The sequence below is a fragment of the Saccharopolyspora sp. NPDC050642 genome (assembly GCF_040654735.1).
GTDB classification, from domain to species: Bacteria; Actinomycetota; Actinomycetes; order Mycobacteriales; family Pseudonocardiaceae; genus Saccharopolyspora; species Saccharopolyspora elongata.
Genome location: NZ_JBFAIN010000012.1, coordinates 111,790 through 221,842 on the forward strand (window position 1 = coordinate 111,790; position 110,053 = coordinate 221,842).

At 68.6% G+C, this 110,053-nt stretch carries 112 protein-coding genes and 1 tRNA gene (1 of these 113 cut by a window edge); 77 read left to right on the forward strand and 36 right to left on the reverse strand.

Annotated elements, in window-relative coordinates; all coding sequences use genetic code 11:
• From AB0H93_RS20445 to AB0H93_RS20530, 18 genes are all read left to right on the forward strand, one after another.
• Positions 1 to 1,102 carry the 3' portion of a phage major capsid protein gene (locus AB0H93_RS20445; RefSeq protein ID WP_358574482.1) on the forward strand. 125 nt of this gene lie to the left of the window's left edge, so only the last 1,102 of its 1,227 coding nucleotides appear in the window; the start codon falls outside the window, past its left edge; it ends in the stop codon at positions 1,100 to 1,102.
• A gap of 69 nt (positions 1,103 to 1,171) precedes the next feature.
• Positions 1,172 to 1,390, forward strand: a complete 219-nt coding sequence (locus tag AB0H93_RS20450) for a hypothetical protein (protein WP_358574483.1) — start codon at positions 1,172 to 1,174, stop codon at positions 1,388 to 1,390.
• A gap of 11 nt (positions 1,391 to 1,401) precedes the next feature.
• Entirely contained in the window at positions 1,402 to 1,662 is a 261-nt protein-coding gene (locus AB0H93_RS20455) for a hypothetical protein (RefSeq protein ID WP_358574485.1), read from the forward strand.
• A 15-nt stretch (positions 1,663 to 1,677) separates the two neighbouring features.
• Positions 1,678 to 2,310 (forward strand): hypothetical protein, encoded by a 633-nt coding sequence (locus AB0H93_RS20460; protein ID WP_358574486.1) that lies wholly within the window; start codon positions 1,678 to 1,680, stop codon positions 2,308 to 2,310.
• Positions 2,307 to 2,759, forward strand: a complete 453-nt coding sequence (locus AB0H93_RS20465; RefSeq protein WP_358574488.1) for a hypothetical protein — start codon at positions 2,307 to 2,309, stop codon at positions 2,757 to 2,759. The genes AB0H93_RS20460 and AB0H93_RS20465 overlap by 4 nt, the downstream gene beginning before the upstream one ends.
• Before the next feature lie 61 nt (positions 2,760 to 2,820).
• Positions 2,821 to 3,006 carry a hypothetical protein gene (locus tag AB0H93_RS20470; protein ID WP_358574490.1) on the forward strand — a complete coding sequence of 62 codons (186 nt, stop codon included), beginning with the start codon at positions 2,821 to 2,823 and terminating at the stop codon, positions 3,004 to 3,006.
• On the forward strand, positions 3,006 to 3,992 hold the full coding sequence (locus tag AB0H93_RS20475) for a phage tail tube protein (RefSeq protein ID WP_358574492.1): 987 nt from the start codon (positions 3,006 to 3,008) through the stop codon (positions 3,990 to 3,992). Before AB0H93_RS20470 ends, AB0H93_RS20475 begins: the two co-directional genes overlap by 1 nt.
• Before the next feature lie 3 nt (positions 3,993 to 3,995).
• Positions 3,996 to 4,562, forward strand: a complete 567-nt coding sequence (locus AB0H93_RS20480) for a hypothetical protein (RefSeq protein WP_358574494.1) — start codon at positions 3,996 to 3,998, stop codon at positions 4,560 to 4,562.
• A gap of 7 nt (positions 4,563 to 4,569) precedes the next feature.
• Positions 4,570 to 4,926: a hypothetical protein gene (locus AB0H93_RS20485; protein WP_358574496.1), complete on the forward strand. Its 357-nt coding sequence runs from the start codon at positions 4,570 to 4,572 to the stop codon at positions 4,924 to 4,926.
• A 154-nt stretch (positions 4,927 to 5,080) separates the two neighbouring features.
• Positions 5,081 to 7,465 (forward strand): hypothetical protein, encoded by a 2,385-nt coding sequence (locus AB0H93_RS20490; protein ID WP_358574498.1) that lies wholly within the window; start codon positions 5,081 to 5,083, stop codon positions 7,463 to 7,465.
• Complete coding sequence (locus AB0H93_RS20495; protein WP_358574500.1) at positions 7,465 to 8,331, forward strand: hypothetical protein; 867 nt, start codon at positions 7,465 to 7,467, stop codon at positions 8,329 to 8,331. The genes AB0H93_RS20490 and AB0H93_RS20495 overlap by 1 nt, the downstream gene beginning before the upstream one ends.
• Before the next feature lie 166 nt (positions 8,332 to 8,497).
• The gene (locus AB0H93_RS20500; RefSeq protein WP_358574502.1) at positions 8,498 to 9,595 is read left to right on the forward strand and encodes a hypothetical protein; all 1,098 of its coding nucleotides are present in this window, start codon (positions 8,498 to 8,500) and stop codon (positions 9,593 to 9,595) included.
• Between the two features lie 4 nt (positions 9,596 to 9,599).
• Positions 9,600 to 10,727, forward strand: coding sequence for a hypothetical protein (locus tag AB0H93_RS20505; RefSeq protein WP_358574504.1), 1,128 nt, complete (start codon positions 9,600 to 9,602; stop codon positions 10,725 to 10,727).
• A gap of 96 nt (positions 10,728 to 10,823) precedes the next feature.
• Complete coding sequence (locus tag AB0H93_RS20510; protein WP_358574505.1) at positions 10,824 to 11,498, forward strand: hypothetical protein; 675 nt, start codon at positions 10,824 to 10,826, stop codon at positions 11,496 to 11,498.
• Positions 11,499 to 11,518: 20 nt separating this feature from the next.
• Entirely contained in the window at positions 11,519 to 11,764 is a 246-nt protein-coding gene (locus AB0H93_RS20515; protein WP_358574507.1) for a hypothetical protein, read from the forward strand.
• Positions 11,765 to 11,768: 4 nt separating this feature from the next.
• On the forward strand, positions 11,769 to 12,545 hold the full coding sequence (locus AB0H93_RS20520) for a hypothetical protein (RefSeq protein ID WP_358574509.1): 777 nt from the start codon (positions 11,769 to 11,771) through the stop codon (positions 12,543 to 12,545).
• Positions 12,538 to 12,810: a hypothetical protein gene (locus AB0H93_RS20525; protein ID WP_358574511.1), complete on the forward strand. Its 273-nt coding sequence runs from the start codon at positions 12,538 to 12,540 to the stop codon at positions 12,808 to 12,810. Before AB0H93_RS20520 ends, AB0H93_RS20525 begins: the two co-directional genes overlap by 8 nt.
• Before the next feature lie 712 nt (positions 12,811 to 13,522).
• On the forward strand, positions 13,523 to 14,299 hold the full coding sequence (locus tag AB0H93_RS20530) for a Ku protein (RefSeq protein WP_358574512.1): 777 nt from the start codon (positions 13,523 to 13,525) through the stop codon (positions 14,297 to 14,299).
• 162 nt (positions 14,300 to 14,461) lie between these two features.
• Here the strand turns inward: AB0H93_RS20530 and AB0H93_RS20535 are convergent, their stop codons facing one another.
• Positions 14,462 to 14,752 (reverse strand): hypothetical protein, encoded by a 291-nt coding sequence (locus AB0H93_RS20535; protein ID WP_358574514.1) that lies wholly within the window; start codon positions 14,750 to 14,752, stop codon positions 14,462 to 14,464.
• 422 nt (positions 14,753 to 15,174) lie between these two features.
• On the opposite strand from AB0H93_RS20535, the gene AB0H93_RS20540 reads away from it, so the two are divergent.
• Complete coding sequence (locus tag AB0H93_RS20540) at positions 15,175 to 15,534, forward strand: hypothetical protein (protein WP_358574516.1); 360 nt, start codon at positions 15,175 to 15,177, stop codon at positions 15,532 to 15,534.
• Between the two features lie 85 nt (positions 15,535 to 15,619).
• Here the strand turns inward: AB0H93_RS20540 and AB0H93_RS20545 are convergent, their stop codons facing one another.
• From AB0H93_RS20545 to AB0H93_RS20565, 5 genes are all read right to left on the reverse strand, one after another.
• Positions 15,620 to 16,507 carry a hypothetical protein gene (locus AB0H93_RS20545; protein ID WP_358574518.1) on the reverse strand — a complete coding sequence of 296 codons (888 nt, stop codon included), beginning with the start codon at positions 16,505 to 16,507 and terminating at the stop codon, positions 15,620 to 15,622.
• Between the two features lie 14 nt (positions 16,508 to 16,521).
• Positions 16,522 to 17,028 (reverse strand): hypothetical protein, encoded by a 507-nt coding sequence (locus AB0H93_RS20550; protein WP_358574520.1) that lies wholly within the window; start codon positions 17,026 to 17,028, stop codon positions 16,522 to 16,524.
• A gap of 372 nt (positions 17,029 to 17,400) precedes the next feature.
• On the reverse strand, positions 17,401 to 17,745 hold the full coding sequence (locus AB0H93_RS20555) for a hypothetical protein (protein ID WP_358574522.1): 345 nt from the start codon (positions 17,743 to 17,745) through the stop codon (positions 17,401 to 17,403).
• Entirely contained in the window at positions 17,742 to 17,966 is a 225-nt protein-coding gene (locus tag AB0H93_RS20560; RefSeq protein WP_358574524.1) for a hypothetical protein, read from the reverse strand. Before AB0H93_RS20560 ends, AB0H93_RS20555 begins: the two co-directional genes overlap by 4 nt.
• Positions 17,963 to 18,217 carry a zinc finger protein gene (locus AB0H93_RS20565; RefSeq protein WP_358574526.1) on the reverse strand — a complete coding sequence of 85 codons (255 nt, stop codon included), beginning with the start codon at positions 18,215 to 18,217 and terminating at the stop codon, positions 17,963 to 17,965. The genes AB0H93_RS20560 and AB0H93_RS20565 overlap by 4 nt, the downstream gene beginning before the upstream one ends.
• Positions 18,218 to 18,405: 188 nt before the next feature.
• Between AB0H93_RS20565 and AB0H93_RS20570 the strand changes: the two genes are divergently transcribed.
• From AB0H93_RS20570 to AB0H93_RS20585, 4 genes are read left to right on the forward strand one after another with little or no spacing between them, the layout of a single operon-like run.
• A complete protein-coding gene (locus AB0H93_RS20570) occupies positions 18,406 to 18,612 on the forward strand; it encodes a hypothetical protein (RefSeq protein ID WP_358574528.1) in 207 nt (68 codons plus the stop codon).
• Complete coding sequence (locus AB0H93_RS20575) at positions 18,612 to 19,130, forward strand: DUF6879 family protein (protein WP_358574530.1); 519 nt, start codon at positions 18,612 to 18,614, stop codon at positions 19,128 to 19,130. The genes AB0H93_RS20570 and AB0H93_RS20575 overlap by 1 nt, the downstream gene beginning before the upstream one ends.
• A 17-nt stretch (positions 19,131 to 19,147) precedes the next feature.
• The gene (locus AB0H93_RS20580) at positions 19,148 to 20,011 is read left to right on the forward strand and encodes a helix-turn-helix transcriptional regulator (protein WP_358574532.1); all 864 of its coding nucleotides are present in this window, start codon (positions 19,148 to 19,150) and stop codon (positions 20,009 to 20,011) included.
• Positions 20,012 to 20,013: 2 nt separating this feature from the next.
• On the forward strand, positions 20,014 to 20,202 hold the full coding sequence (locus tag AB0H93_RS20585; RefSeq protein ID WP_358574533.1) for a DUF397 domain-containing protein: 189 nt from the start codon (positions 20,014 to 20,016) through the stop codon (positions 20,200 to 20,202).
• 69 nt (positions 20,203 to 20,271) lie between these two features.
• On the opposite strand, the gene AB0H93_RS20590 is transcribed toward AB0H93_RS20585, so the two are convergent.
• Entirely contained in the window at positions 20,272 to 20,487 is a 216-nt protein-coding gene (locus tag AB0H93_RS20590; RefSeq protein WP_358574534.1) for a hypothetical protein, read from the reverse strand.
• Between the two features lie 199 nt (positions 20,488 to 20,686).
• Here AB0H93_RS20590 and AB0H93_RS20595 point away from each other — a divergent pair, with 199 nt between their 5' ends.
• Together AB0H93_RS20595 and AB0H93_RS20600 are read left to right on the forward strand one after the other, a co-directional pair.
• Positions 20,687 to 21,901 (forward strand): acetyl-CoA C-acetyltransferase, encoded by a 1,215-nt coding sequence (locus AB0H93_RS20595; protein WP_358574535.1) that lies wholly within the window; start codon positions 20,687 to 20,689, stop codon positions 21,899 to 21,901.
• A 14-nt stretch (positions 21,902 to 21,915) separates the two neighbouring features.
• Positions 21,916 to 24,132, forward strand: coding sequence for a 3-hydroxyacyl-CoA dehydrogenase NAD-binding domain-containing protein (locus tag AB0H93_RS20600; protein WP_358574536.1), 2,217 nt, complete (start codon positions 21,916 to 21,918; stop codon positions 24,130 to 24,132).
• 80 nt (positions 24,133 to 24,212) lie between these two features.
• On the opposite strand, the gene AB0H93_RS20605 is transcribed toward AB0H93_RS20600, so the two are convergent.
• The 3 genes from AB0H93_RS20605 to AB0H93_RS20615 all read right to left on the reverse strand — a co-directional run bounded on the left by AB0H93_RS20605 (position 24,213) and on the right by AB0H93_RS20615 (position 26,571).
• Positions 24,213 to 24,461: a hypothetical protein gene (locus AB0H93_RS20605; RefSeq protein WP_358574537.1), complete on the reverse strand. Its 249-nt coding sequence runs from the start codon at positions 24,459 to 24,461 to the stop codon at positions 24,213 to 24,215.
• A 260-nt stretch (positions 24,462 to 24,721) separates the two neighbouring features.
• Positions 24,722 to 25,522, reverse strand: coding sequence for a hypothetical protein (locus AB0H93_RS20610; protein WP_358574539.1), 801 nt, complete (start codon positions 25,520 to 25,522; stop codon positions 24,722 to 24,724).
• 437 nt (positions 25,523 to 25,959) lie between these two features.
• Positions 25,960 to 26,571, reverse strand: a complete 612-nt coding sequence (locus AB0H93_RS20615; protein ID WP_358574540.1) for a TetR/AcrR family transcriptional regulator — start codon at positions 26,569 to 26,571, stop codon at positions 25,960 to 25,962.
• Between the two features lie 81 nt (positions 26,572 to 26,652).
• Here AB0H93_RS20615 and AB0H93_RS20620 point away from each other — a divergent pair, with 81 nt between their 5' ends.
• From AB0H93_RS20620 to AB0H93_RS20630, 3 genes are all read left to right on the forward strand, one after another.
• Positions 26,653 to 28,149 carry an NAD(P)/FAD-dependent oxidoreductase gene (locus tag AB0H93_RS20620; protein WP_358574541.1) on the forward strand — a complete coding sequence of 499 codons (1,497 nt, stop codon included), beginning with the start codon at positions 26,653 to 26,655 and terminating at the stop codon, positions 28,147 to 28,149.
• An 82-nt stretch (positions 28,150 to 28,231) separates the two neighbouring features.
• Entirely contained in the window at positions 28,232 to 28,954 is a 723-nt protein-coding gene (locus AB0H93_RS20625) for a DUF6319 family protein (protein ID WP_358574542.1), read from the forward strand.
• A 111-nt stretch (positions 28,955 to 29,065) separates the two neighbouring features.
• On the forward strand, positions 29,066 to 30,478 hold the full coding sequence (locus AB0H93_RS20630) for an MFS transporter (RefSeq protein ID WP_358574543.1): 1,413 nt from the start codon (positions 29,066 to 29,068) through the stop codon (positions 30,476 to 30,478).
• Between the two features lie 147 nt (positions 30,479 to 30,625).
• On the opposite strand, the gene AB0H93_RS20635 is transcribed toward AB0H93_RS20630, so the two are convergent.
• On the reverse strand, positions 30,626 to 31,870 hold the full coding sequence (locus AB0H93_RS20635; protein WP_358574544.1) for a M14 family zinc carboxypeptidase: 1,245 nt from the start codon (positions 31,868 to 31,870) through the stop codon (positions 30,626 to 30,628).
• A gap of 136 nt (positions 31,871 to 32,006) precedes the next feature.
• On the opposite strand from AB0H93_RS20635, the gene AB0H93_RS20640 reads away from it, so the two are divergent.
• Positions 32,007 to 33,155 carry an MFS transporter gene (locus AB0H93_RS20640; RefSeq protein ID WP_358574545.1) on the forward strand — a complete coding sequence of 383 codons (1,149 nt, stop codon included), beginning with the start codon at positions 32,007 to 32,009 and terminating at the stop codon, positions 33,153 to 33,155.
• A 289-nt stretch (positions 33,156 to 33,444) separates the two neighbouring features.
• Complete coding sequence (locus tag AB0H93_RS20645; RefSeq protein ID WP_358574546.1) at positions 33,445 to 33,867, forward strand: hypothetical protein; 423 nt, start codon at positions 33,445 to 33,447, stop codon at positions 33,865 to 33,867.
• On the opposite strand, the gene AB0H93_RS20650 is transcribed toward AB0H93_RS20645, so the two are convergent.
• Positions 33,860 to 34,240 (reverse strand): hypothetical protein, encoded by a 381-nt coding sequence (locus AB0H93_RS20650; protein WP_358574547.1) that lies wholly within the window; start codon positions 34,238 to 34,240, stop codon positions 33,860 to 33,862. The two genes, AB0H93_RS20645 and AB0H93_RS20650, sit on opposite strands and share 8 nt — an antisense overlap.
• 298 nt (positions 34,241 to 34,538) lie before the next feature.
• Here AB0H93_RS20650 and AB0H93_RS20655 point away from each other — a divergent pair, with 298 nt between their 5' ends.
• The 8 genes from AB0H93_RS20655 to AB0H93_RS20690 all read left to right on the forward strand — a co-directional run bounded on the left by AB0H93_RS20655 (position 34,539) and on the right by AB0H93_RS20690 (position 45,970).
• Complete coding sequence (locus AB0H93_RS20655) at positions 34,539 to 36,602, forward strand: transglycosylase domain-containing protein (protein WP_358574630.1); 2,064 nt, start codon at positions 34,539 to 34,541, stop codon at positions 36,600 to 36,602.
• Between the two features lie 233 nt (positions 36,603 to 36,835).
• Positions 36,836 to 37,243 carry a hypothetical protein gene (locus AB0H93_RS20660; RefSeq protein ID WP_358574549.1) on the forward strand — a complete coding sequence of 136 codons (408 nt, stop codon included), beginning with the start codon at positions 36,836 to 36,838 and terminating at the stop codon, positions 37,241 to 37,243.
• Between the two features lie 2,079 nt (positions 37,244 to 39,322).
• Positions 39,323 to 41,548: a hypothetical protein gene (locus tag AB0H93_RS20665; RefSeq protein WP_358574550.1), complete on the forward strand. Its 2,226-nt coding sequence runs from the start codon at positions 39,323 to 39,325 to the stop codon at positions 41,546 to 41,548.
• 21 nt (positions 41,549 to 41,569) lie between these two features.
• On the forward strand, positions 41,570 to 41,806 hold the full coding sequence (locus tag AB0H93_RS20670; protein WP_358574551.1) for a hypothetical protein: 237 nt from the start codon (positions 41,570 to 41,572) through the stop codon (positions 41,804 to 41,806).
• A 125-nt stretch (positions 41,807 to 41,931) separates the two neighbouring features.
• A complete protein-coding gene (locus tag AB0H93_RS20675) occupies positions 41,932 to 42,888 on the forward strand; it encodes a type II CAAX endopeptidase family protein (RefSeq protein WP_358574552.1) in 957 nt (318 codons plus the stop codon).
• 114 nt (positions 42,889 to 43,002) lie between these two features.
• Positions 43,003 to 44,361: a serine hydrolase domain-containing protein gene (locus tag AB0H93_RS20680; protein WP_358574554.1), complete on the forward strand. Its 1,359-nt coding sequence runs from the start codon at positions 43,003 to 43,005 to the stop codon at positions 44,359 to 44,361.
• 167 nt (positions 44,362 to 44,528) lie between these two features.
• Positions 44,529 to 44,963, forward strand: a complete 435-nt coding sequence (gene arfB, locus AB0H93_RS20685; RefSeq protein WP_358574556.1) for an alternative ribosome rescue aminoacyl-tRNA hydrolase ArfB — start codon at positions 44,529 to 44,531, stop codon at positions 44,961 to 44,963.
• A 62-nt stretch (positions 44,964 to 45,025) separates the two neighbouring features.
• Positions 45,026 to 45,970 carry a patatin-like phospholipase family protein gene (locus tag AB0H93_RS20690; RefSeq protein ID WP_358574557.1) on the forward strand — a complete coding sequence of 315 codons (945 nt, stop codon included), beginning with the start codon at positions 45,026 to 45,028 and terminating at the stop codon, positions 45,968 to 45,970.
• A gap of 65 nt (positions 45,971 to 46,035) precedes the next feature.
• Here AB0H93_RS20690 and AB0H93_RS20695 read toward each other — a convergent pair whose 3' ends face one another.
• The 4 genes from AB0H93_RS20695 to AB0H93_RS20710 all read right to left on the reverse strand — a co-directional run bounded on the left by AB0H93_RS20695 (position 46,036) and on the right by AB0H93_RS20710 (position 50,293).
• A complete protein-coding gene (locus AB0H93_RS20695; protein ID WP_358574558.1) occupies positions 46,036 to 47,514 on the reverse strand; it encodes a sodium:solute symporter family protein in 1,479 nt (492 codons plus the stop codon).
• Positions 47,511 to 47,738 carry a DUF3311 domain-containing protein gene (locus AB0H93_RS20700; protein WP_358574560.1) on the reverse strand — a complete coding sequence of 76 codons (228 nt, stop codon included), beginning with the start codon at positions 47,736 to 47,738 and terminating at the stop codon, positions 47,511 to 47,513. Before AB0H93_RS20700 ends, AB0H93_RS20695 begins: the two co-directional genes overlap by 4 nt.
• A 156-nt stretch (positions 47,739 to 47,894) precedes the next feature.
• Entirely contained in the window at positions 47,895 to 49,544 is a 1,650-nt protein-coding gene (locus AB0H93_RS20705) for an amidohydrolase (protein WP_358574561.1), read from the reverse strand.
• Between the two features lie 86 nt (positions 49,545 to 49,630).
• A complete protein-coding gene (locus tag AB0H93_RS20710) occupies positions 49,631 to 50,293 on the reverse strand; it encodes a hypothetical protein (RefSeq protein WP_358574563.1) in 663 nt (220 codons plus the stop codon).
• A gap of 475 nt (positions 50,294 to 50,768) precedes the next feature.
• Between AB0H93_RS20710 and AB0H93_RS20715 the strand changes: the two genes are divergently transcribed.
• On the forward strand, positions 50,769 to 51,833 hold the full coding sequence (locus tag AB0H93_RS20715) for a trypsin-like peptidase domain-containing protein (protein WP_358574564.1): 1,065 nt from the start codon (positions 50,769 to 50,771) through the stop codon (positions 51,831 to 51,833).
• A 58-nt stretch (positions 51,834 to 51,891) separates the two neighbouring features.
• On the opposite strand, the gene AB0H93_RS20720 is transcribed toward AB0H93_RS20715, so the two are convergent.
• From AB0H93_RS20720 to AB0H93_RS20735, 4 genes are all read right to left on the reverse strand, one after another.
• Positions 51,892 to 52,494 (reverse strand): ATP/GTP-binding protein, encoded by a 603-nt coding sequence (locus tag AB0H93_RS20720; protein ID WP_132491265.1) that lies wholly within the window; start codon positions 52,492 to 52,494, stop codon positions 51,892 to 51,894.
• Between the two features lie 78 nt (positions 52,495 to 52,572).
• Positions 52,573 to 53,100, reverse strand: a complete 528-nt coding sequence (locus AB0H93_RS20725; RefSeq protein WP_358574566.1) for a DUF742 domain-containing protein — start codon at positions 53,098 to 53,100, stop codon at positions 52,573 to 52,575.
• Positions 53,101 to 53,176: 76 nt separating this feature from the next.
• On the reverse strand, positions 53,177 to 53,617 hold the full coding sequence (locus tag AB0H93_RS20730) for a roadblock/LC7 domain-containing protein (protein WP_093270958.1): 441 nt from the start codon (positions 53,615 to 53,617) through the stop codon (positions 53,177 to 53,179).
• A 42-nt stretch (positions 53,618 to 53,659) separates the two neighbouring features.
• Positions 53,660 to 56,623, reverse strand: coding sequence for a nitrate- and nitrite sensing domain-containing protein (locus AB0H93_RS20735; RefSeq protein WP_358574567.1), 2,964 nt, complete (start codon positions 56,621 to 56,623; stop codon positions 53,660 to 53,662).
• Between the two features lie 838 nt (positions 56,624 to 57,461).
• Between AB0H93_RS20735 and AB0H93_RS20740 the strand changes: the two genes are divergently transcribed.
• Positions 57,462 to 57,881 carry a DUF485 domain-containing protein gene (locus AB0H93_RS20740; RefSeq protein ID WP_358574569.1) on the forward strand — a complete coding sequence of 140 codons (420 nt, stop codon included), beginning with the start codon at positions 57,462 to 57,464 and terminating at the stop codon, positions 57,879 to 57,881.
• Positions 57,878 to 59,446, forward strand: a complete 1,569-nt coding sequence (locus tag AB0H93_RS20745; RefSeq protein WP_358574570.1) for a cation acetate symporter — start codon at positions 57,878 to 57,880, stop codon at positions 59,444 to 59,446. Before AB0H93_RS20740 ends, AB0H93_RS20745 begins: the two co-directional genes overlap by 4 nt.
• 72 nt (positions 59,447 to 59,518) lie before the next feature.
• Here the strand turns inward: AB0H93_RS20745 and AB0H93_RS20750 are convergent, their stop codons facing one another.
• Both AB0H93_RS20750 and AB0H93_RS20755 read right to left on the reverse strand, forming a co-directional pair.
• On the reverse strand, positions 59,519 to 60,286 hold the full coding sequence (locus tag AB0H93_RS20750; RefSeq protein WP_358574572.1) for a lytic polysaccharide monooxygenase: 768 nt from the start codon (positions 60,284 to 60,286) through the stop codon (positions 59,519 to 59,521).
• A gap of 470 nt (positions 60,287 to 60,756) precedes the next feature.
• Positions 60,757 to 61,308 (reverse strand): GNAT family N-acetyltransferase, encoded by a 552-nt coding sequence (locus AB0H93_RS20755; RefSeq protein ID WP_358574573.1) that lies wholly within the window; start codon positions 61,306 to 61,308, stop codon positions 60,757 to 60,759.
• 277 nt (positions 61,309 to 61,585) lie between these two features.
• On the opposite strand from AB0H93_RS20755, the gene AB0H93_RS20760 reads away from it, so the two are divergent.
• Positions 61,586 to 62,926, forward strand: a complete 1,341-nt coding sequence (locus tag AB0H93_RS20760) for a Gfo/Idh/MocA family oxidoreductase (RefSeq protein ID WP_358574575.1) — start codon at positions 61,586 to 61,588, stop codon at positions 62,924 to 62,926.
• A 74-nt stretch (positions 62,927 to 63,000) separates the two neighbouring features.
• Positions 63,001 to 63,744: a FadR/GntR family transcriptional regulator gene (locus AB0H93_RS20765; protein ID WP_358574576.1), complete on the forward strand. Its 744-nt coding sequence runs from the start codon at positions 63,001 to 63,003 to the stop codon at positions 63,742 to 63,744.
• Positions 63,745 to 63,792: 48 nt separating this feature from the next.
• Here the strand turns inward: AB0H93_RS20765 and AB0H93_RS20770 are convergent, their stop codons facing one another.
• Positions 63,793 to 65,676 (reverse strand): FUSC family protein, encoded by a 1,884-nt coding sequence (locus AB0H93_RS20770; protein ID WP_358574577.1) that lies wholly within the window; start codon positions 65,674 to 65,676, stop codon positions 63,793 to 63,795.
• 258 nt (positions 65,677 to 65,934) lie between these two features.
• Positions 65,935 to 66,483: a MarR family transcriptional regulator gene (locus AB0H93_RS20775; protein ID WP_358574579.1), complete on the reverse strand. Its 549-nt coding sequence runs from the start codon at positions 66,481 to 66,483 to the stop codon at positions 65,935 to 65,937.
• 54 nt (positions 66,484 to 66,537) lie between these two features.
• Here AB0H93_RS20775 and AB0H93_RS20780 point away from each other — a divergent pair, with 54 nt between their 5' ends.
• Positions 66,538 to 67,260 carry an SDR family oxidoreductase gene (locus AB0H93_RS20780; protein WP_358574581.1) on the forward strand — a complete coding sequence of 241 codons (723 nt, stop codon included), beginning with the start codon at positions 66,538 to 66,540 and terminating at the stop codon, positions 67,258 to 67,260.
• 77 nt (positions 67,261 to 67,337) lie between these two features.
• Here AB0H93_RS20780 and AB0H93_RS20785 read toward each other — a convergent pair.
• Positions 67,338 to 67,410 (reverse strand) — tRNA-Arg (locus AB0H93_RS20785).
• 242 nt (positions 67,411 to 67,652) lie between these two features.
• On the opposite strand from AB0H93_RS20785, the gene AB0H93_RS20790 reads away from it, so the two are divergent.
• Positions 67,653 to 68,570 (forward strand): cation diffusion facilitator family transporter, encoded by a 918-nt coding sequence (locus AB0H93_RS20790; protein ID WP_132493152.1) that lies wholly within the window; start codon positions 67,653 to 67,655, stop codon positions 68,568 to 68,570.
• 38 nt (positions 68,571 to 68,608) lie between these two features.
• Here the strand turns inward: AB0H93_RS20790 and AB0H93_RS20795 are convergent, their stop codons facing one another.
• Positions 68,609 to 69,280 (reverse strand): DUF305 domain-containing protein, encoded by a 672-nt coding sequence (locus AB0H93_RS20795; RefSeq protein ID WP_358574582.1) that lies wholly within the window; start codon positions 69,278 to 69,280, stop codon positions 68,609 to 68,611.
• Positions 69,281 to 69,283: 3 nt separating this feature from the next.
• Positions 69,284 to 70,069, reverse strand: a complete 786-nt coding sequence (locus tag AB0H93_RS20800) for a DUF3105 domain-containing protein (protein ID WP_358574583.1) — start codon at positions 70,067 to 70,069, stop codon at positions 69,284 to 69,286.
• A 211-nt stretch (positions 70,070 to 70,280) separates the two neighbouring features.
• On the opposite strand from AB0H93_RS20800, the gene argS reads away from it, so the two are divergent.
• The 6 genes from argS (at position 70,281) to rho (ending at position 79,393) form a co-directional block, all read left to right on the forward strand.
• Complete coding sequence (gene argS / locus AB0H93_RS20805) at positions 70,281 to 71,942, forward strand: arginine--tRNA ligase (protein WP_358574585.1); 1,662 nt, start codon at positions 70,281 to 70,283, stop codon at positions 71,940 to 71,942.
• 66 nt (positions 71,943 to 72,008) lie between these two features.
• Positions 72,009 to 73,427, forward strand: a complete 1,419-nt coding sequence (gene lysA, locus AB0H93_RS20810; RefSeq protein ID WP_358574587.1) for a diaminopimelate decarboxylase — start codon at positions 72,009 to 72,011, stop codon at positions 73,425 to 73,427.
• Complete coding sequence (locus AB0H93_RS20815; protein ID WP_358574588.1) at positions 73,428 to 74,732, forward strand: homoserine dehydrogenase; 1,305 nt, start codon at positions 73,428 to 73,430, stop codon at positions 74,730 to 74,732.
• Between the two features lie 20 nt (positions 74,733 to 74,752).
• Positions 74,753 to 75,817, forward strand: coding sequence for a threonine synthase (thrC, locus tag AB0H93_RS20820; RefSeq protein ID WP_132493188.1), 1,065 nt, complete (start codon positions 74,753 to 74,755; stop codon positions 75,815 to 75,817).
• The gene (gene thrB / locus AB0H93_RS20825; RefSeq protein WP_358574589.1) at positions 75,814 to 76,728 is read left to right on the forward strand and encodes a homoserine kinase; all 915 of its coding nucleotides are present in this window, start codon (positions 75,814 to 75,816) and stop codon (positions 76,726 to 76,728) included. The genes thrC and thrB overlap by 4 nt, the downstream gene beginning before the upstream one ends.
• 778 nt (positions 76,729 to 77,506) lie before the next feature.
• On the forward strand, positions 77,507 to 79,393 hold the full coding sequence (gene rho, locus AB0H93_RS20830; protein ID WP_358574590.1) for a transcription termination factor Rho: 1,887 nt from the start codon (positions 77,507 to 77,509) through the stop codon (positions 79,391 to 79,393).
• A gap of 155 nt (positions 79,394 to 79,548) precedes the next feature.
• On the opposite strand, the gene AB0H93_RS20835 is transcribed toward rho, so the two are convergent.
• On the reverse strand, positions 79,549 to 79,953 hold the full coding sequence (locus tag AB0H93_RS20835; protein ID WP_358574591.1) for a hypothetical protein: 405 nt from the start codon (positions 79,951 to 79,953) through the stop codon (positions 79,549 to 79,551).
• 233 nt (positions 79,954 to 80,186) lie between these two features.
• Here AB0H93_RS20835 and rpmE point away from each other — a divergent pair, with 233 nt between their 5' ends.
• From rpmE to prmC, 3 genes are all read left to right on the forward strand, one after another.
• A complete protein-coding gene (rpmE, locus tag AB0H93_RS20840) occupies positions 80,187 to 80,408 on the forward strand; it encodes a 50S ribosomal protein L31 (RefSeq protein ID WP_093271061.1) in 222 nt (73 codons plus the stop codon).
• A gap of 97 nt (positions 80,409 to 80,505) precedes the next feature.
• A complete protein-coding gene (gene prfA, locus AB0H93_RS20845; RefSeq protein WP_132493161.1) occupies positions 80,506 to 81,573 on the forward strand; it encodes a peptide chain release factor 1 in 1,068 nt (355 codons plus the stop codon).
• Positions 81,574 to 81,582: 9 nt separating this feature from the next.
• Positions 81,583 to 82,461, forward strand: a complete 879-nt coding sequence (gene prmC, locus AB0H93_RS20850) for a peptide chain release factor N(5)-glutamine methyltransferase (RefSeq protein ID WP_358574592.1) — start codon at positions 81,583 to 81,585, stop codon at positions 82,459 to 82,461.
• Positions 82,462 to 82,509: 48 nt separating this feature from the next.
• Here the strand turns inward: prmC and AB0H93_RS20855 are convergent, their stop codons facing one another.
• Positions 82,510 to 83,376, reverse strand: a complete 867-nt coding sequence (locus AB0H93_RS20855; protein WP_358574593.1) for an alpha/beta hydrolase — start codon at positions 83,374 to 83,376, stop codon at positions 82,510 to 82,512.
• Between the two features lie 195 nt (positions 83,377 to 83,571).
• On the opposite strand from AB0H93_RS20855, the gene AB0H93_RS20860 reads away from it, so the two are divergent.
• The 12 genes from AB0H93_RS20860 to AB0H93_RS20915 all read left to right on the forward strand — a co-directional run bounded on the left by AB0H93_RS20860 (position 83,572) and on the right by AB0H93_RS20915 (position 93,925).
• Positions 83,572 to 84,222 carry an L-threonylcarbamoyladenylate synthase gene (locus AB0H93_RS20860; RefSeq protein WP_132493164.1) on the forward strand — a complete coding sequence of 217 codons (651 nt, stop codon included), beginning with the start codon at positions 83,572 to 83,574 and terminating at the stop codon, positions 84,220 to 84,222.
• Positions 84,223 to 84,367: 145 nt separating this feature from the next.
• Entirely contained in the window at positions 84,368 to 85,537 is a 1,170-nt protein-coding gene (locus AB0H93_RS20865; protein ID WP_358574596.1) for an MraY family glycosyltransferase, read from the forward strand.
• The gene (locus AB0H93_RS20870; RefSeq protein ID WP_132493166.1) at positions 85,534 to 86,004 is read left to right on the forward strand and encodes a hypothetical protein; all 471 of its coding nucleotides are present in this window, start codon (positions 85,534 to 85,536) and stop codon (positions 86,002 to 86,004) included. The genes AB0H93_RS20865 and AB0H93_RS20870 overlap by 4 nt, the downstream gene beginning before the upstream one ends.
• Before the next feature lie 272 nt (positions 86,005 to 86,276).
• Positions 86,277 to 87,056, forward strand: a complete 780-nt coding sequence (atpB, locus tag AB0H93_RS20875; protein ID WP_358574598.1) for a F0F1 ATP synthase subunit A — start codon at positions 86,277 to 86,279, stop codon at positions 87,054 to 87,056.
• 73 nt (positions 87,057 to 87,129) lie between these two features.
• Positions 87,130 to 87,387, forward strand: a complete 258-nt coding sequence (locus AB0H93_RS20880) for an ATP F0F1 synthase subunit C (protein ID WP_358306140.1) — start codon at positions 87,130 to 87,132, stop codon at positions 87,385 to 87,387.
• 30 nt (positions 87,388 to 87,417) lie between these two features.
• A complete protein-coding gene (locus tag AB0H93_RS20885; RefSeq protein ID WP_358574632.1) occupies positions 87,418 to 87,981 on the forward strand; it encodes a F0F1 ATP synthase subunit B in 564 nt (187 codons plus the stop codon).
• A gap of 21 nt (positions 87,982 to 88,002) precedes the next feature.
• The gene (locus AB0H93_RS20890) at positions 88,003 to 88,833 is read left to right on the forward strand and encodes a F0F1 ATP synthase subunit delta (RefSeq protein ID WP_358574600.1); all 831 of its coding nucleotides are present in this window, start codon (positions 88,003 to 88,005) and stop codon (positions 88,831 to 88,833) included.
• Between the two features lie 83 nt (positions 88,834 to 88,916).
• Positions 88,917 to 90,566: a F0F1 ATP synthase subunit alpha gene (gene atpA, locus AB0H93_RS20895; protein ID WP_358574601.1), complete on the forward strand. Its 1,650-nt coding sequence runs from the start codon at positions 88,917 to 88,919 to the stop codon at positions 90,564 to 90,566.
• A gap of 10 nt (positions 90,567 to 90,576) precedes the next feature.
• A complete protein-coding gene (locus tag AB0H93_RS20900) occupies positions 90,577 to 91,503 on the forward strand; it encodes a F0F1 ATP synthase subunit gamma (protein WP_132493170.1) in 927 nt (308 codons plus the stop codon).
• A gap of 1 nt (position 91,504) precedes the next feature.
• A complete protein-coding gene (gene atpD / locus AB0H93_RS20905; RefSeq protein WP_358574603.1) occupies positions 91,505 to 92,938 on the forward strand; it encodes a F0F1 ATP synthase subunit beta in 1,434 nt (477 codons plus the stop codon).
• 171 nt (positions 92,939 to 93,109) lie between these two features.
• Entirely contained in the window at positions 93,110 to 93,475 is a 366-nt protein-coding gene (locus tag AB0H93_RS20910; RefSeq protein WP_132493172.1) for a F0F1 ATP synthase subunit epsilon, read from the forward strand.
• 12 nt (positions 93,476 to 93,487) lie between these two features.
• Positions 93,488 to 93,925 (forward strand): DUF2550 domain-containing protein, encoded by a 438-nt coding sequence (locus tag AB0H93_RS20915; protein WP_358574604.1) that lies wholly within the window; start codon positions 93,488 to 93,490, stop codon positions 93,923 to 93,925.
• Between the two features lie 95 nt (positions 93,926 to 94,020).
• Here AB0H93_RS20915 and AB0H93_RS20920 read toward each other — a convergent pair whose 3' ends face one another.
• Entirely contained in the window at positions 94,021 to 94,926 is a 906-nt protein-coding gene (locus AB0H93_RS20920; protein ID WP_358574605.1) for a LysR family transcriptional regulator, read from the reverse strand.
• Positions 94,927 to 94,997: 71 nt separating this feature from the next.
• On the opposite strand from AB0H93_RS20920, the gene AB0H93_RS20925 reads away from it, so the two are divergent.
• Together AB0H93_RS20925 and AB0H93_RS20930 are read left to right on the forward strand one after the other, a co-directional pair.
• Positions 94,998 to 95,471, forward strand: a complete 474-nt coding sequence (locus tag AB0H93_RS20925; RefSeq protein WP_358574606.1) for a GNAT family N-acetyltransferase — start codon at positions 94,998 to 95,000, stop codon at positions 95,469 to 95,471.
• A gap of 21 nt (positions 95,472 to 95,492) precedes the next feature.
• Entirely contained in the window at positions 95,493 to 95,963 is a 471-nt protein-coding gene (locus tag AB0H93_RS20930; RefSeq protein ID WP_358574607.1) for a GNAT family N-acetyltransferase, read from the forward strand.
• Here AB0H93_RS20930 and AB0H93_RS20935 read toward each other — a convergent pair.
• Positions 95,960 to 96,532, reverse strand: a complete 573-nt coding sequence (locus AB0H93_RS20935; protein ID WP_358574608.1) for a cob(I)yrinic acid a,c-diamide adenosyltransferase — start codon at positions 96,530 to 96,532, stop codon at positions 95,960 to 95,962. The two genes, AB0H93_RS20930 and AB0H93_RS20935, sit on opposite strands and share 4 nt — an antisense overlap.
• A 118-nt stretch (positions 96,533 to 96,650) precedes the next feature.
• On the opposite strand from AB0H93_RS20935, the gene murA reads away from it, so the two are divergent.
• From murA to AB0H93_RS20965, 6 genes are all read left to right on the forward strand, one after another.
• Positions 96,651 to 97,907 (forward strand): UDP-N-acetylglucosamine 1-carboxyvinyltransferase, encoded by a 1,257-nt coding sequence (gene murA, locus AB0H93_RS20940; RefSeq protein WP_358574609.1) that lies wholly within the window; start codon positions 96,651 to 96,653, stop codon positions 97,905 to 97,907.
• Positions 97,908 to 97,975: 68 nt separating this feature from the next.
• Entirely contained in the window at positions 97,976 to 98,869 is an 894-nt protein-coding gene (gene ehuB / locus AB0H93_RS20945) for an ectoine/hydroxyectoine ABC transporter substrate-binding protein EhuB (RefSeq protein ID WP_358574610.1), read from the forward strand.
• Between the two features lie 20 nt (positions 98,870 to 98,889).
• Positions 98,890 to 99,603: an ectoine/hydroxyectoine ABC transporter permease subunit EhuC gene (gene ehuC / locus AB0H93_RS20950; protein ID WP_358574612.1), complete on the forward strand. Its 714-nt coding sequence runs from the start codon at positions 98,890 to 98,892 to the stop codon at positions 99,601 to 99,603.
• Positions 99,604 to 100,254, forward strand: coding sequence for an ectoine/hydroxyectoine ABC transporter permease subunit EhuD (gene ehuD / locus AB0H93_RS20955; protein WP_358574613.1), 651 nt, complete (start codon positions 99,604 to 99,606; stop codon positions 100,252 to 100,254).
• A 13-nt stretch (positions 100,255 to 100,267) separates the two neighbouring features.
• The gene (gene ehuA / locus AB0H93_RS20960) at positions 100,268 to 101,032 is read left to right on the forward strand and encodes an ectoine/hydroxyectoine ABC transporter ATP-binding protein EhuA (RefSeq protein WP_093271119.1); all 765 of its coding nucleotides are present in this window, start codon (positions 100,268 to 100,270) and stop codon (positions 101,030 to 101,032) included.
• A 65-nt stretch (positions 101,033 to 101,097) separates the two neighbouring features.
• Complete coding sequence (locus AB0H93_RS20965) at positions 101,098 to 101,421, forward strand: antibiotic biosynthesis monooxygenase (RefSeq protein WP_358574615.1); 324 nt, start codon at positions 101,098 to 101,100, stop codon at positions 101,419 to 101,421.
• An 18-nt stretch (positions 101,422 to 101,439) separates the two neighbouring features.
• On the opposite strand, the gene AB0H93_RS20970 is transcribed toward AB0H93_RS20965, so the two are convergent.
• The gene (locus AB0H93_RS20970) at positions 101,440 to 101,979 is read right to left on the reverse strand and encodes an NUDIX hydrolase (RefSeq protein WP_358574617.1); all 540 of its coding nucleotides are present in this window, start codon (positions 101,977 to 101,979) and stop codon (positions 101,440 to 101,442) included.
• A 40-nt stretch (positions 101,980 to 102,019) separates the two neighbouring features.
• Positions 102,020 to 103,375 (reverse strand): DUF222 domain-containing protein, encoded by a 1,356-nt coding sequence (locus AB0H93_RS20975; RefSeq protein ID WP_358574618.1) that lies wholly within the window; start codon positions 103,373 to 103,375, stop codon positions 102,020 to 102,022.
• Between the two features lie 589 nt (positions 103,376 to 103,964).
• On the opposite strand from AB0H93_RS20975, the gene AB0H93_RS20980 reads away from it, so the two are divergent.
• On the forward strand, positions 103,965 to 105,596 hold the full coding sequence (locus tag AB0H93_RS20980) for an alpha-amylase family glycosyl hydrolase (protein WP_358574619.1): 1,632 nt from the start codon (positions 103,965 to 103,967) through the stop codon (positions 105,594 to 105,596).
• A 113-nt stretch (positions 105,597 to 105,709) separates the two neighbouring features.
• Here AB0H93_RS20980 and AB0H93_RS20985 read toward each other — a convergent pair whose 3' ends face one another.
• Positions 105,710 to 107,122 (reverse strand): amino acid permease, encoded by a 1,413-nt coding sequence (locus AB0H93_RS20985; RefSeq protein WP_358574621.1) that lies wholly within the window; start codon positions 107,120 to 107,122, stop codon positions 105,710 to 105,712.
• Positions 107,123 to 107,221: 99 nt separating this feature from the next.
• Here AB0H93_RS20985 and nucS point away from each other — a divergent pair, with 99 nt between their 5' ends.
• Positions 107,222 to 107,881, forward strand: coding sequence for an endonuclease NucS (gene nucS / locus AB0H93_RS20990; protein WP_132493184.1), 660 nt, complete (start codon positions 107,222 to 107,224; stop codon positions 107,879 to 107,881).
• 85 nt (positions 107,882 to 107,966) lie between these two features.
• Here nucS and AB0H93_RS20995 read toward each other — a convergent pair whose 3' ends face one another.
• Entirely contained in the window at positions 107,967 to 108,749 is a 783-nt protein-coding gene (locus AB0H93_RS20995) for an SDR family oxidoreductase (protein ID WP_358574622.1), read from the reverse strand.
• Positions 108,750 to 108,882: 133 nt separating this feature from the next.
• On the opposite strand from AB0H93_RS20995, the gene AB0H93_RS21000 reads away from it, so the two are divergent.
• Entirely contained in the window at positions 108,883 to 109,422 is a 540-nt protein-coding gene (locus AB0H93_RS21000; protein WP_358574624.1) for a helix-turn-helix domain-containing protein, read from the forward strand.
• A 10-nt stretch (positions 109,423 to 109,432) separates the two neighbouring features.
• On the opposite strand, the gene AB0H93_RS21005 is transcribed toward AB0H93_RS21000, so the two are convergent.
• Positions 109,433 to 109,621 (reverse strand): hypothetical protein, encoded by a 189-nt coding sequence (locus tag AB0H93_RS21005; RefSeq protein ID WP_358574625.1) that lies wholly within the window; start codon positions 109,619 to 109,621, stop codon positions 109,433 to 109,435.
• Between the last annotated feature and the right edge of the window lie 432 nt (positions 109,622 to 110,053).

Genomic DNA, 110,053 nt, shown 5'->3' on the forward strand with positions numbered 1-110,053 from the left:
CACCGCGGCCAAGGTCGACCACATCCGCAAGCTCAACGCCGAGCTCGACGAGCTCGGCCAGAAGGCCGCCGACTTGCAGATGGTCGCCAAGGCCGCCGAGCGTGCCCGCCAGGTGCCGGAGCAGCGCGAGTCCGGCTCCGAGACCAGCGGCGAGCAGAAGGGACGGCCGGCCGAGCAGAAGTCTCTGGGCGAGCTGTTCACCGACTCGGTTGCCTACAAGGGCAAGCAGGGCGCCGTCGGCCCGGAAGCGCGTCTTGACATCGAGCTCAAGACCCTGTTCCAGACCACGGCGGGGTGGGCGCCGGAGACCACCCGCACCGGCCGCGTGGTGGACTTCGCCACCCGGCCGATTCAGGTCATCGACCTGATTCCGCGGACCGCCACCGGACAGTCGGCCGTGGTCTACATGGAAGAGACCACGTTCACCAACGCCGCGGCCGAGACCGCCGAAGGTGGCGCATACCCCGAAGCGGCGCTGGCGCTCACCGAGCAGTCCAGCCCGGTGCGCAAAACGGCGGTGTTCCTGCCGGTCACCGATGAGCAACTGGAAGACGAGCAGCAGGCCGCCGGCTACGTCAACAACCGGCTGCCGTTCATGCTGCGTCAGCGGCTCGACTCGCAGATCCTGGTCGGCAACGGCACCGCCCCGAACCTGCGCGGCATCCTCAACGTCGTCGGAATCCAGACGCAGGCCAAGGGCACCGACCCGGTGCCCGACGCCATCTACAAGGCTCTGGTGAAGACCCGCGTCGCTGGTCAGGCGATGCCCAACGCGGTCGTGATGCACCCGAACGACTGGCAGGACGTCCGACTGCTGCGCACCGCGGATGGCATTTACATCTGGGGCTCGCCGTCGGAGGCCGGCCCGTCGCGCATCTGGGGCCTGCCGGTCGCCGAAGCGCAGGCGATCACGGAAAACACCGCGCTCGTCGGCGACTTCGCCAACTTCAGTGAGCTGTCGGTGCGGCGCGGCCTCGACGTGCAGGTGTCCAACTCGCACGCCGACTACTTCGTGAACGGCAAGCAGGCGATGCGGGCCGACCTGCGCGCCGCGCTGGTGATCTACCGTCCGGCCGCGTTCTGCACGGTCACCGGCATCTGATCCGGCATCTGATCCATTAACCACGGGCGGGCGCCCGTTTCGAGCGCCCGCCCGGTGAGGGGAGAAACCATGCCCATCATCCAGGGCGGCGAGGTCATCGAAGGCGCCGGGCTCGACGCCCCGCTGTTGTCCGCGGGCGCGCCGGCGAGTGGTGCGAGCGGAACCTATTCGGGTACGGCCGTGGTCGGGTCGCTGCTGATCGACACCACCAACGGCAAGCTCTACATCTGCACGAACGCGACGGCCGGCGCGTCGTTCGCGTGGACGCTGGTGGGGGCGCAGGTCTGATGGCTCTGGAAATGAACACCTCCACGGGACGCGGCGAGCTCGTCGAGGTCGACGCGAAGATGTGGCGCACCTCCGACGGCGAACGGCTGGTGCCCGACGGCGACCCGGATGCGGCGTTTCTGTACTGCACGCCGGGGATGCAGGTGCCGCGCGCCGAGGCCGAGCGCTACCGGCTGCTCGGTGACAGCGACGACCACTCCGCCGAGCCCGAGCCGGACGGCAAGGCAGCGCAGGCCCCGCCGAACAAGGCCCGCAGCCCGCGGCGCAAGTAAGCCGGAGGTGAGCTGATGGCCACGCTCGACGTGCTCACGCTCGACGACGCGAAAGCGGCGCTGAACGTCAACGCCACCAACGTGGATGACGTCGAGCTCGCGTCATGGGTCACCGCCGTTTCGCAGCGGCTCGACAAGCTCGTTGGGCCCGTCGTCAAGCGCACGATCATCGACGAGACACACGACGGCGGGCACCACGAGGTGTTCCTTGAGCACTACCCGGTCCGCTCGATCACGACGCTGACCGAGTACGACGGCATCACGGCGGTGGCGTTGGCCGCAGAGACGAACGCCAGCAGGCCGGAGGATGGCTACCTGCCCGACCGGTACAGGCCGGACCGTGCGCTGCTGTCGAGTCGAATTCGGCGCCGTCGCACTGGCGCCGACGCGATGTTCGCGTCGGGCCGGTCCAATGTCGTGGTGTCCTACGAGGCAGGCCGGTTCGACAGCACCGAGACAGTCGGCGACCGCTACAAGGCAGCGGCTCGATTCCTGCTGATCAACTTCTGGCGTTCACAGGAAGACAGCGTTGGCCAGAGCGCAGAGTTCGACGTCCCCATGTTGTCGTTCCCGGCGTTCGCGATACCGCGTGTCGTGCGGGAAATGCTCGCCGGCGAAGTCCAGGAACCGCGGGTGATGGTCGCATGAGCATCGGAACCACCCTTCCCGCGGTGAAACGCGCGCTGCTCGACGCGCTCGCCGCCCGCCCCGGCCTGTCCGGGGTACAGGTGTCCTACGAAATGCCGCAACGTGCGCTGGCCGGCGAGGCAATCTGGTTCGACGAGGACACCGAAACCGAGGCAGGCATCCCGGTCATGAAGGCCGGCACCAAGAAGGTTGACGAGACGTATGCGCTACCGGTGGTGGTGCAGGTGCTCGTGACCGACGGCCGCGATGCCGAAGTCGCAGACCTACGCGCGGCGGCGCTGCTCGCTGAACTTCAGCAGTCACTAGCCGAAAACCCGCAGGTGACACCGGCGATCCAGTGGGCCGAGCTCGGCGGATGGTCGCACCATGTCGGCCCGATCGGTGACGGCTCCTCGCGCGGAAGCCGGTTCGATGTGCTCGTGAGGGTCCGCGCCCGCCTGTCCCCGTAACCCTGTCCAACTTGCACCCCGCCGCACGCGGGGTGGCTTCGCATGCCCGGGAGCGGATCACATGCGCATTACCTACATCGGCCCGTTCAAGGCGGTCGACGTGCCATCGCTGGGCATCACCGCCCAGCACGGCACGCCGATCGAGGTGCCCGACGAGGCTGCCGCCCGACTGCTGGAGCAGTCGACGATTTGGGCCGAGGCCAAGGCGCCGAAGCCCGCCAGCAAGACCGCCAAGGAGGGTGAGTGATGGCGATCCCGAGCGGGCTGGATGCCCAGTTGATGACCGGCGAGCAAACCAGCTACGCCACCGCGGCCACGGTCGATCGTGGCTACGAGTTCCGGGCCGAAGCGCTGTCGCTGGAAGCGCAGCGCATCGAATCCTCTGGGCTGCGCCCCGGTAAGCGGGTGCTGCGCACCAAGCGGTGGTTCCAGGGGCAACGGTCGGTCGGCGGCGAGATCACCATGGAGCTCGGCACCGTGTCGTTCGGCCGGTGGTTCAAGCACGCGTTCGGCGCGGTGAGCACCGCGCAGCCGGACGCCACGAACGCGCCGACGGTCTACAAACACACGTTCACCCCCGGCCCGCCACCGCCCGGCCTGACGATCCAGGTTGGCCGACCGGACACCGCCGGCACGGTGCACCCGTTCACCTACACCGGCTGCAAGGTGTCAAGCTGGACGTTGTCCAGTGCCATCGGCGAGATTGTCACTCTCGCTGTCACGGTCCTTGGCCGCGACGAAACGACCGCCACGCCGCTTGCCACCGCCAGCTACCCGGCAAACCTCGACCTGCTCACGTTCGTTGAGGGCAGTCTCACCGTGGCCGGCAGCGCGCACGAAATACGGTCGATCAACCTGCAAGGCACCAACGGGCTCGCCGATGACCGGTACGTACACGGCTCGCGGCTGCGCAACGAACCGTTGGAGATCGGCGCGGAAGGCTCGCAGGCCCGGGTCTACAGCGGCACGATCGAGGGCGAGTTCAACAACCTCACCGCCTACAACCGGTTCGTCAACGGCGATGAGGCCGAGCTCGTGTTGCTGTTCGCCGGCGCGAACATCGCCGGCGCGTTCAACTACGAGGTGCGGATCACGGCGAACGTGCGGTTCGACGGCACCACGCCGAACGTGCCCGACGGCAACGTGATCATGCAGACGTTGCCGATCAAGGCCGTCGACGACGGCACCACGTCGATCAAGCTGGAGTACCAGACCACCGACGCGACGGTGTAAGCGGTGCCCGCGCGCGTCGAGATCACGGGCACCGCGGACCTTCGCCGCGCCGCCGCGGACCTCAAGGCCGCGGGGGATGGCCGACTGCGCCGGGAGATGGGTCGCCAGATGCGGACCGCTGCACAGCCGGCCGTCGACGGCGCGCAGAACAACGTGCGCGCGATCGCCTCGACGGCGACCCGTGGCGGCGGCGGGCAGGCCCGGCGCGAGCACGCCATGTCGCGGGTCAGGAACCGCACCGAGCGCGCCACGCGCACGGCGTTCGAAGGCCGCGGGCTGCGTGCGTCGATCGCCCGGGCGGTGCGGGTGCAGATGTCCGTCGGTGGCCGGTCGGCGTCGGTACGCATCCGCACGCAAACCCGCCACCTGCCCAAGGACCAGCGGAAGCTGCCATCGCATCTGAACGATGGCCGCTGGCGTCACCCGGTGTTCGGCAACCGCGACCGGTGGGTGACGCAAACCGCCCGCCCTGCCGGCTGGTTCGAGTCGGCGATGCGCCGCCATGGGCCGAAGGTGCGGCAAGGCGCAGTGAAAGCAGTCAACGACATCATCAGCAAGATTGCGAAATGAGGTAGCAGTGCCACGTGCTGAATTCGAGTTCAGGTTGGGTGAGTCGACCTGGCCCCTGGACTTCGCCGACATCACCATGAGCGAAACCGTGCAGCTGGAAAAGCTCGTCGGCCGCGACATCCCGGGCGTGACCTTCCCCAGACTGGCCGCGCTTTTCACCGAGCAGTCCGCGCTGGCGCGGCACGCGTTTTTCTGGCTGGCGCGGGTGAAATCCGGCGAGAAACTCGGCTACGACTCGCCGGTGCTGAACGTCAAGTGGTCCGATCTGGTTGTGACCTACCTCGGCGGTGACGAGCAGTCGCAGGAAACGCTGGACCCTACCAAGGAGACGCCGCGGAAAGCGTCTCGTACCAAGACCAGCTGACCCGCTACAAGCCGTGGTTTTTGCACCTGTGGCACATGCACCCGGCAGACGCCGGCCGGCTGACGGTCGACGACTTCTGGATGTGCGTGGACCTGGTCGAGGAACACAAGCGCGCCCACGTCGAGGCGCCACCGATTGCCGCTAGGGGGCGATGATGGCAGCCACGCGCGATCTGGTGTTCACCGTGCTTGGCATCGACCGCGCGTCGAAAACCTTCGACAAGGTCGGCGACTCGATCGACCGGATGGGCAACCGCGCCACGAAGGCACTCGCCGGTGTGGCCGGTGGGTCGGCCGTTGCGGCTGCCGGTGTCGCTGCCGCGGTTGGTGCCTTGCCGCTGGCGTTCATCGGCATGGGTGCGGTCGCGCTGCGGGAAAACGCCGCCGTCCGCGGCAGCTTTGAGGATCTGTCCGAGACTGTCCGCACTGGACTGATGGCCGATGCCGCGCCACTGGAATCGGCGTTCGTCGGCGCGGCGGATGAGATGGGCTCGGCGTATGAGGAGCTGCGCCCGCTGATGCGGGACGCCTTCGCCGCTTCGGTGCCCTACGTGGCCACCCTGACCGACGGCGTGGTGGATTTCGCCCGCAACGCGATGCCGGGCATGGTTGCCTCGGTGGAGCGTGCCGGGCCGGTCGTCGACGGCATGGCGTCGCTGATGGCCGACGCCGGTGTCGGCGTCGGCGAGTTCTTCGAGATCGTGTCGACCGGCTCGGAAGACGCAGGGCTCGGCGTCGAGCACCTCGGCCAGCTCGTCGCCGGCGTGCTGCCGGAAGTCGGCGGCGTGCTGGTCGGTCTCACCGGGGTGTGGGCCGAGCACGGCGACGAGGTCGCCGACGTCGTTACCCGGATCATCGGCGTCATCAACGACATGTCCGGCGGTGCGCTGCCGGTGATGTCCTCTGCCGTTGGTGTCGCGCTCGACGTGCTCTCGGGCGTGCTCAACGTCATCGAGCCGCTGGCGGGCGCGCTGGGGCCGCTGATCGGCATGTGGCTGTCGCTGGCGACCGCGATGCGCGGGATCCGCGCCGTGCGCGACGTCGTCTCCGGCGTGGCCACCTCGATGATCCAGTTCAGCGACAACACACGTCGCGCCGCCGGCAGTGGCAGTCTGATGCAGACCGCCGGCCGCGGCATGCTCGGCGTGCTGGGCGGCCCGTTCGGCGTCGCGCTGGCCGCCGCGTCGATCGGGCTCGCCCTGTTCGGGTCGGCCAGCCAGAGCGCGGAGGGCGACCAGCGATCGCTGTCGTCCGCACTGCGCGACTCCGCGGGCGCGTTCGACTCCAATGCCCGCTCCGCCATCATGCAGTCCGAGCAGTACCAGTCCATTGCCGGATCGGTCGAGGCGGCCGGGCTGTCCCACCAGGAGTACATCGACGCTCTGATCAGCGGCGGCCCCGCGCTCGATGGTGTGCGTGCCAAGCTGCAAGGGCAGGTGCAAGCAGCTTACGAGGCACAGGGCAGTTTCACCGGGGTGTCCGGGTCCTTGCGGGAGCAGTCCGACGCGTCAACGGATTTGCTGCTGGCCACCGACGGACTGCGCGGCACCATCGTTGGCGCGATCGACGATCAGCGGCAGTACACCGATGCGGTGTACGGCGCGGACTCGGCGATGAGCCAAGCGGTTCCCGGCGCGGACTCGCTACGCGAGGCGATCAACACGCTGAAGAACTCGACCGCGGACACCGCCGACCGCGTCGACGCGCTCAACGCCGCCTGGCAACAACTGTTCGGCGTGCAAATCTCGATGGACGAGGCCACCGCCCGGTTCGAAGAGGGCCTAGACAACCTGCGGGAATCCCTCGACGGCGTGCGCGGCGGCACAGCCGGCTGGCAAGCGGCACTGTTCGCCGCCGACGGACAGATCAACCTCACCACTGAGGAAGGCCGCGAGCTGCACGACAACCTTGTGCAGCAGGGCGACCAGTATCGGACGCTAGCGCAGACCGCCTACGACACGGCGCTGCGCCAGGGACAGTCGCAGCAGCAGGCCGCCGCCGCGGCGGTGTCCGCGTCGGAGCAGCGCCGCGGGCAGTTCATCGCCGAGGCGATGCAGATGGGGTTCACCGCCGATCAGGCTCGTGCGCTCGCAGACCGGTATTTCGGCATCCCTCGCGACGTGGCCACGCTGATCACGACACCCGGGGCGTGGGACGCGGTGAACGCCGCAGACAGCGTCCGCAACGCCGTGAATGCAATTCCGCGATGGCGCTACGTCGACATCGTGGTGCGTGGCCCCGGGTTGGGGCAAACCAACCCCGGTTCAGGGATTCCGCTGCCGCTGCGCGCGCACGGTGGTCCGGTCGCCTCGCAACGTCCGGTGCTGGTCGGCGAAAGCGGACCGGAGCTGCTTGTCCCGTCCGGGCCGGGCCGGGTTTTGCCGGCGCACGAAACGCGGCGAATGCTCGCGCAGGCCAGCCCGTCCCGCGAGCCGATGCCGCGGGCAACGATCCACATCGGCACGTTCGTGGCGCAGCCTCACCAGTCGCCCTATGACATCGCGGCTGATCTGGACTGGTTTTCTCGTGGGGGTGGGTAGTGGCCGCTGGTGATCTGATCACGACCGATGGGCAGATCGAGTGGCGCGGCGCCCTGCTCGGTGTGGACACCGCGTATGAGCTGGTGCAGTTGGAGGGTTGGCAGGACCTTCCCGACATGCGCGATGGTGACGCCGAGCTGGCCAACCAGCATGGCTACCAGGCCGGGCAACTGCACGCCGACCGACGGATCATCACGCTGTCGTTCGAGCTCGGCGAACGCTCCGAAGCGGACTTCCGGGCCGCCGAGCTCGAACTACGGCGCATCACCGCTCCCAACGAGAACCCTGCCGAGGAACCGCTCGTGGTGCAGTGGCAGGGCACCAAAGCGATGGTGATGGCGCGGTGCGTCCGCCGCTCGATCCCCACCCCGGTGGAGTACTACTACGGGCTCACACGCGGCGCGATCCAATGGCGCGCCACCAACCCGCGGTTACTGCATCTGCCGCAGCAGTCGTTCACCACCAGCCCGCCGACAGCCGGCGGGGGTGGCCTGGTGTGGCCGCTGACATGGCCGCTGGTGTGGGGTTCGGCGCAGTCCGGCGGCGAGCTCGTCGTCACCAACGACGGCAACGCCCACGCCCAGCCGATATGGAGGATCACCGGCCCCTGTACGCGGCCGGTGATCCGCAACGCCGACACCGGCGCCGAGCTCGTGTTCGACTCCACGTACACGCTGCCCGAAGGGCAAACGCTCGTGCTGACCACACAGGACAGATCCGTGCTGCTGTCCACCGGCGTCAGCCGTTCCAACCGGCTGGAACGCCGGCAGTGGTTCACGCTGCCGCCCGGCGACACCCGCGTGCGCTTCGAAACGAGCGACGGCACCGGACAGCTCGAATGCCTCTATTACCACACGAGTTTCTGAGGGGGTTCCCGTGGCCGAACGCCATTCGTGGGCAGTGCAGCAAGTCGCCGGCGCCGGACAGCAGACCGTGGAAGACGGACGGATCACCGTCGCCGCACTCGCGACCCCAAGCGGACAGATCACGTCCCGCAGCGGGTTGTTCCCGGCAGCGGCCACACCCGGCGCAGTGACCGCTACCAACCCGACCGCCAACGGGTTCGTGCACGTCGCGCCGTTCCGCGCCGTGGTGCAGTCCAGCCGCGGCGGGGGCGCCTACATCATGTGCCTGGACGCGGTGAAGGACATCAATGTGCTGGGCACGGCCCCGGCCGATGCGTCCAACCCGCGCAACGACCTGATCGTGTTCCAGCAGTCCGACGCGTATTTCGGCGACGCCAACAGCGACATGGTGGTGCGGCACATCGTCGGCACCCCCGCAGCGACCCCAGTGGACCCAACCGTGACCGGAAGCGCCGACTACATCGTGCGCGCCCGCATCGTGGTGCCGGCCAACGCCACCACGATCACCACCAGCAACATCACGAACTTCGACACGCCCCGCACCGTGGCCGCCGGCGGCATCCTGCCCGTCACCGACGCCACCGCCCGCAGCGGCGTCGCCAACCCCTACGCCGGGCAGGCCGTGTACCGGCTCGACACCAAGCGCGTCGAAGTGCACGACGGCACCGACTGGCGCGTGCCGAGCATCCCGGTGGCGGCCGCCACATCGGAGATCAGCAACCCGATCACCGGACAGCTGATCATGTTGACGTCGACGAACATCGTGCAGCGCTGGACCGGTTCGGCGTGGGTAGATGCGTTTCCGATCGGCGGCACCACCAACGCCACCCGTCATGAAGCGCGGTACTACCGGGCCACGACGCAGCCGGCGCAGGGCATCCCGAACAACGTCGACCAGCGCGTGCACCTGCCCGATGCCGAGTACGTCAGCGATGACGTGTTGGTGGCCGCGGTGTCCGCCGGGACCGAGTTCACGCTGAACCGCTCGGGACTGTGGCACCTGTCGGCCAACATCCGCTACGTTCCGTCGGCGTCGGCCGCGGAACGGGCGGTCGCGATCGGCACCAGCCCGACGTCAAGCCGTTACGGGCAGGCCGGCAGCGACCAGACCGGGGAGCCGGCGAGCCTGTCGTGTTCGACGACGCGCCGTTTCAACGCCGGCGAAAAGGTGTCGGTGTGGGCGTACCAGAACACCGGCGCGACCTTGAACCTGGACCCGTTGGGAAACGGGATCAACTGCTCGTTGGTGTGGCTGCGGGGGTGATCCGGTGGCGCTGCCCGTCTACACCTACGCGATCGCCGACCTGCGCACCAATACCCTGTTGGAAGAGGTGCCGCTCACCTCGGTGCGGTTCAACAAGCCGCTGAACGGTAGCGGCCGGTTCAGCGCCACCTGGAAGCTCGACGAGCGGTCCGGGCACCTCAACCCGCACGACCTTACGATGCCCGCCCGCCGAGTGATCTACGCGTTTCGGGACTCCCGGCCGATGTGGGGTGGAGTGATCTGGTCCCGCTCCTACGATTCCGGACGCGACACCGTCGAGATCGGCGCCGGCGAGTTCTGGTCGTACTTCGACCACCGCAAGGTGCTCCCGGTGCTGCCGCCGACGATGAGCCTGTCGACGGTGGCCGGCCTGTCGACGACGTTCGACAACGTCGAGCAGAACGAAATCGCGCGGCAGCTCGTCAGCCGAGCTCAGGCGCACAGCGGCGGCGACATCGGTATCGAGTTCGACGACTCCACGTCGAACACCCTGCGCGACCGCACATACAACGGCTACGACCTGACCGACGTCGGCGAGGCCCTGCGCAACCTGGCAGGCGTCATCGACGGCCCCGACATGGTGTTCGACGTGCTACCCACCGACACCGGCGCGCCGCGGCGCTTCCTACGCATCGGTGCGCCGTGGCTCGGCCAACAGGGCTCGTCGCATGTGTGGGAGCTCGGCGGCAACGCCATCCGCTACACCTGGCCCACCGACGGCACCCGCATGGCCACCCGCGCCTACGCCGTCGGCGAAGGCGTCGACCTCGGAACTCCGATCGCCGTGCACGAGCAGCCCGAGCGCTACGGCCAAGGGTTCCCGGTGCTGGAGCTGGAGAACAACTACAGCGGCGCCGAGTCCGAGTCGACGTTGGCCGGCCACGCCGAAGCCGACCAGCAAGCCGCCCGCATGCCCGTGGTGCTGCCCACGATCGAGGTGCGCGGCGACATTCCGCCGACCGCCGCGGACATCAACCGCGGCGATGACGGCTGGCTCGTAGTGCCGCCGGATCGGTTCCACCGCAACGGGTTCGAAGGCGCCGTGCGCGTGATCGACATGGATTTCGCGCCATCCATCGACGCCGAGCGCGTGGTGCTGACGTTGGCGCCACTGCTCGACGGCGTGGCGTGAGGGGGAAACGTGGGACAGATCAACCAACCGTCCAACCTGCTCGACCGGATCAAGCGTGCCGAGCAGCAAATCCAGCGGCTCTGGAAGTCCGTGGGGTTGGCGTCGGCCACCATCAGCCGCGGCGGCTTGACGCTGCTACAAGACGCGTTCCTGCGCATGGTTGACGACAACAACACCGAGATCCTGTACGTCGGCCCGGACAACACCGGCAAGCAGGTGCTCACGATCCGCCGCGAGGACGGCTCACGCATCCTGTTCACCCAAGGCGCGCAGCAGTTCGGCCGCGATTTCTGGGCGTTCACCGACACCGCCGGCACCATCGTGGTCTCCGACGACGCCGCAACCGGCAAAGGGCTCGCCCGCCCATGGCTGCCGGTGCCGCTGTACCAGCAGTTCGTTCCGCGCACGATCACCACGCACACCGACGGGCTCGGCGAAACCTACGGATACGCCACGATCGACGCCGCCAAGGTGGGCACCGAGAAGACCCTGTGGGAAGGCCGCGCGTCCATCTCGCACTCGTGGATCACCGTCGATGGCGTGTGGGGGCGAGCACTCGACTCGCCTGCCATCACGTACCGGCTCAAGGTCGGCGGCGTGCAGGTCGGTACGTGGACCGGCGGCGCGTTGGAAACGTCGCAGAAAGGGCCGTTCGACGTCTCGGCGCAAGTCGGCGCGGACTGGGAAGCCGTGGAGCTGACCGCCGCCACGTTGGGAACCGGTGTCATCGCCTGTCAGGTACTCGGCTGCTACCTGCACCAATCCGTCTGAGTCTCACCACTGGAGTGCCCATGACCCCGCCCGACAGCGGCGTAACGATCACGCTGTCCCAGATGTACGGAGAAATGCAGGCCATGCACGGTGAAGTCCGCGAAATGCGAACCGAGCTGCGTGCCGGGCTCGCGACCGTGTCCGACCACGAAACCAGACTGCGCACCCTCGAACGCAAGGTGTGGGCCGCCGCCGGCGCTTCCGGGGTCCTCGGCGCGATCATCACCGCTCTGCTGGCCGCGTACACCAAGAACTTCGGGATGTGATCGCATGACCACCTGGCGCGTCGCACGCAGCCTGGAAACCCTCCGCCAGCAGTTCAACGCGAGGTACCCGACCAGGAACAAGACCAGCGACGGCGGCATAGGCGACGCCGTGCACGCAGCCCGCAGCTCAGACCACAACCCGTGGGTTGGCCCCGCCAGCGACGGCATGATGCTGGTGACCGCTCGCGATTTCACCCACGATCCCGCGTGCGGGATGGACATCGACCGTCTGACCGACGAGCTCGCCGCCTCCCGCGACCCGCGGATCAAGTATCTGATCGCCAACGGCCTGATCCTGGACAGCCGGCCCGGCAACAACCCGTGGAAGTGGATGCCCTACAGCGGCAGCAATCCGCATCGCAAGCACTTCCACATCAGCGTGCACGCCGACGTCGCGCTCGCCGACGACCCGCGCCCCTGGAACCTGCCCAGCCTCACCCGCAACCCCACACCCTCGCCCGCACAGGAAGGACCGGACTTGTCCCCGGAACAAGACCACATGCTGCGCGACATCCTCCAGCAACTCACCGGCTCCCGGACGCCCGGCCAGTTCCCCGGCTGGCCCTCATTCGTCGACGGCACGACCCGGCTCACCCCCGTCGACACGATCCGGCACATCGACGAGCACGTCGTCGAGCTCCGCGACGAGCTCGCCCGCCAGGCCGAGACGCTGCGCGCGCTCTCCACCACGCTTGGCGCGATCCCCGACACGATTCGGGCGGTCCTCGCTGACGCGACCGTGAACGTCGACGTCAATGTGCAAGGGAGCTCGAATGTCTGACCAGCTCACCGCGTGGCTACGCACCACGGTGCCCGCCGCTTGGTCCGCCCTCGTGGCCTACCTGGTCACCGCGGGCGCTCCCGATTGGCTGACCGGCCCGCTCGGCGCGGCCAGTGACGTCTTGATCGTGCCGGTCGTGCTCGGCGCGGTCTACGCACTCGTGCGCGCCGTTGAGTCGCACTTGCCCGTTTGGGCAGCTCGGCTGCTGTTGGGCTCTGCCAAGCAGCCCGTTTACACGCTGGACTCGCCGTCGGCCATCGAGTAGCTTGGCGGCTGCCCGGCCGCTGCACGCCAGCGCCGGGTCCAAAGCGAACGCCCCCGCATCCTTCCGGTTCGCCGGTCGGGTGCGGGGGCGCTTTTGTTGTTCCCGGGGCACTTCCCCTACCTCGGGAACGGTTGCGTGCTGTCGGGGCACACAGGGGTCATACTAGACCATGTGTTCGAACAGCCAGCTCTGCCGCCGAAGGAACCCGGCGACGACCGGTACCGGAAGCCTCACGTACCGGTTCGGGTTCACCTGGCAAGAGCGTTCCTGTACCCGGAGCCGGACAAGCCTGTGGAGCCGCTGCCGGATGGCTGGGACCTCGATGCTGTTATCGAGGGCGAGCTGATCTGCTGGCGACGCGATACCCGACGCCGCTGGTGGGGTGAGGTGCACCTATGTGCACGGCGTGGCACAGGCAGCGGCGGCATCTGGCACACGTGGTGGCTCCCGCAACCCGCGATCGAGCTGATCACCGATCCACCCGCTCGCCGTGGCTGATCTGCACCAGACGTCGCCGAACGGGACGTTGTGCCCTCCTACGCTCCCCGCGGCGTGCCTCAGGATCGGCGTGCCGGGGCATACCTGGGCACCCGGCGCGAGGCTTGCCCGGGACGGAAGGGCCCGGGAGGGCCCGTCAGTCCACTGCCATCGACGATGACCCGCCCCGGCAAGCCCTCCCTCGGACAGAACCGCCGAACTCGGCAGGTGGGGCATGGTCGCCGTCTGGACAGGAGCGATCACCTTCGGGTTGGTCACCATCGGGTGCACTCTTCACCGAGCGACCCGGGACCGCTCGGTCACCTTCCATCAGGTCCACCGGTGCGGCGGGCGCATCCGCTACCGGAAGTTCTGCGAGCGCGAGTGCCGCGAGGTTCCGACCTCGGAGATCACCAGCGCCTACGACTACGCCGGCCGCCTGGTCGAGCTGACCGACGAGGATTTCGCCAACCTCCCGCTCACCAGCGCCCGCCGGCTGGAGATCGGGCAGTTCGTGCCGATCAAGGACATCGATCCCGTGGCGGTGGGCCGGGCCTACTACGTCCACCCCGAGCCACTGGCCGAACGCGCCTACGCCCTGCTGCGCGACGTACTCGCCGAGACCGACCGGGCCGCGCTCGGCACGCTCTCCCTGCGTGGCCGGGAACGGCTGACGATGCTGCGGCAGGAAGGCAGCCTGCTGGTGGCGCACCTGCTGTACTGGCCGGACGAGATCAACCCCGCCTCGGACCACGTACCCCCGGCCGGGGCCGCGCCGCAGCCCGCCGAGCGGCAGATGGCCAGGACACTGGTCGAGGCGATGTCGGGCGATCTCCACCCGGAGCAGTGGCGAGACCGCTACCGGGACGCCATCGAAGCGCGGATCGCAGACAAGCTGGCCGGCCGCCCCACCGAGCCAGAGGCGGTCGCGGAACCGATGTCGGACCTCGAAGCAGCGCTACGGAAATCGATCAACGAGGCGCGCACCGGACGGAAGCGCCCCGCGTCGTAGCCCTGATCGGGTTCGACGCGGGGCGCGTTCGTAGTTTCCGGGTGATCCCGGGCATGAACAACGGCCGTGACGGGCTTCTTTGCTCAGCGTCACGGCCGCGTCTTGGTCTTTGAGCTCTCCGGCTTCCGCCTGCCCTCTTTCGGGGCGCCGAAGTGTTGCGGATCAGATGAGGTGGATGCGTTCGAGTTCCTTGCCGCCTCGGCGGATCAACACCTCATCGCCGTCGATCTTGGTTGTGCGCCACAGCAGTTCGCCGTACCCGACCAGACGGCGTACTGCTTCGGTGATGCTGACCCCTTCACGCTCGGCCAGCGTCCGCAGCGCTTGCTCAGTTTCGACGTTGATGTTGATAGTGACCTTGCTGCCCCGGGCCGCAGTGGAACCGCCTTCGGCCGAAGCCTCTGGCGCCTTGTCACGGCCGGAACGCGACGTACGCCCTGCAGGCGTAGGCATCGCTGGTCCCCCTTTCCTTCGCTTCACGCGAGTTCCCCGATCGCCGAAAGATGCCCCACTCGCGTGAACAACTTTGGAGCCGTGATCAGTATGGCATGCATGCGCGCGAGATACAGCCCCAGTGCATGCCATCCATGGGGATGAACCATAAATTACTGCGACTACAGTAAGTAGTAATACCTTCAGCAATCCGTAATGGATTGGTAGCATCGCCGTACCCGATCCCCCCATGGATCGGGCTAACACAGTTACAACCTGGTCAGTCGCCCCCGAGCTGCTGGCCCTGAACAGGATTGGAGACCACAGGTGCTTTCAAGCACCCCGTGGGCCGGGACGCCCTCCCCGACATCGGCGACCTGCCCGAAAGTCCTCGCCGGACCGGCGCGGACCGGGGTTCTGGGGGGCCGGACATGAACGCCCCGATGTTCAACTCTGACGATGACCTCGCCGCGCCGCCCCCAGTGACGTGGTACTCCCCCAACGGATCAAGCCCGGAGGCACTTCAGCAGCACATTCAGGAAAACGATTCCCCGCAGGGAGGCGACCTCTACCGGCTGGAGGCTCTCCAGGAGCGCAAGCTGCGCTACAAGCTGGGCCTGGTCGCGTGCATCGTGCTCAGCGTCATCGTGGTCGTCGCTCTCGTGATCGCCTTGATCAGCGCGTTGTCCGGTGACGGAGCCGTCGCCACGTCCTTGCTGCAGACAGTCGCCGGGCCCGCGGCCGGCGCGCTGGCCTCGCTGGCGATGTGCATCGGGCCCGCGATCTTCCGCAATCGCGGTTAGATCGGGCACTGCTGGATGGCCGTGGGACTCGGACCATGCCGAGCCCCACGGCCTTTCGCGTCCCGCCGGACTGTGGTTGCGGCAGTCATCGACGGCCCGCAGTCGCAGGTGCAGCACTGAGCCGCCACATCGCATAGTTGCGGGCGAGTCGGGCCCGGTGCTGCATCCCGGGCCCGTTCTTCGTGACGGCCCAGTGAGTCCACATGCCCGCCAGGTACGCGGCGAACGAGGTCAGGTGCTCGCCGGTGATGTCTGCGAACGCAGTCAGGTTGGCGTGCGCCCATGCTTCCGCCGCGCCGGGCTCGTGGCCTGCTTCGACCAGCCGTAACACCAGATACGCGCCGTCGACCCACGGGGCTGCGGCTCCGGGAAAGCCCCAGTCGATCACGTGTACCGCGCCGTCGGGCTCGATGCGGAACTGCTCGCCGTGCAAGTCGGTGTGCGTGAGCCGGTCGCCGTGGGCCAGCTCGGGCAGCTGCGCCGCCCACTGCCGCATGCCCGCAACGTCCCAGCCCTGCACCACTTCGGGTGCCTGCTCGGCGAGGCGGCCCCACCAGTCGGCAGCGCCCCATCGATCCCGCAGCGACCGCAGTTCCATCGCGGGGCATTCGCCGAGCCGGTCGACGACCTCGGCGACGTGCGGCAGGTCCGGCGAACCAGGAGAAAGGTCGGCCGGTCGGCCGGGCAGGTACTCGAATCCGACCACCAGCCACTCGCCGACGTCTTCGGCGAACACCACCGCGGGCGCGATGCCGGCCGCCAGTTGCCCGGCTGTGATTTCGTTGCGTAGGAACCGCATTCGGCGGCTGACGCCCTCGACGCCCTTGACGAACACCCGCCCGGCGCTGGTGTCCAGCACTGCGGCGAGGTCGCTGTTGCGGCCCACGGTGATCTCGGTGGCCGCCGAGACGGGGCCGACGTGCCCTTCTACGGCGTCCCGTACGTGCTCGGGTAGTTCTTGCCAGGTGGTCACGTCGGCCCGTCTCCTTACCTGACCGGTGGTGGCGTCTGATTCTCGGTGTTTTCGTTGCCGTCGACGCCTGATGCCGCGCAGCAACCGTCCTCGGCGTCACCGGGCGAGCACTTGGCGGCCACGTCGGTCCACAGCTCGCCGTCGACCAGGTAGCCGGCGCGCTGGATCGCCTTCACCGTACGGGCCCGAGCTGCAGCGGGGGTGTCCCTGCCGGGTAGCGCGTTCGGGGCGTCGTTGGGCACGTGGTGAATGAACCGCCCCGCGATCCGGTTGCAGAACTCGGCGTACTCGCGGGTGTAGAGAATGAAGGCGTGCCAGCCCTTGTCGACCTCGGGAGTCGGCGCGAGCGGTTCGCTCACGTGGTCAGCCGAGACGGCGAGGAACGCCAGCGCCTGGTCCATGATGCGTTCGCCGTAGTCGATGGGCACCTGGTGCTCGCCGGCGATGCGGGCGGTAAGCCGGTCGAACAGCGTGGGGTCGATCAGGGTTCGTGCTGCTGTCTGCTCGATGACAGCGGTCATGTGGTCCTCCTGCCAGTACGTGTATTGACTTCGGCCGGTGGATCGATGAGCAGCGGGCGCACTGCCCGCGCTGGTGTCCTCCTTTCTTTCTGGCTGGATCGGCAAGGGGTTCCCCGGCGCGGACCGGGGCCGGTTGCAGCCCAACTGCCGCGCGTCGACCCCTGCCACGGGGCGCTCGGACCAGCGGTCCGTCCCGAATCCGCGACCCGCGCCGCGCCGGGGAGCTGGAGAGGATGGAGCCGGGCCACGTCGGGGGGCTTCCGCAGCCCGACACCATCGGTGTGCCCGGCCACCGCTGGGGGTTGGTGGCACTTGGGCACGTGGTGACGGTGGGGGCACCGGTCGGGGGGAAACTGCGGCGCCCCCACCGAGTCAGATGGCGAGGGATCGCAGCGCGACCAGCAGACGGCGCACCATTCCCGGGTGCTGCTGCATCGCCTCGTGGTCGTCGACCGGTAGGCCGGTCTCGATCAGCGGTAGATGTCGGGTTTCCTCGACAGCGAGCGCGTCGGCGAGGTCGCCGCGCATCACGACCGGCTCGCGCAAACGGTGCCGGCCATGGCCGCGGGTTTCCGCGTCGACTCGCGCCACCAGGTAGGCGACCGTCAACGCGCCCTCGCCGCTACCGGCGTGCCGGGCCGGGGCGTAGTAGAACGTCGCCCACAACGCGAGCCCGCCAATTCCCAGCAGGGCCGTTGCGACGAATGCGGCCGTCACCGGTCTGCCCTCACCGAGTCGACGACAACGCGGCTGCTCTCGATCGCCGTGCTACCGCGCAGCTGTTCCCCCAGCTTGTCCATGCTCTTCGCCAGGTTCAGCAGTTCGGCAGAACTCCAGCGGCCCGCCTCGATGTCGTCGACCGCGTACCCGAGCGCAAAGATCGCGCCCCGGATCGTCGTCGCGAGCTTCGCGAACTTCTGGCGTTCCTCCGGGGTCATCGTGCACTCGCCATCGGCGGCAGCCCGACGCGCGTCCGCACCGCGGCGTTGCAATCCGGGCAGGTGCCCCACAACCACGCGGTGTCGCTGGTCTCGGCGGTGAGGCTCTGCTCGCACAGCGTCGTGATCTCAGTGCCGTCCGGGTAGATCGACGCGCCCGGCGGGTGCTTGTCAGCGCTCGCGTGCCGCTGACCATCAGCCGGAACCCAATGGAAGGGGTGCGGCTGGTACGTCGCGCCAATGCTGGTCATGGCGATGACTGTGACGCCCAACCGAGCAACGAATCAAGCAATTCAAGAAATTTCTGAGCAACTACGCCCAACCGGGGTAGTCATCCTGCGTCGAGTGGAGTCAGGGCCGTGAACGACCCTCGATTGGGCGTTGACCATTGCTTCAGTTGCTTGCAGGATGCTCGATGTTTCGACAATCTGGAGGGGCTATGAAGCTCACGTTCTTGGGGACTACCAGCATCAACGGCTCGTGCCCGAACTTGTACGCCACCGACCGTGGCACCTTTGTCGTGCAGGGCTACAAGATCGACGACCCGGAAGCCCTTGCAGCACTTCGCGAGCGAGGCATGCCGGAAACGGAAACCGCGGTCGAGATTCCCGCCGGACTGCTGCGGTTCGCACCGAAGGACACCTGATGACCCGGCTCGTACGCGGCGCGGACTTCGGGCGGCTGTTCGAGATCTTCACGCGCTCCGCCTGGCGCTGGGAATGCCAACCCGAGTACCGGGAACCACACGAGGCCGAGGCGTTCCGGCAGTTCCTCGCGGGCGAAACGCCCGACATGTCGTTCACTGCGGATTGGCTGGCTAACGTCCGGCAGGCAACCGCAGCGGGGCGGCGCTTCGAACGGGTGCGGGTGCTCACCGAGCCGCTGACCGACTACCTGCGGTTCGAGATGTTCGCGGCACCGGGCAACGCCACGGCGGGCGAAGACATCCGCGTCATGTCGACCACGGCCGCCGTCGAGCACAACCTGCCCGATCACGACTTCTGGTTGTTCGACGACGAGTTGGTCGCGATCATGCACTTCGACGACCACGGCATGATCGCCGCCGAACTGGTCGACGATGCCGGCACCGTGGCGAAGCACAGGAGGTGGCGCGAGATCGCCTGGAGTCATGCGGCACCCTTTGAAACGGTCCTGACCCCCTGACCCGACGAGATGAACCTGTGAGCACACCCGAACGGCACAAGCTCGAATTCGGCGATCGACTCCGCGAACTTCGGGAGCGCGCCGGCTACTCCGGCAGGGAGTTCGCCAGCGCCGCCGGTTGGCAGCCGTCCAAGATCTCCAAGATCGAGAACGGCAGGCAGCTCCCGACCGACGCCGATCTGCTGATCTGGGTGCGACTCACCGAAGTTCCGGAGCCGAGGGCCACTGAGTTCCGCGACGAGTTGCGGACGATCCGGCTGGAGTCCTCCAGCTGGAAGCGGCAGCTGCGTACCGGGCACCGGCGACGGCAAGAGCGTAGTCGCGGTATCGAGGCCGAAGCAGGCACGATCCGCGCGTTCGAGCTCGTCGTCGTGCCCGGTCTCGTGCAGACCGCCGACTACGCCCGCCACGTGTTCAGTTCGGCCGCCGCGCTACAGCAGGTGCCGCACGACACCGACGCCGCCGTGCAGGTTCGCCTGGAGCGGCAGCACGCGCTCTACGACTCGGCCAAACACGTCGAACTGCTCATCGCCGAGTCGGCCCTGCGGTACTTCGCCTGCCCGCCGCAGACGATGGTGGCGCAGATCGACCGGCTGATAGCCCTGTGCGGATTGGCAACCGTCCGGTTCGGCATCATCCCGCTCAACACCCGGTTGCCTCACATCCCGGCCAGCGGATTCTGGATCATCGGCGACACCGTGTTCGTCGAAACCGTCAACACCGAGATCAGCACGGACGACCCCGACGACGTCGCTCTTTACAACCGGCTCGCCGACAGCCTGTGGCAGGCCGCGGTCGAAGGCGATGATGCGCGACGGCTGCTCGTGCAGATCTCCACGGATATCGCCCAGCTACCCGATCCACCGAGTACGAAGGACTGACCGTGTTCACCAACTGGCGCAAGTCCACCAAGAGCCTGCACAACCCCGAACAGTGCGTCGAGGTCGGTACCGCCCCCAACGCGACCGGCGTGCGCGACACCAAGGACCGCGACGGCGGCCTGCTCAGCTTCACCAAGGAGCGCTGGACGGACTTCCTCGCCGCGGTGAAGGCGGACGAGTTCAACGCTTGAACCACGACACCGCGAACAGCCCCCGGCATTCCTGCTGCCGGGGGCTGTTCCATTCCGTACGTTGCTCGGTCAGCGTTTGAGCTCTGGCCGATCAATTCGGGTTGCTCTCGCCCGCACGGTTCCCGCTTGCGGCAACCGCACCTCGAGGTAGCGACGGACCCCGAACCCGTTGCGCATCGGGTAGTCGCGCTCCCCGCCGGCCACGTCCAGCACCGTCTCCAGCGCCGCCTGGATCGCTTCGGCCTCTGCCGAGCTGTCCGCCATGATCCGGATTCGAGCTGTCACCGGCCCACCTCGCTCAGCTCCAGGTGGTAGGACTGGCAGCAGGCGATTGGTGACCTGCTCGAATGCTCGTGAAGCATGCTTGCCCCATATCTGCCCCAGAAGAGAGGGCTAACGGGCAGGTTAAGAGCATCTTGACTGTGACAGTGTTGGTGTCACACTCTGGGTGGAGCACCTGCCGCAACGAGGAGGCACGCCACACATGTCCGAGGCGTTCGTCTACGACGCGATCCGCACACCACGCGGTCGCGGCAAGAAAACCGGGTCGCTGCACGGGGTGAAGCCGATCAGCCTGGTGGTGGGCCTGATCCAGGAGCTGCAGCGCCGCCACCCGGACCTGGACCCCGCGCTGATCGACGACGTCGTGCTCGGCGTGGTCTCGCCCGTCGCCGACCAGGGCGGCGACATCGCCAAGACCGCCGCGCTGGCCGCGGGCCTGCCCGACACCGTCAGCGGCGTGCAGATCAACCGCTTCTGCGCGTCCGGCCTGGAGGCCGTCAACATCGCCGCCCAGAAGGTGCGTTCCGGCTGGGAGGACGCCGTGCTCGCCGGCGGCGTCGAATCCATGTCCCGGGTGTCGATGGGCTCCGACGGCGGAGCCTGGGCGATGGACCCCGAAACGAACTTCGCCACCTCCTTCGTGCCGCAGGGCATCGGCGCCGACCTGATCGCCACCATCGAAGGCTTCGATAGGTCCACTGTGGACGCCTATGCCGCCGAGTCGCAGACCCGCGCCGCCAAGGCCTGGGCCGACGGCCGCTTCGCCCGCTCCGTGGTCCCGGTGACCGACCGCAACGGCGTCACCGTCCTCGACCGCGACGAACACATCCGCGCCAACACCACGGCCGACAGCCTCGGCGGGCTGAAGTCGTCCTTCGCCGACATCGGCGAGCTCGGCGGATTCGACGCCGTCGCGCTGCAGAAGTACCACTGGGTGGAGCGCATCGACCACGTCCACACGGCCGGCAACTCCTCCGGCATCGTCGACGGCGCCGCGCTGGCGCTGATCGGCAGCGAATCCCTCGGCGAACGCACCGGGCTGCGCCCCCGCGCCCGGATCGTCGCCGCGGCGCTCAGCGGCGCCGATCCGACGATCATGCTGACCGGCCCCGGCCCGGCGGTCCGCAAGGCGCTGGCCAAGGCCGACCTGAGCATCGACCAGATCGACCTGATCGAGATCAACGAGGCCTTCGCCGCGGTCCCGCTGAAGTTCATGAAGGAATTCGGCGTCGCCCACGACAAGGTCAACGTCAACGGCGGGGCCATCGCCATGGGCCACCCGCTGGGCGCCACCGGGGCGATGATCCTGGGCACCCTCATCGATGAGCTGGAACGCCGCAACCGGCGCTACGGCCTGGCCACGCTCTGCATCGGAGGCGGCATGGGGATCGCGACTGTCGTCGAACGGATCGGCTGAAGGACACATCACACATGAGCGAGCAGAACACCATCCGCTGGGAGTCCGACGCCGACGGCATCGTCGTGCTGACCCTGGATGACCCGCAGCAGCAGGCCAACACCATGAACGAGCGCTACCAGCGCTCCATGGACGAAACCCTGCAGCGCCTGGAAGCCGAGCGCGACAACATCACCGGCGTCGTCCTCACTTCCGCGAAAAGCACCTTCTTCGCCGGCGGTGACCTGCGCGAACTGGTCCAGGCCCGCCCCGGCGACGCCGAACGGGTCGCCGAAACCACCACCGGCGTCAAACGGCAGCTCCGCCGCCTCGAAACCCTCGGCGTGCCGGTGGTCGCCGCGCTCAACGGCACCGCCCTCGGCGGCGGCCTGGAGATCGCGCTGGCCTGCCACCACCGCATCGCGCTGAAGGACCCCAAAGCCCGCTTCGGTTTCCCCGAGGTCACCCTCGGCCTGCTGCCCGGCGCCGGCGGCGTGGTCCGCACGGTCCGCCTGCTGGGCATCGCCGACGCGCTGCTGAACGTGCTGCTGCAGGGCCAGCGGCTGCGCCCGGAGAAGGCCGCGGAGATCGGCATCGTCGACGAGCTCGTCGACACGCCGGAGCAGCTGATCGCGGCCGCCAAGGACTGGATCAAGGCCAACCCCGAGGCGGCACAACCCTGGGACCGGCCGGGACACAAGATTCCCGGTGGCACGCCGTCGAACCCGAAGTTCGCCGCCAACCTCCCAGCGTTCCCCGCGAACCTCCGCAAGCAGCTCAAGGGCGCGCCGCTGCCCGCCCCGCGCAACATCCTCGCGGCCGCGGTGGAAGGCGCGCAGGTCGACTTCGACACCGCGCTCGCCATCGAGGGCCGCTACTTCGTGGAGCTGGTCTGCGGCCAGACCGCCAAGAACATGAGCAAGGCGTTCTTCTTCGACCTCCAGCACATCAACTCCGGCGGCAGCCGCCCGGACGGCGAACCCGAATGGCGCGCGAAGAAGGTCGCGGTGCTCGGCGGCGGCATGATGGGCGCGGGCATCGCCTACGTGTGCGCCAAGGCCGGCATGCAGGTCGTGCTCAAGGACATCTCGCTCGCGGCGGCGGAGAAGGGCAAGGACTACTCGGCGAAGCTGCTGGAGAAGGCCATCGCCAAGGGGCGTTCGACGCAGGCCAAGGCGGACGAGCTGCTGGCCCGGATCACGCCCACCGACCAGATCGACCCGATGACCGGCTGCGACCTCGTCATCGAGGCCGTCTTCGAAGACCCGAAGATCAAGCACCAGGTGTACTCGGAGGTGCAGGAGGTAATCGACGGCGACGCGCTGATCGCCTCCAACACCTCCACGCTGCCGATCACCGACCTCGCCGAGGGCGTGCGCCGCCGCGAGGACTTCATCGGCCTGCACTTCTTCTCCCCGGTCGACAAGATGCCGCTGGTCGAGATCATCTGCGGCGAGCACACCAGCGACCGGGCCCTGGCGCGCGCGTTCGACGTGGTGCAGCAGATCAACAAGACGCCGATCGTGGTCAACGACAGCCGCGGCTTCTTCACCAGCCGCGTCATCGGCACGTTCGTCAACGAGGGCGTCTCGATGCTCGCCGAAGGCGTGCACCCGGCGTCCATCGAGCAGGCCTCCGCGCAGGCCGGATTCCCGGCGCCCGTCCTGCAGCTGTTCGACGAGCTGACCTTGACGCTGCCACGCAAGATCCGCGACGAGACCAGGCGCGCCGTCGAGGCCGCCGGCGGGACCTGGACGCCGCACCCGGCCGAGCTGGTGCTGGACCGCATGGTCGACGAGTTCGACCGCAAGGGCCGCTCCAGCGGCGCCGGTTTCTACGACTACGCCGATGGCAAGCGGGTCGGGCTGTGGCCGGGACTGGCCGAGCACTTCGGCTCGGCCGAGCGTGATCCGTCCGAGGTGAGCCTGACCGACCTCAAGGAACGGATGCTGTTCGTGGAGGCGCTGGAAACGGTCAAGTGCCTCGACGAGGGCGTGCTGCGGTCGGTGCCGGACGCCAACATCGGCTCGATCTTCGGCATCGGGTTCCCCGCCTGGACCGGCGGAGTCGTGCAGTACATGAACGGCTACTCGGGCGGGCTGGCCGGATTCGTCGCGCGCTGCCGGGAACTGGCGGACCGCTACGGCGAGCGGTTCGAGCCGCCGGCCTCCCTGATCCGCCGCGCAGAGGCGGGGGAGCCGTTCGACCTCGGCGAACCCGACGGGGACATCGTCGCCGCCACGGCGGCGTGACGAGCGAGGCTTCGCAGCCGTCGAACTCGCGGACGTGAAAAGGCGCCGGGCCAACGCGGGCCCGGCGCCTTTTCCGCTGCTCAGCGCTTGGGGTGGTCGACGATCGGCGCGTTGACGCAGTGGTTGATCTGCGGCGACAGGATCGGGACCACGGCGCCGAGGACGGCAACGTTGTTGCCGCACAACTGCACCGGAACGGCGCTGACGTTGTTGTCGTCGAGCAGGTTGATGCCGTTGTTGTTCGCGCTGTCGGCGAAGGCCGGGGAGGCGATGGCCATCATCGCAGCGGCGGCTGCGGCAACACCAGCAATACGAGCACCGGTACGCACTGTGCTTCTCCTTAGGTGACTGAACATTGCGGGTTCATCCCTTGCGGCGACCGGGAAAACGCGGGAACAGGCCCCGTGCAACGGCGACCGCGCGGCAGAGTTTGCGCCATGCCCGCAGGCGAAGTCGAACCGCTCCGGGCGTGTTCCGGCAAGTTCCCACGATGGAGTGAGAAATCCATTGTGGAGCGTTACTTGTTCGTTGTGCGGAAACGAAAAAGTGGTCCCGGAACGATGTCCGGGACCACTTGATCCGATCGTGCTCAGCGCAGCGCGCGGGCCACGTCGCCGATCGACGGGAGCTGACCGGTGATCCGGTGCACCGGAGCCTTAGGAAGGCCGCCGGTGACCTGCTGCGCGACGTCCCTCGCGCCGCCGCCGAGGCCGCTGTTGAGCTCCGACGTCACCGGGGTCTTCTCGATCGCAGGCACGAGCTTCTCGGGCTGCGGCAGGGCGACCTGATTACCGGAGTTCTGCAGCGGGTTGCGCTCCAGAGCGGGGGCGACCGCGCCGACCGGGTTGGCCAGCGGTTCCGTCGCGTAGCCCTGGGCCGCGGTCAGGTCGACCGCGGTGTCCAGCGTGGACATGCCCTGGTGTCCGGGCTCGCGCGGCCCCACCTCGGCGTCCAGCAGCGTGGCTTCCGGAATGCGTCCGGAGGCCACACCGAGGTGGTCCGGGGTCACCGAGCCGCCGATGGTCGGGCGGGTCTTCGCCATCTGCTCGACGCGGGTGGTCTCGGCGAAGACGTGGCCGAGCACCCGGTTCGGCTTGCCGGGCGCGAGCACCGGGCGGCCGTCCCGCAACTCACCGCCAATCCCGTGGCCGGTGGTGGTGATGTCCGCGCCCACCTTCTTGACCAGGTTCGGGGTGTTCGCGTACAGCTGGGTGTCCGCGCACGGAGCCTTCGTCGGGCTGTACCCGGGCCCGTTCTGCATCTGGCAGGCGTTCAACGGGGCGAGGACCCCGATGTTGTCCGGAACGGACGACAGGTCCGGCTTCGGGAGGTCGGTGCTCTCCGCGGCAGAGGCGGCACCGGTCCCGACTGCGGCGAACCCCGCGGCCACAACGGCTGCCTTTACTGTGCGCGTGGTCCAGGGGCGCAAACTGTTCTCCTTGGGTCTGACGTGTTGGCACGGCTGACTCGGTATCGGAGAACGTCCGGTGGATCTTGACCCCCAACTCTCGATCACCGCCCGAACGAGTGAAATTCGAGAGGTGCGACCCGCTGCTCAGGTCAGAACCTCGGCCCCTGCTGCCCGGCATTCCGACCCCGCGACCTCGCGCCGACAACACACTCGCGGCGCTCCAGTTCGGGGACGGATGACAGGAAGGTTCCCATGCTCCAAGGGTGCGGGCGTGCGCTCGGCGTGAGGTGACAGGAAGGTTCCCATGCTCCAAAGGCGCAGCCCTGCGCTCGGCGTGGAGTGACAGGAAGGTTCCCATGCTCCAACCGGCGCCCCCGGGGCCATCGGCGGCTGGGTCGCCTTGCGGGCGGGTGGTGTCAGGGGACCGGGGTGAGGCTCGGGGCGAACAGCGCCATCAGGTGTCCGGTGGCTTGTTCGGCGGTGATCTCCGGGCGGCGGTCCCGCCACAGGGCGAGGCGTTCGCAGGCGCCGATGATCGCCTCCGCGAACGCCTCCAGCTGCACCGGATCGAGGTCGGGGCGCGCGGCGCCCATCAGCCCCGAGGTGAACTCCATCTGCTGCATGCGGATCGATTCCAGCTCGCTGCTCACCGATGAGCTCGGCACCGCGGACTCGTTGCGCAGCAGCGCCCACGCCTGGGCGTGGTCGTCGCTGAACTTGAAGAAGGCCAGCAGGCAGTCGTGCAGCAGTTGCTCGGGGGTGGCTGCGCCGGCCGCCGCGACCGTGGTCGCTTCCAGCAGCTCGCGCTTGGCCCGCTGCAGGCAGGCGAGCAGCAGCCCTTCTTTGGAGCCGAAGTACTCGTAGAGCATCGGCTTGGACAGGCCGACCCGTGCCGCGATGTCGTCCATGGACGTGCCCTGGTAACCGTCCGCCGCGAACACCTGCTCGGCGACGGCGAGGATCTGGCGTTCCCGCTCGGCTCGGGGCATCCGCTTGCGTCCGGTGGTCGGTGCCTGCTGCGTCTCCACGGAAACACCCTACCGCAAGTAACCTACTCGTAGTAAGCTACTGCCGGGTAGTCAGTCGTTCCGGTGTCGGAGGAGGACCTGATGGTGCAACGGCAAACGCAGGACCAGCGCAAATACCGGACTTCGGTGATCATCGTCGGGACCGGCTTCTCCGGGCTCGGGATGGCGATCAGGCTCAAGCAGGCCGGGATCAGCGACTTCATCGTGCTGGAGAAGTCCGCCGACCTCGGCGGCACCTGGCGGGACAACACCTACCCGGGCTGCGCCTGCGACGTGCCGTCCCTGATGTACTCGTTCTCCTTCGAGCAGAACCCGTCCTGGTCCCGGATGTTCGCCAGGCAGGGCGAGATCTCCGACTACCTGCAGCACTGCGCGGACAAGTACCGGGTCCGCGACCACATCCACTACGGCGTCGAGTTCACCGGCGCCGAGTACGACGAGGACGCCAACACCTGGACGGTGTCCACTGCGGACGGAACCGAGTACGAAGGCCGCGCGCTGGTGTCCGGCGTCGGCGCCTTGCACATCCCGAGCTACCCGGAACTGCCCGGCGTGGAAGGCTTCGAGGGCGAGGTGTTCCACTCCGCGGAGTGGAACCACGACTTCGACCTGGCGGGCAAGCGGGTCGCGGTGATCGGCACCGGGGCTAGCGCCATCCAGTTCGTGCCGCGCATCGCCAAGGAAGTGGCGCAGCTGCACCTGTTCCAGCGCACCCCGCCGTGGATCCAGCCCAAGCCCGACCGGCCCATCCCGGAGTCGGTGCAGCGCCTGTTCCGCAACGCCCCGCTGGTCCAGCGGGCCGCCCGCTCGGCGCTGTACTGGACTCTCGAAGCGCGCTACTTCGCGGTGTTCAACCGCCGCCTCGGCAAGTTCGCCGAGCAGCTGTCCAAGCGGTACATCCGCAAGGCGGTCAAGGACCCGAAGGTGCGCGCCGCGGTGACCCCGGACTACGCCATGGGCTGCAAGCGGATCCTGCTCTCCAGTGACTACTACCCGGCGCTCAACAGGTCCAACGTGGACCTCGTGACCAGCGGGGTGGCCGAGGTCCGGTCGCGATCCGTGGTCACCGGCGACGGCGAGGAGCACGAGGTCGACGCGATCATCTACGGCACCGGCTTCCACGTCACCGACGCGTTCGACCACCTGAGCATCGTCGGCCGCGACGGGCGCAAGCTGCAGGACGCCTGGCGCAACGGGATGGAGGCCTACCTCGGCATGACCGTCTCCGGCTTCCCGAACCTGTTCTTCCTGCTGGGGCCCAACACCGGGCTCGGGCACAACTCCGTGGTGTTCATGATCGAGTCGCAGATCAACTACGTACTCAGCTGCCTGCGGCCGATCTGCCGCGACGAGATCGGGCAGATCGACGTGCGGAAGTCGGTGCAGGACGCCTTCAACGCCGAGATCCAGTCGGAACTGGCCGACGAGGTGTGGTCGGCCGGCGGGTGCCGGAGCTGGTACCTCGACGAGAACGGCGTCAACCGCACGATCTGGCCCGGATTCACCTGGAAGTACTGGCAGCGCACCCGGAAGGCCGACCTCGCGGACTACGAGACGACCGCCGGTCGATCCCGTTGAAGCTTCGCACGGGCGTTCGATATAGTGGTGGCGTCACTGTCGAACAGCCCCGAAGGGGCTCACCCTTGAGCAAGGGGTGGCGATGTCACCGCTGTCGTCCGATGAGCTGCGCGGAATCCGCGAAGAGCTGAACGCCGGAACCACGCCGACGGTGTGGTTCACCGGCTCGGCCGTGGGCGTCCAGGAAGGCCGCTCCGGCAAGGTCGTCGCGCTCGGCGAACCGGCCGAGGGCGACTTCATCCAGGTCCGCCCGGCCGGTTCGAAGGACGTGCTGTCCTTCTCGGCCGCGGAGGTCACGAAGGTCAAACCACCCCGCAAGAAAGCGGCGCCACCCGAGCCACCGGCGAAACCCGCCGCGAAGCCACGCCCTGCCACCCCGGCTCCGGCTGCGGCGAAGCCACCGGCGGCGCAGGAGAAGCCCGCCGCTGCGGTGAAGCCTGCCGCTCCGGCGAAGCCCAAGGCAGCCGCGGCTCCGGCCGCCGCGTCGGCGAAGCCGGCTGCGGAGTCGGCGGCACGCCGCAAACCACGGCAGGCGAAGCCGATCGGCGGGGCGACGGTGACGCTGACGGCGGACCAGGACGGCCAGTGGAGCGTCGAGGTCAGCGCCGGCAAGAAGCGCGTCGTGCGCCCGACGCCCGTCGCCGCGAACGCGGTTGCGCAAGCGGCGAAGGCGCTGCACGACGACGTCGCGGCAGCGGTGGAACCGCTGATCGACGCCGCTCGCGAGCAGCAGCGCCTGCGCGTCGAGCAACTTCGCTCGGAGCTCGCCGCAGCGCAGGCGGCGCTCGACGAACTCGGGAACTGAGCCCCACTGCGCTGAGCCGGATTTCCGTGTCCGAAGCTCGCCAGCATCTGTCGTCGCGCTCCGATTCACTCATGCCAGGCATCAGGCCGGGACATGGTGAAGAGGAGCTCGATGACCGAAACGTTGTCGCGGCGGCGCGGCTCCAGCGGGCAGCTCACCGCGCTGCTGGGTGGGATGTTCCTCGGCAACGTGGACGTGGCCATCGTCAACGTGGCCGCGCCGTCGGTCCGCGATGACCTGGCCGCCTCGGGCGCCGAGCTGGAGCTGATCGTCTCCGGGTACGCGCTCAGCTTCGCGGTGCTGCTGATCACCAGCGCACGGTTGGGCGAGATGCGCGGCTACCGGCGGATTTTCCTCCTCGGTCTGGCGGTCTTCACGCTCGCGTCGCTGGGCTGCGGGCTCGCGCCAACACCCTTTCTGCTGGTGTGCGCGCGGATCGTGCAGGGCGCCGGGGCGGCGTTGATGACCTCGCAGGTGCTGACCGGAATCCAGCTGAACTTCCGGGACGACGAACGCACCCGAGCGCTGGGCTTTTACGCGGTGACCCTCGCGGGCAGCGCGGTGATCGGGCAGGTGCTCGGCGGTCTGCTGGTCTCCGCGGACCTGTTCGGCACCGGGTGGCGTCCGGTCTTCCTGATCAACGTGCCCATCGGCGCGGCCCTGTTCGTGACCGCCTGGTTCTTCCTGCCCGCGGACCAGGGACGCAGCACGGAGCGGCTGGACCTGGCAGGAGCGGCGGTCTTGGCCGCGGCGCTCGCGTTGTTCATCGGCCCGATGATCCTGGGGCGGGAGATGGGCTGGCCGATGTGGATGCAGTTGTGCTTGGCGGCCAGCCCGCCCGCGTTCGCGCTGTTCGTCGTGGTCGAACGCCGCGCCGCTCGACCACTGGTCGAGCTGGGGCTGCTGCGGCGGGCACCGGTGGCGTGGGCGATGGTCGCGCAGACCACAGTGCGGGCCACCTACTTCGCGCTGCTGTTCGTGCTGGCGCTCCACCTCCAGCAAGGGTTGGGGGAGAGCGCAACCTATTCCGGGCTGGTCCTGGTGTCCTGGGTGGCCGCCTTCGGCGTCTCGGGCCCGCTGCTCGGCAGGATGCCCGCGCGCTTGAGGAGATCGGCGGCACCGGCCGGGAATCTGCTGCTCGCCGCTGCTTTCGCTGGGATCGGCTCGGGCCGGTGGTGGGCCGCCACGGCCAACGGGCCCGTGCTGATCGTCCTGCTCGGTCTCGGCGGGCTGGGGTACGGGGCGGCGTTCAGCGCCACGCTCGACCACCTGACGAGCGTCGTCGAAACCCGCCACGCACCGGACGTGAGCGGACTGTTCAACACCACGTTGCAGATCGGTGGTGCCGTGGGCGTCGCAGCCTTCGGCGCGATCTACCTGGATCTGGCGCCGGCGAGTGGACCGGAAGCGGTGACCGCCTTCAGCACAGTCGCCTTCGCACTGGCCGCCGCGGCGCTGGCCGCAGCGGCATGTGCCCAGCTCGCGATCCGAACCACCAACCCCCGGCAACCGCCGGAAACCTGATGCGAGCATGGGAACCTTCCTGTCACCCACCAGCCGGGCAGGTGCTGTGACCAGGGGTTTTCCGGAGGCATCCGGTATCGAACGAACGGCGCTCGCCGCCGCGCAGGAACGCAGCCGGCGAGCGCCGCCAGTCGTGTGCCGGGTTCGTCAGTTCTCGATGTCGGTGGTGGCGGTCATGGTCTGCTTGCCGCGGTCGGTGGGCGGGATGCGGTCGTAGGCGGCGGGGTCGAGGTGCTCGACCTGGCCGCTGGCGACCGAAGAGAGGATCCCGTCGAGTCCGATGTAGACGGCTCGGGTCAGCATCGCTCGATGCTGCTCGCCCAGCGTCTGGGTCTGGCCGCGAACCTCGAACAGCACCGCACCGCTGCCGTTGAGCTGGAACGTGCCGAGGCCGGTGCCCGGCAGGTTGGTGTCCTGCGGGTAGAGCGTGATGTTGCCGAACTCAGGATTGCGGTTGGCCGCGGCCTGCAATGCGTTGTACGCGGCCACGTTGAGCTGCTTGGAGTACTCAGGCCGGAAGGTGTCGGCGAACTCGGCGTACGCGGCGCCCTCCGGGGTGGCGGGGTCGGCGACGAACTTGCCGGACAGGCTCAAGGTCACGAACCGGTCGGTACCCGGAACCGTGTAGCAGGCGCCCTGGTGGTGCAGGTCGATGTAGGTGTCGACCGCGCCGAACTCGGCCTGCAGCGAGCGGTAGACGTCGCGCACCGCCTGCGTCTCCGGGCTGATGAACCAGCCCGGCCGGTCGCTGCTGCCGGGGAAGTCCTGCGGCTGCGGCTGGTAGTCGAGGTCGGGGTTGTAGTCCCGGTTGACGTCGAAGCCGGGCCGCTGCGAGTAGTCGTCGCCCTGCCGGGGCTCGGTGTAGTAGTTCCAGGACGGTGGCGCGGTCGCCAGCTGCGGGAAGCGCGCCTGCACCTCCTGCCACGTCATGTCGTTGCCGCGGCGATCGAGCGCGGCTCCGTCCGGGTTGATCTTCGGCATCGCGACCACGGTCAGCTGCTCGCGGATCTGCTTGGCCCGGCTGGAATCCGAGGTGCCCAGGAAGTCGAGCAGGTCCAGCACCGCATCCGGCCCGGTCTTCTCGTTGCCGTGGATCTCGGCGGTGACGAGCACGACCTTCGGGCCGGTACCGACGCGCGCGAGGAGCATCTCGCGGCCCCGGTTGGATTCGCCGACGGTTTCCACCGCGACGCGACCCGCGCTCACCCGCTCGATCCGGTCGAGCTCGACGAGGACCTCGTCGTAGCTGGTGAACTCGCTGATCGGGTTCTCCCGGGGCTCCTCGCTGCACGGCGGCGGGGCCGCCATCGTCAGCGGTGCGGTGGCGGCTGCGGGAACGAACGCCGATCCCGCGACCACGGCCGCCAGTGCCAGTGCTCGCATCCGATTCATGCAGAAACTCCTCGCCGTCGCAGTGACGGCCCAAGCCAAACTGATCTAGGCGAAAGCCACAATCGGCCATGAGTGCGCATCTCGGACTTCTTGGACCGGATGGACAAAGCATGGTCGCGGGGCCTATCAAGAACTCGTGCGAGTCTCGGTTGAATCCCCCGCCAAGGGCAGGACGGCGTTGCAGCACCGGTCTTTTCGGCTTCTCCTGGTAGCGACCGTCGGCGGTTTCGCCGGATATGTGCTGCTGATGCCGGTCCTCCCGCTGTGGGCGGTCGCGGGCGGTGCGGGCGAGGTCGCGGCCGGGGCGACCAACGCCGTCTTCATGCTCGTGACGGTGCTGACCCAGCTGGGCATGCCATGGCTGCTCAAGCGCATCGACCACCGAATCGCTTTCGCGCTGGGCGCGATGCTGATCGGCTTGCCCACACCGCTGTACGCGCTGTCCAGCGAGCTGTGGCTGCTGCTCGGCGTCTCCAGTTTGCGAGGAGTCGGCTTCGGCCTTCTCACCGTGACCGGCGCCGCCCTGGTGGCCGAGCTCGTGCCCGCTGCGCAACGCGGGCGGGCGGCTGGGCTCTACGGGTTGTCGATCGGGCTGCCGAACGTCCTCTTCCTGCCCGCCGGCGTGTGGCTGACGCAGACGATCGGCTTCGTCCCGCTGTTCTGGGTCGCCGGGGCACTACCGGTGGCTGCGACCGCGGCGGCGCTGGGCATGTCGCGAGTGCGGGCCAAGACGGTGGAGCGGTCCGGCACCTCGGCGTTCCCGCTGGCGCTGCTGCCGTCGTGGACCGTCATGACCACGGCCGCGATCGCAGCCGGCGGGCTCACAGCGTTCCTGCCGCTGGCCATCGCAGGATCGGTGGCCCCGGCGGCGTTGCTGGCCTTCGGCACCGCCACGATGCTCGGCCGGTGGGCCGCCGGACAGCTCGGCGACCGGCTCGGGCACAACCGGGTTCTGGTGCCCGCGGTGCTGCTGGCCGCCTTGGGCACTGGCCTGCTCGCGGTCGCGGCGTGGGGTGCGGACCCGGTGGCGCTCGTCGGCGCGGCTGCCTTCGGGGCCGGGTTCGGCGCGGTGCAGAACATCACCCTGGTCGTGATGTTCGAGCGCACGGCGTCCGGCGTGGCCAGCACCGCCTGGAACATCGCCTACGACGCCGGCCAAGGCCTCGGCTCGATCGGCTTCGGCGCCCTGGTCACGCTGTCCGGCTATCCGGTGACCTTCGCCGTCGCGGCGATCCTCATCGCCATCGGCACGCCCCTGGCCGCCTCCCACCGCCGGCGGGGTTGAGAGCAAGGGAACCTTTCTGTCACCCGTCGCTGCCCGCCGGTTGGAAAGCCGCAGCATGGGAACCTTCCTGTCACTCGCCGCGAGAGCCGACCGGTCGTGGTGACAGAAAGGTTCCCTTCCTGTCACCACGCGTAAGACCTGCGGTGTGTGCTTGGACACATCTCGTGGAATTTCAGCCGGCCGAATCGCGCTTCAGCGGATCGGCGAATCCGGCCCCGGGTGTTCGGGGCGAACAGCCCGTGACGACACCGGGCCACCCGGCCGCTCGGGACCGCCTAGAATTCGGGGTGTGTTCCGCAGCCTGTTGACCCCGCGTTGGCTGCTTCTGCACGCGCTTTTCGTCGTGGCCGCGGTCGCCACCGGCTTCCTGGCCGTGTGGCAGTGGGACCGCGCGCACGAAGCAGGGGGAAGCTTCCAGAACCTCGGCTACGCCCTGCAGTGGCCGCTGTTCGGCGTGTTCACGATCTTCCTGTGGGTCCGGCTGATGCGCATGGAAGCGCACCGGGACCGGGACGAGGCGGAGCCGGAAGCTGCGGAGACCGCGCCTCGGGAAGATGCCGCGCCGCAGGTCGAGGCCCAGTCGGCCGTGCGCCGGAAGCGGCCGCTGGTGCCGCCGCCGGCGGCGCCGGTCGGTGCCGAGGACGATCCGGAACTCGCCGCCTACAACCAGTACCTGGCCGACCTGAACAAGTCGGATCGCCGCGCTAGTTGAACGTGATGTTGCCCTCGATGGTGCGCGCCTGGATCAGGTTCTTGACCTCGCCGCGGTTCACGTTGACCACCGCGTTGTCGGAGGCCGAGATCTCCTCGTGCACCTTGGCGCCCTCGGTGCGCAGCTCCTCCGCGAACTCGGCGTCCTCCGCGCAAACCTGGTCCAGTCGTTCGGCCAGGGCCTTCACCTGCGGCTGGCCCGCCGAATCCTCTTCGGCGGCTTCGAGCGCGACCCTGGTCTCCGGATCGTTCTGAGACCTCCGGCGCAGGAGGTCGCGGACCTTCTCCAACGCCTGCTTTCCGGCGGCGCCGAGCGCGGTGGCGGCTTGCCCAGCGAGCGCGGTGGCCAGCGAATCCAGGAACGGGTCGGTCATTTCTCCTCCGCGGTGATCGACTCCGGTGGTCACCAAGTGTAGTGATCCGCGCAGGGAGCGTGGGGCTGTCGGCGGAGACTCGGCCGTTCGGTGCAACGCCGCGCGGATCGGCGGATGTGATATCAACGAATCGACTGACAGCTAGGGAGAAGCGGGCGTCGGCCGATGCCGACGGGACGCTCCCGGGCCGATCGTTGGACGAGCGGGGGCGGGCCCCAGGTGGGCCCTGCGATCGGCGGTCGAGTCGGGTGGACATTTGGTGATTGGGGCTGGCGTGCGCGGCGGCGTGCTGTTGAAGATGTTCGGGCTGTGCGTCCTGGCCGGTGTGCTGGTGGCGGCGTTGTTGCTGCCGATGGCGACCGGGGCCGGGGCGATGGTCAACCAGACGACCGACGCCATGTCGAAGATGTCGGGTTCCCTGGCGAGGCGCGACATGCCGCAGGTGTCCACCATCATGGACAAGGACGGCGAACCGATCGCGTACTTCTTCGACCAGTACCGCATCGAAACGCCGCCGGATCAGGTCTCCGACACCATGAAGGCCGCGATCACCGCGGTCGAGGACAAGCGCTTCTGGGACCACGGCGGCGTGGACTGGCACGGCACCATGCGCGCGCTGGCGACCAACGTCAGCAGCGGTGAGGCGGCGCAGGGCGCGTCCACGATCACCCAGCAGTACGTGAAGAACTACCTCGTGCACGTCGCGGCGGACTCCGAGGTGGAGGCCGAGAAGGCCAAGGAATCGACGATCGCCCGAAAGCTCCGCGAGGCGAAGATCGCCGTCGAACTCGAACACACCATGACCAAGGAGGAGATCCTCACCGGATACCTCAACGTGGTGCCGTTCGGAAACCAGACCTTCGGCGTCGGCGCGGCCGCCCAGACCTATTTCGGCACCACGTCCGACAAGCTGACCATCGCCCAGGCCGCGCTGCTCGCCGCGATCGTCAACCAGCCCGGTTCGCTGAACCCCAACAGCAACCCGCAAGACGCGATGCAGCGCCGCAACCTCGTGATCGACCTGATGGCGGACCCGAACAACAACATCCGCATCACCAAGGAGGACGCGGAGCGGGCCAAGCAGGAACCGCTCGGCGTGATGTCGCCGCTCGGCCGGCCGCCGAACGGCTGCGCCGGCGTCGGTGACGGTGCCACCGACGGCTTCTTCTGCACCTACGTCACGGATTACCTGAACCGGCTCGGCATCGACAAGGACAAGCTGAAGACCGGCGGCTACACCATCCGCACGACGCTCGACCGCAAGGCCACCGACGCGGCCAAGGCCGCCGCCGAAGCCCAGGTGCCGACCCAGACCGAGGGCATCGCCAACGCGATCGCGATGGTCGAACCCGGCAAGGAGAAGCACAAGGTTCGGGCGCTGGCAGCCAACAAGGACTTCGGGAACGACGAGAGCAAGGGCCAGACGGCTTACGACATCGTCAGCCGCGTCCAGCCGTTCGGCGCTGGGTCGATCTACAAGGTGTTCGTCGCGGGTGCCGCGATCGAGCAGGGCATGAGCATCTACGACACTGTCGACGTGCCGCCGTCCTACACGTCCCGCGTGTACAAGAACGGCACCGCGCCGTACACCGTCTCGAACGCCGACGGCGTGCAGCCGGGGCCGAGGACCCTGCAGATGGCTTTGGCCACGTCCCCGAACACGTCGTTCGTTGCGTTGCAGGAGAAGGTCGGGCTCAACAACTCCGTGGACATGGCCACGCGCCTGGGGCTGCGCAACGGCATGACCGGGGTCAACGCCAGCGGCCAGACGCTGAAGGAGGACGGTTCGAACGGCCCGTCCCAGGCCGACACCATCAAGCGGGGCAACCGCGGTGCTTTCACCCTCGGCTACACCCCCACGAGCGTGCTGGAACTGTCCAATGTCGCGGCGACGATCATGAGCGACGGCGTCTACTGCCCGCCGACGCCGATCGAAGAGATCAAGGACCGGCACGGCAACCCGGTACAGCTCAACGAACCCGGCTGTGAGCAGGTCGTCCCACCGGCTGTTGCTCATGCCCTGGCGCAGGGCATGAGCAAGGACGACACCGACGGCACGTCTCGCCAGGCAGCGCAGGCCGTCGGCTGGAACCGGCCCATGATCGGCAAGACCGGAACGACCCAGATGCACCAGTCCGCGGGGTTCATGGCGGCAACCCCGCAGATGGCCGGGGCTGTGCTGACCTACGCCTACGGCAAGAAGCCGCAAGGCATCTGCGACAGCAACAGCGACTCGCCTCCGTACCTGTGCGGTAGTGGCGGGAACATCTACGGTGGCAAGGTGCCGGCCCGGACCTGGTTCGCCGCGATGACCAAGGTCCACGAAGGCCTGCCACCGGCGGCGCTGCCCAACTGGCCCTGACGCCGTTCAGGCCTGAAGCCCGTGCTCACACCGTGAGCACGGGCTTTTTCATGCCGTGGAAACTGGTATTTACATGCGAAAGGAAAAATTGTCCGCAAGGGTACCGCCATCGGCGTTCTCCTTCTGGAAAATTGCGTGACATTGGTTACGTGGTATCCAAAATGGGCGCCTTGCTATATTTGGCTCGAATGTGGCTCTGGGGCTCTTTGGATTCTGCTGAAGGATTGTGCTGCATGCTGACTTCGTTCAGAAAAATGGGAATTCGCGCACTGGTTATCATGCTTGCCGTATTGGGCTGCATGGGTGCAACGCTTGGAACGGCCAATGCTGCGGGAATAACCTGCCGGGACATCGGAAACGGTTTGCTGTGCTCGAACCGGATCGGTTATCGCCAGTTCGACGTCTGGTATGACAAGCGGGCCGGGGATTCGGTCGACGTCGTACTCGGGTGGCGGAACATGGACGGCGGAGTCGAATACCACAACGAGTGGTTCACGCTCCGCCCCGGGCAGCGTGCCTTCCATTCGTTCCCCGGTGGGCCCGGTGCGAACTGGTGCGCCTACGCGAATCTGTTCTCCCGGCCTACCAGTGCTCCCGGCGCGACGCCGCAGAACTTCGTCGGCGCACTAGATTGCCCGTGAGTTCCTCTTCTTGCCGCTGACCGAAACAAGCTCGGTCAGCGGCAAGAACTCGCGCATCCTGTTTCACTCCGCTGCGATCAGCAGATTTCGGCTCATGTTCGATCTGCGGTCCGGCGGAGTTCTTCGTGCTGCGTAAAAAATCGGAATGGAGTTGGGGAGTGTTCCGAAGACGGATCTGCGCAGGAGTGCTTGCCGTGATGTTGTCGGCCGTGCTGATGCCGGCGACGCAGGCCTTTTCTTCTCCACCAGGTGTCGCCGAGGCGGCGCCTGCAGGGCAACAGGGTGTCGACAGACCGGAGCCGCCTCCGCAAGTGGCTCCGGAGAAGCGCGACGACCTGCTATCCGAACGATGGCGTTCCTCCGCGGACATCGCGTGGGCAACGTCCGGCGACGCATTCGGATTCCACGTCCTGGTGGCCGAAGCTCGCACCGGATACAGCTGGCGGACGGCAGCAACCCTGTCGGAACCCGGTGTCGCCGCCGACCAGTGGATCGGCAACGCCTGCCTGGCCAACTCGGGCGACCGACTCGCCGTGGCGTACGCGCCGCGCACCTTCACCGACGATGCCGTGCTCTCCGGGCGCGGCGCATTCACCGCGGTCGTCGACCTCATCGACGGCTCTGTGGTGAAGCTCCCGATGCGGAGCAGCATCGCGCACTTCAACCCCGGTTGCGGCGCCGACGATCGCGCCGTCTTCACCCAGGAAGGCCACGAGGACAAGGGGCTCACTCGGCTGGTCGAGGTCGACGTAGCGCGCGGTGCGGTCGCCGATGCGATCGTCACAGCAGGTCAGGTGGCCTCGGCTGTGCCGACGTCGCGCGGCATCCTCGCCGCCAACGGTTCCCGGGTGATAAGCGTTTCCCCGTCCGGGCACCAGGAGGTTCAGGCCGACGTGGCCGGGACCCCGTTCGAACTGCACCCGGATGCAGACGGTGGTCTGGTCTTCCTGGAACGCTCCGGAGACCGTGTGACCGTGCAGCGGCTCCACGATGACGAGATTCGCGGCCTGGCGACCGGAAAGCTTTCCCACCTGCGGATTTCCGCCGGAGCACGCGGACAGGTTTTCATCACCGGCGAGGGCGGAGCGACTGGAGACCTGCCGCGTTCGGTCCGGAAACTCGACGTTCCGGCTCGCGCTCGACCGTCCACTTCGGGCGAACTGGTGCTCACGGACGTCGGGCCGCGGAAGGACGCCGAGGGGCGCACCGCTGCGCCGTTCCCAGCGGAATCGGCCGAGCCGATCGAGATCGCCGCCGAGGTGCTGGAGACCGGCGCTCGGCTCGACTTCGGCGTGGTGCCGGAATCCGATCGCGGCCCGGATGGAAGCGAGCCTTCTCCCGGACTCGACCTGACCGAAGTGGACAGCGGCGTGCAGAGCGCAGCGGACCCGACCGACCCCGACCGCAGTTGCGCGGTGGTGCGCAACGATCCGCGAACGCAGGTTTACCAGCCCACCAAGCGCCAGGTGGAGTGGGCGGCCAACCAGGCGGTGCAGCACAACCTGTTCCCGCCGCGGCCGGCCAACTGGAAGCAGTCGGGACTGCCGGCGTGGACGCCGCAAGCGATGTTCCCGCCCGTCCCGCTGGAAGGCGGTGGCGAGGTTCCGGCGCAGATCATGCTCGGCGTGCTCACCCAGGAATCGAACATGGCGCAGGCCAGCTGGCACGCCCTGCCCGGTGTGACCGGCAATCCGCTGATCGGCAACTACTACGGGACCGAGGTCTACGACGAGAACCCGGGCAACGACTGGGACGTCGACTTCGCCGAGGCCGACTGCGGCTACGGCATGGCGCAGGTCACCGACCACATGCGCCGGGCGGGCCACGAACGGCCGGGAGACCTCCCGGCGTGGCCGGCCGACAAGCAGCGCGCGGTCGCGCTGGACTACGCCACGAACCTGGCTGCCGGGCTGCAGATCCTGCAGCAGAAGTGGAACGCCACGCGTTCGGCGGGGATGGTCGTCAACAACGGCGACCCCTCGAAGATCGAGAACTGGTTCTACGCCCTGTGGGCCTACAACAGCGGCTTCTACCCGCAGGGCAGCGACCCGAGCGGCCAATGGGGTGTGGGCCAACCCGGTGAATCCCCGCTATCCCGTCGACCGGAATCCGTTCCTGGAGTTCACCTACCACGACGCGTCGCATCCGCAGGACTGGCCGTACCCGGAGAAGGTGATCGGCTGGGCCGGGCATCCGCTGGCCGACGCGGACGGCGCCGGATACCGGGCCGCGTGGTGGAACGACGGACCCGCACCCGGCGCGGAGAACCGCGAGACGGCGAAGCCACCGGTGGATCTGTTCTGCGACGCGCGCAACTCGTGCGACCCCGCCGCCGCCGAAGCATGCCTGCGCGCGGACTTCAAGTGCTGGTTCCACTGGCCGGCGACCTGGAAGGCGGACTGCGGCTACAGCTGCGGCAACGAATTCATCAGGTTCGACACCACCTACCCGGAACAGCCCGACGGCAACAAGTATCCGCCCGCCTGCGATCTCGACGGGCTGCCGCCCAACGCACTGATCGTCGATGACGTGCCGGATTCGGTGCCGCCGGTGCGGACCACGGACCGCCACGGCAACAAATGCGTCCGCCCGCACACCAACAGCGGCACGTTCGACCTGAACTTCGCCACCGACGCACAGGGGCGCTATCCGTCCAAGGTGGACTTCCACCAGATCGGCGGCGGGTTCGGCGGGCACTTCTGGTTCGCCCACACCCGCCAGCCCGGCGCGTGGGGCGGCAAGATGGACGTCACCGGAACCTGGACGCTGGACCGGCCGCACACCGGGCCGATGAAGATCATGGTCGCGCTGCCGGACCACGGGGCGCACACCAACCTGGCCGATTACCGGGTGAATGCTCGGCCGGGCGAGCGGTCCCGGGTGACGAAGCAACCCGGCGAGGGCAACCGCTGGGTGTCCATCGGGGCCTACATGTTCGACAACGTCGTTCCGCGGGTGACACTGAGCTCGGTGACGCCCGACGGCACGGGCGATGAGGACATCGCCTTCGACGCGGTGGCGTTCATCCCGATCCAAGGCGAGTACCGCGAGGAATCGGTCGAGGCGGTCGCGGTGTTCGACGAGGACCAGAACATCGACACCGCGGCGCCGGGCGCCTGGCTCGCCGGGCCGTTGGCCGGGCGGCAAGCGCTGCACGACTGGGCGATCGAACGGTCGAATGCGATCCTGGCGCAGCCCGGTCTGCCGAGCAACGTCGCGCGAGCGGTGCGGGCCTGGCAGGACGAGGTCCGACTGTCCGGCGTCGACCCGGTGAACCATCCCGACGGGCACAGCATCGCCCGCTGGATCCACTTCGCCAACTCCTACCTGGACCGGCCGGGCAGCGACCAGCGGCCGGCCAGCTTCGACGACGACGCCCGGTACAAGATCCGAACCAAGGCGACGGTGTCGTTCGTGGTCGACGGCGGCAAGCAGGTCATTCCCGGATCGGAATCGGTCGTCTACTCGCACCGAACGGCGGACACCCACCTGCCGCCGTTCGTGCTCGACGTCATCCGCGCGATCAACGCCGATTACGGGGTGCCCGAGCCCGACCTGACCTATCGGATGCAGAACCTCAACGAGCACAACAGCGCCTGGACGACGGCGAACCCGATGCGGGACGGAATCCTGCCCGGCGGGGTCTACGGGTCCGGTGGAACGGCACCGCAGCTGGTCGACGTGGCGGGGAAGCCGACCGCTGGGGCGGCCGCGTGCGTGCGCGCCACCACATCGGCGGGTGGAACCATCGGCTACCGGCAGATGCTGGCGGAGCCCGGCCCGGCGGCCGCGATGCAGCAGTACACCGTCCGGGTTCGCGGCGATGCCCGAATTGCACCGAGCGTCGGCGTCCTGATCGAGGACATCCGCAAGATGTTCTTTGCCCGGGATGGCCTGAACGGAGCCGATACATCGCTGTTCGCCGTGGCGCCGCCGATCTGGCAAGAGCTCCGCTTCGACGCGTGCGCCGATGGGACGGTCCGGAAAGTCGATCCCTATTCGCCGATATTGCGGGCGAGCCTGATGCCCGACCAATACCTCTACCACAACAACGCGGCCATCAGCCGCGACGGCGTTCGCACGGGGAGCAACGGTCCGGTTCTGAAGGGAGATTTCTTCCGCTTCAGCAACACTTCCTTGGCGTCATCGGAAACACCCTGGGGACAATGCCAACCGACTAATACCGATCGACTCGGTAACCCATGGGCCATCAACCTCGATGTCTTATTGATACCAAAAGACTATGAGTTCAGGAGATTCTGTTCGGATGGGACGCTCAATCCAGACCCCGCGCACAGCTGGTGATCCATGATCATTCCCGCTCTCGTGCTCGTCATCGGGGTGGGGGCGCTCTCCGTGGGGGTGGCGCTGGCTCCGTTGAAGCGCGTGGTCACGAGGATCGTGTTCCTCGCCGTCCACATATCAGTGTCGATCACGCTGTTCGTCTGGCTCCTACCTCTCGGCGGAGGATGGGCTTCGTACACGCTCCTCGGCATCGCTCTGGGGCCTGGTTCGGTCGTGAGCGCGATCCGCATCCTGCGGGCGATCGTCCGAAAGGAGTGAGGTCGATGAGCTGTCGCGTGTGATCCGTCACCGACAATGTGCGCAAGGGGCTCCCGTCGTTTCGTGCGACGGGAGCCCCCTTGCCTGGAGCCCGGCTCTCAGCGAGGTTTTGGCAAACTGGCGAAGTGAGCACTGACCAGGACCGAGTGGACGTCCGCGGCGTTGTCAGTTTCGTCGCAATCGCCTATTTGCCGGCGTGGCTGCTGACCCTGCCGCTCTGGTTGACCGGTGAAGGACTGTCGTGGAGTTGGGCGCCCCTCGTCCTCTTCCTCATGATGTTCATGCCGGCGGTTGCGGCATTGGTGGTCACCAAGTGGATCAGCCCGCGGCCGAAGGTGCTTCGAGGGCTGGGGATCACCAACCCCGGCGGCATCAAGAAGTGGTGGCCCTACGCGCTGATCGCCTGGCTGGGGTCGCCGCTGGTGGCGACCCTCGCGCTGATGGTGGGCTACCTGCTCGGGGTGTACCAGGCCGACTGGACTGGTTTCTCCGGGCTGGCCGAGCAGTTCGGCGGCACTGTGGTGGGCGCGGAGCCGGAGACGTCGCCCGGGATGCTCGCGCTCACGCAGATCGCCGCGGTCTTCGGGCTGGGCTGGCTGCAGGTCATCCCCGCGCTCGGTGAAGAACTGGGCTGGCGGGGCTACCTCACCCAGGCGCTGCTGCCCCTCGGGCAGCCCGGCGCGTTCCTGACGACCGGCGTGCTGTGGGGCCTGTGGCACGCGCCGGTCCTGATCCTCGGCTACAACTACCCGACGCTGCCGATCGTGGTGGCGTTCATCATGATGGTGTGCTTCTGCACCCTGGTGGGAACGCTGCTGGGCTGGCTCAGGCTCGCGTCGCGCAGCGTCTGGCCGGCGGTCATCGCGCACGGATTCCTCAACGCGGCGGCCGGTTTGGGCATGGTCTTCAGCATGGCCGGGCACCCGGTCGACAACGCGTCGACGGGGCTCCTGGGGTGGAGCGGATGGATCGTGCTCGCTCTGCTCATCCTGGTGCTCGTCATGCTCGGGAAGCTCCCGGTGCGGTTCCCGGTGGAGGCGACCGGGATCTCCCGAGGAGTCAACCGCCGCACCCGCCGCTGACGGGTTTCGGTGCGAGCATGGGAACCTTCCTGTCACTCGCGCCTGAGCCGCACGCCGGTCGCGCGACTCCGAATGCTTCAACACCGCTTTTCACAGGGGTGGAAGCATGGGGGAATGACGAGTCTGCTGCCCTCCACCCAGCGAGCCCTCCTGCGTCGCCTGGCCGTGGAGCAGAGTGAAAACCGTGTTCCCTCGCTGATCGCGGGTCTGATCCGCGACGGCGAGACGATCTGGGTCGACAGCCGTGGGCAGGTCGGCGGCCGGGCCTCCACAACGGACACCCAGTACCGGGTCGGTTCGATCACGAAGACCTTCGTCGCCGTGCTCGTGATGCGCTTGCGCGACGAAGGCCGCCTCGACCTCGCCGACAAGCTCGACGACTACATCCCGGGCACCTCGATCAGCAAGCGGAGCATCGGTGAAATCCTTTCGCAATCAAGCGGCTTGACTGCGGAACCCGCCGGGCAGTGGTGGGAGCGAACCCCAGGCGGCAGCGCCGAGGAACTCGTGGCCAGCATCGACGAATCCGCGCTGCGCCCGACGCCTCGCCACGGCTTCCACTACTCCAATGTCGGTTTCGGTGTGCTGGGGGAGCTGGTGTCCCGGCTGCGCGGAGCCCCTTGGGGTGAGGTGCTGCAGCGCGAGATCCTTGAGCCGCTCGAGATGAAGCGCACCACGCTCAGCCCGGTCGCGCCGCACGCGGAGGGATTCGCAGTGCACCCGTGGGCGGACGTGGTGCTTCCCGAGCCCGCCGAGGACGCGGGAGCAATGGCCCCTGCTGGCCAGCTTTGGTCGACCTTCGACGACATGGCTCGGTGGGCGCGTTTCGTGATCGGCGACAGCGGCGAGGTGCTGCACCCGGACACCGTCGCCGAGATGCGATCGCCGGCGTCGGTCGACGACGGGGCCGAATGGCGAGGCGGTTACGGGCTCGGGCTGCAGCTGCTGCGGCATGGCGGACGTCGGCTCGCCGGTCATTCAGGATCGATGCCCGGATTCCTGGCATCCGTCTGGGCAGACCCCGCCGAGAACACCGGGGTGATCTTCATGGCCAACACCACGGCGGGCGTCACGGGGCTGTTCGCGACCGACCTGCTGGACCTGCTCGCGAAGCACGAGCCCCGGATCCCGGCCCCGTGGGAACCCCGCGGCGACGCGGACCTGCGGCTGCTGGAGCTCACCGGCCAGTGGTACTGGGGGCCGACGCCCTACGTGTTGCGGGTGCGCCGCGACGGTCTGCTCGACCTCTCGCCGTGGCAGGGGCGCGGGCGGGCATCCCGATTCCGCGCCAACCCGGATGGCACCTGGACCGGGCTGGATGGCTACTACTCGGGCGAAATCCTGCGCGTGGGGCGCAACGACGACGGTGTGCCCACCCACCTCGACCTGAACACGTTCATCTTCACCCGCACCCCATACGCCCCCGACGCCCCGGTGCCCGGCGGTGTGGCCGGCTGGCGCCCGGCCCAGTAACCCCGCGGCTGGCGTTGAAAGCATGGGAACCTTTCTGTCAGAGCGGTGACAGGAAGGTTCCCATGCTTCGGCCTTCGATCTGCCAGCTCGAATGGGAGCCTGGGCGTTCTGGCAGGCGAGATGCAGCCGTAGGACCGGCCAAAACAGCGTGAGGCATGCTGACTGGTATGCCCGCAGACTTGCCCGTCACCCGCCGCTGGACGATCCCTGCGCTCGAGCTCTCGGAGCGCTTTTCGCGGTCCTCCGGTCCTGGAGGGCAGGGCGTCAACACAACGGACTCGCGGGTCGAACTGTCCTTCGACCTCGCGCGCTCGACGTCGCTCCCAGAACCTCTGCGGCAACGTGCGGTGGAACGCCTCGCCCACCGACTCGTCGACGGCGTGCTCACGATCGCAGCCTCCGAGAATCGCGCGCAGCTCGCCAACCGCCAGGCCGCTCGGGAACGGATGGCCAGGCTGCTCGCCGAGGCAGTTACCCCGCCTGCCCCGAAGCGTCGGCCCACCAAACCGACCAAGGGTTCGCAGCAACGTCGTCTCGCTGGTAAGAAGCGGCGTGCGGAGGTAAAACGGCAGCGCCGTCGAGGTGATCCCGGCGACGCCTGACGTGTGCTGCGAGTGTGCGCGGCTAGCCTCGGAAGAAGACGACCGCAGAAGGGACATTGCTGATGCGCACGGCATGGGTCTTGCCGGGTGGCTCCACCTTCGGGGCGATCCAGGCTGGCCTGGTTACGGCATTGTTCGAGGCCGGTATCGAACCCGACCTGCTCGTCGGGACCTCTGCAGGCTCGCTGAACGCGGCATGGCTCGCCGGCGACCCAACACCGCGCGGGGCGGCGAAGCTCCGCGAGCTGTGGGTGTCGATGCGGCGCACAGATGTCTTCCCGATCCAGCCCAGCCGGATACTCGCAGGGAAGATCGGGCTGTCGAACCACGTCATGGGAAATCACGGGCTGGCGCGCTGGCTGCACAACAACCTGCCGTTCCGCCGGTTGGAAGAAGCGCAGATCCCGGTGACCGTGACCGCAACGGATCTGGACTCCGGTGATCCGGTGTACTTCGAGAGCGGCCCTGCACTTCCTCCGCTGGTGGCTTCGTGCTCGATTCCTGGCATGTTCCCGCCGGTGAAGGTAGGAGACCGCTGGCTGGTGGACGGTGGCCCAGCGGCGTTCATGCCGATCAGCCGCGCCGTCGAGCGCGGGGCGGAGCGCGTTTACGTGCTCCCGTGCGGAGGCACCGAGCCTTTCGAGTTCAGCCAGCGCAGGCGGGGGATCGGTTCGATCGCGACCTGGCCGCCGCCGAAGACACCACCACGGTCGGTCGGCGGAGTGAACGGTGCGGCGCTCGGCGCGGCGATGGTGTCCGCGGCACGGCTCGACCTGCAGTTGAACGCGACGCGCTGTGAGCTCTACGTCGTGCCAGCCCCGTCGGTGGCCGGTCTCTCGCCGTATTCCTTCGCGCACGCCGAGGCCCTGATCAACGCTTCATGGGAGATCGCCAAGAAGTGGTGCCCAACGGCCAAGCCGGTGCCGTCCGGCCCCGTAGACATCGGCGGCAACCCGATCGCAAGCGGCCGGTTCGGGGTCTCCGAATCCGCACCCAACACCAACTGACCAGACGCTGAAAGCATGGGAACTTTCCTGCCACGGTGACAGGAAAGTTCCCATGCTTTCGTTGGTCAGGCCCGAACCGGGGCTTCTTCGGGCAGCTCGTCCACGGCGAGTCGCTCCGGCGGTGTGGTTGCGGGGCGGGCGAGCGTCACAGCGACGTTGACCAGGACGTTCGCGGCGAGTCCGAGCAGACCAGCGTTGATGCCGAGCCACGGGTCGTTTCCAGTGAGGACGAGCAATGCGACGACGACCACCCCGGCAGCGAGCCCGGAGGCGGCCGCCGCGGTCGACATGCGCTTCCAAAGCAAGCTGATGAGTACCACCGGCAGGAGTTGCGCGAGTCCTTGATACGAGAGGACCGACAATTGCACCAGGGTGCTCGGTGAAATGAACGTGAACAGCAGCGCCACCAACCCGACGATGAACGTGACCAGCTGAGACAGCTGCTTCTGGTGCGGCGCTGTTCGGGGATGCACGCCCAGGACGGACCGTCCCCACATCGTGCCGATCACGAGCATGAAGACGGCCATCGGAACGATCGACGACAACGCGCCGGCGACCCCGACGAGCCCGACAAGCCAAGCGGGCATCGAGTCGACGACGAGCTTGAACATCGCCAGATTGGAGTCGTCGAGCCCTGGGACGACGAACACCGCGGCCAAGCCCAGGAGGATCGGAACGAACAGCAACACCTGGTAGAAGGGCATGATGAGGGCGTTGCGGCGTAGTACGCCCGGATTCTTGGCGCCCAGGTAACCGGCCACAGTGGTCGGAAAGATCGTGTAGACGACACCGTTGAGCAGCCCCGTTGTGGCGAACCACAGCATGCCCAGTGACTCCTTGCCGTGGCCCGGCAGCACGAGCCATTCGGGGCGTTCCGAAACGAGCCGATCAAGCATCGGGCCGAGGCCACCGAAGTAGTGCACCGGCACGTAGATGAAAACGACAAGCAGCGTGATGATCACCAGGCTGTCCTTGAGGATGGACACCCAGGCGCTGCCGCGCAGGCCGGAGAAGATGATGAATGCCTCGGTCACCACGAACGCGATGATGTATCCGGCTCCCAGGCCGATCGTGCCGTAGCTGATCGTCGAAACGACGACACCCATTCCTGTGATCTGGAGTTGGATGTACGGCAGCAGGAACACCGTGGTGAGGATCGCCACCGCGGCCCCGAACCACGGCGAGTTGAAGCGGTACGCGGTGATGTCGGTGATGTTGTGGAGATTGTTGCGGTGGGCGTAGTTCCACAGGATCGGCCCGACGACGTATCCGACGGCGAAGCCGATCGCGAGATAAGCCAGCAGGTAGAAAACCGGCATCCCGTAGCTGTAGGACCAGCCGGCGGCGCCGAGGTAGCTGAAGCTCGTGTACGTTTCGCCCGCCATGAGCACGAAGATCAGTACGACACCGAGGCTTCGGCCACCAACCGACCACTCGGCGAGGTTCGTGCGATCGCGGCCACGCAGCGAAAGCAGGCCCAGGCCGACCGCGGCGAGCATGAACAAGGCGAAGATGCCCACCGACACTGCGGCATTGGTGCTCATTCGCCATCACCTCGCGTACGCTGCCGGTCGCTTCGCCACAGCGGATCCTTGCGGGCAGCAAGCCAGATGCACGCCGGTGTCAGCAAAGTCGCGATCAGCGTCCAGAACATGAAGAACGGCAGCCCCAGAACAACCGGTTCGATCCGGTTGTAAAGCGGAAGCGCTAGCAAGTAGAGCACGACGGGACCCAACAGCCACCACAGTGACTTTCGTTTCTTGAGCACATATCCCTCCGGCCGTTGAATCCGACTCAGCGAGGGAACCTTCGAGGCGTGGGTGACAGGAAGGTTCCCATGCTCTCTCCAATCAGGACATGGCGCTGCGCCCGGCTATGGCGTCGCGTTCGTTGTTGGTCGTAGCCCAGGCCGTCGCTTCGGGAGTCATGACGGATCCTCCCTGTCGCGCCAGACCGCCTGGCCGCCGACCCACGTTTCGTGGATGTGGACATCTGGCAAGTGCTTCGGATCCACCTCAAGGGGATCGTCGGACAGCACGACGAAGTCCGCCAGGTTGCCGACCTCGAGGCGCCCCTTGAACGAGGCCTCACCAGCGGCGTGAGCCGAACCGGTGGTGTAGATCGCGAGGGCTTCCCGCGCGCTGATCTGCTGTGACGCTCCAAGGACTCGTCCAGCAGTTCGCCCGGCTGTGGAGAGCCGTGTGACGCAGCTGGCAAGTCCGAGCAAGGGCTCGAAGGGCCCGCACGGGAAGTCGCTCGAGCCGGCCACAGCGACACCCGCATCCAGCATGCTGCGGTGCGCGAACATCCGCTCCAACCGGTCCGCGCCGTAGTAGTCGAGGAGCTTGTCGCCGTGGAACGCCACATAGCTGCCGAACGGAACCGCGATGGCATCCAGGGCTTTCATCCGGGCCAGGATCTCCGCATCCACCATGCTGCAGTGTTCGATCCGGTGCGCGGTCTTGATTGTCGGGTGTGCCGCCCGTGCCTGTTCGAGGGCGTTGAGAACGAGCTTGATCGCCCGGTCGCCGTTGGCGTGGATCGCAAGCCGCGAACCTGCTGCGTGCACGCGGAACGCCAGCTCGTTGAGCTCATCGGTACCCAGCGTTTGGATACCGTGATCATTGGTGCCTTCGAAAGGCTCATCGACCAGGCAGGTGCCACCGGCGACAGCACCGTCCGCGAATGCCTTGACACCTCCGATCCGGAGCCAGTTGTCGCCGAAACCAGTGCGCAGCCCGGCAGCGTGGAACGTGTCGACATGCCGGTAGGTGAGTAGCGCGTTGACCCTCGTCGTGAGCTCGCCGCGCTGATGAGCCTCCTGCAACAGCGACAACTCGGTCGGGCCGACCATCGCGTCGCCGACGCTCGTGATCCCAGCGGCGTTCAGCGCCCGGAGAGTGCTTTTCAACTGCGCTAATGCCGCTTCGAGGTCCTGGTCGGGCAGTACCGGGCGCCCTCGTGACAGCGACGGGTACGCCAGGTCGAACAACGCCTGTTCGTGTACTACCCCGGTGAGGTGACCTGCAGCGTCCTTGGTGAGCTCGCCGCCGGGTGGCGGGACGCTGTCGTCGGACAGCCCCGCTGTGGCGAGGCCAGCCGAGTTCAGCACACCCCAGTGCGCGCCGATGTTGATCAAAAGCACCGGGTGGGCATCGGTGACCTCGTCGAGATCCGACCGAGTCAGGGGCGTGCCGCCGGACGACCGCCCGTGGTCGTAGCGCGTCCCGAGCAGCCACTGTCCGGGAGGTGTGTCGCGAGCGCGGGTCCTGAGCATCTCAAGAAGATCCGCCCGAGAACTGGCCGCGGACATATCGACGCCCCGCTGGTTCGCAGCAGTCATGGTCGGATGCTGGTGGGCGTCGTTGAAGCCAGGAACGATCGTTGCGTCCCCGAAGTCGACGACGTCGGCTCCGGGCATGCGGCGGCGCAGGTCACCGAGGTCACCGACATCGACGACCCACTCGCCCTGGATCGCCAGAGCAGGACGAGCCGTGTTCACGTACGGCTCGTCGGCCATGGTGACGATCCGGCGGGCAGTGACCAGAACCGGTGGTTGTCCAGCGCTCGCCACAGCACCTCCCACGACAGCGGTCGATGCCTGGCATGCTGCCTCGGAAACCCGTCGAGCACCAGCCCCAAAGCCAACGTCGTGGATCTTCAGGCCGCCTCCCGCTCGTGATGACCCGCTGGCGGTGCAGCACGCGACGGAAATCCTGGGAACGGCGTGGTCGTGCCCCTGAATGCGCGGAGAATCGCACGCGGTACCGCTGTTCCTCGCCTGCTGCCGAGCTCCATCTCGATGATCAGGTCTTCCAACCTGCAGCGGTTCCTGCGCTGCATCGCCTCAACCAGGAGGGCTTCGGTCACTGCCCAGGTCTGCCAAGTGCGGGCGCCATCCATGACGGCACGCACCGGTGGTGCGACCGGAATGCCGTCGACGAGAACGGGTTTCGGTAGACGGGTGGTCCGTTCGAAGTTCGTTCCGGGATAGCTCTGGATCTTCCGGCTGTGCGGGATCAGGACGTGAATGTCCGCATCTTCCGGAGGAGTTTCCAGCCCGAGGAGGCGAGCGGCTTGGAGGCCGGTGATCATGGCGCCGGGCCCGGCACGCAACAGTGCTGCGTTGATGCGATCTTTGACCGTCGGCGGTCCCGGCACGACGAGTAGAACACCGGGAGCGAGCCGCATCCAAGGACCGCCGGGGCGGGCCCGGCGATAGGACGTCGACTGCGAGACTCCGAGCTTCTCCAGTTCGACGACGCGGAATACCCGCCGACCGGTGGACGGCATGACTGAGTTCGTGGTGATCGTTGTACGCATGCGGAGCACTATCCCGGGCGTCGAGGCCGGGGCATTTGATTTTGTCCACCTTCGGCCCCGTGTCGGGCTGGACCATTCCACCGCACGCTTCCACGCCTCGAGCATGGGAACTTTCCTGTCATCCGGTGAATGGAAAGTTCCCATGCTTCCCATTCCACCGCTCGGCCGCTGGGGGGAATTCCGACGAAGTCAACAGCTCGCGCCAAGGTAGTTCTCAGCTTCGCGCGGCACGGTTGACGGCATGACAGCAGCTGGTTCCGGCGGATCGCCGGAGTACGGAGATGGCACGCAACACACGCCGGGGCCGGAAACCGCTCCCACTGCATCATTCGGCCCTGCGTCCGGACCGCTGCCGGGCGCAGCGAGCACCTACCCGGCCAATCCTCGAACAGGTGAGTCACGGCGTTGGAAAGGCGTGGTCGCGGCCGCGCTGATCGCTGGAGTGGTCGGAGGGGGTGTGGGAGTCGGTGGTGGGATGCTCCTTGCTGACGGCGGAGGCACCAACTCCGCGATCACGCAGCACGATCCTGTCACCGGCACCCAGATCAACGCCCAGGCCGGCACCGTGCAGTTCGCGGCGGGCAAGGCGTCATCGAGCACAGTGGACATCACCGTTCGCGGAGCCCGAAGCGGTTCGGAAGGAACCGGCGTGGTGCTCACCCCGGACGGCTATGTGCTGACCAACAACCACGTGGTCGGCTCAGGCGGCGAGATCACAGTCACCCTGCCCGATGGGACAACGCGGACCGCGAGCGTTGTGGGCACTTCGCCCTCCTACGACCTGGCAGTGATCAAATTAAACGGCGCCAGCGGGCTCACACCTGCGGAGCTCGGCAAATCCTCGACGCTGGCGGTCGGGCAGTCCGTCGTCGCCATCGGCTCCCCGCTGGGGCTGGAAGGAACGGTGACCTCAGGCATCGTCAGCGCCCTGAACCGAACTGTCGATGTGCAGGGGGAGAACGGTCGGCCCGTCATCTACAACGGTATTCAGACCGATGCTTCGATCAACTCAGGTAACTCGGGTGGTCCGCTGGTGAACCTGGACGGCCAGGTGATCGGCATCAACACCAGCATCGTGTCCAACAGCAAGGCGTCAGGAAACATCGGATTGGGATTCGCGATCCCGATCGACACGGCAAGCCGCGTCGCGAACGAGCTCATCAGCGGTGGGGTGGCGACGAAGCCTCAACTCGGTGTCACCGGCACCAACGGCCAGTCGGGCGCGGCGACCATCAGTTCCGTCGTTCCCGGTTCTGCCGCGGACAAGGCGGGGCTCAAAGAGGGGGAGACGATCGTCAAGGTCGGCAACCGGGCTGTCAGCAGTTTCTCGGACCTGGTGGCCCAGATCAGCTCCAACGCACCTGGCTCGAAGATCAACCTCACGGTGGCGGACTCCGCCGGTGGCAACCAGCGGCAGGTCGAGGTGACCTTGGGCAGCGAACAGGACAAGGCCGCCGAAACAGTCGACGATTCGTTGTTCGAGCAGCAGAACCCCAACCCCTACACCTCGCCGGACGGTGGGCTGCAGGGCGACAGGTAGGCGTGCGGAAGGGGACTTTCGTGCCGGAGGTGACAGGAAGGTTCCCATGCTGCAACGGCTAAGCGGTGCGGCGAATCCACCACTGCATGGCGTACTCGACCAGCCTGATCAGCGCCTGCTTGGTGGATTCGCGGTTTCGCGCGTCGCAGGTCACGATCGGGACGTCGGGCGGAATCGCGATGGCCTCGCGCACCTCTTCGACCCGGTGGAGCAAGGTCCCGTCGAAGCAGTTGAGCCCCACGATGTAGGGCAGCCGCCGGTCTTCGAAGAAGTCGATGGCCGAGAAGCAGTCCGCGAGGCGCCGGGTGTCGACGAGCACCACGGCGCCGATCGCACCCCGGACCAGGTCGTCCCACATGAACCAGAAGCGCTGCTGGCCGGGGGTGCCGAACAGGTAGAGGATCAGATCCGAATCCAGCGAAAGCCGGCCGAAGTCCATGGCGACCGTCGTTGTGTTCTTGTTCGGGGTCGCATGCAGGTCGTCGATGCCCTTGCTGGCCTCGGTCATCACGGCTTCGGTGGTCAGCGGCACGATCTCCGACACCGAACCCACGAATGTCGTTTTGCCGACTCCGAAGCCACCCGCGACGACGATTTTCGCCGAGGTCGCGGTCGTGGACCGACCGGTGTGCACAGGTCGGGGTCGCGTTTCAGGAGTCATGTCTGCCCACCTCAGTTATCGAGTCAAGCTGGCGTCTTGCGGTTTGCGCGCACCTCCACGAGACCCGCGCTGCGGGGTTCAGAGCCGGCGAAGCCCACTCAGAACCCTCTCCATCAGCAACAAGTGCGACGTGCTGCCGTTTTCGTTCACCGTCTGGTGCACGGTCAGGAGACCGATGTCGGCCATGTCGCCGAGCAGGACCTTCGCCACGCCGAGCGGAACGTCGAGCAAGGCAGCGACCTCGGCCACCGAACGCGGGTGCCGGCACAGTTCGGCGATGGAATGGTGTTCGAGCCGCTGCAGCCGCGCCGGGTGGCACGACTCGCTGGTGGACACCAGGGTCTCCAGTTCCAGGCGGTGATTCGATCGCGTGCGCCCGCCGGTCCAGGCATACGGCCGGATGTAGGTCGCTGTGATTTCGGGCTCCTGAGGGCTGGCCTCTTCGGGTGCCGACATGGCCGGCGCTTCAGCCGGTTCGGCCGACGGCCAAGGCGGATCCGCCGCAGGTTGTGGAGGGCCCTGCGGCTCCGGTTCGTCGCGCGCACGCTTGCGGCGTCGCCCGCGGCGGCCACTATCGAGGGTGAACCGGTTGAAGACCTCGGCCATGGCGTCAGCTTCGGGCGACTCTCGGTCGTCCCATCGGTGCCGCCCGGACGCGTCCGGACCTGTGCTCATGCCGTCCTCACACCGACTGACCGGTCATCACACGATTCGTTCCCTGCAACTGGGAGCGCAGTTCCGGGGTCAGGATCTGGCCGACTCGTTCCACCAGCAAGGCCATCTCGTAGGCGATCAGACCCATGTCGCAATGCGGCGCGGCCAGGACCGTCAGACACGAGCCGTCGCTGATCGCCATCTGCAGCATGAGGCCGCGTTCCATTTCGACCACGGTCTCGTTCACGGTCCCGGCCTCGAAGCAGCGCGCCGCGCCCTGGGTGAGGCTGAGCAGCCCCGATGCGACCGCTGCGAGTTGGTCGGCCCGGTCGGTGGGCAGTTTCGCGGACGCGGTCAGCAGCAGCCCGTCGGCTGAGACGACCACGGCGTGCGCCACGCCCGGAACTCGTTCGGTGAAGTCCGTGACCAGCCAGCCGAACTGGTTCGGCTGGGAATTGTGGGCGTTCATCGGCCCTCCTGTCCTCTGCACTGATTCGGGTTGTCACGGGTGCTAGTCGGCCGAGGGCAAGTCGCGGAGGCTGTGCTTGCCTTCGCGGACCCCGCGCTGGAAGCTGGCCAGCCGTCCACGCATCACGTCCGCATCGCGGCGGGGCTTGACGTCCGGCTCGGTGGCCGTTCCCGGGACCAGTTGGGCTCTCGGGGTTCGCCGGGGAAGCCCGGCAGTCGTGTAGTCGGCGGTTTCCTGGTCGAGCAGCGACTCGGGGTCCTGGACGCCGTTGGTGCCGTTGTTGGCATGCGGATACGGGTCAGGCTGCGGGGCTCCCGTCGGCGCGGCGCCGTTGCGCGAGGTCAGCTGCTGGCGGTGGCGGCCGCGCTGAACCCCGGCCTGGAAGCTCGCCAGTCGGCCACGGGCGGCGTGCGGGTCGCGGGGCGGGCGCGCGCGCCCACCCGACTCCGTGTCGGCGCTGCCGGCCACCAGGTTCGCCTGCGGAACTCGAAGCGGAAGGCCCGCCGCGGTGTAGTCGGAAGGTTCTGCCTCCGCGACTTCCTCGGCCCGCTGCCGGGCCTGGTCATTCGCGAAGGTCCACGAGCTCTGGCCACCATGGCCGTTGGTCCGGGCGGGCTGAGAGGAAGGGAACTTTCCTGTCGCCGGTGGCAGGAAAGTTCCCTTGCTGTCACCCTCCGCCGAGGGGGCGGGCCATTGGATGGCGGGGCGGGTGGCGTCGTGCGGGGTCGCCCGGAACCACGCGGACGCGAGATCGTCGAAGATCGGCGTCGGGGCCTTCGCACCGTTGTGGTGCTCGGCGGCCTGTACGGGCTCGCGGGGGATCTCTTCGGTGCTGAAGGCGTCCGCAGGCGGCACCTGCGGCGCGCCGTTGCCCGGGGAGCGGAACAGGCGGAATCCGTTGCGCACCAGTTGGCGCTGGCCGGCCGCGTCCTCTTCGGCCGCCTCCCAGTCGAACTCCTCCACCAGCGTGTCGGCGGTGCGGGCGTTGGGCACGATGCCGTTGGTCCGCTGGACCGGTGCCGAGGGCGGGGCGTCCACCAGCAGTTCCGGCCCGAGGCCGACCGCGACGCACAACCCGGTCGATTCCGGGCCGGGGCGCAGCTCCACGCGGATGCCGTGGCGGGCGGCGAGCCGGCCGACCACGAACAGGCCCATGCGCCGGGACGTCGACAGCTTGATCTCCTCGTCGCCGGCCAGCCGCTGGTTCACGGCCGCGAGCTCGTCCTGCGACATGCCGATGCCGCGGTCGAGGATGTCGATGCCCAGCGACCCGTCGCTGCGCCGCTGCCCGGAGACGACGACCTGGGTTTCCGGCGCCGAGAAGTTCGCCGCGTTGTCGAGGAGTTCGGCCAGCAGCCGCACCAGGTCGCTCGCGGCGTATCCGACGATCTTGACGTCCGGCAGCGGCTGGACGATCACCCGCGGGTAGTGCTCGATCTCCGACACCGCGGCCCGGATCAGGTCCGCGGGCGAGGTCGGCCGCGTGAACCGCCGGGCCGGGTCCGCACCCGAGAGCACCATGAGGTTCTCGTTGTTGCGGCGCATCCGGGTGGCCAAGTGGTCCAGCTGGAACAGGGTCGCCAACTGGTCGGGGTCTTCCTCGTCGCGTTCGAGCTGCTCGAACAGCCGCAGCTGCCGCTCCAGCAGGCCCTGGCTGCGCCGCGACACGTTGATGAACGAGTCGCTGTAGCTGCGGCGGAGTTCGGCCTGCTCGGTGGCGAGGTTGACGGCCTGGGTGTGCACGTCGTCGAATGCCCGCGCCACATCGCCGATCTCGTCGGCGGTCTCCACCGGCACCCGCTCGACGCGGGGGCGGGTGGCGTGACCGGCGCGGATGTCGGCGACCGCCTGCGGCAGCTGGTAGTTAGCGGTGTCCAGCGCACTGCGCCGCAGGACGTCGAGCGACCCGAGCAGGTGCCGGGCGACCACGACGACGACCGCGCCGGCGACCAGCAGAGCCGACAGCAGGATCACCGACTCCAGACCCGCCATGTTGCTCGCGTTGTCCTGCAGCGAGAACGCGGTCTCGTGCAACTGCTGGTCCAGGTGGTCTTGAAGCGCGTTGAGCTCGCCATGAGCCGTCCGGGACTGGTCCTTCCACACCGCTGCCGACACCAGCGCCGTGGAGAGCCGCGACTTCGCGTTGTCGCGCTCGGCCATCGCCAGCTGCACCGAGGTTTCCCGCGCCGGGACCTCGGGTTTCGCGTACAGCTGGTCGTAGCGCATCCGCTGCTGAGGGGTGGCGGCCGCGCGGAACTCCTTGACCGCGGAGGTGCGGCGGGATTCGCTGGCCGCGAGTCGGGCCAGGTTGTCGGTGCTGAAACCGCCGCGGGTCAGCCCGGTGAGCACCAGTGCCTGCTGGAGCTGCATTTCCTCGCTGATCTGCCCCAGCTCGTGCGCGGTGGTGGCCGTGGACACGAGTTGCGACGACGAGATCTGGCTGATCAGCGTGCGGTCGAGCGCCATCAGCACGCCGATGAGCTCGGTGTAGGTGTTGATCGTCACCCCGGGATCGGCGTGACCGCCCAGCACCTGCTGGCGGATCGGTGCGAGCCCGGTGAGGCGCCGGTCGGTTTCCTGCCGGGCGAACCGGACCGCCTCGCTGTCCGGGGTGGCCCGCAGCCGCTGGCGCATGTCGTCCAGGGCCCGGTCCGTGGCGGTGAAGCGCTCCTGCACTTCCGGCGCGGAAACCGGCCCGCGCACCAGGAACTCGGCGGCCTTGCTGCGTTCCTGCTGCAGGCCGCCGGTGGCCGCGCGCACCGCGCTGCCGGTCGAGACCAGCCGGTCCAGCTTGGCGTATTCGTCGGCCTGGTTGATCTGGCTGCGGATCTGCAGCACGCCGAGCACCAGGGCGAAGATCACCGGAACGAGCACGACGGCGGCGATCTTGGTAGGTAGTTTCCAGTTGCGCCACGTGGTGATCCGCTCGGCGATCTTCGGCGTGGTGCGGGACCACCTGGACGCCCGGGGCGCGTTCGCGGCCGGATTTTCGAGTCCGCTGCTCACGACGCAGTCCTTTCCCGCGCAGTCGAGGTGTTCACCGACGGCGCGTTCGTGTGGTGGGCAGCCTGGGCCCGTCTGTGGTGTGCGCGGCAGGTTCTTGCAGGGCTGGCGGCGCTGCGTGCGGCCGGTTTTCGCCGGTGGCCGGTGCTGTCGTCGATACCGGCGTCCGGAGCCTGCGATGTCGGGGGTGATCGCGGCCGCACCGGATTCGTCTTCGCCGGGTGTCGGTTTTGAGAACCCTACCGCAATGAAATGATCTTCCTCCGTTCTCGAATTCGGTTGGCTGACCTGCTGATTCGATGTCGATGGAGATCATTTTCGCTGGGGTGGTGGTTGATCTTGACAATCGCGAACACTGATCGTGTTCGGCTGGGCGATCTCTAGAAGTGCTTTTGTCGCCCGATAGGTAGATGTTGGGGCTACGAATGACTTTTTCGCTGCAGAGCCATGACGAGATTTCGCCCGGTCGCCTGTCCTGCGCGTCGAGTGCCTTGTTGACCTGCTGAAAGTTGCCGCGGCTCAGGGTTTTTCGGTTTGCGGAGGGCGGTTTCGATGGTGCCCGCGCATGGGGTCGGCACAGCAAAACGACCACATACCGTGATCGGTGAATTCATCAATGTGTGTGCTGTGTCGCTGCGCGTGTCGGTGCTGCGGCATTCGCTGGCTAGACTTCCGAACCGGTTGGCAGCGCGGGCAGCGCGGTTCGCCGACGCCCTGGATCCGAGAACTCTCGATAAAGCCGGATCGAATGCGAGCCAGGGCGCTCGGCCACGGAGCACTGGGGAACTCCGAAGCATCGACCGAAACCACGTCGATGCAGTTCGACTGCTTGGAAGGACGCATGCCCAACGCAACCCAGCCACCGCCGCCGCGAACGCCCGGAGGTGAGCCCGCGACGCCGGCAACCTTCGGCCAGATCGACAAACCGGCACCCCGCGCCCACCGGCCGGCACCGGACTACACCGCCATCGCGCGAAGCCCCGAATTCCTCGATCTCAGAGCCAGGCTGCGCCGCTTCGTCTTCCCGATGACCGCGGTGTTCCTCATCTGGTACCTCGGATACGTCGTCCTCGCCGCCTACCTGCCGGAGTTCATGAGCATCCGGCTCTTCGGCGAGGTCAACGTCGGCCTGGTCATGGGCATCGGCCAGTTCGCGACCACGATCCTGATCACCGCCCTCTACCTCAAGTACGCGGCGCGCCAGATCGATCCGCGCGTCGTGGCGCTGTACCGGGAAGCGACCGGGGAGGACCCGCGATGATCAACGCCAACCCGGTGCTCAACATGAGCATCTTCGGGGTGTTCGTGCTGCTCACCCTGTACATGGTCTACCGCGTGAGCAGCTCCGGCACGGCCACCGACTACTTCGCCGCAGGCGGCCGGTTCACCGGCGCGCAGAACGGCATCGCGCTCTCCGGGGACTTCCTGTCGGCGGCGTCGTTCCTCGGGATCGCCGGAGCGATCGCGGTGAACGGCTACGACGGGTTCCTCTACTCGATCGGCTTCCTCGTGGGCTGGCTGGTCAACCTGCTGCTGGTCGCCGAGCTCCTGCGCAACACCGGCCGCTTCACGATGGGCGACGTGCTGAGCTTCCGGATGCGGCAACGCCCGGTCCGAGCGGCCGCCGCAGTGTCCACATTGGTGATCTCCTTCGTCTACATGATCGCCCAGATGGCCGGCGCGGGCAGCCTGGTGGCACTGCTGCTCGACGTGCACAGCTCGGGCGGTCAGGCGCTGGTGATCGGCGGCGTGGGTCTGGTGATGATCGTCTACGTGCTGGTCGGCGGCATGAAGGGAACCACCTGGGTGCAGATCATCAAGGCGGCCATGCTCATGCTGTGCGCGGCCATGATGACCCTGTTCCTGATGGGCAAGTTCGGCTTCAGCCTGACCTCGCTGCTGCAGCACGCGGCGGAGCAGAACCCGTTGGGGGACCGGATCTTCTCGCCCGGTGCGAAGTACGGCCAGAGCGAAGTGACCAAGCTGGACTTCGTGTCGCTGTCCATGGCCTTGGTGCTGGGTGTCGCCGGGCTGCCGCACGTGCTGATGCGGTTCTACACCGTGCCCAACGCTCTGCAGGCGCGGCGTTCCGTGGTCTGGGCGACCTGCACGATGGCGTTGTTCTACCTGTGCACGCTCGTGATCGGCTACGGAGCGGGGGCGGTCAACGGCACCGAGGCGATCCTCTCGGCTCCCGGCGGCGAGAACTCGGCCGCGCCGCTGTTGGCGTACCGCGTCGGAGGCACGGTGTTGCTGGGCGTCGTCGCAGCGGTCGCCTTCGCGACCATCCTCGCCGTTGTCGCCGGGCTGACGCTGACCGCATCCGCCTCCTTCGCCCACGACGTCTACGCCAACATCGTGAAGCGAGGCAAGGCGGATCCCGACTCGGAGGTGCGGGTCGCCCGCCTGACAGCGCTCGTGATCGGTGCCGCGTCGATCCTCGGCGGCATCCTCGTCAACGGGCAGAACATCGCGTTCCTGGTGGCGCTCGCGTTCGCGTTCGCGGCTTCGGCGAACCTATCGACGCTGCTGTTCTCGCTGTTCTGGCGGCGGTTCAACACCCGCGGCACGCTGTGGGGGATCTACGGCGGGCTGATCTCGTGCACGGTTCTGGTCGTCTTCTCGCCGGTGGTCTCGGGATCACCGGACTCGATCCTGCCGGGCGTGGACTTCGCGTGGTTCCCGCTGAGCAACCCCGGGATCGTGTCGATCCCGATCTCGTTCCTGTGCGGCTACATCGGCACGCTGCTCGGAGGAGGCCAGGTGAGCGAGAAGCGAACCGCAGAGATGGAAGTCCGAGCCCTCACCGGCATCGGCTCGTCCTGACGTGGAGCATGGGAACCTTCCTGTCACTTTTGACAGGAAGGTTCCCATGCTCGCGCCGGGGCGATCGCAACGTCAGGCGAACCAGCCCATCACGCGATCCCAGAAAGACGCCGTGTGCTCAGGGGCATGGGCGCCGTGATGGTGTGTGATGGCCGAAGTCGTGGCCGCAGGCCGCTGCGCCTCAAGGGCGCTGGTCTGGGCGGTTCCCTGCTGGCCGAAGACCACGTCGGAGCAGGAGTAGAAGGCCTCGGGGCTGTCAGTGCGCTGCCAGATCGTGTAGAGCACGTGCTGACCTGTCTTGCCCTCGGGGATCTTCGCGGCGATCGAGTATCCTTCCGCGGTTTCCGGCGGGCTGTCGACATCCGCGACCTTCACCAGATCGCCCCAAGCCAGCGACTTCGACGAATCCCAGCCGTCCTTGGTGATGAAGACCTGGAATCCGCCCTGGTGCTTGGCAGTGGCCTTGAACTCGAGGTCGACGTCGCCGGTCTGCAGCTGAGTGGTCGGCCATGCCGTGGCCGGGGCGTCGAAACCCGAGTACATCGGATTGTTGGCGCTGCAGAGCTTCCCATCCGGGATCAGTTCCTGGTGCCGGCCGTTGGCGTCGCCGATCCGGTTGCTCATCCAGTCGTAGATTGGGGCGGAACCGTTCTCGGTAACGACTCCCTTGCATCCCTCGGAGTCGGGGCTCTCGGCTCCCTCTAGAAAGCAGGTGTAGGCGCGGCCGGCAGGTGCCTGCATGTCGCCGTGGGCGAAGGCGGCCTGCGGGGCGAGCAGGATGCCGATGACGGACAAGCCACCAAGAGCAGCGGCTGCGGCTGGCTTGCGGCGCACGTTCACGTCGAGTCTCCTCGTTGTCCGCCGGTGCCGACGTCGGCCGCGAGCGGCGCGCATCGATCACCGGTGCGTCGTTTCGGGGTGAACAGATGCTGACTCGGCGGGCGAGGCGACGTCCACGGTGAAAATTCTCTTCGTGCTCAGTGAAAACTATTGTTTCGCCGAGCGTTTTTGCATATGAGGGGCGGTGTGTTGTCGCCTGGAGTCAATGCGTAAAGGCATCTGACGCAGGCGATAAACGAGCCTTAATCAGGATTTCGGAGTGCCTGTGGGGTCGACTTTTCGATGTGGGCCTTTTTCGTTTCTTAACTTTCCCTGAAGTGAAACGGTGCCTAGCGGGCAAGTGCGCCTGCTGGGTGGTTGTGGCAGAAAGGTTCCCATGCGGCGGCCTGCTGGCTCGCGTGACTCCAAGGGGTCTAGGAGCTGGAGCATGGGAACCTTCCTGCCACTGACGCGACAGTCCGCGGGTCTCTTCAGCGCGGGATCGGGATCTCGAAGTGGACGGACTGGCTGTGCTGCTCGTCGCCACGCGCGTCGTAGATCTCCTTCGCCACCGCGCGCCAGAAAGGCTCGGCGCCTTCGATCGCCGGATTGGTGTGCAGGTAGATCGCGGAGTAGCCCGCCGTGTCGGCGACGAAGTCGCAAGCCATCGCAACCAAAGCACGTGCAAGACCGTGCCGGCGGTGCGCCCTGGCGACGTAAACCCTGAACAGTTGAGCGGTCTCGCCGCTTGGATAGCGGTCGGCGATCCACTGTGGATGCGGCGGACTGCTGGGGCCGTTGGCTCGCACTGCGGTTGTTGCTGCGACCTCGCCGTCGCGGACCGCGACGAAGAGGGTGTTTCGAGGATTCTGCAGATACGTGGGCACGATGTTGATGACGTCCGAGTGCCATTTCGAGTCGTAACCGTGTCCGAACTCGTTGTAGAAGGTGTCGAGCATGACCTTCCGTGCGCCATCAACGTCGGATGGCCTGGCGGCGCGGACGGTGTACTCGCCGATGCGGTGTTCGATGTTGTGCTGCATCGCGTCCTCTCCGGGCGATCGGTGATGCGTGTTCGTTCCTGGGCGGCAGGAAGGTTCCCTGCTGTGGATCTGGGCCACCCAGGGCCGCACCAGTAGAGCAATGATAATCATTTTCAATCTGACCGCAGGCGGTAACCCCCGTTTGAGCTGGGATGTCGGGGTTGATTGACAGGAAAGTTCCCATGCTGTCGCCGCCTACGGCGGGTTGACGGCGGGTGGGGGTGGGATTACGTTGGACGGCTGTTGTGGTCAGACCGTATGTCCAGTGAGGGGTTTGATGAATCTCCACGCGTTGCTGGGCGAGCGGGCGCGGGATCGTGGGCCGGTTCGAGTCGGCGTGATCGGGGCGGGGAAGTTCGCCTCGATGTTTCTCACCCAGGCGTTGAGCACCGAAACCATGCACGTCGTCGGCATCGCAGACCTCTCGCCGGAGCGAGCTCGGGCCGCGTTGCAGCGCACCGGCTGGACCGCCGAGCGTTACGCGGCCGCGAGCTTCGGCGAGGCATTGCGCGACGACAGCACGCATGTCACCGACGATGCCGATGCGTTGATCGATGCTCCGGGGCTGGAGGTGGTCCTGGAGATCACCGGCGACCCCGTGGCAGGTGTGCGCCACGCGGTTCGCGCGATCGACGCCGGTCGGCACGTCGTCATGGTCAACGTCGAGGCCGACTGCATGGTGGGGCCGCTGCTCGCGGAGCGGGCTCGCGCGGCAGGGGTGGTCTACTCGATGGCCTACGGTGACCAGCCCGCCCTGATCTGCGAGCTCGTCGATTGGGCTCGCACAGCGGGTTTCGACGTGGTGGCCGCGGGCAAGGGAACGAAGTACCTGCCCGAGTACCACGCATCCACTCCGGACACGGTGTGGGAGCACTACGGCTTCACGCAGGAACAGCTGGATCGCGGGGACTTCAACCCGAAGATGTTCAACTCGTTCCTGGACGGGACGAAATCGGCCATCGAGATGGCGGCCGTCGCCAACGGCACCGGAATGGTGCCGCAGGACGAAGGCATGCTCTTCCCGCCCTGCGGAGTCGACGACCTGTCAACGGTGTTCCGGCCCGCCGAGATCGGGGGCCGGCTGACCCGCCGGGGCACCGTCGAGATCGCCTCCAGCCTCCACCGCGACGGCACCGACGTCGCGCGAGACCTGCGCTGGGGCGTCTACGTCACCTTCGAAGCGCGCACCGACTATGCGGTCCAGTGCTTCGCCGAATACGGCGTGCGCACGGATGAGACCGGGCGCTACGGCTCGCTCTACCGGCCGTACCACATGATCGGACTGGAACTGGGCGTCAGCATCGCTTCGGCCGCCGTGCGCGGAGAGGCGACCGGGTGCCCGACGGCTTTCCGAGGAGACGTCGTCTCCGTTGCAAAACGCGCGCTGAAGGCCGGGGAAATCCTCGACGGCGAGGGCGGCTACATGGTTCACGGCAAGCTCGCCCCGGCAGAGATGTCGCTGAAGGTCGGTGCGTTGCCGATGGGATTGGCCAACGGCGTCAAGCTGCGCAACGACATTCCCCAGGGCGGCGTCGTCGGCTGGGATGACGTCGAAGTGGACGACTCGGTGCTGGCGGTGCAGCTGCGGCGTGAGCTGGAACGAACGATGCGCGGATGACGGCGGGCAGGGGCAAACTGCGCCCGTAGAGTGGGGCGGTCTCCGGGAGCACCGCAGGAAAATCGAGGAGAAGCGTGAGTTCCGCAAGCCAGAGCTCGTGGGAACCGGTGCGCAAGGTGCGCACCTACGAGCAGGTCATGGCGCAGATCGAGCAGCGCATGCTGGACGGGTTGCTCGCGCCCGGCGACAGGCTGCCCAGCGAACGCGAACTTTCGCAGCTCCTCGGCGTCAGCCGCCCGTCGCTGCGTGAGGCGCTGCGCGTGCTTGAGGCGCTCGGCATCGTCGAAGTTCGGCCCGGCCGCGGGCCCGAAGGCGGGACGGTGTTCGTCGGTCACCCCGGTGAAGGGTTCGCCATCCTGCTGAAGATGCAGTTGGCGCTCGGGCACTTCAGCGGCACCGATGTGCTCCGGACTCGCCTGATGCTGGAGGAGTGGGCGGTCGCCGACGCGGCGCGCAACGCTACCGGCGAGGACCACGAGGCGCTGCGGAGCATCCTGGACCAGATGGACGCGGCCGATCTGACCGCCCGCGACTTCAACCGCCTGGACACCGAGTTCCACGTGCGGATCGCGGAATCCACCGGAAACTCGCTGGCTTCCTACCTGATGAGTTCGCTGCGCACCGCGATCCAGCGCCAGATGATCGACGCTTACGAGCAGCTGGCCGATTGGCGAGCGACTGCGAAGACGGTGCGCGCCGAGCACCGGAACATCCTGCGGGCCATTGAGGAGCACGACGCGCTGCGGGCCGTCGAACTCGTTCGCGACCACATCAGCGACTTCTACGAGACCGGATCCTTCGCCGGCGGCACCGCCTAGCCGGGGCGCCGACCGCTCGCTCGAACCCGCTGAAGCGGGCGACGCCTCTCAATCCGTGAACTTCGGTGTCACTTGCCGCAGCAGCAGTGCGTCGGCGTTCATCGTCACCAGCAGCAGTTCGGTTTCGGAGATCTTGGGGAGCGGTTCGCCGTCGGCAAGGTCACTGGAGGTGCTGGAGCATGGGAACCTTCCTGTCACTTCTGGCAGGAAAGTTCCCATGCTGCCGTCGTCGAGCAGGCGAAGGGTGTCGTCGATGGCGGTTGCGGTCGACTTGTCAGGTGGGAGCATGACCAGGGCCGTTGTCTGGTGGAACAGGCCTCGCAGGCCGTCGTAGGCGGTGTCGAGCGCTTCCTGCTGGTCCGGCTGCGGTTGCCTGCTGCCGGGCGGGGCCGTGACCAGCTCCTGCTGGGTTCGGACGGCTGTGTGGAAGCTCCGGGCGAGATCGTGCGGGTCGGGACCGGCGCCTCGGTGGACATCCGCCACCCGGGCCAGCAGGTTCCGGATCGCGCCGCAGGCGTTGGCGAAGCGCTCGTTGATGCCGGGCTTGGGCACACCGGGTATCGCGGCGAACCCGAAGACCAATCCGATCACCAGGGCGAGCAGGATCAGCACCACGTACTCCACGAGGACCGACACCGGATCCAGGTGGCGCGTGGTGGCGTTGAGCCCGACGCTCATCAGCACGATGCACCCGTTGAACACCACGGGCTGCGTTCGCATGAACCAGAAGCCGATCAGCAGCGCGATCAGGGCCACTGGTGCCAGCGCGGCCTGCGGAAGCAGCCAGATCACCAGCGCCAGCACCACGGATCCGGCCAGCGCCCCGATGACCCTTTCGCGGGCTTTTGCCAGGCTGTCGTGCCACTCCGGCTGCATGATCGCGAAGATCGTCATCAGGAACGCGACGGTGAGCGGATCTCCGGGCCGGAAGCTCGCGATCACGAGCGCGATCAGCACGCCCAGCGCGCACCGCACCGCATGCCGGAGTTGGGTCGACCGCCAGGACAACGTGCCGCGCGAGGTCTTCACCAGCACCTGGCGGACCGTCGCGGGCACCGTGACCCGAGTGGCGTCCCGAGCCACAGCCGCAGCGCGGATTTCGGCCAGCTCCTCCCACAAGCGGGAGATCAGGACGCTGGTGCCGCCGGGAAGTTCGGGGACTGCCGGCTTGCCATTGTCAGGCAGCTCGGGCGAGGCGGGAGCGCGCACGGCGTCGGCCAGCCTGGCTGCTTCTTCGCGCGCGGCGTCCAACGCGGCATCCAGCTCTTCGGCGTCGTGGGACGGCAGATACCGACGCCGATCGCCGAGGACACCGAGGATGGTGCGGTAGCGCATGGTCGCGAACAGCACTTGCCCGGTCCAGCGCGTCGGCCGGTCGGAGTGCCATTTGCGCAGTGCTTCCGCCGGGTCGGTTGGCTGCTCGTCGGCCAACGCACCGACCAGCGCAGCCCTCGTCGGCCCGCTCGGGTCCTTGGCGCCGAGCAACAGGCGGAGCAGGAAAACCCAGATCACGGCCAGCACCGGAGCCGCGACGATCTGGATGTGCGTGGCGGTCCCGGTGAGCTGGAATCCGTAGCTGAACAGGGCCGCCATGCCCAAGCCGAGCCCAACCTGGACGAAACGTTGGCCCAACGCCGGCAGGAGACCGGCGACGAACACGACGACCACGACCAGTGCGATCGAGACCCAGCTCGACACCTCGGCCATCAGGCGCGGCACCGCGACGGCCAACACCATCGCCGGCGCGAGCACCGCGAGCAGTCGCAGATCGGGGCGCAACGCGCCGCCGGATGCCGCCATGAAGCAGAACATGGCGGTGAGCGCAGCCAACGTCGTCGCCGCTCCGAGCCCCGCTATCGCGCCCATCCCGGCCGCTCCGCCGACGATGACCGCCATCATCAGCAGCAACCCGAGCCGCTTGCCCGCACTCACCGAGGCCTCGCAACCGCCATGGTCCCACCTTATCGACGGCGGCCACAGTGGACAGCTTCAGCGGCGGGCGCCACGTCGCGCATCAGGCGTTGCCGAGGTGCAGCATGGGAACCTTCCTGTCACGCGGCGCGGAGGCACCGAGCCGCTGCGCCGTCCCGCTGCTGCTCTGGCCGCCGTTTGCTTGGGATTCTTCATGATCCTGCTCGATGGCAGCGCGCTGAACGTGGCGCTACCGGCGATCCAGCAGGACATCAACGTTCATCCGGCGGGCGGCGGCTCGACGAGCGAATGTTCCAGCTTGGCGAGAAAGCCGGTCAGGGATGAGCGTTCGGCCGCGGTGAGCGCGCTGATCAACTGCGATTCGTGTTCGAGCAGTTCGCGCACGGTGGTTTCGATGAGGCGGTGGCCCGCGTCGGTCAGCCGGACGGCGACCGCTCGGCGCGAGGCCGTGGACGGTGATCGCGAGACCAGTCCGGCTTGTTCTGCCCGGGCGATTCGCTGGGAGACCGCACCCGGGGTGACCAGCGTCCGGCGGGTGATCTCGCGGGTCGTGAGCTCGTACGGCGGGCCCGCGCGGCGGATCACGCTGAGGAGGTCGAGTGTGGACGGATCGATTCCGAGCCTGCTCAGGGTGCGCCGCCGTTCGTCGGCGAGGACCTTGGCGATTCGCCAGATCGGCGTGATGACCCCGATGGAATCGGTGTCCACGCCGGGAAGTTCGCGTTGCCATGCCGCTGCGATGTCCGCCGTGGGCCATGTGGCGGCCTGGTTGAGCGGATAGTCCCCGGCTCCTGGGGTGTTGGACATCTGCCGCCTCCCGAGTTACGTTTAGCGCTAAACGTAACAGTTGAGGAGCTTTCGGTGAAGCGCATCGTGCTCGTAACCGGAGGTAGTACGGGAATCGGCAAGGCGGTTGCGGCCAGATTCCGTGCCGAAGGTGACACCGTGATCATCACAGGCCGCAACGCGGAGCGGCTGGCGGCCACCGCGGCCGAGATCGACGTCCGGTCGATCGCCTGCGACGCGACCGATCCCCGGCAGGTGGCAGACCTGGCCGACAGGCTCGGGGAGCATCTCGACGTGCTGGTCAACATGGCCGGCGGCAACACCGATCTGCAGCGGTCCGGGGAGCCGGAAAGTCTCGAGGAGGTGATGGCCGCGTGGCGGGAGAACCTGGACGCCAACCTGCTCAGTGCCGTCGCCACCACGACGGCCGTGCTCGACAAACTCCGACCGGGCGGCACCATCATCAACATCGGTTCCATCGGCGCCGAATACGCCTCGACGTCTTACGGGGCGGCGAAGGCGGCGCTGGCGGCCTGGAACGCGGGCCTGTCCGCACAGGTGGGGCCGAAGGGGCTGACGGCAAATCTGATCGCGCCCGGCTACATCGAGGAAACCGAGTTCTTCCACGGGCAACTCGGCGAGCAGAAGCGAACCGCCCTGATCGACGCCACCCACAACGGCCGTGCGGGACGTCCGTGCGACATCGCCGAAACGGTGCACTTCCTGGCGTCCGAAGGCGCGGGTCACATCACCGGGCAGACCCTGCACGTGAACGGCGGCGCTTACACCACCAGGTGAGCGCCGCGTCGATGTTGCTTGCCGCATAACGAAATCGGGCCCTGGTGAGTGAAACTCACCAGGGCCCGATTTCAGTGCGCCCTCGACAGGACTCGAACCTGTGACACCTGCCTCCGGAGGGCAGTGCTCTATCCGCTGAGCTACGAGGGCTTGTCCCTGCGGACGATCGTTAGCTTAGCGCACCCGGCGGGCACCCTTCGACGGGGGTCCGTTTGCCGCTGTCTCGCAGTTCACCGCGTCTTCGTGGCGAGGTTGGAGCATGGGAACTTTCCTGCCGCCGGTGACAGGAAAGTTCCCATGCTCGCATCCCGATGGGCGGGACGGCCTGACTTGACGCGTGCACTCATGCATACTTCACTATGTATCGGAGAGACGACTGAGGAGGACGGTCGATGGGTCAAGGGCATGGGCACGGCTCGGCCGCCGACGCGGTCAGCGCATCCGGCCGCTACGTGCGGCGGTTGGCCGCATCGTTCGCGATCTTGCTCGCGTTCTTCGTCCTGGAAGCGGTGGTCGGGTTCCTCACGTCATCGCTGGCGCTGCTCTCCGACGCCGGGCACATGCTCACTGACGTGCTGGGCGTCGGCATGGCGCTGGCCGCGATCACCGCCGCCCGGCGACCGGTCGAGGGCAAGCGGACCTTCGGCCTCTACCGCATGGAAGTGCTCGCCGCGCTCGCCAACGCCGTGCTGCTGTTCGGCGTCGCCGGTTACATCCTCTACGAGTCCATCGCCCGGTTCCAGGAGCCGCCGGAGGTCGCCGGCGTGCCGATGATGCTGACCGCTGCCGCCGGGCTGGCGGCCAACCTCGTGGTCTTCGCGCTGCTGCGGCGCGGCGCGAACGAGAGCCTGAACGTGCGCGGCGCCTACCTCGAGGTGCTCGCGGACACCATCGGCTCCGTCGGCGTGTTGATCGGTGGCGCGGTGACCTGGGCGTTCGGTTGGTACCTGGCCGACCCGATCGTCGCGGTCGCCGTCGGCCTCTTCGTGCTGCCGCGCACCTGGAAGCTGGCGCGGCAGGCGCTGCGGATCCTCGTCCAGCAGGCGCCGGAAGGGGTGGACCTGCAGAAGCTGCGGGCCGATCTCGCCGCGCTGCCGTCGGTCACCGAGGTGCACGACCTGCACGTGTGGACCCTCACCTCGGGCATGGAGGTCGCCTCCGCCCACCTCACCACCGGAGCCGGCGCCGACCACGGCGGCGTGCTGGTGGCCGCCCAGCGAGTCCTGGCCGAGCGCTACCAGATCGACCACGCGACCCTGCAGGTCGAGCCCGCCGAATGCGCCCAGCGCTGCCGGGCTTTGACCTGGTGAGGGCCGCCGGGTGACAGGAAGGTTCCCATGCTCGCGCCTCAGCGCAGCGGCTGGGCGCCTCGTTCGGCGAGCATCGAGCGCATGAGGTCGCTCTCGCTGCGCTGGGAGCCGAGCATGTTCTTCCCCAGCTCGCGGACCGCCGGGACCGCCGCGTGCGTCGCCCCGTAGTCCGCCATCGGCGCGCCGCCCTCGTGGTGGCGGAGCATCAGCTGCAGGAAGTAGACGTCGAACTCCGGCCCGCGCAGCGACTGCAGCCGGGACATCTCCGCGCTGGTCGCCATGCCGGGCATCAGCCCGCCGGACTCCGACTGCGCGGCCGCCGGGGCGCTGTGCTGGTGGCCGCCGTCCTCCGTCATCCACGTCATCAGCGGGCCGACGGCCTGCGCGGACTGGCCCCACAGACTGAGCCAGCCCTGCATGCGGCCGATCTGGTCGCGCTGGTTGGTCTCGATGTCGAACGCCAGCTGGCGCACGGCGACGTCGGCGGCGTGCTCCCGCGCGAGCGTCGCCATCGTCACCGCCTGCTGGTGGTGCACGGACATGTCCTGCGCGAAGCCGACGTCCACCGCCGTCGGCTGCGGTTCGGCGCTGTCGAAGGACGGCACCCGGATCAGCAGACCGAGCGCCGCCCCCAGCAGCAGCAGGACGACCGCCGCCGCGACGGCCACGAAGATGCGGACCGGCAGCGGTCGCCGTGCCTCAGCCGACACGGGTCACTGGCCCATCTCGCCGGTGGCGGCGCTGGCGCCGCGGCCGTCCATCGGGATCGCGTCCGGGCCGGGCGGGGTCGGGTCGAACTTCGGCGGGTTGTTCGTGTCGAACGCGCCCGGGTAGGCCTGGCAGGAGCCGCCGATCTCCGGGTAGACGCCGTTGTTGTTCAGCCGCAGCGCGGTGATGAACTGGTCGATGCGCTGGTCGTCGGCGTTGTCGACCTTGAGCTGGTGGCCCCAGGACTGCAGCGAGATCGCGCTGTCCAGGCCCGGGTACGGCGACATCATCGTGTAGGGCTTGCCGTCGACGCGGGCCTTGAGCCGCTCCAGGCCGGGCTCGCCGACCCGGTCCGGGTTGTAGGCGATCCACACCGCACCGTGCTCCAGCGAGTGCACCATGTTCTCGGTGCGCACCGCCTCCGGGTAGACCACGCCGGTGCAGTCGGCCCAGATGCCGTCGTGCGGGCCGCCGAACGACGGCGTGTGGTCGTAGGCCACCCGCTGGTCCGGGCGGACGTGGATCTGCCCCGGGTAGTCGACGACGGTGACGCCGGGGATGGTCTTCGACGGGTCCGGGTTCTGCGGCGACGGCTTGAACGCCTCGGTGGCCTTCTCCGCTTCGGCCTGGGCCTGCCGGATCGACTCCTGCCCCGACCACCGGCTGTACGCGTACCCGAAGATCACGGCCGCGAAAACCACCACGACGGTGACGCCGGAGATCAGCATCCAGGGGATCGACCGCTGGTGCACCACGGCGCCGCGCACCGCTTTGCTCTTCCTGTTCGCCATGCTCTTCGCAAACCTCGTCTCGCCGAGAACCACCGGGGGATCCGGCCCGTCAGTGTAGAGATTCCGGGCGCCGCGGGTGGCCGTGCGTCCAATGCTCGCCACCACGTTCTCACATCAGAGTGACGAGTCGATCACGCGGCGTGTTATCCCCTGCCCGCTCGTCCCCAACCCGTTGGCTGAGCAGCGCGGACGCTTCCTTAGACTGCATAAGGTGACTCCCGCCGCGCTCGCAGAACTGGTCCGCAACACCGCCGTCGAGGTCCTCTCCGCCAGGGACCTGGACACTTCCGTGCTGCCCGAGGCGGTAACGGTCGAGCGACCCCGCAACCCGGAGCACGGTGACTACGCCACGAACGTGGCCATGCAGGTCGCCAAGAAGGTCGGCGTGTCGCCGCGCGATCTCGCGGGCTGGCTCGCCGAGGCGCTGACCGGGCAGGACGCCATCGACTCCGTCGACGTCGCCGGGCCCGGCTTCCTGAACCTCCGGCTCGCCGCCGACGCGCAGGGCCAGATCGTGCGCGAGGTGCTCACCAAGTCCGCCGGTTACGGCCGCGGCGAGCTCTACTCGGCGCTGAAGGTCAACCTCGAGTTCGTCTCCGCCAACCCGACCGGCCCGATCCACCTGGGCGGCACCCGGTGGGCCGCGGTCGGCGACGCGCTCGGCCGGGTGCTGGCCGCGCAGGGCGCCGAGGTGACCCGCGAGTACTACTTCAACGACGCGGGCGCGCAGATCGACCGGTTCGTGCGGTCGCTGATCGCCGCCGCGAAGGGCGAGCCCGCGCCGGAGGACGGCTACGGCGGCGACTACATCGCCGACATCGCCGCGGCCGTGCTCAAGGCCGAGCCGAACGCCCTGGAGCTGCCCGAGGCGGAGGGGCACGAGGCGTTCCGCCGCGTCGGCGTCGGGCTGATGTTCGACGAGATCAAGCAGAGCCTGCACGAGTTCGGCACCGACTTCGACGTGTTCTTCCACGAGGACTCGCTGCACACCTCCGGCGCGGTCGCCGCGTGCGTCGAGGAGATGAAGCAGTCCGGCCACGTGTACTTCGCCGACGGCGCCTGGTGGCTGCGCTCCACCGAGTACGGCGACGACAAGGACCGGGTGCTGATCAAGAGCGACGGCGCGCCCGCCTACATCGCCGGCGACGTCGCCTACCTGCGGGACAAGCGCGGCCGCGGCTTCGACCTGTGCATCTACATGCTGGGCGCCGACCACCACGGCTACATCGCCCGGCTGAAGGCCGCCGCCGCGGCGCTGGGCGACGACCCGGCCGTCGTCGAGGTGCTCATCGGGCAGATGGTGAACCTGGTGCGCGACGGCAAGCCGGTGCGGATGAGCAAGCGCGCGGGCACCGTCGTGACCCTGGAGGACCTCGTCGACGCCGTGGGCGTGGACGCGGCCCGCTACTCGCTGATCCGGTCCTCCGCGGACTCCGCGGTGGACATCGACCTGGACCTGATCAGCAAGCGCACCAACGAGAACCCGGTCTTCTACGTGCAGTACGCGCACGCCCGGCTGTCCTCGTTGCAGCGCAACGCCGCCTCGCTCGGCATCGAGCGCGGACCGGTGGACGAAGCCGACCTGTCGCTGCTCACCCACGAACGTGAGGGCGACCTGATCCGCACCCTGGGCGAGTTCCCGCGCGTGGTGCTGTCGGCCGCCCAGCTGCGGGAACCGCACCGGGTGGCCCGCTACCTGGAGGACGTGGCCGCCGCGTACCACAAGTTCTACGACGCGTGCCGCGTGCTGCAGCCCGGTGACGACCAGGCGAGCCCGTTGACCATCGCCCGGCTGCAGCTGTGCGAGGCGACCCGCCAGGTCCTCGCCAACGGCCTCGGCCTGCTCGGGGTCAGCGCCCCGGACAAGATGTAGGGCGCACGCGAGCAGATGATTGCAACAACGGCCTGCCCATCGGCAGGTCGCGCGAAGGAGCTGTAAATGCGCGCCCATCCCGCCGGGCCGCGGCACGCCGATGTCGTGCTGCCCGGCAACACCGCGGGACCCCTCCCAGCGACCGCGGACGAAGTCGACCTGCTGCACCCGAACGTCTGGCCGCGCAACTGCGAGCGCGGCGCCGACGGCGTCGTCCGGCTCGCCGGCATCGACGTCCGCGAACTCGTCGAACGCTTCGGCACGCCGCTGTTCGTGCTCGACGAAGACGATTTCCGGTCGCGTTGCCGCGACTACGCCGAGGCGTTCGGCGACCCGGCCGCCGTGCACTACGCGTCCAAGGCGTTCCTGTGCACCGAGGTCGCCAAGTGGGTCGCCGAGGAGGGTTTGAGCCTGGACGTGTGCAGCGGCGGCGAGCTGGCCGTGGCGCTGCGCGCCGGGTTCCCCGCCGAGCGGATCACGTTCCACGGCAACAACAAGTCCGTCGCCGAGCTGACCGCCGCCGTCGAGGCCGGGGTCGGTTCCGTGGTGCTGGACTCGTTCCACGAGATCGCCCGGCTGGACCACATCGCCACCGAGCGCGGCGTCCGCCAGCACGTGCTGGTGCGCATCACCGTCGGCGTCGAGGCGCACACCCACGAGTTCATCGCGACCGCGCACGAGGACCAGAAGTTCGGCTTCTCGCTGGCCAACGGGCAGGCCGCCGAGGCGGTGCACCGGGTGCTCAAGACCGATTCGCTGGTGCTGGCCGGCCTGCACAGCCACATCGGTTCGCAGATCTTCGACGTGGACGGCTTCGAGCTGGCCGCGCACCGGGTGGTCCGGCTGCTCGCCGAGCTGCGCGAGGAGCACGGCGCCGACGCGATGGCCAGCGCGTCCACTGTGGATCTCGGTGGCGGGCTGGGCATCGCCTACACCGCCGACGACGACCCGCTGCCGCCCGAGCAGCTGGCGATCCGGCTGCACGAGATCGTCGGCAAGGAAGCGGACAACGCGGGCATCCCCGTGCCCAAGATCGCCGTCGAGCCGGGCCGCGCGATCGTCGGCCCCGGCATGGTGACCGTCTACGAGGTCGGCACCATCAAGGACGTGGCGCTCGGCGGCGACGCGCACCGCAAGTACGTCAGCGTGGACGGCGGCATGAGCGACAACATCCGCACCTCGCTCTACGACGCCGTCTACGACTGCCGGCTGGTGTCCCGCAATGCCGAGGCGCCCGCCGTGCTGTCCCGCATCGTGGGCAAACACTGTGAGTCCGGTGACGTAGTGGTGCGCGACTGCTGGTTGCCGGAGGACATTGCTCCAGGAGACCTGTTGGCAGTCGCCGCCACCGGCGCCTACTGCTACGTGATGGCCAGCAACTACAACCGCCTGCCCAAGCCGCCCGTCGTTGCGGTTCGAGATGGTCAGGCGCGGTTGCTGCTGCGCAGGGAGACCGAGGACGACCTGCTCCGGCTGGAGGTGTGAGTGAGCCAGGACCGTGAACCGATCAGGGTCGCACTCTTGGGGTGCGGGACCGTCGGGACCGAGGTGCTGCGCCTGTTGCAGGACCAACCGGATGAATTCGCCGCGCGGACCGGTGCGCCGATGCTGGTCACCGGGGTGGCGGTGCGTCGCCCGCACAAGCACCCCGACGTGCCCCAGCACCTGCTGACCACCGACGCGCACGCGTTGGTCGAGGGCGACGTCGACGTCATCGTGGAGCTGATCGGCGGCATCGAGCCCGCGCGCTCGCTGCTGCTGACTGCGCTGAAGTCCGGCAAGTCGGTGGTGACCGCGAACAAGGCGCTGCTCGCCGAGCACGGCTCCGAGCTGTACGCGGCGGCGGACGCCTCGGGCGCCGACATCTACTTCGAGGCGGCCGTGGCGGGCGCGATCCCGCTGCTGCGCCCGCTGCGCGAGTCGCTGGCCGGGGACCGGATCAACCGGGTCATGGGCATCGTCAACGGCACCACGAACTACATCCTGTCCGCGATGGACTCCACCGGCGCCGGCTACTCCGAGACGCTGGACGAGGCCGGGCGGCTGGGCTACGCCGAGGCGGATCCGACCGCGGACGTGGACGGCTTCGACGCGGCGGCGAAGGCCGCGATCCTGGCGTCGCTGGCCTTCCACACCCGGGTGACCGCCAGCGACGTCCACCGGGAGGGCATCTCGGCGGTAACGCCCGGCGACATCGCCGCCGCCCGCACCCTGGACCGCACGGTGAAGCTGCTGGCGATCTGCGAGCGGGTGGTCGACGAGGACGGCACCGAGTCGGTGTCCGCTCGCGTGCACCCGGCGATGATCCCGCGCAGCCACCCGCTGGCCGGCGTCGGCGACGCCTTCAACGCGGTGTTCGTCGAGGCGGAGGCCGCGGGGCAGCTGATGTTCTACGGTCAGGGCGCGGGGGGAGCGCCGACCGCCAGCGCGGTGCTCGGCGATCTCGTCGCGGTCGCGCGCAACCTGGTCGTGGCGGGCCGGGGGCCCCGGGAGTCGGCGCACGCGCAGCTACCGATGCGCCCGATGGGCAAGACCCCCACCCGCTACCACATCAGCCTCGACGTGGCCGACAAACCGGGCGTGCTCTCGCAGGTCGCGGCCATGTTCAACGAGCACGATGTGAGCATTTCGGTGGTGCGTCAGCAGGGCCGGGGCGCGGAGGCCAGCCTCGTGGTGGTCACCCACACGGCCCCCGACGCGGCACTAAAGTCCACAGTGGACAAGATCGCGCAGCTACCGGTGGTGCGCGAGGTGGTCAGCGTGATGCGCGTGGAAGGTGAATCGTCGTGACGAACATCCAGGGTGCGCCGGTGCGGTCCGGCGCCGGATGGCCCGGCCTGATCGAGGCGTACCGGGACCGGGTTCCGGTCCCGGACGGGGCGCGCATCGTGACCCTCCAGGAGGGCAACACCCCGCTGGTGCCCGCCCACCACCTCTCCGAGCTCACCGGCTGCACCGTCTACCTGAAGGTGGAGGGCGCCAACCCGACCGGCTCGTTCAAGGACCGCGGCATGACCGTGGCCATCACGCACGCCCTGGCCGAGGGCAGCAAGGCCGTCATCTGCGCCTCCACCGGCAATACCTCGGCGTCGGCCGCGGCCTACGCCGCCCGCGCCGGGCTGACCTCGGCGGTGCTCGTGCCGCAGGGCAAGATCGCGCTGGGCAAGCTCGCCCAGGCGGTTGTGCACGGCGCGAAGATCCTGCAGGTCCAGGGCAACTTCGACGACTGCCTGGAGCTGGCCCGCAAGACCTCCGCCGAGCACCCGGTGACCCTGGTCAACTCGGTGAACCCGGTGCGGCTGGAGGGCCAGAAGACCGCGTCGTTCGAGATCTGCGACGTGCTTGGCCGGGCGCCCGACGTGCACTGCCTGCCGGTCGGCAACGCCGGCAACATCACGGCCTACTGGAAGGGCTACACCGAGTACGCCGGTGACGGTGTCATCGAGCGGACGCCCCGCATGTTCGGCTTCCAGGCCGCCGGTGCCGCGCCGCTGGTGCACGGCCAGCCGATCGCGCAGCCGGAGACCATCGCGACCGCCATCCGGGTCGGCAGCCCGGCGTCGTGGGCGGGCGCGGTGCGCGCGAAGGACGAGTCTGGCGGGCTGTTCGACGCGGTGACCGACGAGCAGATCCTCGCCGCCTACCGGACGCTGGCCTCGCGGGAGGGCGTTTTCGTCGAGCCCGCCTCGGCGTCCAGCGTCGCCGGGCTGCTCGTCACCGCCGCCGACGGCCGCCTCCCGGCGGGCTCGGTCGTGGTGTGCACGGTCACCGGCCACGGCCTGAAGGACCCGGACACCGCGTTGTCGGGCATGGTCGAGGTGGAGCCGCTGCCGGTGGACCCGGGCGCGGTCGCCACCGCGCTGGAACTGGCATGACCGCATTGCCGGTGTCGGCCGTTCGGGTGACGGTGCCCGCTTCGACCGCGAACCTCGGCTCCGGGTTCGACGCCCTGGGCATGGCCTTGTCGTTGTACGACAAGGTTTCCGTCCAGGTCGTCGACGGCGCCGCGGGCACCGCCGAGGTGTCGGTGGAGGGGCAGGGCGCCGCCGCCCTGCCCACCGACGAGCGTCACCTCGTGGTGCGGGTCATCCACAAGGCGTTGGCCGAACTGGGTTTCCCGGCGCCCGCGCTGCGGTTGCACTGCCAGAACGCGATTCCGCACTCCCGCGGGCTGGGTTCCTCGGCGGCGGCCATCGTCGCCGGGGTCGCCGCCGCCTTCGGGCTCGCCGGATTCGACTTGCGGGACAAGGAAAACGCCGACCGCGCGCTGCAGATGGCCGCGGTCCGCGAGGGGCACGCGGACAACGCCGCGGCGAGCCTGCTCGGCGGTTTCGTCGTCGCCTGGCAGGATTCCGGGCGCTTCCACGCGGTCCGGATGGATCCGCACCCGGACGTGTCACCGATCGTCCTTGTCCCCCAAGCGGAGTCGTCGACGCACACCACGCGCGGCCTGCTGCCCGAGCGGGTTCCGCACGCCGACGCCGCGTTCGCGGCCGGGCGTGCGGCGCTGGCGGTGCACGCCGTCACCAGCGATCCTGCGTTGCTGCTGGCCGCCACCGACGACCGGCTGCACCAGGACTACCGCGAGTCGGCGTGGCCGGAGACCATCGCGTTGGTCCGCCAGTTGCGCTCGGCCGGCGTCGCCGCCGCGGTGTCCGGTGCGGGACCGACCGTACTGGCGTTCCCGCCGGGTGGGGAGCTTCCCGCCGGCATTGCGCCGAACGGCTTCGACGAGCTGCGCCTTCCGGTCGATCGGGCCGGCGTGCGGGTCGAGCCGCAGGCATGACCCGAGGCCGTGAACGGGGCCGGAAAAGCCCTGTTCACGGCCCCGGAGCAAGCGCATTCGCGACGAGTGGTACAAAGGAAGTGTCACCGGTCGCCAACAGCGACAGCAGCTGGCCGGCTACCGATGACGTGATCGGAGCGGGCGTGCCACACGCCCAGGGGGGTTGTTGCACCCGAACTACGGGGCGTCTACCCTCAAGGTCAATCAGTCACCGCGCCCAGGGCGCCGGTGCCGTGCCCGGGACATCGTTTTCCGGGACGCATCTCCCGCTGTGAATTGAACTCCACCCGCCACGGGTGAAGATCAACTTAGCGGGTTCGGCGATCGCGGTGACCGAGGCAGGAGTTCTCAACTCAATCGAGTTCGCTTCGGGACGATCGGCGGTGCGCATCCGTTGCCGATGTCGGGGTGGGGGCCTTAAGTTTCACGGTGTGGCCCCCGAGGTGACCATGACGCCGACTCGATGTCCCGTAGCTTCCCGGTTCACCACCGGGGCACGAAGTTGAGCCGGGGGTTCCTGGAATGAGGCGGCAGCAGGGCGTGCATCGGCACGTGTGGATCGGAGTGGATGCGTCGCACATGGACCACGCGAGCCGGGTTACCTCCCACCGCCCGGTGCTGCTGGTTCCCGAGCCATCGCCGAAATAGGTCGCGCCGCGCGCGGGGCTGACCACGCCGGCAAGAGGGCTGGTAGCACACACCGGCCGCCCGCACTCCAGAGCGGGCGGGCAATCCGCTGGGTCGCGTAGGAGGCGCGGTCCGGTCAGGAAGGACATTCGTGAGCAACACCGAACTGTTGAGCAGCGAGGCGACGAACGCCTCTTCGGCTGGCCAGCAGGAATCCGAGGCCAACGGAACCCCGCGGCGACGCGGCGGACTCTCCGGCATGGTCCTTGCCGAACTGCGCCAACTCGCGGGGGAACTGGGGATCGAGACTGGTGGCCTGCGCAAGGGCGACTTGATCGCCGCCATCAAGGAGAAGCAGGGCGGCACCACGGCGCCGAAGACCCGCTCCACCAAGAAGAGCCCGTCCCGCGCCGAGGAAGCTCCGGCCGCCAAGGCCCACCAGCCTGCGCTGGACGAGACCGAGACCGAGGCCGCCCCGCGCGAGACCGCGGCCGAGCCCGGCACCAACGGGGCTCCCACCCGCGGCCGCGGCCGCCGCGCGCAGGTCGCCGAGCCGGCCGCGGGCGGCGAGGACGACGGCCGTCGCGGTGGCAACCGCCGGCGCCGCTCGTCCGGGCGGGCCGGTGCGGCCGCCGAATCGGGCGGCGACGAGCAGCGCGAGCGCAAGTCGGACGGCCGTGACAACCGTCAGGAGCGCCAGGAGCGGGACAACCGCCAGGAGCAGCGCGGCAACCGGCAGGACCGGGACAACCGGCAGGACCGGGACCGCGACAACCGGCAGCAGGACGACGATGACGACGAGGGTGGTCGTCGGGGTCGTGGCCGCCGGTTCCGCGACCGCCGCCGCAACCGCGGCCGCGGCGAGGGCGGCGGCGGCGAGCCGGAGGTCCGCGAGGACGACGTGCTGCTGCCGGTGGCCGGCATCCTGGACGTGCTGGAGAACTACGCCTTCGTGCGCACCTCCGGCTACCTGGCGGGCCCGAACGACGTCTACGTGTCGCTGTCGCTGGTCCGCAAGTACGGGCTGCGCCGCGGCGACGCCATCAAGGGCGTCATCCGGCAGCCGCGGGAGGGCGAGCAGCAGCGGCAGAAGTTCAACCCGCTCGTGCGGGTGGACTCCATCAACGGCCTGGAGCCGGACGCGTCGAAGAACCGCCCCGAGTTCCACAAGCTGACCCCGCTCTACCCGAACGAGCGGCTGCGCCTCGAAACCGAGCCGCACAACCTGACCGGCCGGATCATCGACCTGGTGATGCCCGTCGGCAAGGGGCAGCGCGCGCTGATCGTCTCGCCGCCGAAGGCCGGTAAGACGATGGTGCTGCAGGCGATCGCCAACGCGATCACCACCAACAACCCCGAGTGCCACCTGATGGTCGTCCTCGCCGACGAGCGTCCGGAAGAGGTCACCGACATGCAGCGCTCGGTCAAGGGTGAGGTCATCGCCTCCACCTTCGACCGGCCGCCGTCGGACCACACCACGGTCGCCGAGCTGTCCATCGAGCGGGCCAAGCGGCTCGTCGAGATGGGCCACGACGTGGTCGTCCTGCTGGACTCGATCACCCGGCTGGGCCGCGCCTACAACCTGGCGGCCCCGGCATCCGGGCGAATCCTGTCCGGTGGTGTGGACTCCACGGCGCTGTACCCGCCGAAGCGGTTCCTCGGCGCGGCCCGCAACATCGAGAACGGCGGCTCGCTGACCATCTTCGCCACGGCGCTGGTGGAGACCGGATCCACGATGGACACGGTCATCTTCGAGGAGTTCAAGGGCACCGGTAACGCGGAGCTGAAGCTGGACCGCAAGCTCGCGGACAAGCGGCTGTTCCCGGCGGTGGACGTGGACTCCTCCAGCACCCGCAAGGACGAGATCCTGCTCTCGCCCGACGAGCTGGCCGTCACCCACAAGCTGCGCCGGGTGCTCGCCGCGCTCGACGCGCAGCAGGCACTGGAACTCCTGCAGGACCGGCTGCGCAAGACGCGCACCAACATCGAGTTCCTGATGCAGGTCGCCAAGACCACCCCGGGCAAGGACGACGACTGACGGTTCCGACCGCCAGCCCGGTTCCTCGACCGACGGCAGGGCCCGCACCGACCCCGGTGCGGGCCCTGCCGCATTTCCGGGGGCGGAACGCGAGCATGGGAACTTTCCTGTCACCGCGGTGACAGGAAAGTTCCCATGCTCGCACCGGCGGAGCGTCAGGCCCGGGCGCACTCGGGGGCGTCGCGGTCGCGGTGGGCGCGGACCAGCAGGGTGGCCAGCAGCGCGGCGGCGACCGGGCCGATGGCGAGCGCGGCGAAGACCGGCATCCGCAGCCCGTCCAGGGCGAGGGCGCAGGCCAGCATCAGCAGCGGGTAGCCGAACCGCAGGCGGCGCTGCCACCCGGAGGTCCAGTGGACGTGGTTGGCGCTGAGCACGGTCAGCCCGGCGGCGAAGCCGAACAGCAGCGGGGCGGAGAGGTCCAGGTCCTGTTCGAAGCTCACGTGCTGCACGAGCAGCACGTCGAGCAGGGCGGCGATGCCGGCTGCGCTGCAGAGGAAGAGCAGGGGGAGGGAGACCCACGACCGCACCGTGAGCTTTCCCAGGACCGAACAGAGCAGCACGCGTAGAGGATGAACGGCGGACCAGCCCGGATGCACCCTCGGCCCGGGGTCGCTCGGCAGGCGGTCCCTCTGGTGCGTTGGACGGTTGCCCGGGGCCCTCCGGAATACCGGACGGGCACCCTGCGTTGCAGGTCACGAGCCCTGGTCTGGCAGAATGCAGGGTTGATCCGGCACCGGTTCACCGCGCGGCAGCGGCCGCGTGGACCCGGCGGCCAAGTAGAGAGGACAAGCCGTTGAAGAGTGGCATCCACCCCGAGTACGTGGTGACGCAGGTCAACTGCGGTTGCGGCAACAGCTTCACGACTCGCAGCACCCGCAAGACCGGCCAGATCACCGTCGAGGTCTGCTCGAACTGCCACCCGTTCTACACGGGCAAGCAGAAGATCCTGGACACCGGCGGTCGCGTGGCTCGCTTCGAGGCCCGCTACGGCAAGCGCCAGAAGACGCAGAAGTAGCTGCACCGACGGCGCCCGTCCCACGCGAACAGCGCGGGACGGGCGCCGTCGCCGCGTTTGGTGTCCGAACGTCCGCAGCAAGTGAAGAGGGTCGCCAGTGGAGACATCGAAGCTCGAGGGGCTGCTCGCCGAGTACGTGGAGCTGGAGCAGCGGCTGGCCGATCCCGGCGTGCACGCCGACCAGGCGAACGCCCGCAAGCTCGGCCGCCGCTACGCCGAGCTCACACCGGTCGTGCGCACCGCGCGGGAGCTCGACCAGACGCGGTCCGACCTGGACACCGCCCGCGAGTTCGCCGCCGAGGACTCCACCTTCGCGGAGGAGGCCGACCGGCTCGCCGAGGCGATCCCGCCGCTTGAGGCGAAGCTCACCGAACTGCTGCTGCCCCGCGACCCGCACGACGGCTCCGACGTGCTGCTGGAGGTCAAGTCCGGCGAGGGCGGCGAGGAGTCCGCGCTGTTCGCCGGCGACCTGCTGCGCATGTACCTGCGGTTCGCGGAGCGCCAGGGCTGGCGGGCCGAGGTGCTGGACAAGACCGAATCCGACCTCGGCGGCTACAAGGACGCCACGGTCGCGATCAAGGCCAAGGCCGGCGACACCAGCCCCGACGGGGTGTGGTCGCGGCTGAAGTTCGAGGGTGGCGTGCACCGCGTGCAGCGGGTGCCGGTCACCGAGTCGCAGGGCCGGGTGCACACCTCGGCCGCGGGCGTCCTCGTCTACCCCGAGCCGGAGGAGGTCGAGGTCGAGGTCGACGAGAAGGACCTGCGCATCGACGTCTACCGGTCGTCCGGGCCCGGCGGCCAGAGCGTGAACACCACCGACTCGGCGGTGCGGATCACCCACCTGCCGACCGGCATCGTGGTGTCCTGCCAGAACGAGAAGTCGCAGCTGCAGAACAAGCACCGCGCCATCCAGGTGCTCAAGGCCCGGCTGCAGGCCCACGCCGAGGAGGAGGCCGAGCGGGAGGCCGCGGAGGCCCGGCGCAGCCAGGTGCGCACAGTGGACCGTTCGGAGCGCATCCGCACCTACAACTTCCCGGAGAACCGCATCTCCGACCACCGGGTGAACTACAAGGCCTACAACCTGGACCAGGTCCTGGACGGCGATCTGGAAGCGGTCGTCGCCGCCCTGCTCGCCGCCGACAGGAAAGAACGACTCGCGCTCTAAGCTGAACGCGTGACGCGACAGCCCCTGCGCCTGGCCATCCTCGAGGCGGAACGCATCCTCGCCGCTGCGGGCGTGGCGAGCCCGCGCACCGATGCGGAGCTGCTGGCCGCGCACCTGCTCGGCGTCGAACGCACCAAGCTGATGATGGTGCCGCTGGTGGATCCGCCGGTGGTCCAGGCGTTGCACGACCTGGTGCGCCGCCGGGCCGCGCGGGTGCCGCTGCAGCACCTCACCGGCAACGCCTCGCTCGGCAGCGTGACGCTCAGCGTCGGGCCCGGGGTGTTCGTGCCCCGTCCGGAGACGGAGCTGCTGCTCGCATGGGGCCTGGCGACGCTGGAGGGCGTGGACCGGCCGGTCGTGGTGGACCTCTGCACCGGGTCCGGGGCGCTGGCGCTGGCGATGGCCAACGCCCGCCCGGACGCCACCGTGCACGCGGTGGAGAAGGAGCCCGCCGCGCTGGCCTGGGCGCGCCGCAACGCCGACCAGCAGGCGCAGGCCGGTGACACCCCGATCCAGCTGTACGCGGGCGATGTCACCGATCCGATGGTGTTCATGGAGCTGGAGGGCCTGGTCGACCTGGTCCTCTGCAACCCGCCCTACGTGCCGGAAGGCACCCCGGTGCCGCCGGAGGTCCGCAACCACGACCCGCACGAGGCGGTGTTCGGCGGCCGTGACGGCCTCGACGTGGTCCGGCACGTCATCGGCTGCGCGGCGCGGCTGCTGCGTCCCGGCGGCGGGGTGGCCATCGAGCACGACGACACCCACGGCGGTTCGGTGCCTGCCCTGCTGCGCGCCCGCCGCGTCCTCGAGGACGTGCAGGAGCACACCGACCTGGCCGGCCGCCCCCGCTTCGCCACCGCCCGCCGCACCCCGCCGCCGACGCCCTGACCTGCGGTTTGACAGGAAGGTTCCCATGCTCCCGCCGCCCCGAAGGGGTCAGTGGGCGTTGACGAACTCGCGGAGCAGGGCGTTGAACTCGTTGGGCTTCTCGCGGTTCGGCCAGTGGCCGGCGCCGGAGATCACCCGCAGCGTCGCGCCCGGGATCGCGTCCGCGGCGTCGCGGGCCGCCGACACCGGCACGATGGCGTCGCGTTCGCCGTGGATCACCATCACCGGGCAATGGATGCGGTCCAGGTGCGGGAGGTGGTTGATCCGCATCGCCCGCCGGTCGACGGCGTCGGCGTGCCAGTCGGCGAACACCGAGCCCCGCGCGCCCGCCTCGGCGACGACCTCGTCGACAATGGACTCCAGGTCCGGCACGGTCTGCGCGCCCGCGAAGAAGCCCCGCGTCAGCACCAGGCGGGCGAAGGATCGGTTGAGCCGCAACAACTTCGCGGCCAGCGGACCGGCGAAGCGGGTGCGCAGCAGCGCGTAGGTCAGGAAGTGGTGCGGCATCTTGTGCTGCATTCCGGTGCTGTCCACGAGCACCAGTCCGCGCACCCGCTGCGGATTGCGCAGCGCGAAACCGGCCGCGATGCTGCCGCCCATCGACAGGCCGACCAGGACGGCGTCCGGCACCCGCCAGGCGTCCAGCAGCCAGCGCAGCACCTCTTCGAAGGTGCGCTGGTTCGCGCTGCCGTGCCACGGCATGCTGCCGCCCTGGCCGGGCAGATCCGGCGCGAACACCCGGTGGTCGGCGGCCAGCACGCCGATCGCGTGCCGCCAGGCCAGCAGCGCGTTGTCCGGCCCGCCGCCGTGCAGCAGGACGATCGCCGGACCGCTGGATCCCGCCCGGTAGAAGCGGATCTTCCCGGCCGGGAACTCGATCTGGTCGACCTCGACACCCTGGGGTGGGGCGGTCATTCGCTCTCCTCGCATTTCGTCGCAGTTCCGTGCCCGCTTCCGGCAGACGCCCGAACGCCGCCGGCGTTGCCCGGCGCGGGCACACCCAACGGATCTCGGTCGAGCGCCCGGGTGTTACTCGGGACGAATATTCCCGGACGGGGATCGACGGCACCACTCGAACGGGTCGAACGGGGGGCGTGCCAGGATTCGGGTGTGAGCACCGTCTATGACTGCACCAGTCCGGACAGCCGCGAAGAGGGCCTGGCCGCCGCGGCCAACACGGTTCGCGCGGGCGGGCTGGTCGTGCTGCCCACCGACACCGTCTACGGCATCGGCGCGGACGCCTTCGACGCCAACGCAGTGCACGCCCTGCTCGCCGCCAAGGGGCGCGGCCCGGACATGCCGGTGCCGGTGCTGGTCGGCTCCTGGTCCACTGTGGATGGGCTGGTGATGTCGGTCCCGCAGCAGGCGCGGGCGCTGATCGAGGCGTTCTGGCCCGGCGGGCTGTCGCTGGTGCTGCCGCAGGCGCCGTCGCTGTCCTGGGACCTCGGCAACACCCGGGGCACGGTGAACCTGCGGATGCCGCTGCACCCGGTGGCCCTGGACCTGCTGCGCGAGGTCGGCCCGATGGCCGTCTCCAGCGCCAACCGCACCGGCCAGCCGCCGGCCGCCAGCGCCGGCGAGGCGCGCGAGCAGCTCGGCGACTCGGTGCAGATCTACCTGGACGGCGGCCCGTCCGGGGAACCGGTGGCCTCCACCATCGTCGACCTCACCCAGGGTGCGCCGCGGGTGCTGCGGGAGGGCGCCGTGAGCCTCGCCGACCTGTCCGAGGTGCTCGGTGAGGACCTCGAAGCGGACCGGTGAAACCCGTCCGGGCGCGGGCCGATAGCGTTGGCTCCGCCAGCCGCAACGTGAACAGCGATGAGGAGCGCCGGGTTTGAGCAATCCGTTCTGGGGGCTGAAGTTCGAATTCACGCGGGCCTCGGCCCCGCGCGGGTGAGCCACCGGTATGGACAACGCGCCATGGGCTCCGGCCGGGCTTCCAGCCCGTGAGTACCTGCTCGTCATGCTCACCGCCGCGGCGGCGACCTTCCTACTGACCGGACTGGTCCGGCTGCTGGCCTTCCGGGTCGGCGCCGTCGCATATCCGCGGCAGCGCGACGTGCACGTCAAGCCGATGCCGCGGATGGGCGGGGTCGCGATGTTCGGCGGGGTGCTGGTGGCCATGTTCCTGGCCGCCAACCTGCCTGCGCTGTCGCGCGGGTTCACCTACTCCAACGACATTTCGGCGGTGGTCATCGCCGGCGGGCTGATCGTCCTCGTCGGCGCGCTGGACGACCGCTTCGAGCTGGATTCCCTGACGAAGCTCGCCGGGCAGGTCACCGCCGCCGGGATCCTGGTGCTTCTCGGCGTCCAGTGGTTCGTGTTCTGGGTGCCGTGGGGCGGCACAGAAGGCAACCTGGGGCAGCTCATGGTGCTGGGCAGCAACCAGGGGCAGCTGCTGACGGTGCTGCTGGTCGTGGCGATGATCAACGCGATGAACTTCGTGGACGGGCTGGACGGCCTGGCCTCCGGCATCGGCCTGGTGTCGGCCACCGCGACGTTCGTGTTCTGCCTCGCCGTGCTGGACCGGCAGAACGGCGACGTCAACGCCTACCCGCCGGCGCTGATCGCGGCCGCGATCGCCGGCGCCTGCCTGGGCTTCCTGCCGCACAACTTCCAGCCGGCCAAGATCTTCATGGGCGACTCGGGTTCGATGCTGATCGGCCTGATGCTGGCCTCCGCGACCACGTCCGCGTCCGGCCGGATGGACTACGCCCACCTGAACCCGACCGACACCATCGCGCTGCTGTCGCCGCTGCTGGTCGTCGCGGCGGTGCTGTTCGTGCCGCTGCTGGACCTCATCATGGCCGTGGTGCGCCGCACCCGGGCGGGCAAGAGCCCGTTCCACGCCGACAAGATGCACCTGCACCACCGGCTGCTGGAAATCGGGCATTCGCAGCGCCGCGCGGTGCTGCTGATCTACCTGTGGGCGGCCGTCATCGCCTTCGGCGCGGTGTCGTTGACGCTGTTCAACGCGGTCGTTGTGGCGTGGGTCGTAGGCTTGGGGGTGCTGCTGGCGGCTATCATTTCGGTGATTCCGCGTATGCGCACCCGAGCCGATCGAGAGTCCCGATGAGCGAAGCGACCGACACGCCGAACCCCGCCGAGCCGGCCGAGCCCGCTGTGAACCCGCACGCCGAAACCGTGCGCCGGCTCGCCGCGGCGATGCTGCGCACCGCCTTGTGGCCGGGTGTGGCGACGGTGGCCATCGGGGCGGTCGTGGCGACGGTGCTGGTCGGCGTGCCCGGCCTGGTCGGGGCGCTGATCGGCGGCGTTGTGGCGTTCGCCTCGTCGCTGCTGACGATCTGGCTGATGCGGTTCACCGGCGGCATGAGCCCGCACTTCGTGATGGTCGCCGCGCTCGGCGGCTACGTCGGGAAGATGATCGTGCTGCTGGTGGTGATGACGCTGCTCGGCGGCGTCGACGCGATCCACCGGGAATCGCTGGCGTTCACCATGCTGGCCACCGTGATGGTGTGGGCGGGCGCCGAGGTGGTGGCGTTCAAGCGCACCAAGATTCCCACGATCGTGCCGGGAAGCTGATTCCTCTCGACGCGGTTTCCCGGCGCCCGGCCGCTGCGCCGGACGGGTGGAAGCGGACCACATGTCGGGAGACTACTTACCCGCTGGTATCGTCCCGCCGCAGAAGCCTTCCCTGCACAGCGCGGGTCCAAGGGGCGCACGGAGGCCCCTCGATCCCACCGGGTGGGGAGGGCCCCTCCGCGTGCCAGATCGCGTATCAGGTACGTTAAGTGCAAAACGTGACGATTCCCCCGGCAGAGTGAAGTTCACCGGGAGAACCGGAAGGAGCCCAGTTGGGCGCGCTGATGCTGGCCGAGGGCGGAACATTCCAACCGCCGGGTGCCGATAGCTTTATCCTTCCGCCGATCTTCGGCGGAGTCACCAAGCCGATGGTCCTCGTCGTTCTCTCGGCGATCATCGTGGCCGCGTACTTCGTGATCGCCACCCGGAACCTGAAGCTCGTTCCGGGCAAGGGGCAGTTCGTCGCGGAGTTCGTCTACGAGTTCAGCCGCAACAAGATCGCGCGGGAACACATCGGGGCCAAGGATTTCCGTCCGTTCGTGCCGCTGATCTTCGCGCTGTTCACGTTCATCCTGGTGAACAACATCTTCGGCATCATCCCGATCATCCAGTTCCCCACGATGTCGCGGATCGGCTTCCCGCTCGCGCTGGCCGCCGTGGTGTACCTGGTGTTCCACGGTGTCGGTTTCGCGCGGCACGGATTCCTGGGCTACTTCAAGCACATCATGTTCCCGCCCGGGGTGCCGAAGCCGATCTACATCCTGCTGTCGCCGATCGAGCTCTTCCAGAAGTTCATCGCGCAGCCGGCCGCGCTGGCGATCCGAGTGTTCGCAGCGATGTTCGCCGGTCACCTGATCCTGCTGGTGTTCACGCTCGGTGGCGAGTTCCTGCTGCTCGAGGCCGGGGCCGCGCTGAAGCCGGTCTCGCTCGTCGGGTTCGCCTTCGCCGTCGCGCTGACCTTCGTCGAGGCCCTGATCCAGGTGCTGCAGGCGTACATCTTCGCGCTGCTGACCGCGAGCTTCATCGGCGCGGCGTTGTCCGAAGGCCACTGAACAAGAGACTTCGTTCCCAACAAAGGACCTGTCGATCCGCGCCGAGAAGCGGACCGAGTGAAAGGTAGTGACAGTGAGCAACATCGTTCTCGCGCAGGCCGCCGAAGCCGCGGGCAGCATCAACCCCGGTCTGGCCGCGATCGGTTACGGCCTGGGCGCCATCGGCCCCGGTATCGGTGTCGGCCTGATCTGGGCCGCCGTCATCAACGGCACCGCCCGCCAGCCGGAGGCCCAGGGCCAGCTGCAGGGCATCGCCTGGATCTCCTTCGTTCTGGTCGAGGTGCTGGCGCTGATCGGTCTGGTCGTCTACTTCATCGCGTCCGCTGCCTGATAACGGCTCAACGCGTTGGGAGACGTTGTGGTGAAGACGCAGATGCTGCTGGCCGCCGAAGGCGAGCACAACCCGATCATCCCGGAACCCGCGGAGATCGTGGTCGGTCTGATCGCGTTCCTGCTGCTGCTGTTCGTGCTGTGGAAGTACGCGGTCCCGCGCTTCGAGAAGATCTACGCGGAGCGCAGCGAGCGGATCGAAGGCGGTATCGCCAAGGCCGAGGCCGCGCAGGCCGAGGCCCAGCGGACGCTGGAGCAGTACAAGTCGCAGCTGGCCGAGGCCCGCGCGGAAGCGGCCCGGATCCGCGATGACGCCCGCGCCGAAGGCCAGCAGATCCTGGAAGAGATGCGCGCCCAGGCGCAGACCGAGTCCGAGCGGATCATCAACCAGGGCCAGACCCAGTTGGCGCACCAGCGGGCTCAGATCGTCGCCGAGCTGCGGTCGGACCTCGGCCGCCAGGCGGTCGAGCTGGCCGGCCGGATCGTCGGCGAGTCCCTGGAGGACGAGGCCCGTCGGCGGGGCACCGTCGACCGGTTCCTCGACGAGCTGGAGGCCGCCTCGGCCCCGGCGTCGTCAGAATCGGCCAAGGCCTAACCGAGTGAAAGGCGCTGAGAGTTGAGCACCCTCGTGAACGCCGCGAGCCGTGAGGCGCTGGCAGCCACCGAGCTGCAGCTGCTGCAGGCCACCGATGGGGCCCAGGCTGCGGAGATCACCGGGCTCGCCGACGAGCTGTTCGGCGTGGCCGCCCTGCTGGGCCGCGAGTCCACGCTGCGGCGGGCGCTCGCCGACGCCTCCACCGACCCGCGGTCCAGGGAAGACCTGGCCCGCGGGCTGTTGGCGGACAAGCTCGGCGCGCGGGCGCTGCCGGTCGTCGTCGAGGCCGTCCGGGCCCGTTGGTCCAGCCCGAAGGACCTGGTCGACGGGCTGGAGCGGCTGGGTCGCACCGCGCTGCTGGTGCAGGCCGAGCGGGCCGGCCGGCTCGACGCCGTCGAGGACGAGCTGTTCCGGCTGGGTCGCATCATCGGCTCCCAGGTGGACCTGGAGCGGTTGCTGTCGGACCCGACCGGCGACGAGGCGGGCAAGTACGCCGTCGTCGACCAGCTCATCGAGGGCAAGGTCGAGCCGGTGACCCTGAACCTGGTCCGCCAGCTGGTGGCCCGGCCGCGCGGCCGGCGGGTCAGCGAGGGGCTGGAAGAGCTGGCCGAGCTGTCGGCGAAGCGCCGCGAGCGCTCGGTGGCGCACGTCCGGTCCGCGATCCCGCTCAGCGATGAGCAGCAGCAGCGGCTGTCGAGCACGCTGCAGCGGATCTACTCGCGGCCGATCGCCCTGCACCTGGAGGTCGACTCCGCGGTCGAGGGCGGGCTGCTGATCCGGATCGGCGACGAGGTCATCGACGGCAGCATCACGGGACGCCTGCAGTCCCTGCGGCGCGACCTCGCCGACTAAGACCACGGGCCGTAGGCCCGGGAAACCGGTGCGGCGCCCAAACCAACTCCCTTCCAAGAACTAACCGAGGGCAGGAACGAGACATGGCGGAGCTGACGATCTCGTCGGACGAGATCCGCAGTGCGATCGAGAAGTACGTCTCCAGCTACTCCCCGGAGGTCAGCCGCGAGGAGGTCGGGGTCGTCACTGATACCGGTGACGGCATCGCCCATGTCGAGGGTCTGCCTTCGGTGATGACCGAGGAGCTGCTGGAGTTCCCGGGCGGCATCTACGGTGTCGCGATGAACCTGGAAGCTCAGGAGATCGGTGCGGTCATCCTGGGTGAGTCCGAGAAGATCGAGGAAGGCCAGGAGGTCAAGCGGACCGGCAAGGTCATGTCGGTGCCGGTCGGCGACGGATTCCTCGGCCGCGTGGTCGACCCGCTGGGCGCCCCGATCGACGGGCTCGGCGACATCGTCGCCGAGGAGCAGCGTCCCCTGGAGCTGCAGGCCGCGACGGTCGTGCAGCGGCAGGGTGTGGGCGAGCCGCTGCAGACCGGTATCAAGGCCATCGACTCGATGACCCCGATCGGCCGCGGCCAGCGCCAGCTGATCATCGGTGACCGCAAGACCGGCAAGACCACGGTCGCGGTCGACACGATCATCAACCAGAAGGGCAACTGGGACAGCGGCGACCCGCAGAAGCAGGTCCGCTGCATCTACGTCGCGATCGGCCAGAAGGGCTCCACGATCGCCGGCGTGAAGCGGTCCCTCGAGGACGCCGGGGCGATGGAGTACACCACCATCGTCGCCGCGCCGGCCTCCGACTCGCCGGGTCTGAAGTGGCTGGCCCCGTACGCCGGTTCGGCCATCGGCCAGCACTGGATGTACCAGGGCAAGCACGTCCTGATCGTCTTCGACGACCTGACCAAGCAGGCCGAGGCCTACCGGGCGATCTCGCTGCTGCTGCGCCGCCCGCCGGGCCGCGAGGCCTACCCGGGCGACGTGTTCTACCTGCACTCGCGTCTGCTGGAGCGCTGCGCGAAGCTCTCCGACGAGATGGGCGCCGGTTCGATGACGGGTCTGCCGATCATCGAGACCAAGGCCAACGACGTGTCGGCCTACATCCCGACCAACGTCATCTCCATCACCGACGGCCAGTGCTTCCTGCAGTCCGACCTGTTCAACTCGGGTCAGCGCCCGGCCATCGACGTCGGTATCTCGGTGTCGCGCGTCGGTGGTTCCGCGCAGATCAAGGCGATGCGGAAGGTCACCGGGTCGCTGAAGATCGACCTGGCGCAGTTCCGCGAGCTGGAGGCGTTCTCCGCGTTCGCCTCCGACCTGGATGCCGCGTCGAAGGCGCAGCTGGAGCGCGGTGCCCGCCTGATGGAGATCCTCAAGCAGGGCCAGGGCGCGCCGCTGCCGGTCGAGGAAGAGGTCGTGTCGCTGTTCCTGGGCACCCAGGGCCACCTCGACTCGGTGCCGGTCGCCGACGTGCGCCGCTTCGAGTCCGAGTTCCTGGCGCACCTGCGGCGCACCCACGAGTCCGTGCTGAAGGACATCGTCGAGACCAAGCAGCTCTCCGACGACGGTGTCAAGTTCATCGTGGAGTCGGTGGAGGACTTCAAGAAGCAGTTCACCTCGTCCGACGGTTCCTCGGTCGCACCGGGAGAGCAGCCGGAAGCCGAGGCGCTGGCGGCCGACGAGGTGGGCCAGGAGACCGTCAAGGTCAACCGCCCCGCCCCGAAGAAGTGACCGGATAGCCATGGCTCAACTTCGGGAACTGCGAAACCGCATCCGGTCGGTCAAATCGACCCGGAAGATCACCAAGGCGCAGGAGCTGATCGCTACCTCGCGCATCATGAAGGCGCAGGCCAGGGTCGAGGCGTCTCGCCCGTACGCGGACGAGATCACCAACGTCCTGACCGCGTTGGCCGATGTGAGCACGCTGGACCACCCGCTGCTGACCGAACGCTCCAACCCGAAGCGCGCCGGCGTGCTGATCGTGACCAGCGACCGGGGCTTCTGCGGTGGCTACAACGCCAACGTGATCAAGGCGGCGGAGGAGCTGCAGTCGCTGCTGCGCGAGCAGGGCAAGACCCCCGTGCTGTACGTCATCGGCCGCAAGGGCGAGGCGTACTACCGCTTCCGGCAGCGCAAGGTCGAGGCGAGCTGGACCGGTTTCACCGACCGGCCCGCCTACACCGACGCCGCCGAGGTGGGCGAGACGCTGGTCAAGGCATTCCTGGCGGGTGCCGACGACTACCTCGACGACGGGGGCACGGACGGTACGCTGGGTGTGGATGAGCTGCACTTGGTGCACACCGAGTTCGTCTCCATGCTCACCCAGAAGCCGACGGTCAGGCGGATCGCGCCGCTTGAGGTCGAGTACGCCGAAGAGCCTACGAAGACTCTCAAGTCGACGTACGAGTTCGAACCGGACGCGGAGGCCCTGCTCCGGGCCCTGCTGCCGAAGTACATCAAGACCCGTCTGTTCGCCGGTCTGCTGGATGCAGCGGCGTCCGAGCACGCTGCCCGCCGGACGGCTATGAAGTCGGCGACGGACAACGCGGACGAATTGATCCGCAACCTCAGCCGTGAGGCCAACCAGGCTCGCCAGGCCCAGATCACCCAAGAAATCAGCGAGATCGTCGGTGGTGTCGAGGCGCTCTCGTCAGCAGGAAGTGAGTGACATGACCGCTACTGCCACTAGCACTGCTACGGGCACTGGCCGCGTCGTCCGGGTTCTCGGCCCGGTCGTGGACGTCGAGTTTCCGCGAGACCAGGTGCCGGACCTCTACAACGCGCTCTCCGTGGACATCACCGCGGAAGCCATGGCCAAGACGCTGACGCTGGAGGTCGCCCAGCACCTGGGTGACAGCGTCGTGCGGACGATCTCGATGCAGCCGACCCAGGGTCTGGTGCGCGGCGTGGCCGTGACCGACTCCGGCGCGGGCATCTCGGTGCCGGTCGGCGACGTCGTCAAGGGCCACGTGTTCAACGCCCTGGGCCACTGCCTCGATGAGCCGGGCTACGGCTCGGACGCCGAGCGCTGGACGATCCACCGCAAGGCACCGGCCTTCGACAAGCTCGAGGGCCGGACCGAGATGCTGGAGACCGGCATCAAGGTGATCGACCTGCTCACCCCGTACGTGCAGGGTGGCAAGATCGGTCTGTTCGGTGGCGCCGGTGTCGGCAAGACCGTTCTGATCCAGGAGATGATCCGACGGGTCGCCAAGAACTTCGGTGGCACCTCGGTGTTCGCCGGTGTCGGTGAGCGCACCCGTGAGGGCAACGACCTCTGGGTGGAGATGGCGGAGTCCGGCGTGCTCGCCGACACCGCGCTGGTCTTCGGCCAGATGGATGAGCCGCCGGGCACCCGTATGCGGGTCGCGCTGTCCGCGCTGACGATGGCGGAGTACTTCCGCGACGTGCAGAACCAGGACGTGCTGCTGTTCATCGACAACATCTTCCGGTTCACCCAGGCGGGCCAGGAGGTTTCGACCCTGCTGGGCCGGATGCCGTCCGCGGTGGGTTACCAGCCGACGCTGGCCGACGAGATGGGTGAGCTGCAGGAGCGGATCACCTCGACGCAGGGTCGCTCGATCACCTCGATGCAGGCGATCTACGTGCCCGCGGACGACTACACCGACCCGGCCCCGGCGACGACCTTCGCCCACCTGGACGCGACGACCGAGCTTTCCCGGCCGATCTCGCAGAAGGGCATCTACCCGGCGGTGGACCCGCTGTCGTCCAGCTCCACCATCCTCGACCCGGCCATCGTCGGCGAGGAGCACTACCGGGTGGCGCAGGAGGTCAAGCGGATCCTGCAGAAGTACAAGGAACTGCAGGACATCATCGCCATCCTCGGTATGGACGAGCTGTCCGAAGAGGACAAGGTGACGGTGCAGCGGGCGCGTCGCATCGAGCGCTACCTGTCGCAGAACTTCTTCGTGGCCAAGCAGTTCACCGGCCAGGAGGGCTCCTTCGTTCCGCTGAAGGAGACCATCGAGGCGTTCGACAAGCTCTGCAAGGGCGACTTCGACCACTACCCGGAGCAGGCGTTCCTGTCCATCGGTGGTCTCGACGACCTGGAGCAGGCGTACAAGAAGCTCACCGAGAAGTGAGCGCCGGGCCCCGCTGAAGGGGTCGGCAGACCGGCAACGGGGTCGGGGTCCGCGCGGACCCCGACCCCGCTTGCGAAAGCACCACCACAAGGCACTATCAGCCCGGCCAGTCACGATCGCCCTGGTGGCACCGGATAGACTGCCGGCACACACCCGACAAAGGAGACGCGCGTGGCCAACATGTCCGTCCAACTGGTCGCCGTCGAGCGCCGCCTGTGGTCCGGGGAGGCGACCGCGGTGGTCGCGCAGACCACCGAGGGAGAGATCGGCATCCTGCCCGGGCACGAGCCGCTGCTCGGCGAGCTGATCGAGGGTGGTGTGGTGCGCATCACCACCACCGAGAAGGAGACCGTCACGGCCGCGGTGCACGGTGGTTTCCTGTCGGTCACCGCGGACGGGGTGAGCGTGCTGGCGGAGAGCGCGGAGCTCGCCTCCGAGATCGACGTGGAGCAGGCGCGCGCGGACGTCAAGAGCGCCGACGAACAGGCCCGAGCACGGGCCTTGAGCCGATTGCGAGCCGCCGGTCACTCGGCCTGATCCGGGCCGCGCATGGGTTCCCCGGTCTTGTTGCTGGCAGTGGCCTTCGGGCTGCTGGTGATCGCTGCCCTGGTAGTCGGGGCGCTCGCGTGGCGGCGGCTGCGGGAACTGCGCGTCGGGGGCATCGACGTGGCGCTGCGCGCCAGCAAGGACGGCGGTGGCCGCGGCTGGCACCTGGGTGTCGCGCATTACCGGGGCGAGGAGTTCGCCTGGTACCGCGTGCTCAGCCTGCGGTCCGGGCCGAACTGGGTGATCAACCGCCGGAACGTGGAGATCGCGCGGCGCCGCGAGCCGTCGATGGCCGAGGCCTATGCGATGCCGTCCGGATCGACGGTCCTCGACCTGACCGGCCCGGAGCTGGAGCTGGCGATGAACACCGACGCCCTGACCGGCTTCCTGTCCTGGCTCGAATCGGCCCCACCGGGCCGATCGGTGCCCTGGGCATCCTGAAACGACCAGCGGGGTCCGCTACCGGGCCCCGCTTTTTCGTGCGCTGACAGCATGGGAACTTTCCTGTCACCCGGGTGGCAGGAAAGTTCCCATGCTCACATCCGGCGGCCGAGCTCGGCGCAGATGTCGTGCAGGAGCTGCTGGAAGACGTCGGTGAGCGGGGCGTGCCGGGTGCTGGTGGGCACGGCGGCGTGGATGCGGCGGTGCAGCCCGGACGCGAGCGGCCGGTGCACGGTGCCGGCGGCCTCGCCGATGGCGAGGCGGGGGATGAACGAGACCGCGACACCGGCTGAGACCACTGCTTCGGCGACGGCGTAGGACTCGAACTCGAAGGCCACCTTCGGCGTGACGCCCTCGGCTCGGGCGGCGGCCTCCAGCTGCCGCCGGTTCGGCAGGCTGCGCGGGGCGCAGGCCCAGGTGTCGTCGCGGAAGTCGCGGAGCCGCGGCTCTGCCCTCTCGGCGAGCGGGTGGTCGCTGGGCAGCACGGCGTGGACGGGATCGTCCAGGAGGTGCACGAGGCGCACGCCCGGCGGGACGTCGAGCGGCTCGTCGTACTCGCCGACCAGCGCCAGGTCGAGCTGGTGCGCGGCGACCCGATCGATGCCTTCGGCGGGGCCCAGATCCACCACGGAGAGCTCCGCCCCCGGATGCCGGTGGCGGAGCGCGGCGAGCGTCTCCGGAAGCAGTGCGAGCCCGGCGGTGGGGAAGGCGCCGAGGCGCAGCCGGTTGCGGTGTTCGTCGCGGAATCGTGCGGCGTCGGCCGTTGCGTCGTCGAGCGCAGCGGCGATGCGCTCGGCCCGTTCGGCGAGACGGATTCCCAGCGGCGTCAGGCGCACGCCGTGGGCGTGCCGCTCGACGAGCTGGGCGCCGACCTCGTTCTCCAGCCGGGCCAGCTGCTGAGACACGGCGGGGGGAGTCCTGCGGAGCTGTTCGGCGGCACGGGTGACGCTGCCCTGCTCCCGGAGGGCCAGCAGCACCAGCAGGCGCGACGGGTCGAGCATGAAGTTCTACTTTACGCTTCCCGAAGTTCCGTAACTGGAAGTGAACCAGCGCGCGGAGAAGACTTGGCGCTGTGACCGAGCAAGCCAGTTTCACGATCGAACCCGAACCCATCGACAGCCCCGAGGCCCAGCTGGCCCTGGGCCGCTACATCGAGGAGCTCAACGGCCGGTTCCCGGACGGGTTCGACACCAGTCGCGCCGCCCCGCCCGCGAAGGACGACTTCACGCCGCCGGTGGGGGACTTCCTGGTGGTTCGCGCCGAGGGCCGGGTGCTCGGGTGCGGTGCGGTGCGCACCGAGGGCGGCATCGCCGAGATCCGACGGATGTGGATCGCGCCGGAGCTGCGCGGCAGGGGCGCGGGTCGGGCCTTACTCGCGGCGCTGGAGGAGCGCGCGCGACGGCTCGGATGCTCGCTGATCCGCCTGGACACCGCTGCCGAGCTGCACGAAGCCCGCGCGCTCTACGACTCGGCCGGCTACCAGGAGGTTCCGGCGTACAACGACAACCAGTACGCCAAGCACTGGTTCGCGAAACCGGTCCGCTGACCAGGGCTCTAAGCTGCGGGAATGCGCATCGAGACGGTCGAGTACGACCACCCCGACGCCAAGAGGTTGATCGACGAGCTCCAGCGGGAGTACGTCGTGCGCTACGGCGAGGAAGACCTGACGCCGGTGGACCCCGTCGAGTTCCGGTCGCCCGGTGGCCTGTTCCTGCTCGGCTACGTCGACGCCTGCGCGGTCGCCTCCGGCGGATGGCGGGTCCAGGACGGCGACGGGCCCGGTTTCCGGGACGGCGACGCCGAGCTCAAGCGGATGTACATCGCCCCCGATGCGCGCGGGAACGGGTTGGCGCGGCGGATGCTCGCCGAACTGGAGAACACCGCCGCGCTGGCCGGCCGCAAGCGCATCGTCCTGGAGACCGGCATCCGGCAGCCGGAGGCGATCGGCCTCTACACCTCCTCCGGCTACACCGAGATCGAGAAGTTCGGGGTGTACCGCGACGACCCGCTGAGCAGGTGCTTCGGCAAGGATCTCTAGGCGTTGCCGCCCGGCCGCCAGAGCACGTCGCCGTCCGGGTTCGCCACCCGGGCGAGGATGAACAGCAGGTCCGAAAGCCGGTTCAGGTACTTGGCGGGCAGCGGCGAGGTGCGCTCGCCGTCGGCTTCCTGCAGCGCCCACGCGGACCGCTCGGCGCGCCGGGCCACGCACCGGGCCTGGTGCAGCAGCGCGCCGCCGGGGGTGCCGCCGGGGAGGATGAAGGAGTCCAGCTTGCCCAGGCGCGCGTTGAACTCGTCGCACCAGCCTTCGAGGCGGTCGACGTAGGCCTGGGTGATGCGCAGCGGCGGGTACTTCGGGTTTTCGGCGACCGGGGTGGAGAGGTCCGCGCCCACGTCGAAGAGGTCGTTCTGCACCGCCCGCAGCACCTCGACGACGTCGTCGGAGAGCTGCGCGGTGGCCAACGCCACGCCGAGCACGGAGTTCGTCTCGTCCACGTCCGCGTAGGCGATGAGCCGCGGATCGGTCTTGTGCACCTTGGAGTTGTCCGACAACCGCGTCGTGCCCGAGTCGCCGGCCCGCGTGTAGATCTTCGTCAGGTGGACAGCCATGCCGCCAGCCTAGGCGGAGGCGGCCGCGCCCCGTCGGGCGTGACAGGAAGGTTCCCATGCTCGCTCCGATGCAACCCGCTCCGATGGCGGTGGGGGGTGGGCCGTAACCTCGATGCTCGTGAGTGAGCACTTCCGGGTACACGGCGGGGCGCGCCTCGTCGGCGAGGTCGACGTCGTCGGGGCGAAGAACAGCGTGCTGAAGCTGATGGCCGCGGCGCTGCTGGCGGAGGGCACGACGACGATCGTCAACTGCCCGGAGATCCTCGACGTTCCGCTGATGGCCGACGTGCTGCGCAGCCTCGGCTGCGAGGTGTCGATCGACGGCGGCGCCGTGCACATCACGACTCCGGCGGGGATCAGCCACGAGGCCATTTCCCCGTCGATGGGCAAGCTGCGCGCGTCGGTGTGCGTGCTGGGGCCGCTGGTCGCCCGGTGCCGCCGTGCCGTCGTGACGCTGCCCGGCGGCGACGCGATCGGTTCCCGCCCGCTGGACATGCACCAGAACGGGCTGCGGCAGCTCGGTGCGACCAGCCACATCGAGCACGGCGCGGTGGTGGCCGAGGCGGAGAACCTGCGCGGTGCGCAGATCTGGCTGGACTTCCCCAGCGTGGGCGCGACCGAGAACATCCTGATGGCCGCCGTGCTGGCCGAAGGCACCACCGTGATCGACAACGCGGCGCGGGAGCCGGAGATCGTCGACCTCTGCGTGATGCTGCAGCAGATGGGCGCCAAGATCGAAGGTGCCGGCACCTCCACGCTGACGGTGCACGGGGTGTCCTCGCTCAAGGCGGTCGAGCACCGCGTGATCGGGGACCGGATCGTCGGCGCGACCTGGGCGTTCGCCGCCGCTGCGACCCGCGGAGACATCATGGTGCGCGGTGTCGATCCGCGGCACGTGAACCTGGTGCTGGAGAAGCTGCGCAGCGCCGGGGCGGAGGTCACCACGTCCGAGGAGAGCTTCCGCGTGGTGATGCACGGCCGCCCGCACGCGGTGGACTTCGTGACGCTGCCGTACCCGGGTTTCCCGACGGACCTGCAGCCGATGGCGCTGGCGTTGTCGGCGGTCGCCGACGGCACGTCGATGATCACCGAGAACCTGTTCGAGTCCAGGTTCCGCTTCATCGAGGAGCTGGTCCGGATGGGCGCCGACGCCCGCACCGACGGGCACCACGCGGTGGTGCGCGGCCTGGAGCGGCTGTCCAGCGCCCCGGTCTGGGCCACCGACATCCGCGCCGGGGTGGGCCTGGTGCTCGCCGGGCTGTGCGCGGACGGTTCGACCGAGGTGTGGGACGTGTTCCACATCGACCGCGGCTACCCGAACTTCGTGGAGAACCTGCGCGGCCTCGGCGCCGAGATCGAACGCGTGACCGACTGAGCTGCGGTTCACCCGTTCGGGCGTGACCATGGGCGAGGACCCTGCTCCCGCGTTGAAGGGCGATGGTCATGGCGAGCAGCGGGTGGACGCGAAGAGATTTCCTGAAGGGCTCCTGCGCCGCGGCGGGCGCACTCGTGCTGGGCGGGTGCGCGCGCACCGGCGGGGGCGGGGCAGGCGGTGATCCGCTCGAAGCGGCCCGCAGCTCCGGCACCATCCAGGTCGGCATCGCAGGCGAGGCGCCCTACGGCTTCACCGACGCGGCCGGCCGGGTCACCGGCGAGGCGCCGGAGGTGGCGCGCGCGGTGTTCCGCGGCTTGGGCGTCAACGACGTGCAGGCGTCGCAGGTCGACTTCAACCAGTTGATCCCGGCGCTGAACGCGGGCAAGTTCAGCGTGGTCGCGGCGGGCATGTTTATCACCCCGGAACGCTGCAAGAACGCGGCGTTCTCGATCCCGGACTACCTGGCGCCGACCGCGTTCCTGGTGCCGACGGGAAACCCGGAGGGCGTCGCCACGTTCGAAGACGTGGCGAGGAAGAAGCTGCAGCTCGCGGTGCTCAGCGGGGCGGTGGAGAAGGGCTACGCGCAGCAGCTGGGCGTGCCCGATTCGCAGATGCAGGTCTTCGACACGCAGAACGCGCTGCTGCAGGCGGTCCTCAACAAGCGCGCATACTGCGCCGCGTTGACCAACATCTCGCTCAACGACGTGGTGAAGAAGAACCCGGGCGCGCAGGTCGAGGTCACCAAGGGATTCACGCCGGTGATCAACGGCAAGGCCGAGGTGCAGGCGGGCGCGTTCGTGTTCCGGTCGTCGGACACCGTGCTGCGCGACGCGTTCAACATCGAGCTGAAGAAGCTGCACGACAGCGGCGAATGGGTGCGCATCACCGAGCCGTTCGGCTTCACCAGCGACAACCTGCCACCGGCCGACGTGACCACAGAGGCGTTGTGCGCCGGTAGCTGATCCCGGCGACGGGAGGCGACATGTCCGGGAACGTCTCGCACTTCCTCTCGGTCCTGCTGCAAGGTGTGCCGGCGACGGTGATCGCGACGCTGTGCGGCATCGCGCTGTGCGTCGTGCTGTCGTTCGCGGCCGGCCTCGGCATGCTGTCGCCGTGGCGGTGGGCGCGCGTCATCGCCCGCAGCTACGTCGAAGTCTGGCGCGGCACATCCGAAGTGGTGCAGCTGTTCTGGATCTTCTTCGCGTTGCCGCTGCTGGTCGGCTTCGAGCTGCTGCCCCTGTGGGCGGGCATCCTCGTGCTCGGCCTGAACCACGGCGCGTACGGCGGCGAGATCGTGCGCGGCGCGGTGCGGGCGGTGCCGAAGGAACAGCACGAGTGCGCGGTCGCGCTGAGCTTCGGCCCGGCGCAGCGGATGTGGCGGGTGATCCTGCCGCAGGCGGTGGTGGAGATGATCCCGCCGTTCAACAACCTGTTCATCCAGCTGCTGAAGAGCAGCGCGCTGCTGTCGCTGATCTTCGTGCACGACATCACCTACCAGGGCCGGGACGTCCTCGAACCGAACTTCACCGGCCAGACCGCGCTGATCTACCTGCTGATGCTGGCGCTGTACCTGGTGCTGGCGCTGCTGATCACGGCGGTGATGCGGGCGCTGGAGAAGCGGGCCGCGGCGGCCGTCGGCCGAGAGCCCGTCGCACCGTCGAAGGCGCTCGGCCGAGCCGAAGGCGGGGCGGTCTAGTTGATCTGGGACTGGGAGTTCACCGGACGGATCATCCCGGACATCCTGCGCGGCCTGGTGGTGACGTTCGAGGCGACGCTGCTCGGTTCGATCGTGGCCTTCGCGCTCGGCCTCGTCCTGGCGCTGCTGCGGCGATCCCGGATCCGGCTGGTCAGCGGGTCGGTCTGGGTGCTCATCGAGTTCGTCCGAAGCACGCCGCTGCTGGTGCAGCTGTACTTCCTGTTCAACGTGCTGCCCGGAATCGGCGTGAGGTTCTCCTCGCTGACCACCGGCGTGATCGGCCTCGGCGTGCACTACGCCTGCTACACCGCGGAGGTCTACCGGGCCGGGATCGAGGGCGTACCGCGAGGCCAGTGGGAGGCGGCGACGGCGTTGAGCCTGCCCACCCGCCGGGTGTGGACGAGCGTGATCCTGCCGCAAGCGATCCCGCGGGTGCTGCCGGCGCTGGGCAACTACACGATCTCGATGTTCAAGGAAACGCCGCTGCTGCTGGCGATCGGGGTGCTCGACCTGGTGGGAGCGGCGCAGGAAGCCGGGGCGGAGGCCTACCGGTACGTCGAGCCGCTGACCTTGGCGGGCGTCTGCTTCCTGCTGCTCAGCTACCCGTCGTCGCTGTTGGTGCGGAGGTTGGAGAGCCGTGTCGGGATCTGATGCGGGCCACGACATGATCCGGTTCGACCGCGTGGTCAAGCGGTTCGGCGACAACGTGGTGCTGGACGAGCTGGACTTCGCGGTGCGGCCGGGCGAGCGGGTCACGCTGATCGGGCCCAGCGGATCGGGCAAGACGACGATCCTGCGGCTGCTGATGACGCTGGAACGGGTCGACGGCGGCACCATCCACGTCGGCGAGGACTGCCTGACCCACGTGCGGCGGGGAGGACGGCTGGTCCCCGCCGACGAGAAGCACCTGAGGAAGGTGCGCAGGCGGATCGGCATGGTGTTCCAGCAGTTCAACCTGTTCCCGAACATGCGGGTGCTGCGCAACATCACCGAAGCACCGGTCCACGTGCTCGGCCGGTCCACTGAGGACGCCGAGCGGCGGGCGCGGGAACTGCTGGACGTGGTGGGCCTGGCGGACAAGATCGACGCCTACCCCACGCAGCTCTCCGGCGGCCAGCAGCAGCGGGTGGCGATCGCGCGAGCGCTGGCGATGAGCCCGGACGTGCTGCTGCTGGACGAGATCACTTCGGCCTTGGACCCGGAGCTGGCTGCCGAGGTGCTGGACGTGCTGCGAGATCTGGCGCGCACCAGCGACATCACGATGCTGTGCGTGACGCACGCGATGAAGTTCGCCCGCGACGTCTCGCACCGGGTGCTGATGTTCGACGCGGGCAAGATCGTCGAGGACAAGCCGCCCGCCGAACTGTTCGAGAATCCGGAGCAGGAGCGCACCCGGGCGTTCCTGCGGTCGGTGCTCGACGAGGCCTGACCGGTACCTGTCGGAGCCGGTGGTTAAGGTCCGCGGCAGGTTCCGGAGCAGTCGGAAGGACGCGGATGACCACGTCGACGAAGATCGGCCGATTGATGGCCTTCACCGCGAAGCCGGGCAAGGGCGGTGACCTCGCGGCTGCGATGCTGCAGGTCGCGGAGGGTCTCCGACAGGTGCCCGGCTGCGAGCTCTACGTCATCAGCCAGGATTCCGGCGACCCGGACACGATCCGGGTGGTCGAGGCGTGGGCGGACGAGGCGAGCGCGGACGCCGCGCTGGCGGCAGCGGCCAGCACCACCGGCCCGGTCAGCATCGAAGCGGTGCTGGGAATGCTGGCGAAGCCACCGGAACGCATCGACCTGACCACGCTCGGCGGCGTGGGGCTGTGACGCCCGACCGGCGGCAGGTCAGGCCGGGTTCCGGCGTTCGTGCAGGAGAAGCAGGGTGTAGGCGGCGATCGACTGCGCATCGGTGATCTCGCCTGCGGCGATCATTGCCTCGAACTCGGTCCGAGAGAACCAGGCGGCGCGCATGTCCTGCTCCTCCAGTTCGCGCTCGTGCTCGCCGGAGGTGAGCCCGGTGGCCAGGAACGCCCGGCCTCGCTGGCTGGTGAGCCCGGGCGCCACATCGAGGACGCCGATGTCGACGAGCTCCTCGGCCCGCAGTCCGGTTTCCTCGCGCAGCTCCCGCGCGGCCAATTCAGTGGGCGCGACATCGAGCCGATCGGGAGCGGTGCCCTGCGGGAATTCCCAGCGCCGCAAGCCCAACGGGTAGCGGAACTGCTCCACGAGGTGGAGCCGATCGCCGTCGAGCGGGATCACCAAGGCGTAGTTGGGCTTGTCGACCACGCCGTAGATCCCGTCCGAGCCGTCGGCCCGGCGAATGCCGTCCTCGCGAACGGTCATCCACGAGTTGGCGTAAACCTCGCGGCTGCTCGTCTGCTGCATGAGCCCATGATGCCGCACGCAGGACCCCCAGCGGCCCGGATCAACCAGAGGGCGCGCTCGCATGACCTCGCGACGATGCCAGGTGCTGGTCAACGATCGCGCGGTGTTGGGCGGGCAGTGCTCTGCCGCCTGGTCTGGGTGTTCGTCTGGGGTCCACTGTGGGCGGTGGGATGAATTGGGGTCTCCCGTCGTGCATGGTGATGTCCCAGCGTTGGTTGTGGAGTGTGCGGTGGTGGTGGGCGCAGAGCATGACCATGTTGTTCAGGTCGGTGGCACCGCCGTCGGCCCAGTGTTGGACGTGGTGCGCTTCGGAAGTTCCCGGCGGCCGGTCGCATCCCGGGAACGCGCACACTCCATCGCGCCGGAGCAACGCGGCGCGAATGTGCGTGGGTGAGGTTCGCTTAGCCCTGCCCACATCCAGCGGAAGACTGTCACCACCAAGAACGATCGGCAGGATTTCGGCGTCGCAGGCGATGCGGCGTGCGTTCTGGGCGGTGATGGTGCGTTCGGTGTTGAGCGTGCCGGGCATGCTGTCCTCGCCGATGACCTCCAGGCCCCGCTTGAGGTCCTCGAAATCGATGGCAATCGTCATCTGCGGCCGCTGACCACCGGTACGAGGCATCCCATCATGGTCCAGTGCCAGGTCCAGCAGCGCGGCGAAGCCGTCGGCATTCCGCTGCCCGGCCGTGCGCGGGTCCTTCTCTCCGTCGATCTCGGGTCGGGGCGCGGCGAGGGGTTGCATGAGTGCGGCGAACTTCGCTCCGGTTTCGCGGTCCAGTCGGGCTTTGATGACGGTCATGCCGTCCCGGGTGGTGCCGTAGTGGAGTTCGCGTGCTTCGTGCTGGGTTTCTTCGTTGAGGTAGGCGCCGTCCTGGTCGAGGAGGTAGCGGATGCGTTCGGCGAGTTTTTCCAGTTCCTTCGGCGGCATCGTGCGCGCGTACCTGGCGAGGGTTGTTTCGACCTCGGCGACTTGGTGGCAGCGGGCGTAGTCGGGTAGGCGTCGGATTCCGTTGACGATGACGCGCGCGTGCTCCAGCCCGATCGCACCTTCAGAGAGAGCGTGAGCTGTGTCGGGCAGGTCGGGCGGCATCGTCTCGCCATACAGGGTCCGCCGGTCTTCGACGTTGCGGGCGACTGTGACACGCGTTTTTGCGTCACGCGGGTCGATGTTGAGCAGTCCTTGTAGCCAGACTTGGAGCGATCGGGCGGTGGTGTCGGTGTGGATGGCTCGGTGGTCGGCTTCGGCGATGTATTGCAGTTGCTCCCACATCAGCACCCGCATCTCGGCCTCCAGTTCTTGGATGCGGGTGGCGAGTTCGGTGTCGGTGCAGGACACCGCCGACCACGGACCAACGAGGTCCCCGGTCGTGTCCTGGGTGTTCAGTAGCGGTGTCATACCTCCATTCTCCTGATTCGAACATGCGTTCGCATTGTTTTTATCGTCGCTTGATCAGGTGAAACACCCCGCCACAGGCCGTGAAAACCGAGTCATGTCAAGGGAAACGGTCACGACACGCCGAAGGCGACCTCATCCACCACCAAACCCCGCGCCACTATCGGCCGTGCGCACCGTGTCCGGCGACCAGGGGTCGATTTCCGCGAAGTCGAGCCACCCCCACAACGGCCCGACTCCTGTGGCGGATCAACCCGAAACCAAAGCCCCACCAGCCCCGACCAACCCGAAAACGGCCACCCCGCAACGCAAGCCGCAAACGAGCCAGCCCACACCGGGCCATCCCCGCGATAGAAAGCCGCCCAGGGGCTGCGGGTCGGATGTCAAGCCTGAAACCCCGAAGGGGCGGCCGCCAGGCCGGGCTTGACCTCCGGCCCGCGGTCCCCACCCTCCACCCATCGCGGGGATGGCCCAAAAGCACACGGAACCCCTAAAAGTCCCAACCCCTCCAAACCCCCAACCCCAAACCCGGCGAACCGAACCACAAGCTGAGAACCTCGAACCAGCCCCGAGTCAAGAGGAGCGATCCCCAGTGCCCCACCCCTGGTGGCGAAGCGCGGTGACGTACCAGATCTACCCCCGCAGCTTCGCCGACTCGAACGCCGACGGGATCGGCGATCTCCCAGGGCTGACCTCCAAGTTGGGCCACCTCGCCTGGCTGGGCGTGGATGCGATCTGGTTGACGCCCTGCTACCCGTCGAGGTGGGTCGACGGCGGCTACGACATCACCGACCACCGCGGCATCGACCCGAGCCTGGGCACCCTGCGGGACTTCGACCGGATGGTGGCCGCCGCGCACGGGCTCGGCATCCGGGTGCTGATCGACCTCGTGCCGAACCACACCTCGGACCGGCACGAGTGGTTCCGGCGGGCGCTGGCCGCCGGGCCCGGTTCGCCGGAGCGCGACCGGTACGTCTTCCGCGACGGCAGGGGGCCGGGCGGGACGCGTCCGCCGAGCGGCTGGGAGTCGCGGTTCGGCGGCAGCGCCTGGACCCGGGTGGCGGACGGCCAGTGGTACCTGCACCTGTTCGCCCCCGAGCAGCCCGACCTCAATTGGGCGAATCCGGAGGTGCGCGCCGAGTTCCTGGACATCCTGCGGTTCTGGGGGCGCCGCGGTGTCGACGGTTTCCGGGTGGACGTGGCCGCGGCGCTGGTCAAGGACCTGCGCGAGCCGTTGCGGGAGGTCGTCGGCGGGGAGGGCAGCACCGGGCTGGACGACTTCGCCGCCAACCCCGACCACCCGTTCCTGGACCGGCCCGAGGTGCACGACGTGTACCGCGAGTGGAACCGGGTGTTCCACGAGTTCGACCCGCCGCTGGTAGGGGTGGCCGAGGTGTGGGCGCGCAGCGACCGGCGGGTCCGCTACATCAGGCCTGGCGAGCTGCAGCAGGCCTTCGACTTCGAGTTCCTGCGGGTGCGCTGGCGGGCGTCGGAGTACCGGCGGATCGTGTCGGGGTCGATCGCGGGAGCATCGTCGGTGGGAACCGTGGCGACTTGGGTGCTGGCCAACCACGACGTGGTGCGGCAGGTGTCCGCGCTGGGGTTGCCCGCCGACGTCGACCTGCGGGTCTGGCTGGCGTCGGGCGGAACCGAACCGCCCGTGGACCTGGAGTTGGGCACCAGGCGGGCGCGCGCGGCGATCTTGTTCGCGCTGGCGTTGCCCGGCTCCGCGTACCTGTACCAGGGCGAGGAGCTCGGGCTGCCGGAGGTCGCGGACTTGCCCGCGGAGGTCCTGCGGGACCCGAAGTGGGCGCGTTCCCGGCACAAGGTGAAGGGGCGCGACGGCTGCCGGGTGCCGCTGCCGTGGACCCGGGGCGGGGTGTCCTTCGGGTTCGGCGACGCGCCGCCGTGGCTCCCGCAACCCGCCGGCTGGGGCGGCTACTCGGTGGAGGCGCAGCGCGGTGACCCCGGCTCGATGCTGGAGCTCTACCGCGCCGCGCTGCGGCTTCGGCGCGGGTTCAGCGGCGATGAGAGGTTCGGCTGGGACGACCGCCACGACGCCGGCGACGTCCTGGCGTTCCGGCGGGGCAAGGATGTCCTGGTCCTGGTCAACACCGGTCCCGCGGCCGTCCCGCTCCCGCCGGGGGAGGTCCTGCTGTCCAGCGCCCCGCTCGAAGCGGGCTCCCTCCTCGCCGACACCACCGCGTGGCTACGCCTGCCCTGACCAAAGCATGGGAACTTTCCTGTCACCGCAGGGCAGGGGGTGGTGCATGGGAACCTTCCTGTCACCCGCACCACGGCTTCGGCGCGCCGGGAGTGACAGGAAGGTTCCCATGCTCACTTCGCGGGCTCGGTGTTGCGCTCGTTGAGCCGGGACCTGCGGCGGCCGTAGCTGAAGTACACCGCCAGGCCGATCGCCGACCAGATCGCGAAGGTCACCCAGGTGACCGCGTCGAGGCCGAAGATCAGGTACACGCACAGGGCGAGGCCGAGCAGCGGCACCACCGGCATCAGCGGGGTGCGGAAGCTGCGCGGCAGGTCGGGCCGGGTGCGGCGGAGCACCAGGACACCGATGTTGACCAGCCCGAACGCGACCAGGGTGCCGATGCTGGTGGCCTCGGCGAGCTGGTTGAGCGGCACGACGGCGGCGAGCAGCGCCACCACGGTGCCGACCACCACGGTGTTCCGGGCGGGCACCGCGCGCCGGTTCACCTTGGACAGCATTCCCGGCATCAGGCCGTCGCGGGACATCGACACCAGGATCCGGGTCTGCCCGTACAGCACGGTCAGCACGACCGAGGCGATGGCGACGACAGCGCCGAACGCGAGCACCACCGAGGGCCAGCCCTGGCCGGTCACGATGCGCAGTGCGGCGGCCAGCGAGGCGTCGGATTCGCCGAGCGCTCCGACGCCCACCGCGCCGACGGCGGCGAAGGCGACCAGCACGTAGATGGCGGTGACGATGGCCAGCGACAGGATGATCGCGCGGGGCAGGTCGCGGGCCGGGTTGCGGGCTTCCTCGCCGGCGGTGGACGCCGCGTCGAAGCCGATGAACGAGAAGAACACCGCCGAGGCGCCCACTGAGATGCCGGCGAACCCGGCCGGGGCGAACGGCGTCATGTTCTCGGAGCGGAACGCCGTGATCGCCACGGCGAAGAAGAACACCAGCACCGCGATCTTGAGCAGGGTGGTGATCGTGGTGGCTCGGGCGCTCTCCCGCACGCCCAGCAGCAGGACGCCCGTGGCGAGCAGCACGATCAACGCGGCGGGGAAGTTGAACACGCCGCCGTCGCCGGGCGGCGCGGCGAAGATCTCGGGGATGGTGACGCCGATGGTGCCCTGCAGGAACTCGTTCAGGTAGCCGCCCCAGCCGACCGCGACCGCGGCGACCGACACCCCGTACTCCAGCAGCAGGCACCAACCGCAGATCCAGGCGACGAGCTCGCCGAGCGTGGCGTAGGTGTAGGAGTAGGCCGAGCCGGACACCGGCACGCTGCCCGCGAGCTCGGCGTAGGACAGCGCGGAGCAGAGCGCGGCCACGCCGGCCAGCACGAACGAGACGACCACGGCGGGACCGGCGGCTGGCGCGGCTTCGGCGAGCACCACGAAGATCCCGGTGCCGAGGGTCGCGCCGACCGACAGCGCCACGAGCGGTACCAGGCCGAGGGTCCGGCGCAGCTGGGAGTGCGAGCCGTCGTCGGCGAGTTGCTCGGCGGGTTTGACGCGCAGCAGGGTTCGGGCGAAGGACACGGGGCGTAACGGTATCTCGCTCAGCGGGAAGAACGAGGTCCGGCCCGGTGCGCCCCGGGGGTGCTCGACTTCTGGATCGACGCCCGTACTCTGTGCCGGGTGCGACTTGTCATTGCCCGCTGCCAGGTGGACTACGTCGGCCGGCTCACCGCGCACCTGCCCATGGCGCAGCGCCTGCTGCTGGTCAAGGCCGATGGGTCGGTGTCGGTCCACTCCGACGACCGCGCCTACAAGCCGTTGAACTGGATGAGCCCGCCGTGCTGGCTGATCGAGGATCCCGGCGTGTGGACCGTGCAGAACAAGGCCGGCGAGAAGCTGGTGATCAGCATCGAAGAGGTGCTGCACGACTCCAAGCACGAGCTGGGCGTGGAGCCGGGTCTGGTCAAGGACGGCGTCGAGGCGCACCTGCAGGAGTTGCTCGCCGCGCACGTCACGACCCTTGGCGACGGCTGGTCGCTGGTGCGCCGCGAGTACCCGACCGCCATCGGCCCGGTGGACCTGATGTGCCGGGACGCCGCCGGGGCGAGCGTGGCGGTCGAGATCAAGCGGCGCGGCGAGATCGACGGCGTCGAACAGCTGACCCGCTACCTGGAGCTGCTGAACCGGGATCCGCTGCTGGCGCCGGTGGCCGGGGTGTTCGCGGCGCAGCAGATCAAGCCGCAGGCCCGCACCCTCGCCGAGGACCGCGGGATCCGCTGCGTGGTGCTGGACTACGACCAGCTGCGCGGCATCGAGCCGGACGAGTACCGGCTGTTCTGAGCCATCCTTCCGGGGCACCCGCGGGCGTTGTCGGCCCGCGGTGACAGGAAGGTTCCCATGCTCACCAGGCGCGAAGCGGCCTTGATCAGGCGGTTTTAATCGCGTTGCCGTCGACGAGGTGGTCGGCGCCCGCGGTGCTCGCCGCGTGCGGGGACGCCAGGAAGGCGACCAGCGCGGCGACCTCCGCCGGTTCGACGAGCCGGCCGGTGGTCATGCCCGCTTCGGCGGGCAGCTGGGCGAGCAGTTGGTCGAGGGGGACTCCCAGCGCTTCGGCCATCGCCGCGCCGTGCCCGTCCGCCGCTTCCCACATCGCCGTGCGCGCCGGGCCGGGGGAGACGGTGTTGACCCGCACGCCCTGCGGTCCGACCTCTGCGGCGAGCGCCTTGCCGAAGGCGGTCAGCGCCGCCTTGGCGGTGGCGTAGGGCATCGGCCCGGAGTGCGGCGCCCGGGCGCTGATCGACGAGATGTTGATGATCGAGCCGCGGCGGCGCAGCAGGCTCGGCAGCGCCGCGCGGGTGGTGCGGACCGCGCTGAAGAAGTTCAGGTCGAAGGTCCGCTGCCACTCGTCTTCGGTGAGGTCGGCGAGGCCGCCGAGCAGTCCGCCGTCGCCGCCGCCGACGTTGTTGACGAGCAGGTCCAGTTCGCCCACGTCGGCGAGGGCCTGTTCGACGAGGTTCGCCGGGCCGTCCGGTGTGGACAGGTCGGCGGTGCGGCCGATCGCGCCGGTCGCCGCGAGTTCCGACGTGATCGTGCGCGCCGCGGCGACGACCCGCACGCCTTCGGCGGCGAGCGCGGACACGACCGCCAGCCCGATGCCGCGGCTGGCGCCCGTCACGAGCGCGGTCTTCCCGGTCAACTGCAGGTCCATGCTCCGGCTCCCTGTTGCATCAATGGTGATGCAGCAGACCATATAGATGCAACATATATGTCGCAAGTAACTGGCGAACTGGCACTCCGGTGTAGTGTTTCGGTGGTTCTGGGAGGTGGTTGTGGCGCGAGCGATGCGTGCGGACTCCGAGCGGACCGCACGGGGGATCCTGGAGGCGGCCGAACGCGTGCTCCGCGAGGACCCGGCGGCGTCGATGGGGCAGATCGCCGAGGCGGCCGGGGTCGCGCGCACGACGGTGCACCGGCGCTTCGCCAGCCGGGAGGCGCTGGTGGAGGCGATGACCACCTGGGCGGCCGAGCAGTTCCGCGACGCGGTCGAGGCCGCGCGCCCGGCCGGCGCGCCGCCGCTGGTCGCGCTGCACCACGTCACCGCGAACGTGTTGCGGGTGAAGGTCGACTGGGGATTCGCGATGAGCCGGGCGGTCACCGGCGAGGTCGAGCGCATCCACGGCGAGGTGCGGCGGGCTTGCATCGGGCTGATGGAGCGCGCCAGGGACGCCGGCGTGCTGCGCGCGGACGTCGACCTGGAGTGGGTGCGGCGGGTCTACTACGCGCTGATCCACGAGGCCGCCGAGGAGGGCAAGGCGGGTGCCGACACGGACGAGATGGCCGCGCTCGTCGTGGATACCCTGCTGAAAGGCGTTGGCGCGTAGCGGATTCGCGTCAGCTGCGGTCCGGCTTGCCGTGGCAGCACGGCCGCAGCCGCGTGGTGGTCCACGGGGTCAGCAGCCGGGCGAGGTTCCGCCAGAACTGCTCCGGCCGGTCGCGGACGCGTTGTGCGTCGTTCGCGGGCCGGTCGTTCGGGTCCGTCGCCAGTCCGTCGATGATCGCCAGATCGATCCGGGCGTTCACAGCTCCACCCCCGTCGCTGCGCATGTGCCAACAGTGACGGTACCGGTCACATTCCGTTGCGGGGAGCGGATTTCCGCATATCACTCGCATGGCCGTGCCGGGTCGCGCGGCTCGTCACGCCCCGTGTGCCGCGAGGCGCGCGAACGGGCCGCCCGTCCGGCGGGAATCGCCTGATCGATTTAGTGTCGAGTTCCAACGAAATGATATCGGAGCGATGTGACCCGCCCCACTGTGCGGTACTGTCCGGCTGCTGTCGCGAGTGTGGTGGTTGTCGTTCGACTTTGTTGGGTCTGGAGGTGGCGTGGCGGTGCTGCTAGCTCAGGGTCAGCTGCTGGACGCCAACGCGGTGGATTTCGCGTTGCTGGCGTTGTACTTCGTTTTCGTGCTGGGTATCGGGTATCTGGCGCGGCGTGCGGTTTCCACCAGTTTGGA

Excerpts from the sequence above, each read along its gene's own strand:
- atpA (WP_358574601.1), top strand. The coding sequence starts at position 88,917 with ATGGCGGAGCTGACGATCTCGTCGGACGAGATCCGCAGTGCGATCGAG.
- AB0H93_RS20625 (WP_358574542.1), top strand. The coding sequence starts at position 28,232 with ATGTCACCGCTGTCGTCCGATGAGCTGCGCGGAATCCGCGAAGAGCTG.
- AB0H93_RS20465 (WP_358574488.1), top strand. The coding sequence starts at position 2,307 with ATGAGCATCGGAACCACCCTTCCCGCGGTGAAACGCGCGCTGCTCGAC.
- AB0H93_RS20530 (WP_358574512.1), top strand. The coding sequence starts at position 13,523 with ATGGTCGCCGTCTGGACAGGAGCGATCACCTTCGGGTTGGTCACCATC.
- AB0H93_RS20655 (WP_358574630.1), top strand. The coding sequence starts at position 34,539 with ATGTTCGGGCTGTGCGTCCTGGCCGGTGTGCTGGTGGCGGCGTTGTTG.
- AB0H93_RS20745 (WP_358574570.1), top strand. The coding sequence starts at position 57,878 with ATGATCAACGCCAACCCGGTGCTCAACATGAGCATCTTCGGGGTGTTC.
- AB0H93_RS20800 (WP_358574583.1), bottom strand. The coding sequence starts at position 70,069 with ATGGCGAACAGGAAGAGCAAAGCGGTGCGCGGCGCCGTGGTGCACCAG.
- AB0H93_RS20720 (WP_132491265.1), bottom strand. The coding sequence starts at position 52,494 with ATGACTCCTGAAACGCGACCCCGACCTGTGCACACCGGTCGGTCCACG.
- AB0H93_RS20455 (WP_358574485.1), top strand. The coding sequence starts at position 1,402 with ATGAACACCTCCACGGGACGCGGCGAGCTCGTCGAGGTCGACGCGAAG.
- AB0H93_RS20970 (WP_358574617.1), bottom strand. The coding sequence starts at position 101,979 with ATGCAGCAGACGAGCAGCCGCGAGGTTTACGCCAACTCGTGGATGACC.
- AB0H93_RS20725 (WP_358574566.1), bottom strand. The coding sequence starts at position 53,100 with ATGGCCGAGGTCTTCAACCGGTTCACCCTCGATAGTGGCCGCCGCGGG.
- AB0H93_RS20540 (WP_358574516.1), top strand. The coding sequence starts at position 15,175 with ATGTTCAACTCTGACGATGACCTCGCCGCGCCGCCCCCAGTGACGTGG.
- AB0H93_RS20995 (WP_358574622.1), bottom strand. The coding sequence starts at position 108,749 with ATGGACCTGCAGTTGACCGGGAAGACCGCGCTCGTGACGGGCGCCAGC.
- AB0H93_RS20520 (WP_358574509.1), top strand. The coding sequence starts at position 11,769 with ATGACCACCTGGCGCGTCGCACGCAGCCTGGAAACCCTCCGCCAGCAG.
- AB0H93_RS20755 (WP_358574573.1), bottom strand. The coding sequence starts at position 61,308 with ATGCAGCACAACATCGAACACCGCATCGGCGAGTACACCGTCCGCGCC.
- AB0H93_RS20790 (WP_132493152.1), top strand. The coding sequence starts at position 67,653 with ATGGGTCAAGGGCATGGGCACGGCTCGGCCGCCGACGCGGTCAGCGCA.
- AB0H93_RS20650 (WP_358574547.1), bottom strand. The coding sequence starts at position 34,240 with ATGACCGACCCGTTCCTGGATTCGCTGGCCACCGCGCTCGCTGGGCAA.
- AB0H93_RS20565 (WP_358574526.1), bottom strand. The coding sequence starts at position 18,217 with ATGACCAGCATTGGCGCGACGTACCAGCCGCACCCCTTCCATTGGGTT.
- AB0H93_RS20470 (WP_358574490.1), top strand. The coding sequence starts at position 2,821 with ATGCGCATTACCTACATCGGCCCGTTCAAGGCGGTCGACGTGCCATCG.
- AB0H93_RS20490 (WP_358574498.1), top strand. The coding sequence starts at position 5,081 with ATGGCAGCCACGCGCGATCTGGTGTTCACCGTGCTTGGCATCGACCGC.
- AB0H93_RS20600 (WP_358574536.1), top strand. The coding sequence starts at position 21,916 with ATGAGCGAGCAGAACACCATCCGCTGGGAGTCCGACGCCGACGGCATC.
- arfB (WP_358574556.1), top strand. The coding sequence starts at position 44,529 with ATGCCCGCAGACTTGCCCGTCACCCGCCGCTGGACGATCCCTGCGCTC.
- AB0H93_RS20920 (WP_358574605.1), bottom strand. The coding sequence starts at position 94,926 with ATGCTCGACCCGTCGCGCCTGCTGGTGCTGCTGGCCCTCCGGGAGCAG.
- AB0H93_RS20595 (WP_358574535.1), top strand. The coding sequence starts at position 20,687 with ATGTCCGAGGCGTTCGTCTACGACGCGATCCGCACACCACGCGGTCGC.
- AB0H93_RS20930 (WP_358574607.1), top strand. The coding sequence starts at position 95,493 with ATGCGCATCGAGACGGTCGAGTACGACCACCCCGACGCCAAGAGGTTG.
- atpD (WP_358574603.1), top strand. The coding sequence starts at position 91,505 with ATGACCGCTACTGCCACTAGCACTGCTACGGGCACTGGCCGCGTCGTC.
- AB0H93_RS20525 (WP_358574511.1), top strand. The coding sequence starts at position 12,538 with ATGTCTGACCAGCTCACCGCGTGGCTACGCACCACGGTGCCCGCCGCT.
- AB0H93_RS20660 (WP_358574549.1), top strand. The coding sequence starts at position 36,836 with ATGCTGACTTCGTTCAGAAAAATGGGAATTCGCGCACTGGTTATCATG.
- AB0H93_RS20775 (WP_358574579.1), bottom strand. The coding sequence starts at position 66,483 with ATGTCCAACACCCCAGGAGCCGGGGACTATCCGCTCAACCAGGCCGCC.
- AB0H93_RS20550 (WP_358574520.1), bottom strand. The coding sequence starts at position 17,028 with ATGACCGCTGTCATCGAGCAGACAGCAGCACGAACCCTGATCGACCCC.
- AB0H93_RS20620 (WP_358574541.1), top strand. The coding sequence starts at position 26,653 with ATGGTGCAACGGCAAACGCAGGACCAGCGCAAATACCGGACTTCGGTG.
- AB0H93_RS20460 (WP_358574486.1), top strand. The coding sequence starts at position 1,678 with ATGGCCACGCTCGACGTGCTCACGCTCGACGACGCGAAAGCGGCGCTG.
- AB0H93_RS20975 (WP_358574618.1), bottom strand. The coding sequence starts at position 103,375 with ATGACACCGCTACTGAACACCCAGGACACGACCGGGGACCTCGTTGGT.
- AB0H93_RS20575 (WP_358574530.1), top strand. The coding sequence starts at position 18,612 with ATGACCCGGCTCGTACGCGGCGCGGACTTCGGGCGGCTGTTCGAGATC.
- ehuB (WP_358574610.1), top strand. The coding sequence starts at position 97,976 with ATGGCGAGCAGCGGGTGGACGCGAAGAGATTTCCTGAAGGGCTCCTGC.
- AB0H93_RS21000 (WP_358574624.1), top strand. The coding sequence starts at position 108,883 with ATGCGTGCGGACTCCGAGCGGACCGCACGGGGGATCCTGGAGGCGGCC.
- AB0H93_RS20710 (WP_358574563.1), bottom strand. The coding sequence starts at position 50,293 with ATGCGTACAACGATCACCACGAACTCAGTCATGCCGTCCACCGGTCGG.
- AB0H93_RS20760 (WP_358574575.1), top strand. The coding sequence starts at position 61,586 with ATGAATCTCCACGCGTTGCTGGGCGAGCGGGCGCGGGATCGTGGGCCG.
- AB0H93_RS20965 (WP_358574615.1), top strand. The coding sequence starts at position 101,098 with ATGACCACGTCGACGAAGATCGGCCGATTGATGGCCTTCACCGCGAAG.
- AB0H93_RS20450 (WP_358574483.1), top strand. The coding sequence starts at position 1,172 with ATGCCCATCATCCAGGGCGGCGAGGTCATCGAAGGCGCCGGGCTCGAC.
- AB0H93_RS20900 (WP_132493170.1), top strand. The coding sequence starts at position 90,577 with ATGGCTCAACTTCGGGAACTGCGAAACCGCATCCGGTCGGTCAAATCG.
- ehuC (WP_358574612.1), top strand. The coding sequence starts at position 98,890 with ATGTCCGGGAACGTCTCGCACTTCCTCTCGGTCCTGCTGCAAGGTGTG.
- AB0H93_RS20635 (WP_358574544.1), bottom strand. The coding sequence starts at position 31,870 with ATGAATCGGATGCGAGCACTGGCACTGGCGGCCGTGGTCGCGGGATCG.
- AB0H93_RS20865 (WP_358574596.1), top strand. The coding sequence starts at position 84,368 with ATGGACAACGCGCCATGGGCTCCGGCCGGGCTTCCAGCCCGTGAGTAC.
- lysA (WP_358574587.1), top strand. The coding sequence starts at position 72,009 with ATGCGCGCCCATCCCGCCGGGCCGCGGCACGCCGATGTCGTGCTGCCC.
- AB0H93_RS20855 (WP_358574593.1), bottom strand. The coding sequence starts at position 83,376 with ATGACCGCCCCACCCCAGGGTGTCGAGGTCGACCAGATCGAGTTCCCG.
- AB0H93_RS20475 (WP_358574492.1), top strand. The coding sequence starts at position 3,006 with ATGGCGATCCCGAGCGGGCTGGATGCCCAGTTGATGACCGGCGAGCAA.
- AB0H93_RS20935 (WP_358574608.1), bottom strand. The coding sequence starts at position 96,532 with ATGGCTGTCCACCTGACGAAGATCTACACGCGGGCCGGCGACTCGGGC.
- AB0H93_RS20915 (WP_358574604.1), top strand. The coding sequence starts at position 93,488 with ATGGGTTCCCCGGTCTTGTTGCTGGCAGTGGCCTTCGGGCTGCTGGTG.
- AB0H93_RS20730 (WP_093270958.1), bottom strand. The coding sequence starts at position 53,617 with ATGAACGCCCACAATTCCCAGCCGAACCAGTTCGGCTGGCTGGTCACG.
- AB0H93_RS20515 (WP_358574507.1), top strand. The coding sequence starts at position 11,519 with ATGACCCCGCCCGACAGCGGCGTAACGATCACGCTGTCCCAGATGTAC.
- ehuA (WP_093271119.1), top strand. The coding sequence starts at position 100,268 with ATGATCCGGTTCGACCGCGTGGTCAAGCGGTTCGGCGACAACGTGGTG.
- AB0H93_RS20570 (WP_358574528.1), top strand. The coding sequence starts at position 18,406 with ATGAAGCTCACGTTCTTGGGGACTACCAGCATCAACGGCTCGTGCCCG.
- AB0H93_RS20740 (WP_358574569.1), top strand. The coding sequence starts at position 57,462 with ATGCCCAACGCAACCCAGCCACCGCCGCCGCGAACGCCCGGAGGTGAG.
- thrB (WP_358574589.1), top strand. The coding sequence starts at position 75,814 with ATGACCGCATTGCCGGTGTCGGCCGTTCGGGTGACGGTGCCCGCTTCG.
- AB0H93_RS20715 (WP_358574564.1), top strand. The coding sequence starts at position 50,769 with ATGCTCCTTGCTGACGGCGGAGGCACCAACTCCGCGATCACGCAGCAC.
- AB0H93_RS20630 (WP_358574543.1), top strand. The coding sequence starts at position 29,066 with ATGACCGAAACGTTGTCGCGGCGGCGCGGCTCCAGCGGGCAGCTCACC.
- AB0H93_RS20680 (WP_358574554.1), top strand. The coding sequence starts at position 43,003 with ATGACGAGTCTGCTGCCCTCCACCCAGCGAGCCCTCCTGCGTCGCCTG.
- AB0H93_RS20535 (WP_358574514.1), bottom strand. The coding sequence starts at position 14,752 with ATGCCTACGCCTGCAGGGCGTACGTCGCGTTCCGGCCGTGACAAGGCG.
- AB0H93_RS20695 (WP_358574558.1), bottom strand. The coding sequence starts at position 47,514 with ATGAGCACCAATGCCGCAGTGTCGGTGGGCATCTTCGCCTTGTTCATG.
- AB0H93_RS20690 (WP_358574557.1), top strand. The coding sequence starts at position 45,026 with ATGCGCACGGCATGGGTCTTGCCGGGTGGCTCCACCTTCGGGGCGATC.
- AB0H93_RS20870 (WP_132493166.1), top strand. The coding sequence starts at position 85,534 with ATGAGCGAAGCGACCGACACGCCGAACCCCGCCGAGCCGGCCGAGCCC.
- AB0H93_RS20560 (WP_358574524.1), bottom strand. The coding sequence starts at position 17,966 with ATGACCCCGGAGGAACGCCAGAAGTTCGCGAAGCTCGCGACGACGATC.